Origin of the sequence: Nocardioides jejuensis, from assembly GCF_004337475.1 — a bacterium.
In the GTDB taxonomy this organism is placed as follows: Bacteria; Actinomycetota; Actinomycetes; order Propionibacteriales; family Nocardioidaceae; genus Nocardioides; species Nocardioides jejuensis.
In genome coordinates, this window is the sequence record NZ_SJZJ01000006.1 from 54,970 (window position 1) to 155,967 (window position 100,998).

General features: G+C 70.4%; 96 protein-coding genes and 5 tRNA genes (1 of these 101 only partly in view). 75 read left to right on the forward strand and 26 right to left on the reverse strand.

The window, feature by feature from the left end:
* Together EPD65_RS05385 and EPD65_RS05390 are read left to right on the forward strand one after the other, a co-directional pair.
* On the forward strand, nucleotides 1-459 hold the 3' portion of the coding sequence (locus EPD65_RS05385; protein ID WP_207891419.1) for a glycosyltransferase. It extends 699 nt beyond the left edge of the window; the window shows 459 of its 1,158 coding nt (coding positions 700-1,158); the start codon falls outside the window, past its left edge; it ends in the stop codon at nucleotides 457-459.
* Between the two features lie 22 nt (nucleotides 460-481).
* Nucleotides 482-721, forward strand: a complete 240-nt coding sequence (locus EPD65_RS05390) for a DUF3618 domain-containing protein (protein ID WP_131582233.1) — start codon at nucleotides 482-484, stop codon at nucleotides 719-721.
* Nucleotides 722-777: 56 nt separating this feature from the next.
* Here the strand turns inward: EPD65_RS05390 and EPD65_RS05395 are convergent, their stop codons facing one another.
* Nucleotides 778-1,611 (reverse strand): SDR family oxidoreductase, encoded by an 834-nt coding sequence (locus EPD65_RS05395; protein ID WP_131582145.1) that lies wholly within the window; start codon nucleotides 1,609-1,611, stop codon nucleotides 778-780.
* 137 nt (nucleotides 1,612-1,748) lie between these two features.
* Between EPD65_RS05395 and EPD65_RS05400 the strand changes: the two genes are divergently transcribed.
* From EPD65_RS05400 to EPD65_RS05410, 3 genes are all read left to right on the forward strand, one after another.
* Nucleotides 1,749-1,821: transfer RNA gene (locus tag EPD65_RS05400), tRNA-Lys, on the forward strand.
* A 156-nt stretch (nucleotides 1,822-1,977) separates the two neighbouring features.
* Nucleotides 1,978-2,619 (forward strand): TetR/AcrR family transcriptional regulator, encoded by a 642-nt coding sequence (locus EPD65_RS05405; protein WP_131582146.1) that lies wholly within the window; start codon nucleotides 1,978-1,980, stop codon nucleotides 2,617-2,619.
* 63 nt (nucleotides 2,620-2,682) lie between these two features.
* Nucleotides 2,683-3,891, forward strand: coding sequence for an oxygenase MpaB family protein (locus EPD65_RS05410; RefSeq protein ID WP_207891420.1), 1,209 nt, complete (start codon nucleotides 2,683-2,685; stop codon nucleotides 3,889-3,891).
* Nucleotides 3,892-3,954: 63 nt separating this feature from the next.
* On the opposite strand, the gene EPD65_RS05415 is transcribed toward EPD65_RS05410, so the two are convergent.
* A complete protein-coding gene (locus tag EPD65_RS05415; RefSeq protein ID WP_243640455.1) occupies nucleotides 3,955-5,667 on the reverse strand; it encodes a CocE/NonD family hydrolase in 1,713 nt (570 codons plus the stop codon).
* Nucleotides 5,668-5,908: 241 nt separating this feature from the next.
* A complete protein-coding gene (locus tag EPD65_RS05420) occupies nucleotides 5,909-8,938 on the reverse strand; it encodes an MMPL family transporter (RefSeq protein ID WP_131582149.1) in 3,030 nt (1,009 codons plus the stop codon).
* A 286-nt stretch (nucleotides 8,939-9,224) separates the two neighbouring features.
* On the opposite strand from EPD65_RS05420, the gene EPD65_RS16205 reads away from it, so the two are divergent.
* From EPD65_RS16205 to EPD65_RS05430, 3 genes are read left to right on the forward strand one after another with little or no spacing between them, the layout of a single operon-like run.
* Entirely contained in the window at nucleotides 9,225-9,392 is a 168-nt protein-coding gene (locus EPD65_RS16205) for a hypothetical protein (RefSeq protein ID WP_165872897.1), read from the forward strand.
* The gene (locus EPD65_RS05425; RefSeq protein WP_131582150.1) at nucleotides 9,379-10,413 is read left to right on the forward strand and encodes a hypothetical protein; all 1,035 of its coding nucleotides are present in this window, start codon (nucleotides 9,379-9,381) and stop codon (nucleotides 10,411-10,413) included. The genes EPD65_RS16205 and EPD65_RS05425 overlap by 14 nt, the downstream gene beginning before the upstream one ends.
* 59 nt (nucleotides 10,414-10,472) lie before the next feature.
* Entirely contained in the window at nucleotides 10,473-11,423 is a 951-nt protein-coding gene (locus EPD65_RS05430) for a pirin family protein (RefSeq protein ID WP_131582151.1), read from the forward strand.
* A 66-nt stretch (nucleotides 11,424-11,489) separates the two neighbouring features.
* Here the strand turns inward: EPD65_RS05430 and EPD65_RS05435 are convergent, their stop codons facing one another.
* Together EPD65_RS05435 and EPD65_RS05440 are read right to left on the reverse strand one after the other, a co-directional pair.
* Entirely contained in the window at nucleotides 11,490-12,221 is a 732-nt protein-coding gene (locus EPD65_RS05435) for a DsbA family protein (RefSeq protein WP_165872898.1), read from the reverse strand.
* Nucleotides 12,218-12,706: a MauE/DoxX family redox-associated membrane protein gene (locus EPD65_RS05440; protein WP_131582153.1), complete on the reverse strand. Its 489-nt coding sequence runs from the start codon at nucleotides 12,704-12,706 to the stop codon at nucleotides 12,218-12,220. Before EPD65_RS05440 ends, EPD65_RS05435 begins: the two co-directional genes overlap by 4 nt.
* 85 nt (nucleotides 12,707-12,791) lie before the next feature.
* Here EPD65_RS05440 and orn point away from each other — a divergent pair, with 85 nt between their 5' ends.
* From orn to EPD65_RS05455, 3 genes are all read left to right on the forward strand, one after another.
* Nucleotides 12,792-13,448 (forward strand): oligoribonuclease, encoded by a 657-nt coding sequence (orn, locus tag EPD65_RS05445; protein WP_131582154.1) that lies wholly within the window; start codon nucleotides 12,792-12,794, stop codon nucleotides 13,446-13,448.
* Between the two features lie 36 nt (nucleotides 13,449-13,484).
* A tRNA-His gene (locus EPD65_RS05450) sits at nucleotides 13,485-13,560 on the forward strand.
* Between the two features lie 81 nt (nucleotides 13,561-13,641).
* Entirely contained in the window at nucleotides 13,642-14,238 is a 597-nt protein-coding gene (locus EPD65_RS05455) for a hypothetical protein (protein ID WP_131582155.1), read from the forward strand.
* Nucleotides 14,239-14,286: 48 nt separating this feature from the next.
* Here EPD65_RS05455 and EPD65_RS05460 read toward each other — a convergent pair.
* The 3 genes from EPD65_RS05460 to EPD65_RS05470 form a co-directional block, all read right to left on the reverse strand.
* A tRNA-Arg gene (locus EPD65_RS05460) sits at nucleotides 14,287-14,363 on the reverse strand.
* 17 nt (nucleotides 14,364-14,380) lie between these two features.
* Nucleotides 14,381-14,923, reverse strand: a complete 543-nt coding sequence (locus EPD65_RS05465) for a GNAT family N-acetyltransferase (RefSeq protein ID WP_131582156.1) — start codon at nucleotides 14,921-14,923, stop codon at nucleotides 14,381-14,383.
* Nucleotides 14,924-15,079: 156 nt separating this feature from the next.
* A complete protein-coding gene (locus EPD65_RS05470) occupies nucleotides 15,080-16,477 on the reverse strand; it encodes an aminopeptidase P family protein (protein ID WP_243640456.1) in 1,398 nt (465 codons plus the stop codon).
* 49 nt (nucleotides 16,478-16,526) lie between these two features.
* Between EPD65_RS05470 and EPD65_RS05475 the strand changes: the two genes are divergently transcribed.
* From EPD65_RS05475 to EPD65_RS05535, 13 genes are all read left to right on the forward strand, one after another.
* Nucleotides 16,527-17,711, forward strand: a complete 1,185-nt coding sequence (locus EPD65_RS05475; RefSeq protein ID WP_131582158.1) for a PrsW family intramembrane metalloprotease — start codon at nucleotides 16,527-16,529, stop codon at nucleotides 17,709-17,711.
* On the forward strand, nucleotides 17,708-19,438 hold the full coding sequence (locus tag EPD65_RS05480; protein ID WP_243640457.1) for a GTPase domain-containing protein: 1,731 nt from the start codon (nucleotides 17,708-17,710) through the stop codon (nucleotides 19,436-19,438). The genes EPD65_RS05475 and EPD65_RS05480 overlap by 4 nt, the downstream gene beginning before the upstream one ends.
* Nucleotides 19,435-21,090, forward strand: a complete 1,656-nt coding sequence (locus EPD65_RS05485; protein WP_131582159.1) for a YfjP family GTPase — start codon at nucleotides 19,435-19,437, stop codon at nucleotides 21,088-21,090. Before EPD65_RS05480 ends, EPD65_RS05485 begins: the two co-directional genes overlap by 4 nt.
* Nucleotides 21,091-21,147: 57 nt before the next feature.
* Nucleotides 21,148-21,687 carry a cysteine dioxygenase gene (locus EPD65_RS05490; protein WP_207891422.1) on the forward strand — a complete coding sequence of 180 codons (540 nt, stop codon included), beginning with the start codon at nucleotides 21,148-21,150 and terminating at the stop codon, nucleotides 21,685-21,687.
* Nucleotides 21,684-22,115 (forward strand): rhodanese-like domain-containing protein, encoded by a 432-nt coding sequence (locus EPD65_RS05495; protein WP_131582161.1) that lies wholly within the window; start codon nucleotides 21,684-21,686, stop codon nucleotides 22,113-22,115. The genes EPD65_RS05490 and EPD65_RS05495 overlap by 4 nt, the downstream gene beginning before the upstream one ends.
* A 49-nt stretch (nucleotides 22,116-22,164) precedes the next feature.
* On the forward strand, nucleotides 22,165-22,980 hold the full coding sequence (locus EPD65_RS05500; protein WP_131582162.1) for an ABC transporter ATP-binding protein: 816 nt from the start codon (nucleotides 22,165-22,167) through the stop codon (nucleotides 22,978-22,980).
* Entirely contained in the window at nucleotides 22,977-23,624 is a 648-nt protein-coding gene (locus EPD65_RS05505) for an ABC transporter permease (RefSeq protein ID WP_131582163.1), read from the forward strand. The genes EPD65_RS05500 and EPD65_RS05505 overlap by 4 nt, the downstream gene beginning before the upstream one ends.
* Complete coding sequence (locus EPD65_RS05510; protein ID WP_131582164.1) at nucleotides 23,621-24,274, forward strand: ABC transporter permease; 654 nt, start codon at nucleotides 23,621-23,623, stop codon at nucleotides 24,272-24,274. The genes EPD65_RS05505 and EPD65_RS05510 overlap by 4 nt, the downstream gene beginning before the upstream one ends.
* 36 nt (nucleotides 24,275-24,310) lie before the next feature.
* Entirely contained in the window at nucleotides 24,311-25,216 is a 906-nt protein-coding gene (locus tag EPD65_RS05515) for a glycine betaine ABC transporter substrate-binding protein (RefSeq protein WP_131582165.1), read from the forward strand.
* A gap of 141 nt (nucleotides 25,217-25,357) precedes the next feature.
* Nucleotides 25,358-25,903, forward strand: coding sequence for a single-stranded DNA-binding protein (locus EPD65_RS05520; protein WP_165872899.1), 546 nt, complete (start codon nucleotides 25,358-25,360; stop codon nucleotides 25,901-25,903).
* Nucleotides 25,904-25,988: 85 nt separating this feature from the next.
* Entirely contained in the window at nucleotides 25,989-27,671 is a 1,683-nt protein-coding gene (gene ettA, locus EPD65_RS05525) for an energy-dependent translational throttle protein EttA (RefSeq protein ID WP_131582167.1), read from the forward strand.
* A gap of 73 nt (nucleotides 27,672-27,744) precedes the next feature.
* Nucleotides 27,745-28,152 carry a hypothetical protein gene (locus EPD65_RS05530; RefSeq protein WP_131582168.1) on the forward strand — a complete coding sequence of 136 codons (408 nt, stop codon included), beginning with the start codon at nucleotides 27,745-27,747 and terminating at the stop codon, nucleotides 28,150-28,152.
* A gap of 146 nt (nucleotides 28,153-28,298) precedes the next feature.
* Nucleotides 28,299-29,222, forward strand: coding sequence for a DUF559 domain-containing protein (locus EPD65_RS05535; protein WP_131582169.1), 924 nt, complete (start codon nucleotides 28,299-28,301; stop codon nucleotides 29,220-29,222).
* A 79-nt stretch (nucleotides 29,223-29,301) separates the two neighbouring features.
* Here the strand turns inward: EPD65_RS05535 and EPD65_RS05540 are convergent, their stop codons facing one another.
* Together EPD65_RS05540 and EPD65_RS05545 are read right to left on the reverse strand one after the other, a co-directional pair.
* On the reverse strand, nucleotides 29,302-29,781 hold the full coding sequence (locus tag EPD65_RS05540; RefSeq protein ID WP_131582170.1) for a MarR family winged helix-turn-helix transcriptional regulator: 480 nt from the start codon (nucleotides 29,779-29,781) through the stop codon (nucleotides 29,302-29,304).
* A 15-nt stretch (nucleotides 29,782-29,796) separates the two neighbouring features.
* A complete protein-coding gene (locus EPD65_RS05545) occupies nucleotides 29,797-31,008 on the reverse strand; it encodes an acetyl-CoA C-acetyltransferase (protein ID WP_131582171.1) in 1,212 nt (403 codons plus the stop codon).
* A gap of 88 nt (nucleotides 31,009-31,096) precedes the next feature.
* Here EPD65_RS05545 and EPD65_RS05550 point away from each other — a divergent pair, with 88 nt between their 5' ends.
* Nucleotides 31,097-31,960, forward strand: a complete 864-nt coding sequence (locus EPD65_RS05550) for an acyl-CoA thioesterase (protein WP_131582172.1) — start codon at nucleotides 31,097-31,099, stop codon at nucleotides 31,958-31,960.
* A 145-nt stretch (nucleotides 31,961-32,105) separates the two neighbouring features.
* Here the strand turns inward: EPD65_RS05550 and EPD65_RS05555 are convergent, their stop codons facing one another.
* Entirely contained in the window at nucleotides 32,106-32,489 is a 384-nt protein-coding gene (locus EPD65_RS05555) for a globin (RefSeq protein WP_131582173.1), read from the reverse strand.
* An 82-nt stretch (nucleotides 32,490-32,571) separates the two neighbouring features.
* On the opposite strand from EPD65_RS05555, the gene EPD65_RS05560 reads away from it, so the two are divergent.
* Nucleotides 32,572-33,003 carry an OsmC family peroxiredoxin gene (locus EPD65_RS05560; RefSeq protein WP_131582174.1) on the forward strand — a complete coding sequence of 144 codons (432 nt, stop codon included), beginning with the start codon at nucleotides 32,572-32,574 and terminating at the stop codon, nucleotides 33,001-33,003.
* 151 nt (nucleotides 33,004-33,154) lie between these two features.
* On the opposite strand, the gene EPD65_RS05565 is transcribed toward EPD65_RS05560, so the two are convergent.
* Nucleotides 33,155-35,047 (reverse strand): APC family permease, encoded by a 1,893-nt coding sequence (locus EPD65_RS05565; RefSeq protein WP_341539056.1) that lies wholly within the window; start codon nucleotides 35,045-35,047, stop codon nucleotides 33,155-33,157.
* A 79-nt stretch (nucleotides 35,048-35,126) separates the two neighbouring features.
* On the opposite strand from EPD65_RS05565, the gene EPD65_RS05570 reads away from it, so the two are divergent.
* Complete coding sequence (locus EPD65_RS05570; RefSeq protein WP_131582175.1) at nucleotides 35,127-36,218, forward strand: sensor histidine kinase; 1,092 nt, start codon at nucleotides 35,127-35,129, stop codon at nucleotides 36,216-36,218.
* On the forward strand, nucleotides 36,215-36,889 hold the full coding sequence (locus EPD65_RS05575; protein WP_131582176.1) for a response regulator: 675 nt from the start codon (nucleotides 36,215-36,217) through the stop codon (nucleotides 36,887-36,889). The genes EPD65_RS05570 and EPD65_RS05575 overlap by 4 nt, the downstream gene beginning before the upstream one ends.
* A 3-nt stretch (nucleotides 36,890-36,892) precedes the next feature.
* Here EPD65_RS05575 and EPD65_RS05580 read toward each other — a convergent pair whose 3' ends face one another.
* Complete coding sequence (locus tag EPD65_RS05580; protein WP_131582177.1) at nucleotides 36,893-37,840, reverse strand: mechanosensitive ion channel family protein; 948 nt, start codon at nucleotides 37,838-37,840, stop codon at nucleotides 36,893-36,895.
* Between the two features lie 60 nt (nucleotides 37,841-37,900).
* Here EPD65_RS05580 and EPD65_RS05585 point away from each other — a divergent pair, with 60 nt between their 5' ends.
* Both EPD65_RS05585 and EPD65_RS05590 read left to right on the forward strand, forming a co-directional pair.
* Entirely contained in the window at nucleotides 37,901-38,173 is a 273-nt protein-coding gene (locus tag EPD65_RS05585) for a hypothetical protein (protein ID WP_131582178.1), read from the forward strand.
* On the forward strand, nucleotides 38,160-38,522 hold the full coding sequence (locus EPD65_RS05590) for a DUF5130 family protein (RefSeq protein ID WP_165872900.1): 363 nt from the start codon (nucleotides 38,160-38,162) through the stop codon (nucleotides 38,520-38,522). Before EPD65_RS05585 ends, EPD65_RS05590 begins: the two co-directional genes overlap by 14 nt.
* A 167-nt stretch (nucleotides 38,523-38,689) precedes the next feature.
* Here the strand turns inward: EPD65_RS05590 and pepN are convergent, their stop codons facing one another.
* Nucleotides 38,690-41,248 (reverse strand): aminopeptidase N, encoded by a 2,559-nt coding sequence (pepN, locus tag EPD65_RS05595; protein ID WP_131582180.1) that lies wholly within the window; start codon nucleotides 41,246-41,248, stop codon nucleotides 38,690-38,692.
* Between the two features lie 63 nt (nucleotides 41,249-41,311).
* Here pepN and chrA point away from each other — a divergent pair, with 63 nt between their 5' ends.
* From chrA to EPD65_RS05620, 5 genes are all read left to right on the forward strand, one after another.
* Nucleotides 41,312-42,682 carry a chromate efflux transporter gene (chrA, locus tag EPD65_RS05600; RefSeq protein WP_131582181.1) on the forward strand — a complete coding sequence of 457 codons (1,371 nt, stop codon included), beginning with the start codon at nucleotides 41,312-41,314 and terminating at the stop codon, nucleotides 42,680-42,682.
* 87 nt (nucleotides 42,683-42,769) lie between these two features.
* On the forward strand, nucleotides 42,770-43,969 hold the full coding sequence (locus EPD65_RS05605; protein WP_165872901.1) for an N-acetylmuramoyl-L-alanine amidase: 1,200 nt from the start codon (nucleotides 42,770-42,772) through the stop codon (nucleotides 43,967-43,969).
* A 63-nt stretch (nucleotides 43,970-44,032) separates the two neighbouring features.
* Entirely contained in the window at nucleotides 44,033-45,841 is a 1,809-nt protein-coding gene (metG, locus tag EPD65_RS05610; protein ID WP_131582183.1) for a methionine--tRNA ligase, read from the forward strand.
* On the forward strand, nucleotides 45,834-46,070 hold the full coding sequence (locus tag EPD65_RS05615) for a hypothetical protein (RefSeq protein ID WP_131582184.1): 237 nt from the start codon (nucleotides 45,834-45,836) through the stop codon (nucleotides 46,068-46,070). Before metG ends, EPD65_RS05615 begins: the two co-directional genes overlap by 8 nt.
* Before the next feature lie 95 nt (nucleotides 46,071-46,165).
* Nucleotides 46,166-47,014, forward strand: a complete 849-nt coding sequence (locus EPD65_RS05620; protein ID WP_131582185.1) for a hypothetical protein — start codon at nucleotides 46,166-46,168, stop codon at nucleotides 47,012-47,014.
* Here EPD65_RS05620 and EPD65_RS05625 read toward each other — a convergent pair.
* Genes EPD65_RS05625 through EPD65_RS05635 form a run of 3 tightly spaced genes read right to left on the reverse strand, consistent with a single transcriptional unit; the run spans nucleotide 46,987 to nucleotide 49,722 of the window.
* The gene (locus EPD65_RS05625; RefSeq protein ID WP_131582186.1) at nucleotides 46,987-47,367 is read right to left on the reverse strand and encodes a YrdB family protein; all 381 of its coding nucleotides are present in this window, start codon (nucleotides 47,365-47,367) and stop codon (nucleotides 46,987-46,989) included. The genes EPD65_RS05620 and EPD65_RS05625 overlap by 28 nt on opposite strands.
* A gap of 1 nt (nucleotide 47,368) precedes the next feature.
* On the reverse strand, nucleotides 47,369-49,033 hold the full coding sequence (locus EPD65_RS05630) for a DUF885 domain-containing protein (protein WP_131582187.1): 1,665 nt from the start codon (nucleotides 49,031-49,033) through the stop codon (nucleotides 47,369-47,371).
* A 17-nt stretch (nucleotides 49,034-49,050) separates the two neighbouring features.
* Nucleotides 49,051-49,722, reverse strand: coding sequence for a nitroreductase (locus EPD65_RS05635; protein ID WP_131582188.1), 672 nt, complete (start codon nucleotides 49,720-49,722; stop codon nucleotides 49,051-49,053).
* A gap of 36 nt (nucleotides 49,723-49,758) precedes the next feature.
* Between EPD65_RS05635 and EPD65_RS05640 the strand changes: the two genes are divergently transcribed.
* The 15 genes from EPD65_RS05640 (at nucleotide 49,759) to EPD65_RS05710 (ending at nucleotide 61,306) form a co-directional block, all read left to right on the forward strand.
* Nucleotides 49,759-50,328, forward strand: coding sequence for an LURP-one-related family protein (locus EPD65_RS05640; protein ID WP_131582189.1), 570 nt, complete (start codon nucleotides 49,759-49,761; stop codon nucleotides 50,326-50,328).
* Entirely contained in the window at nucleotides 50,328-50,696 is a 369-nt protein-coding gene (locus EPD65_RS05645) for a hypothetical protein (protein WP_131582190.1), read from the forward strand. The genes EPD65_RS05640 and EPD65_RS05645 overlap by 1 nt, the downstream gene beginning before the upstream one ends.
* 12 nt (nucleotides 50,697-50,708) lie before the next feature.
* Nucleotides 50,709-51,221: a ribose-5-phosphate isomerase gene (locus tag EPD65_RS05650; protein ID WP_131582191.1), complete on the forward strand. Its 513-nt coding sequence runs from the start codon at nucleotides 50,709-50,711 to the stop codon at nucleotides 51,219-51,221.
* Nucleotide 51,222: 1 nt separating this feature from the next.
* Nucleotides 51,223-52,059 (forward strand): Fpg/Nei family DNA glycosylase, encoded by an 837-nt coding sequence (locus EPD65_RS05655; protein WP_131582192.1) that lies wholly within the window; start codon nucleotides 51,223-51,225, stop codon nucleotides 52,057-52,059.
* Nucleotides 52,060-52,110: 51 nt separating this feature from the next.
* Nucleotides 52,111-53,178, forward strand: a complete 1,068-nt coding sequence (locus tag EPD65_RS05660) for a PP2C family protein-serine/threonine phosphatase (protein ID WP_243640458.1) — start codon at nucleotides 52,111-52,113, stop codon at nucleotides 53,176-53,178.
* 79 nt (nucleotides 53,179-53,257) lie between these two features.
* A tRNA-Gly gene (locus EPD65_RS05665) sits at nucleotides 53,258-53,331 on the forward strand.
* A 23-nt stretch (nucleotides 53,332-53,354) separates the two neighbouring features.
* Nucleotides 53,355-53,427 (forward strand) — tRNA-Pro (locus EPD65_RS05670).
* 60 nt (nucleotides 53,428-53,487) lie between these two features.
* Nucleotides 53,488-54,858 (forward strand): trigger factor, encoded by a 1,371-nt coding sequence (gene tig, locus EPD65_RS05675; protein ID WP_131582193.1) that lies wholly within the window; start codon nucleotides 53,488-53,490, stop codon nucleotides 54,856-54,858.
* A gap of 175 nt (nucleotides 54,859-55,033) precedes the next feature.
* Entirely contained in the window at nucleotides 55,034-56,089 is a 1,056-nt protein-coding gene (locus EPD65_RS05680) for a lipase family protein (RefSeq protein WP_131582194.1), read from the forward strand.
* Between the two features lie 56 nt (nucleotides 56,090-56,145).
* On the forward strand, nucleotides 56,146-57,357 hold the full coding sequence (locus EPD65_RS05685) for a lipase family alpha/beta hydrolase (RefSeq protein ID WP_131582195.1): 1,212 nt from the start codon (nucleotides 56,146-56,148) through the stop codon (nucleotides 57,355-57,357).
* The gene (locus tag EPD65_RS05690; protein ID WP_131582196.1) at nucleotides 57,354-57,827 is read left to right on the forward strand and encodes an SRPBCC family protein; all 474 of its coding nucleotides are present in this window, start codon (nucleotides 57,354-57,356) and stop codon (nucleotides 57,825-57,827) included. Before EPD65_RS05685 ends, EPD65_RS05690 begins: the two co-directional genes overlap by 4 nt.
* A 115-nt stretch (nucleotides 57,828-57,942) precedes the next feature.
* On the forward strand, nucleotides 57,943-58,542 hold the full coding sequence (locus EPD65_RS05695) for an ATP-dependent Clp protease proteolytic subunit (protein WP_207891428.1): 600 nt from the start codon (nucleotides 57,943-57,945) through the stop codon (nucleotides 58,540-58,542).
* Between the two features lie 31 nt (nucleotides 58,543-58,573).
* A complete protein-coding gene (locus tag EPD65_RS05700) occupies nucleotides 58,574-59,179 on the forward strand; it encodes an ATP-dependent Clp protease proteolytic subunit (RefSeq protein WP_131582198.1) in 606 nt (201 codons plus the stop codon).
* A gap of 89 nt (nucleotides 59,180-59,268) precedes the next feature.
* Nucleotides 59,269-60,546 (forward strand): ATP-dependent Clp protease ATP-binding subunit ClpX, encoded by a 1,278-nt coding sequence (gene clpX / locus EPD65_RS05705; RefSeq protein WP_131582199.1) that lies wholly within the window; start codon nucleotides 59,269-59,271, stop codon nucleotides 60,544-60,546.
* Between the two features lie 139 nt (nucleotides 60,547-60,685).
* Nucleotides 60,686-61,306 carry a hypothetical protein gene (locus tag EPD65_RS05710; protein ID WP_131582200.1) on the forward strand — a complete coding sequence of 207 codons (621 nt, stop codon included), beginning with the start codon at nucleotides 60,686-60,688 and terminating at the stop codon, nucleotides 61,304-61,306.
* A gap of 71 nt (nucleotides 61,307-61,377) precedes the next feature.
* Here the strand turns inward: EPD65_RS05710 and valS are convergent, their stop codons facing one another.
* A complete protein-coding gene (gene valS, locus EPD65_RS05715; RefSeq protein WP_131582201.1) occupies nucleotides 61,378-63,990 on the reverse strand; it encodes a valine--tRNA ligase in 2,613 nt (870 codons plus the stop codon).
* Between the two features lie 142 nt (nucleotides 63,991-64,132).
* Here valS and EPD65_RS16525 point away from each other — a divergent pair, with 142 nt between their 5' ends.
* On the forward strand, nucleotides 64,133-64,849 hold the full coding sequence (locus EPD65_RS16525) for an ANTAR domain-containing protein (protein WP_131582202.1): 717 nt from the start codon (nucleotides 64,133-64,135) through the stop codon (nucleotides 64,847-64,849).
* Here the strand turns inward: EPD65_RS16525 and EPD65_RS05725 are convergent.
* Nucleotides 64,846-65,124 carry a hypothetical protein gene (locus EPD65_RS05725; RefSeq protein WP_131582203.1) on the reverse strand — a complete coding sequence of 93 codons (279 nt, stop codon included), beginning with the start codon at nucleotides 65,122-65,124 and terminating at the stop codon, nucleotides 64,846-64,848. The two genes, EPD65_RS16525 and EPD65_RS05725, sit on opposite strands and share 4 nt — an antisense overlap.
* A gap of 155 nt (nucleotides 65,125-65,279) precedes the next feature.
* On the opposite strand from EPD65_RS05725, the gene EPD65_RS05730 reads away from it, so the two are divergent.
* The 5 genes from EPD65_RS05730 (at nucleotide 65,280) to EPD65_RS05750 (ending at nucleotide 69,359) form a co-directional block, all read left to right on the forward strand.
* Nucleotides 65,280-66,737, forward strand: a complete 1,458-nt coding sequence (locus EPD65_RS05730; protein WP_131582204.1) for a bifunctional folylpolyglutamate synthase/dihydrofolate synthase — start codon at nucleotides 65,280-65,282, stop codon at nucleotides 66,735-66,737.
* Nucleotides 66,734-67,165: a DUF4233 domain-containing protein gene (locus EPD65_RS05735; RefSeq protein ID WP_243640459.1), complete on the forward strand. Its 432-nt coding sequence runs from the start codon at nucleotides 66,734-66,736 to the stop codon at nucleotides 67,163-67,165. Before EPD65_RS05730 ends, EPD65_RS05735 begins: the two co-directional genes overlap by 4 nt.
* On the forward strand, nucleotides 67,162-67,632 hold the full coding sequence (locus tag EPD65_RS05740; protein ID WP_131582205.1) for a hypothetical protein: 471 nt from the start codon (nucleotides 67,162-67,164) through the stop codon (nucleotides 67,630-67,632). Before EPD65_RS05735 ends, EPD65_RS05740 begins: the two co-directional genes overlap by 4 nt.
* A 169-nt stretch (nucleotides 67,633-67,801) precedes the next feature.
* Nucleotides 67,802-68,230: a nucleoside-diphosphate kinase gene (ndk, locus tag EPD65_RS05745; protein WP_131582206.1), complete on the forward strand. Its 429-nt coding sequence runs from the start codon at nucleotides 67,802-67,804 to the stop codon at nucleotides 68,228-68,230.
* A 154-nt stretch (nucleotides 68,231-68,384) separates the two neighbouring features.
* Nucleotides 68,385-69,359 (forward strand): hypothetical protein, encoded by a 975-nt coding sequence (locus EPD65_RS05750; RefSeq protein ID WP_131582207.1) that lies wholly within the window; start codon nucleotides 68,385-68,387, stop codon nucleotides 69,357-69,359.
* Between the two features lie 16 nt (nucleotides 69,360-69,375).
* Here the strand turns inward: EPD65_RS05750 and EPD65_RS05755 are convergent, their stop codons facing one another.
* Entirely contained in the window at nucleotides 69,376-69,903 is a 528-nt protein-coding gene (locus EPD65_RS05755; protein WP_131582208.1) for a DUF937 domain-containing protein, read from the reverse strand.
* 236 nt (nucleotides 69,904-70,139) lie between these two features.
* On the opposite strand from EPD65_RS05755, the gene EPD65_RS05760 reads away from it, so the two are divergent.
* From EPD65_RS05760 to rodA, 5 genes are read left to right on the forward strand one after another with little or no spacing between them, the layout of a single operon-like run.
* On the forward strand, nucleotides 70,140-71,168 hold the full coding sequence (locus tag EPD65_RS05760; protein ID WP_165872902.1) for a rod shape-determining protein: 1,029 nt from the start codon (nucleotides 70,140-70,142) through the stop codon (nucleotides 71,166-71,168).
* Entirely contained in the window at nucleotides 71,168-72,085 is a 918-nt protein-coding gene (mreC, locus tag EPD65_RS05765; protein WP_131582209.1) for a rod shape-determining protein MreC, read from the forward strand. Before EPD65_RS05760 ends, mreC begins: the two co-directional genes overlap by 1 nt.
* Entirely contained in the window at nucleotides 72,082-72,606 is a 525-nt protein-coding gene (mreD, locus tag EPD65_RS05770; protein ID WP_131582210.1) for a rod shape-determining protein MreD, read from the forward strand. The genes mreC and mreD overlap by 4 nt, the downstream gene beginning before the upstream one ends.
* The gene (gene mrdA / locus EPD65_RS05775) at nucleotides 72,603-74,726 is read left to right on the forward strand and encodes a penicillin-binding protein 2 (protein ID WP_131582211.1); all 2,124 of its coding nucleotides are present in this window, start codon (nucleotides 72,603-72,605) and stop codon (nucleotides 74,724-74,726) included. Before mreD ends, mrdA begins: the two co-directional genes overlap by 4 nt.
* The gene (gene rodA / locus EPD65_RS05780) at nucleotides 74,723-75,898 is read left to right on the forward strand and encodes a rod shape-determining protein RodA (protein WP_243640460.1); all 1,176 of its coding nucleotides are present in this window, start codon (nucleotides 74,723-74,725) and stop codon (nucleotides 75,896-75,898) included. Before mrdA ends, rodA begins: the two co-directional genes overlap by 4 nt.
* A 130-nt stretch (nucleotides 75,899-76,028) precedes the next feature.
* Here rodA and EPD65_RS05785 read toward each other — a convergent pair whose 3' ends face one another.
* Nucleotides 76,029-78,068, reverse strand: a complete 2,040-nt coding sequence (locus EPD65_RS05785; RefSeq protein WP_131582212.1) for an acyltransferase family protein — start codon at nucleotides 78,066-78,068, stop codon at nucleotides 76,029-76,031.
* 83 nt (nucleotides 78,069-78,151) lie between these two features.
* Here EPD65_RS05785 and EPD65_RS05790 point away from each other — a divergent pair, with 83 nt between their 5' ends.
* Both EPD65_RS05790 and EPD65_RS05795 read left to right on the forward strand, forming a co-directional pair.
* Entirely contained in the window at nucleotides 78,152-80,146 is a 1,995-nt protein-coding gene (locus tag EPD65_RS05790; RefSeq protein ID WP_131582213.1) for a TIGR03960 family B12-binding radical SAM protein, read from the forward strand.
* 88 nt (nucleotides 80,147-80,234) lie between these two features.
* Nucleotides 80,235-80,804: a TIGR03086 family metal-binding protein gene (locus EPD65_RS05795; RefSeq protein WP_131582214.1), complete on the forward strand. Its 570-nt coding sequence runs from the start codon at nucleotides 80,235-80,237 to the stop codon at nucleotides 80,802-80,804.
* 34 nt (nucleotides 80,805-80,838) lie between these two features.
* Here the strand turns inward: EPD65_RS05795 and EPD65_RS05800 are convergent, their stop codons facing one another.
* From EPD65_RS05800 to EPD65_RS05810, 3 genes are read right to left on the reverse strand one after another with little or no spacing between them, the layout of a single operon-like run.
* Complete coding sequence (locus EPD65_RS05800; protein WP_131582215.1) at nucleotides 80,839-81,498, reverse strand: hypothetical protein; 660 nt, start codon at nucleotides 81,496-81,498, stop codon at nucleotides 80,839-80,841.
* A gap of 6 nt (nucleotides 81,499-81,504) precedes the next feature.
* A complete protein-coding gene (locus tag EPD65_RS05805; RefSeq protein ID WP_165872903.1) occupies nucleotides 81,505-82,359 on the reverse strand; it encodes a DUF4190 domain-containing protein in 855 nt (284 codons plus the stop codon).
* Nucleotides 82,356-82,889 carry a hypothetical protein gene (locus tag EPD65_RS05810; RefSeq protein WP_131582216.1) on the reverse strand — a complete coding sequence of 178 codons (534 nt, stop codon included), beginning with the start codon at nucleotides 82,887-82,889 and terminating at the stop codon, nucleotides 82,356-82,358. The genes EPD65_RS05805 and EPD65_RS05810 overlap by 4 nt, the downstream gene beginning before the upstream one ends.
* 101 nt (nucleotides 82,890-82,990) lie before the next feature.
* Here EPD65_RS05810 and EPD65_RS05815 point away from each other — a divergent pair, with 101 nt between their 5' ends.
* The 11 genes from EPD65_RS05815 to EPD65_RS05865 all read left to right on the forward strand — a co-directional run bounded on the left by EPD65_RS05815 (nucleotide 82,991) and on the right by EPD65_RS05865 (nucleotide 96,404).
* Nucleotides 82,991-83,683, forward strand: a complete 693-nt coding sequence (locus EPD65_RS05815; protein WP_131582217.1) for a TIGR03936 family radical SAM-associated protein — start codon at nucleotides 82,991-82,993, stop codon at nucleotides 83,681-83,683.
* A 377-nt stretch (nucleotides 83,684-84,060) separates the two neighbouring features.
* Complete coding sequence (locus EPD65_RS05820) at nucleotides 84,061-87,348, forward strand: Rne/Rng family ribonuclease (RefSeq protein ID WP_207891423.1); 3,288 nt, start codon at nucleotides 84,061-84,063, stop codon at nucleotides 87,346-87,348.
* Between the two features lie 183 nt (nucleotides 87,349-87,531).
* Nucleotides 87,532-87,834 carry a 50S ribosomal protein L21 gene (rplU, locus tag EPD65_RS05825; protein ID WP_131582218.1) on the forward strand — a complete coding sequence of 101 codons (303 nt, stop codon included), beginning with the start codon at nucleotides 87,532-87,534 and terminating at the stop codon, nucleotides 87,832-87,834.
* Between the two features lie 45 nt (nucleotides 87,835-87,879).
* Nucleotides 87,880-88,134 (forward strand): 50S ribosomal protein L27, encoded by a 255-nt coding sequence (gene rpmA, locus EPD65_RS05830; protein ID WP_107700322.1) that lies wholly within the window; start codon nucleotides 87,880-87,882, stop codon nucleotides 88,132-88,134.
* A 118-nt stretch (nucleotides 88,135-88,252) separates the two neighbouring features.
* A complete protein-coding gene (gene obgE / locus EPD65_RS05835; protein ID WP_131582219.1) occupies nucleotides 88,253-89,803 on the forward strand; it encodes a GTPase ObgE in 1,551 nt (516 codons plus the stop codon).
* A complete protein-coding gene (proB, locus tag EPD65_RS05840) occupies nucleotides 89,800-90,918 on the forward strand; it encodes a glutamate 5-kinase (RefSeq protein ID WP_131582220.1) in 1,119 nt (372 codons plus the stop codon). Before obgE ends, proB begins: the two co-directional genes overlap by 4 nt.
* Nucleotides 90,919-90,932: 14 nt before the next feature.
* Entirely contained in the window at nucleotides 90,933-91,880 is a 948-nt protein-coding gene (locus EPD65_RS05845) for an endonuclease/exonuclease/phosphatase family protein (RefSeq protein WP_131582221.1), read from the forward strand.
* Nucleotides 91,881-91,905: 25 nt separating this feature from the next.
* A complete protein-coding gene (locus EPD65_RS05850; protein ID WP_131582222.1) occupies nucleotides 91,906-93,048 on the forward strand; it encodes a cysteine desulfurase family protein in 1,143 nt (380 codons plus the stop codon).
* A gap of 10 nt (nucleotides 93,049-93,058) precedes the next feature.
* Entirely contained in the window at nucleotides 93,059-94,171 is a 1,113-nt protein-coding gene (gene mnmA / locus EPD65_RS05855) for a tRNA 2-thiouridine(34) synthase MnmA (RefSeq protein ID WP_131582223.1), read from the forward strand.
* Nucleotides 94,168-95,175: a uroporphyrinogen decarboxylase/cobalamine-independent methonine synthase family protein gene (locus EPD65_RS05860; protein WP_243640461.1), complete on the forward strand. Its 1,008-nt coding sequence runs from the start codon at nucleotides 94,168-94,170 to the stop codon at nucleotides 95,173-95,175. Before mnmA ends, EPD65_RS05860 begins: the two co-directional genes overlap by 4 nt.
* Nucleotides 95,176-95,246: 71 nt before the next feature.
* A complete protein-coding gene (locus EPD65_RS05865) occupies nucleotides 95,247-96,404 on the forward strand; it encodes a hypothetical protein (RefSeq protein WP_131582224.1) in 1,158 nt (385 codons plus the stop codon).
* 77 nt (nucleotides 96,405-96,481) lie between these two features.
* Here the strand turns inward: EPD65_RS05865 and EPD65_RS05870 are convergent, their stop codons facing one another.
* Together EPD65_RS05870 and EPD65_RS05875 are read right to left on the reverse strand one after the other, a co-directional pair.
* Nucleotides 96,482-98,092, reverse strand: a complete 1,611-nt coding sequence (locus tag EPD65_RS05870; RefSeq protein ID WP_131582225.1) for an MFS transporter — start codon at nucleotides 98,090-98,092, stop codon at nucleotides 96,482-96,484.
* Nucleotides 98,093-98,112: 20 nt separating this feature from the next.
* The gene (locus tag EPD65_RS05875; RefSeq protein ID WP_243640462.1) at nucleotides 98,113-98,721 is read right to left on the reverse strand and encodes a TetR/AcrR family transcriptional regulator; all 609 of its coding nucleotides are present in this window, start codon (nucleotides 98,719-98,721) and stop codon (nucleotides 98,113-98,115) included.
* A gap of 131 nt (nucleotides 98,722-98,852) precedes the next feature.
* On the opposite strand from EPD65_RS05875, the gene ligA reads away from it, so the two are divergent.
* A complete protein-coding gene (gene ligA, locus EPD65_RS05880; RefSeq protein ID WP_131582227.1) occupies nucleotides 98,853-100,964 on the forward strand; it encodes an NAD-dependent DNA ligase LigA in 2,112 nt (703 codons plus the stop codon).
* Nucleotides 100,965-100,998: the final 34 nt, after the last annotated feature.

A 100,998-nucleotide genomic window follows, 5' to 3' on the forward strand; every position in this document is an offset into this window, starting at 1 on the left:
GAGCCGGCCCGGCGCCTCATCGTGGTCGGCCGGGGTCCGGAGGAGGACGCGCTGCGCGAGCTCGCGGGCGACAACGTCCTCTTCCTGCAGAACATCTCCGACGGCCAGCTCGCCTGGCTCTACCGCGGCTGCACGGCACTGATCGCGATCAGCTACGAGGACTTCGGGCTGACCCCGCTGGAGGCGGCGTCGTTCGGCCGCCCGAGCGTCGTGCTGCGCTGGGGCGGTTTCCTGGAGACGCAGGTCGAGGGTGTCACGGCAGTCTTCGTCGACCAGCCGACGCCCGAGGCGGTCCGGGCAGGCCTCGCCGAGATGGATGCCGCGGACTGGGATGCCGACGCGATCCGGGCCCACGCCGACCGTTACGGCGAGGAGGTCTTCATCGGGGCGCTCCGCGAAGCGGTGGCGGCCGTCGGGGCCGAGGGTGTGACGCAACCCTCCGCGGACGGCGCTGCGTAGTAACCTCCACCTCGTGACCAACATGCGCGAGATCGAGCAGGAGATCGAGGCGACCCGTGAGCGCCTCGCCGGCACCATCGACCAGCTCGTCTACCGGGCCCACCCGAAGACGATCGCGAACCGTCAGGCGACGGCCGTGAAGGCGACGTTCGTCGACCTCGAGACGGGCGCGCCGCGCACGGACAACATCCTGAAGGTCGTCGGCGGAGTCGCCGGTGTGGTCGCCGCGTTCGTGGTGATCCGCAAGATCTCGCGACGCTGAACGCACGAACGCCGCGCCCGGTCGGGACGCGGCGTTCTGCTGTCTGCTGACGAGGGTCAGTCCTGACGGCCCTTGAAGTCGTCCATCGTCTTGTGGATGCCGAAGACCTTGCCGACCAGCAGGTCGCGCAGGCCCGTCGGCAGGATGCCCTTGATCGTCTCGTTGAGGACGACCGACTTGGGCATGATGACGAAGGCGGTGCCCTTGCCCATCGCCTTCCAGACCTCGTTGACGACGTCCTCCGGCTCGAGGAGCGGCGTCATCAGGCCCGACTTCGCGCCCTCGAACATGCCCGTCTTCACGTAGTACGGGCACACGGTCGTGACCTTGAGCTGCTTGTGGCCGGCCTGCTCGAGCTCGAGTCGGACCGAGTCGGAGAAGCCGATCGCGCCCCACTTCGACGCGGCGTACGCGGCCATCCGCGGGTTGCCGACGAAGCCGGCGGAGCTGGCCACGTTGACCAGGCGGCCTTCCTTGCCGCCTTCGATCATCGCCGGCAGGAACGCGCGGGTGATGTACATCGGGGCGAGGGTGTTGATCTTCAGCGTGAACTCGGTGTCGGCGACGCTGTCGGTCTCCCAGAAGTACTTGTTGCCGCGGACGACGCCGGCGTTGTTGATCAGGACGTCAGGCGTGCCGACCTGGTCGAGGACGAGCGCCGCGTTGGCCTCGATCGCGTGACGGTCCGAGACGTCGACGAGGTAGCTGTGGATCTCGGTCGCGCCGGCGGACTGCTTGAGCTGGTCCACGGTCTCGGCGAGCGCGGGACGGTTGATGTCCCACAGGACCACCGCGAGGGCGCCCTCGGCGACCGCGCGCTCGGCGTACATCTTGCCCATGCCCATCGCGGCACCGGTGATGAGGACGATCTTGCCTTCGACGTTCTTCATGCCGGTGATCGTAGGGCTCCGGGCGGGGGTCTGGCGAAGGGGTCTGAGCCGTGGCGATGGCCGCAGTGACGCAGGCAACGCGACCCCGATTTCACCCTTCGCTCGTCCGCTGCTAATGTTTATCTCGCTTCAAGCGCGCGCCATTAGCTCAATTGGCAGAGCAGCTGACTCTTAATCAGCGGGTTCGGGGTTCGAGTCCCTGATGGCGTACAAGATGAGGGCCTGACCAGCAGAAATGCCGGTCAGGCCCTTTGTCATTTTCTGCTGGTGTCGTGACGTTCGTGCTCATCCTGCGGTCGTTCCGATCCCCGAACTCGGCCCCTCGTGCTGACGCAACGGCTCAGCGCGGCGGCTACCTTTGGGCGCATGCCGAGCGAGAAACCTAGCGGTGCAGCTGTCCGTGGAGCGCGGCGACGGGAGCAGACGAAGGCCGCCATCCTTGATGCTGCAGAGAGGTTGATGGCGGACCTTCCGGCCGAGTCGGTGCGCGTCGAGGATGTCGCAGAGATCTCGAGCATCTCAGTCGCGTCGATCTACGTTCATTTCGGCAACAAGGACGGCCTGATTGCGGCAGTCCTGGAGCGACTCCTGCTGGCAGCGTCCGACACGTTGGCTGCAGCCTGTTCTGTTGCGGGTGAGCCTATCGATCAGGTGGCTGCCGTCGGCCAGACCTATCTGGCGCTTCTCCTCGAGCGTCCAGCACTCGCCGTCCACATCATCCTGAGTGGAATGCAGCCGCCCGTCACGGAGATCGATCGGCTTGTCAGCCAGCGCTTGGAGGACCTTCGGAAGCAGTTCGAAGACCGCATCCAGGCAAGCGTTGACGCCGGGCAGCTTCAGGCACTCGATGCTCGATCACTGTCTCTGTTCCTCTTCGGCGCCTGGCACGGCATGGCAACGCTGGCGCATCGACGCGATGACGTAGCACCCACGGTCGAGGAGGTCACCGCGGCAGTTCGGCTTGCCAGCCGTGCCATGGGGATCGGGTTTCGGCCGGACGCGGTATGACAATCAGAGTGATCTGGAAGTATCTTCTAGATCACTCTGATCGAACTCATGCCAAGGACTCCCATGACAACCAGCGAGATCACCACGGACCTGAGCACTCGAGTCGAGGCACTCGTTGAACTGGCGAGGCAACCTGCGGCTGAGGTCTATGTCCCCGTCGATGACGTCGATGTCGAGGCGTGGACGCTGGTCGGCGACCCCCTTTGTGAGGCGCTCCTGCTGCTGATGCGCGAGCGCAAACTGATGGGCGGCGACATCTATTCGAATGCGCGCGCCCTCGAGGCGGCCGGCGTCGCTGAAGCTGTGGCGTTCTTCCAGGACGTCGAGGCCGTGCCGTCGTGGCTCGACTTCGATTCTCTCCGCGCGGGTGCCTCGATGGCACGCCGTAATCCGGTCGGGCTCATGTTCGCCATCCATGGCTGTCTCCCGATGACCTACCTCGACCCGGCGACTGCCCACGTCATGGGAAGTACTGGACGGCTCGCGAAGGGTGGCGACTTCAAGCGACGGTACTGGGAGACCGCGACCGGATTCGTCGGCGCCCTCGACGTCGTCGGGATGATGCCGGGCGGAGAGCGTTGGATCGAATGGGTGAGGATCCGGTTCCTGCACACCATGATCCGACTCGGCATCCAGCGCAGCGGGCAGTGGCCGTTGCCCGAGGCGATGCCGATCGGCCAGGTGGCGACCGCGGCCTCCACCCACGTCTTCGGGCCCTTCCGCGTCAACATCATCAAGTACTTCGGCGGCATCGTCAGCCAGGAGGAGCTAGAGAGCTTCTGCCTCATGTGGCGGTGGATCTCCCGGATCGAAGGAGCCAACAACCAACTCCTGGGCCGGACGCACGAGGAGCAGCAGCGGCTCCAGGAGCGACTGGTCAACTTCAACTACGGGAGCAGCGACGCAGCGGAGCGCATGACTCGGGACGTCGTCACCGGTGCGGCCACCATGCGGTTCCCCTTCCTGATGCCGAAGCGCATGCACCGCGCTGTCATCCGCAACCTCCTCGCGCCTGATCTGGTCGAGATCTTCGAGAGTGACGACCTGCCCGGTGACCTCGGGATTCCTCGGGACCTGCCCGCAGAGGTCGCGGTGCGCACAGTTGGGCTCGTACTCGCGGTCCTCAATCAGGGCACACGGCTCACGCTCGTGAGAAGCGCCGCGGACCGCTGGGGCCTGCAGTTCCTCGAAATGGTGGTCCGCCGGCAGCTGGGCGGGGTCGCGGCGCAGTACCGAGGTGCGCCGGTCGGCGGACGCCCCACCGATCAGTGAGAGATCGCGGGGGCGGGGCCCGTCCTGAGATACCCCAGGACGGGCCCGCCCCGCATGTGTACGTCAGGCCACGGGCACGGTCAGTGTCTGGGTCGAGCCGGCGGCGATCGTGACCACGACCGGCGTCAGTCCGCCGCGGTAGTTGACCGAGCCGCCGGCCACGATCAGCTTCAGCCGGTGGCCGGCCTCGAAGCGATGTGCGATCGCGGGGAGGGTCACCTTGATTGGCGCATCGGTGTCGGGGATGCGGATCGGTGCCTCCAGACCCTTGATGAGGCGGGTCGTGCCGTCCGGGCCGACATCGGCGATCTTGACGAAGAGCACCAGCTGGCCGCCGGGACCGAGGTCCTCGGTCAGCGAGGCGGTCGGGGCCTGGACCCTCAGCTTCACGACGGGCGTTCCGACGACGTCGAGCTTGCTCGAGAGCGCCGGCGTCTGCCACGCGGCGTACGTCCCGGGGAGGTCGAGGAAGACGTCGGAGGGCAGGGGCAGGGAGTTCCCGAGTACGTCGAGCGGGTTGACGCTCGTCGGGAGGCCGGCTGCGGGCGTCAGGAAGGTCTGGTCGCCCGCGACCGGGATGCCGGTGGTCAGCTGGCCCTGGTGGGAGAGCTTCCAGGTCCGCGAGCCGGTGAGGGGGAACGCCCCGGAGGTCCCGTAGGCCGGCGTGGCGATGCCGGTGTAGTCCACCCAGTCACGGAAGTAGGAGAACTCCGGTCCTGTGCTGACGATCTTGCCCTTGAGATAGCGGTCGAACCACGCGGCGATCCGTGCGGTGACGTACTGGCTGGCCGGGTCGGGGTTCGCGAGGTCGAATTCCCCGGGAGCAGCGGGGTAGCCGTGGCTCCATGCCTCCCAGATCATCTTGACCTCGGTCCCCTGGGCCTGGAGCGCCTTGTAGGTGGCGATGGCCTCGTTGAGGTTGAAGAGGTGGTCGTACTCGCCCTGGACCAGGAGCGTGGGGATCTTGATCTTCGGCAGGTACGACGCGACCGAGGCATGGTGGCCGGCTGTGATCGCGCTCGGGGGGAAGTAGCCGGTGATGCCGGCGGAGACCACAGCCGGGCACACCCAGTCGGTGAAGCTGGGGCACGGCAGGTCGGGCAGCTGGCCGTCCTGCACGTCGCTCGCCATTCCGGTGGCGGAGAACAGGGTCCCCCAGATCAGCTTGAGCGCGCCGGGTGTCGACGACGTGACGCCCGTGGTCTGTGCCGCGTTGTTGGGGTCGATGCTGTACGGCAGGTCGTTCCAGGTGATCATCGGGACGATGGCGTCCACGCGCGGGTCGACCGAGGCCGTCGCGAACTGGGCGCCGCCGCCGTACGAGCCGCCCGCCATGCCGACCCGAGGGTCGAGCGGGCCGTCGAGCTTGATCGCGTCGAGCGTGGGGGCTGCCTCGCGATGGGCCGCGTCGAGATAGCCGATGCCGGCAGCGCCGCCGAGGTAGCTCACCAGCTGCTTGCCGGCCTTGCCGTCCCAGTCGGGGTCGTCCAGCGTGATCGTGCACGACGATCCGCCGAAGCCCAGGCCCGAGTAGGCGAGGACGGCGTATCCGCGGGACGCGAAGGTCCGGCCGAGGCCGGCCTGGTCTGCCTTGGACCCGCCGAACCCGTTCGTGGTCAGGATGGCCGGCACCGGGTGGGCCTTGCTCGCGCTGGTCGGCAGATAGAGGTCGCCGGTGATGTCGCATGGATGGTCGTTGTCCGGGCCGACCGTCACCGCGAAGTGCAGCGGGGTGACGGTGTACGCGGCATCGGCGGCTTCGGCCGTCGGAGACACGGAGACCAAGCCGGCCCCCACGAGAGTGGCAGTGGCGAGGGCGATCAATCGTGCGCGGCCGGGGTGGCGGGTGTGAAGCGGCAAATCGGCTCCCAACGTGGTGTGCCGGACTCTCCGGCTGTTGTTACTCATCAGTAACAACAGCCGGAGTGTGACACCGGTTACGGCCGTTCCGCAACGGGACTAGACCATCCTGCGCTGGCGGTATCGGTTGGCAGACCTGCGAGCCGTCGGCCGGGCCTCACGCCGGGCGCCGCGGCCACCAGATGCGTGGGCCGAGGAGCGTGGCGACCGACGGGATCACGAGGGTGCGGACCACGAAGGTGTCGAGCAGCAGACCCATGCCGATCGTGAAGCCGATCTGGGCCAGCGTCAGGACGCTGCCCGACATCATCGCGAACATGCTCGCGGCGAAGAGCAGGCCAGCGGACGTGATGACGCCTCCAGTCGCTGCGACGGCGCGGGCGATGCCGGCAGGCGAGCCGTCGGGGGAGTCCTCGAGCATGCGCTTCATCAGGAGCAGGTTGTAGTCCGCCCCCACGGCGACGAGCAGGATGAACGCAATGGCCGGGACGCTCCAGTCGAGCGGGTGACCCAGCAGGAGCTGCCAGACGAGGACGCCGAGACCCATCGCCGCCGCATAGGACAGGCAGACGGCCGCGAGCAGGAACAGCGGCGCCAGCAGGCTGCGCAGCAGCACGATCAGGATCAGCAGCACAGCCAGCAGGGCCAGCCCGGCCACGAGATAGAACTCGTGCGTCGAGATGGTGTCGAGGTCGCTGTTGATCGTCGCCAGTCCGGTGACCTCGACGTCCGCGCCGTCGAGGGCGGTGCCGCGCAGGGCGTTGTTCGCCGTTCCTGCGATCGTGCCGGCCCTCTCGCTGGCTGCGTGCTTGAAGGTGTCGGTCGCGCCGAGGACCACGAGCCGGGCGGTGTGTCCGTCTGCGGAGAGGAAGAGTCCATTCGCCGTCGCGAGCCGTGGGTCGGCGAGGTTGGCCGATGGCAGGTAGAAGCCGCCGATCGCGGGGTCCTTCGACGCGGCTCCGGCCTCCTTGAGGGCGGTTGAGGCGCGGGTCAGGCCGGACTGCAGCTCCTGCAGCGAGGTGGCCATCTGGTCGGTGCCGCCTGCCACCCGGCCGGTCCCCGCGGCCACCTTGTCCGCGCCGTCGGCGACCTGGTCGGCTCCTGCAGCGAGGTCACCGAGGCGGGAGTGCAGGAGGCGTCCTCCGTCGGCGAGGTCGGTCGCTCCGCCGCGGGCTCGCTGCAGGCCGGCATCGATCTGTGCGAGTCCGTCCGCGAGGTCGATGCTGCCGTCGGCGATGCGGCGCGCGCCGGCCGCGGCGTCGCGCATGCCGGGGATCAGCTCGTCGCGCTCGCCCTCCCAGACCCGTCGTACGCCGGTGCGGGCGCGGGCGCAGATCGGATCCAGGCTGCATCCGACGCTCGACTTCAGTGCCGTGTACGCCTTGCCGAGACCGTCGACGGCGTACTGGGCCCGGGCCTGGCCGGCCTCGAGCTCGTCCGCGAGCCGGGTGGCGCCGGCGCGGAGCTGCTGGCTGCCGGTGGCCGCGTCGCCCGAGCCGGCTGCCAGCCGCTCGAGACCGGCCCGGAGCTGCTCGGCGCCGTCGAGGAGGCGACCGGAACCGGTGACTGCCTGGCCGCTGCCATCGGCCACGCGGTTCGCGCCGTCCGAGAGGCGGGTCGCGCCGGCCTCGAGACGTGCTGAGCCGTTGCGGAGGTCGGCGACACCGCCCGACTTGTCGGCCAGCTTGTCCTCGGCGGACCCGAGACGGTCACCGACGACACCGGCGACGTAACCGACGGAGGCTTCCTTGATCGGCGTACCCAGGGGGCGGGTGATGCCACGGACCGAGGTCACGCCCGGCGTCTGCTCGATCGCGCGGGCCACGTGCTCGAGGGCGGCGAGGCTGCGCGCGTCCCGGAGGTCGTGTGAGCTGTGCACGAGCACGTAGTCGGGGAGGACCTCGTTGAGCGGGAAGTGCTGCGCGAGGAGCGCGTAGCCGTCGTTGCTGTCGGTGTCGTCGGGCTGGACGCCCCGCTCGTCGAAGCTGAGCTGGAGGAACGGGTAGAGGGCTGCGAGCGCGAGCAGGGGGATCAGGCCCAGGGCGAGGACCCGCGCAGGCCGGGTCGAGACGTACGCCGCGATGGCGGGCCACCTGCCGGCGCGCGTCGCGGAGACGGGCTTCGGCTCGATCAGGCCGCGGCGGGCCGCGAGGGTGACCAGCGCCGGGGTGAACGTGAGTGCCATGGCGAGCGTGGTGACGATGCTGACCGCGATCGCCGGACCGGTGGTCTTGTAGATGCCGACGTGGCACACCAGCATGGCGGCGTTCGCGACCACGACGGTGAGGGCCGAGCCGATGATCACGCCGGACACACGGCCCGCCGCTTCGCGTACGGCGGTGTCGGTGTCGACGCCGTTGCGGCGCAGCTCGTGATACCTGCTGACGAGGAAGACGGCGTAGTCGGTGGAGGCGCCGAGCACGACCGCGGTCAGGAACGACCCCGTGAACGTCGAGACGGCGAAGACGTGGAGGCCCATCCAGGCACTCATGGCGCGGGCGACGCCGAGGGCCAGGCCGATCGAGCCGAGGATCAGCCCTGTGACGACGATCGAGCGGTAGATCACCATCAGCAGCAGCGCGATCAGGGCCACGGTCGCCACCGTGATGAGCAGGATGCTCTTCTCGACGGCGACCTCCATGTCCGCGATGGTCGCCGCGGGCCCGGACACCGCTGCGTTCAGGCCCGCGGGACGGTCGGCGTCAACGATGTCCCGCACGGACTCGATCTGCTGGATGGCGGTCGGCGCACCCGTGGCACCCGGTAGCCCCACCTGGAGATAGGCGGCCTTGCCGTCGGTGCTCGTGAGCGCCTTGAGCAGGTCCGGCCGCGTCGCCACGTCCTGGACGAAGGTGACGTTGTCCGCATCCTTCTGGAGGCGGGGCACGAGTCCACGCATCCATGCACGGTCAGCGGCCGTGAGTCCCGACGGGCGCTCCGCGACCACGAAGATGAAGCTCGTGCTGCGTCCGTTGCCGAAGTCGCTGTCCATGCGGTGCAGCGCCACGGCCGAGGGGGAGTCCGCCGGAAGGATCGGCGTCGAGTCCTTGGCGACCACCGACTCGAGCTGGGGGATCGCGAGATTGAGCGCGATCGCGAGCCCGAGCCAGGCGAGGACGACGAAGACGGCGCGCCTGACGGCGAACGAGGCAAGGCGGGCGATGAGAGGCCCGGGGGCGTGGTCCATGAGAAGACCTTTCTGAAGGAGGGACGCCGACCGCGCAGGATCGAGCTGTCTCCCTGGCTGACCGGGGCGCCCCGAGACGCATGACGGACAGCGGTAGACTGACTGGTCTACCGTAAGTTGTGCGGTACGGGGTGTTCCACATATCCGGGCGTGAGGCTGGTCACCGGCCTGCCGCTGGTCGTCCGCGGTGGTCCGTGCGACTCCTCGGCCGAACGCCGTGTGACGCTTCACGTGGCGGAGTAGCCTGCCGGGCAGTGGCCTGAGGGGCAGGCGCGGAAGGAGCACGATGTCGGACCTCGTAGCCGGACCTGCGCCCGTCGAGCCTCCCGGCAAGCGCTTCAACTGGCTCGTGCTCGTCTACGTGCTCATGACGCTGGCCGTCATCGGCGGAGCGATCTTCTTCGTGGTCGGAGGAGCGGGCGCCGACCCGACCGGTGGTTGTGGCGGAGGCTGACCCCGCCATTGCCGCCGGGGGTTCGATCACCCGGTGGTGGCTGGTCGCCACGGTGGCGCTGACCCTGTCGGCGATCTGTGCGGGGGTGCTCCTCGCGCCGCCGGAGTCCTCCCGTGTAGGCCCCGCGCTGACCAGCCTGCTCTTCCTCGGTGCCTCCGTGCACGTGGGATCGACGGCCTGGTTCTACGGCGTACCCGCCGTCCGCTGCCACATGTGGCGCAACCCGAAGCGCTATCTCGTCGTGCCCGCAGTTCTTGTCGTGGCGACCGTGGCGGCGGTCCTCCTGGTGCCGCGCAGTTGGGTCCCGGTGGGCCTGCTCGCGTTCTTCGCGTGGCAGTTCTTCCACTTCCAGAAGCAGAACCTCGGGGTGGCGGCGATCGCGGCCCGTGCGACGGGCTCGCCGTCCTTGGTGCCGTCCGAGCGTCGGGCCATCGTGCTCGCCGGCTGCGGTGGAACTGCCGCGCTGGTCGGACGTCCGGAGCTCCTGCGGATTGCCGAGGCCCCGGAGGTGCCCGGTCTCTTCGCGGTCGGAGTGGCGGTCTTCGCGGCCGCGGCGGGGTACGGCGTCGTCGCCGTGCTCTCGCGTACGCCGACGGGTCGGTCCCCGGCGTTCCTCGTCGTGTACCTGACGTCGTTGCTCTTCTTCGCGCCGGTCTTCCTCTTCGACTCGCCGTACGCCGCGGTCGCGGGCATCACGATCGCCCACGGCCTGCAGTACCTGCTCCTGATGGGCCTGCTGGCCGCGGCGCCGAACGAGACAGGCGCGCGGTCCGTCGTCGGCGTTCTCGTCCTGGTCAACGTCGCCGTGGTGGTCGGGCTCGGTCTCAGTCAGGCCTCGCACTTCCACGAGGCGCACGGCTGGACGCGTGCGTTCTACGGCATCTACCTGGGCCTCGTGATGAGCCACTTCGTGATCGACGCCGGGCTGTGGCGCCTGCGCGACGAGTTTCCGCGGGCGTTCCTCACGCAGCGCCTTCCGGGTCTGCTCGCCCGGCGATCAACCCCTGCCCTTGCGGAATAGATGATGTATCACCTACTGTTGAGGCAGGTGATCGCACCACACCCCTCAAGGAGGATCCGATGCCTGCTGTGACTGTTGACGACCTGACCGTCCTGGACCGCGTGAAGGCGCCGGGGCTGGGCGACCAGCCGCGCGGCGTACTCCAGATCTCCACGGCCCCGACGGGCTACGAGGGGGAGGGCTTCCCGGTGCGCCGCGCGTTTGCGGGCATCGACCACAAGCACCTCGACCCGTTCCTGATGATGGACCAGATGGGTGAGGTCGACTACGCGCCGGGGGAGCCGAAGGGCACCCCGTGGCACCCGCACCGCGGCTTCGAGACGGTCACGTACATGATCGATGGCGTCTTCGAGCACACCGACAACCACGGTGGCGGCGGCACCATCACCAACGGCGACACCCAGTGGATGACGGCCGGCGCTGGCATCCTCCACATCGAGACCCCGCCGGAGTGGCTGGTCCAGGCGGGCGGCCTCTTCCACGGCGTCCAGCTGTGGGTGAACCTGCCGAAGTCCGACAAGCTCATGCAGCCGAAGTACCAGGACATCCACTCGGGTGAGGTCAAGCTGCTCACCTCGCCGGACGCGGGCGCACTGGTCCGCGTCATCGCGGGTGAGGTCGGCGGCAACAAGGGGCCGGGTTCGACCCACTCGCCGATGACGATGGTCCACGCGAGCGTCGAGCCGGGCGCGCGCCTCGAGCTGCCGTGGACGGTCGAGTACAACGCGCTCGTCTACGTCCTGTCCGGCTCCGGCACGGTCGGCGTCGACGGTCGCCCCATCCGCGCGGGCCAGACCGCGGTCTTCGGGCCGGGTGACTTCCTGACGGTCGCTGCCGATGCGCAGCAGGAGTCGCGTCACCCGAAGCTCGAGGTGATCGTCCTCGGCGGCGAGCCGATCCGCGAGCAGATCGCGTGGGCCGGGCCGTTCGTCATGAACACCAAGGCCGAGGTCATGCAGGCGTACGAGGACTTCCAGAAGGGCCGTTTCGGCCACATCCCCGCCGGCTGACTGACGTCCGTACGACGCAGCGAGGGCTCCGGATCCTGATGGATCCGGAGCCCTCGGTCATGTCTGTCAGCCGATCAGCTTGAGCAGCGCCTCGATGGTGTCGGCAGGGTTCTTGCCCGCGACCTTGCCGTCGATGAACGCCGTCGGCGTGCCCGATACGCCGTGCTGCGACATGGCGTCGGTCGCGTTCGTGACCCAGTCGTCGTACGCGCCCTCGTTGATCAGCTTGCTGACCTTGCCGCGGTCCGCCCCGGCCTTGACCGCGTCGTCGATCAGCGTGGAGTTCTCGGGCCCGGCGGTGCCCTCCTCGGGCTGGTTCTCGAAGAGCGTCGTGTGGAACTTCTGGAACGCCGACGGGCCGGCCACGTGGAGCACGGCGAGGGCGGCGTTCGCGGCCCGCGAGGAGTAGGCGTTCTTCGAGACGCGGTCCAGGAAGGAGACCATCCGGTACTCCACGGTGATGTCCCCGGCCTTGATGGCCGCCTGCACCTTCGCCGAGGTGACCTTCTCGAACTCGTTGCAGATCGGGCACTGGAAGTCCTCGTAGATGACCACCGTGTGCGCGGCGTCCTTCTTCCCGACGACCACGCCGTAGTCGGCGGTCACGCCCGTCGGGGTCATCGACGCCGGGGCGCCGGTGTTGTCGCGCTTGCCCTGGACGACGAGGCCGACAGCGACGAGGACGGCGATCACAGCGACGACGGCCGCAACCACGAGGAGGTTGCGGCGGCGGGCGGCGTTGCGCTCGTCGAGGCGGAGCTGGGCGACGCGTTCGGCAGGGGTGCGCTTGTCGGTCATCGGGCGGGCCTTTCCGGCTGGGGCAGGGGAGCGAGGAGCAGGGAGTCGAGGGCGAGCCGCGTCCGCGGGCGGACGACGAGCCATGCGGAGGCGGCAGCCAGCGCGAGGTCGCGCGCGATGTCCCACGGGTACGCCGCCGTCGGGTCGGCGTCCAGTGCAGCCGCGCCGCCGCCCCCGAAGCAGCCGCACTCGATCTGGAGACCGCGCGCCCACGCAGCGGCGATGCCGACGACGAAGGCGAGCAGGAGCAGTGTCGACACCGTCCCTGCGACCCGGGTCAGCAGGCCGGCGAGCAGGCACAGGCCGAGGGCGACCTCCACGAGGGGCAGCAGGTGACCGACCGTCGGGACGATCGCCTCGGGCAGCAGCTGGTAGGCGCGCACGGCCCGGACGGTCGCCGCGGGGTCGGGCAGCTTGAGGGCACCGGCGACGACCCAGACGGTGCCGACGACGAGGCGGGCGACGAGCCCGATCCAGCTGGACATGGATCCGAGGCTAGGGCCGGCTGCTGAGGACTGCCTGAAATCGGCCCGCCGCCCGCTCCGGCGTGCGACGGGTAGGGTCGGGCGCGTGAACGACAAGCTGGTGTGGATCGACTGCGAGATGACCGGGCTCGACCTGGGCGCCGATGCGCTCATCGAGATTGCTGCCCTGGTGACGGACTTCGACCTGAACGTCCTGGGTGACGGCGTCGACATCATCGTGAAGCCCGAGCCCGCGGCCCTCGACCAGATGAACGACTTCGTGCGCGACATGCACGTCAAGTCGGGCCTTCTCGAGGAGCTCGACGGCGGCGTGACGCTGGCCGAGGCCGAGGAGCGGGTCCTCGCCTACATCCGCGAGCACTGCCCGGACGGCAGCCGCCCGCCGCTCGCCGGCAACACCGTCGGCACCGACCGCGCGTTCATCTCGCGCGACATGCCGACGCTCGAGGCGTTCCTCCACTACCGGATCGTCGACGTCTCCTCGATCAAGGAGCTGTCGCGCCACTGGTTCCCGAAGGCGTGGTACCAGTCGCCGGAGAAGCGCGGCAACCACCGCGCGCTCGCCGACATCCAGGAGTCGATCGAGGAGCTGCGGTACTACCGCGACGCCGTCTTCGTCGCCGCTCCCGGTCCCGACACGGAGACCGCCAAGGGCATCGCGGAGCGCCACGGCGGCGCGATCACCGGCCTCGGTCGTCCCGAGAGCGGGGCCGATTCGGACGAGACGGCGCCTACCCAGTAGAGTTCCATTTCGCGCTTCGACGAAGTCGGAGCCATGGTGGCTGTAGCTCAGTTGGTAGAGCACCGGCTTGTGGTGCCGGTGGTCGCGGGTTCAAGCCCCGTCAGCCACCCCAGTCAGCCAGAAGGCCCCCGGTTCGCCGGGGGCCTTCTGCATTTCCGCGCGCACGCGCCCGCGAGGCGCCATGCTGACCGGCATGGACCGCAGGGCGCTGGCCGCAACCGCTGCGGCGTACGTCGTGCTGCACCACCTCGGACTGGTGCCGGAGGGCTTCGGTCCCGGCCCGGACGGCACGCGGTGGGCGGACTGGGTGGACCTGGCGTTGCCGTGGATCGTGGTCGGGCTCGCTGGCTGGGCGCTCTGGAGCTCCCGGCCGACTCCGAGCGTCCTGGCCCTCTTCCTCGCCGGGACGCTCGCCTACACATCGGGACACGGGATCCACCTCGCCGGGAACTCGATCGGCAACGCGGCACCGTCTCCGACCGCTCACCTCTGGGACGAGCCGGTCGGGCACAACCTCTGGTTCCTGGGCGTCGCGCTGATCACGGCGTCTCTTGTCGCCGGGATGGCGGCGCTCCCGCGCGGAGGCGTCGGGACGCATCTGCTCGCTGCCGGGGTCGGAACCACCTGGGCGTCGAATGCGATCGGGGGAGAGGCGGTCGCGCTGGGAGTCGCCGGAGCCGCGCTGGCGGCGTACGCCGGCTGGCGGCACCGCCGTGACCTCGCCGGCGTACTGCTGACGAGCGGAGCGGTCGCGCTGGTCTGGCTCGGACTCGCTGTCTTTGCGGGATGAGGTGGATTCGCAGTCACTCGGTGACTGCGAATCCACCGCATCGCTGGCTGGCGCCCCCGGCAGGATTCGAACCCGCAACCCGCGAGGTAGAAACTCGCCGCGCTATCCAGTTGCGCCACGGAGGCCGAGCGGCCCCATTGTGTCAGCGGTCGTACACGAACCGGTCAGAAGCCCGGTCCGTACGCCGCGCCACGCGCCGTCCGTACCTCTCCGCCAGGTGCGTGGATCCCGCGGAGCCGCGCCACACCGACGAGCAGCCGATCAGGTCGCGCTCGGCCAGCCAGGCCAGGCGGGCGCTGACGAGCGCCTCGGCGGCGCCGTTGCGGGTCCAGCCAGGGCGCACGGCGAGGCCGCCGAGCTCCACGAGGCGTCCGGTGACGAGCGCGATCCGCGTCGACCGGTCGCGCACCGTTGACCAGTCGGCGTCGTCGGGCGCGAGCGCGGTGAGCAGGGCGTGACCGACCACGACGGAGCCTTCGGGGGTCGTCTCTGTGGCCAGCCACACGCCCAGCGCTGCCTGCTGGCGTCGCGCCGTGTGGGCGCGCACCTGCCCGGGATCGACGTGCGCGGGGAATCCCGTCGCGGCCTGGGCGAGCGCGACCACGTCGGCGCCCTCGGCCCAGAGCTCCGCCGGGACCTGAGCGACCGACAACAGCCGGTCGTGCAGGGTCGACAAGACGGTCATGCCAGTGCCCTCCCAGACGCTCAGCCAGACAACCGGCACATGCCGGACTGGCAGCAAGGGTGAGGCCGTCCGCGCGACGCGTCCAGAGCGCCGCGACGGCGTTCAAGGAACGTTCACGCACCTGTCGCCGGACGTCAGCAGCACGTCGCGAAGACGTCAGGGAAGCAGCGAGCCCATCCAGTCCTCGACGTCGTCCGCCGAGCGCGGAAGGCTGTCGGAGAGGTTCAGTGAACCGTCCGCGGTGACGACGATGTCGTCCTCGATGCGGATGCCGATGCCGCGCAGCTCCTCGGGGACGAGCAGGTCGTCGGACTGGAAGTAGAGGCCGGGCTCGACCGTGAGGACCATGCCCTCCTCGAGCTCGCCCCGCGGGTAGACGTCGGCCGAGGCACGGCCGCAGTCGTGCACGTCCATGCCGAGCATGTGGCTGGTCCCGTGCAGCGTCCAGCGGGCGTAGACCTTGGAGTCCGGGTCGAGCGCCTCCTCGGCGGAGACGGGGAGCAGGCCGAGATCGGAGAGCCCGTGGGCGAGCACAGACATCGCGGCCTCGTGCGCGGCAAGGAACCGGGCGCCCGGCTTCACGGCATCGATGCCGGCCTGCTGGGCGGTGAAGACCAGCGTGTAGAGATCACGCTGCAGGGGAGTGAAGCGCCCCGACACGGGCAGTGTGCGCGTGACGTCGGCGGTGTAGAGGTTGCGGCCCTCGACGCCCATGTCGAGGAGGACGAGCTCGCCGGGGACGATCGGTCCGGAGTTCTCGATCCAGTGCAGGGTCGTGGCGTGGGCGCCGCCGCCGACGATCGAGTCGTAGCCCAGGTCGTTGCCCATCGCACGGGCACGCCGGAAGAACGTGCCCTCGAGCCAGCGCTCGCCGAACTCCAGCACGCGGTCCCACTCGCGGACCGAGTCGGTGAAGCCGAGGGCGGTGATGTCGCACGCCTCCTGCAGCTCGCCGATCTCCCACGCGTCCTTGACCAGGCGCATCTCCGAGAGCACCTCGGTCAGCTCCGCGTCCACGCCGTTGACGCGGGCACCGGAGGTGTCGAGCTCGGAGAGATGCCGCACCTCGACGCCGAGCGAGGAGGTCATCTCGTGCAGCGACGGTCGCCGCCCGGCCCACAGCTCGCCGTACTGCCGGTCGCGGAAGAACTCGTCGGTCTCGCGCGAGGAGCGGGGCCGCGCGTAGAGCACCGACTCGCCGGACGGCTCGACGACGAGCACGGCGTCGGAGGTCTGGTTGCCGGAGAGCCAGGTGTGCGCAGTGTCGGGGCGGAAGCGGTAGTCGGTGTCGTTGGAGCGCACCTTGTAGCTGCCCGCCGGGATCACCAGCCGCTCGCCGGGGAACGCCGCGGCGAGGCCCTTGCGGCGCCCGGCAGCCAGCGAAGCCACCGGGTGCGGAGGCAGGTCGAGCTCACGGTCGCCCCACCCTGTACGCATGAACGCTGCGTACGCCGCCGGCACCGCAGGGTCGTGCGACTCGATGCGCGGGGTCTCCGCTGCGTCGGTCGTCTGGGGAGTCGCGGTTTCCGGGGCGTCTGTCTGGGGCTCGGTCACGCTCCCCACGATACGGGCGTGAAACATGTGAACGGATAGGCTTCGCCGCATGTCAGTGACCGTGCCGCAGCCTCGTGCCACGCGCGACACGGTTCTCTTCACCGTCATCGTCGCGGTCGTTGCCGCGCTCGCGGCTGTCCCCACCGGTCTGGTGATCCTGCTGTCCGGCGGCGGGCCGATCGTCTTCGTGGCCGCGCTCTTCGCGCTGGTGCCCGTCGGTCCGGTCGTCGCGGCGTACCTCTGGCTGGATCGCTACGAGCCCGAGCCGAAGGTGCTGCTCGCGCTCGGCCTGGCCTGGGGTGCCTGTGTGGCGACGTTCCTCGCCCTCCTCGCGCAGGAGGTCGGCACCGTGATCCTGTCGCTCTCCGACCAGGCCAGCGCGACCATCGTGGCGCCGCTGACCGAGGAGTTCGCCAAGGGCCTCTTCCTCGTGCTGCTCCTGCTCTGGCGCCGCCACGAGTACGACGGAGTGCTCGACGGCATCGTCTACGCCGGCATGGTCGGTGTGGGTTTCGCCTTCACCGAGAACGTCCTCTACCTCGCGATGGCCTGGAACGGCACGGACGGTGCGCCGGGTGGCCTCGCCGGCCTCACCTCGACGTTCGTGATCCGCTGCCTGTTCAGCCCGTTCGCGCACCCCTTCTTCACGGCGATGACCGGCATCGGCATCGGACTCGCGATCCAGAGCCGCAGCGCGCTCGGCCGTCTCGGCTGGCCGCTCGTCGGCTACCTGCTCGCGGTGCTCTGCCATGCCGCCTGGAACACCTCCGCGACCTTCTCGGGCGGCACCGGCTTCATCGCGGCGTACGCGATCGTGATGCTGCCGGCGTTCCTGCTCGCGGTGGGCTTCGCGATCTGGGTGCGTGGTCGCGAAGAGGCCGTGCTGACCAGCGCGCTGCACGACGCGGCGGGTCGGGGCTTCCTGCACCCTGCGCATGTCCCGTACGTCGTCGACCTGCGGCGTCGGCGCGCAGCACGGCGGCATGCACATCTCGCGGGCGGTCCCCGCGCAGGTCGGGCGATGCGGGACTACCAGCAGGCCGCGATCGAACTCGGGTACCTTCACCACCGGTTCCTCCGGGGGACTGCACCGCGCGACGCCGTCGCCCGCGGTCAGGCCTTCGTGGAGCTCCTGCAGCGGCTCGGGCCCGCTGTCGTCTTCCCGCCTGACGGATCGACGCCCACTGCTTCGCCCCTTTCCCACCACGCTGCCCCAGGAGACCGACCCGCATGAGTGAGTCCACGAAGATGCTCACCGCGCTGGTGCGTCTCCGCGGCGCGCTCCAGGGTGCCGTGCTGCCGCTCGACGTCCCGGGCGTTGAGGCCGAGCGCGACGCGCGCGTGGCGATGATCGACCAGCTCGAGGACTACGTCATCCCGCGGCTGACCGCGATCGACGGTCCGCTGCTCACCGTCGTCGGTGGTTCGACCGGAGCCGGCAAGTCGACGCTGGTCAACTCGCTGATCGGCAACCGGGTGACCGAGCCCGGCCTGCTGCGCCCGACGACCCGCTCGCCCGTCCTGGTGCACAACCCGGCCGATGCCGAGTGGTTCGGCCAGGACCGGATCCTCCCGGACCTCGTGCGCTCCGACCGCTCGACCGGCGACACCACCACGCTCCAGCTCGTGGCCAGCGAGAAGGTGCCCGCGGGCCTGGCGATCCTCGACGCCCCCGACGTCGACTCGGTCGAGGAGGCGAACCGCGTCCTCGCGGCGCAGCTCCTCGCCGCCGCCGACCTCTGGCTCTTCGTCACCAGTGCCGCCCGCTACGCCGACCAGGTGCCGTGGGACTACCTCAAGAAGGCTGCCGAGCGGTCCACGTCCGTCGCGATCGTGCTCGACCGCACCGCCGACGACGCCGTCGAGACCGTCGCCACCCACCTGGCACGCATGCTCGCCGCCCGAGGCCTCAAGGACTCCCCGCTCTTCATCGTGCGTGAGGGCCACCCCGACGAGGACGGCCTGCTTCCTGCGTCGTACGTCGCCGACATCCGCGGCTGGCTCGAGGCGCTCGCCGACGACGCCGACGCCCGCGACGCCGTCGTGAAGCAGACGCTCGAGGGCGCGATCCGCGTGATCAGCGCGCGCACCTACGAGATCGCCTCGGTCGTCGAGGACCACGGCAAGGCGCTGCTCTCGCTGCGTGCCGACGCCGACCGCGCCTACGACCGCGCGCTCGACGGGATCAGCAAGGCCACGGCCGACGGCACCCTCCTGCGCGGTGAGGTGCTCGCCCGCTGGCAGGAGTTCGTCGGCACGGGCGAACTGCTCAAGACACTCGAGAACAAGGTCGGCGGCCTCCGCGACCGGCTCGTCAACGCGGTCAAGGGCAAGCCCGCCCAGGTCGAGCGGGTCACCCACGCGGTCGAGTCCGGCCTCGAGAAGCTGCTCATCGAGCACGCCGAGAACGCCGCCGAGCAGGCCGCGGGCTACTGGGGCTCCACCGGCCCGGGCCGCGGCCTCCTCCAGGCGCAGGATCACGACCTGGATCGCGCGTCGCGCCAGTTCCGCCGGGACGCCGAGACCCTGGTCCGCGACTGGCAGCACGGCGTCCTCGAGATGGTCCGCGCCGAGGGTGCCGACAAGCGCACCACCGCGCGCTACCTGGCGTACGGCGTCAACGGCCTGGCCGTCGCGCTGATGGTCGTGACCTTCTCCGCCACGGCGGGCCTGTCCGGTGCCGAGGTCGGTATCGCCGGTGGCAGCGCCGTCCTCGGACAGAAGCTGCTCGAGGCGGTCTTCGGCGACCAGGCGGTGCGCACGCTCGCCGAGCGCGCCCGCAAGGACCTCGACCGCCGGGTGCAGGAGCTCTTCGCGAGCGAGCGGGCACGCTTCACTCACGTCCTCGACGACCTGGGCGTCGACTCGCGCAGCCCCGAGCTGCTCCGTGCGGCTGCGCGTCGCGTCGACGACCTGCGCTTCGCTGCGCAGTCCGACTCCATCTCCACCGAAAGCGTGTGATCACCGTGCTCGATGGTGTCAAGAAGCTGGTTTCCTCGAGCTCGGGGGTCGGCCGCCGTGCCGAGGCCCTTGAAGCCGTTGTCGAGGCAGGCCGTGGCCGTCTCGACGATGCGCTCCTCGACGAGGCGCACCAGGTCGCTGACCGGGTCTCCGAGCGGCTCCGCCTGTCGGCGCACCACACCGTGGTGGGCCTCGCCGGCGCGACGGGCTCCGGCAAGTCCTCGACGTTCAACGCGCTGACCGGGCTGGAGCTCTCCGCCGTCGGCGTACGCCGGCCCACGACGTCGTGGGCCACCGCGTGCGTCTGGGGTGGCGAAGGTGCCGGCGACCTGCTCACGTGGCTCGGCATCCCGCCGCGCCACCACGTCACGCGCGACTCGATGCTCGACAGCTCGAAGCAGGACGACGCCTTCGACGGCGTGGTCCTCCTCGACCTGCCCGACCACGACTCGACCGACGTCTCGCACCACCTCGAGGCCGACCGCCTGGTCCAGCTCGCCGACGTTCTCGTCTGGGTCCTCGACCCGCAGAAGTACGCCGACGCGGCGATCCACAACCGCTACCTCAAGCCGATGGCCTCGCACGCCGGCGTGATGATCGTGGTGCTCAACCACATCGACACCGTCCCCGAGGACCGACGCGAGCAGATGCTCTCCGACGTACGCCGCCTGCTTGCGGCCGACGGTCTGGCCGACGTCCCGGTGTTCGCCGTCAGCGCTCGCCACGGCGACAACATGGAGAAGCTCCGCAAGGAGATCGCCAAGCGCGTCGCGTCGAAGAAGTCGACGCGCAAGCGGCTGGAGGCCGACGTCAAGGCGGTCGGGGAGAAGCTCTCCGCCGTCTCCGGCACCGCGGTCCCCAAGGCGCTGGGCGGCGATGTCTCCGCTGAGCTCGATGAAGCGCTGGCCGACGCCGCCGGCGTGCCCGTCGTGGTGGAGGCCGTCGAGGCCTCGGCCCGCTTGCGCGCTGCGCGTGCCACCGGCTGGCCGGTCGTCGCCTGGGTCACGAAGCTCAAGCCGGACCCGCTCAAGCGCCTCCACCTCGACCTCGGTCAGGAGGGCCGCGCGCTGGTGAAGTCCGCGCGCACCTCCATCCCCGAGCCGACGCCCGTGCAGAGCGCCCGCGTAGACGCCGCCGTGCGTGCGGCGTGCGACGAGGTCGGCGCGGGGCTGGCCAAGCCGTGGCAGCAGGCCATCCGTGGCGCTGCGACCGCGCGGCTCAGCGATCTCAACAACCGTCTCGACCACACGCTGGCCTCGACCGACCTCGGTGTCGCCCGCGTCCCGTGGTGGGCCGCGCTGGTGCGCGTCGTCCAGTGGCTGCTGATCCTCGCTGCTCTCGTCGGTGGTGTCTGGCTCGCGGGTGTCGGTCTGGCCGGCTACCTGCAGTTCGACGTGCCCTCGCCGAAGGTCGGGCCGGTCGCGGTGCCGACGCTCCTGCTGCTCGGGGGAGTGGTCGGCGGCATCCTGCTGGCGCTGCTCTGCCGGGTACTGGTGGGGGTCTCCGCCCGATCGCGGGCCCGCTCCGCGGATCGTCGTCTGCGTGACGGCATCCACGCCGTGGCCCAGGACCTGGTGCTGTCGCCGATCAACACCGAGCTGGCGACGTACACGACCGTGCGCGAGCAGTTGGCCAACGTCCTGAAGAAGTAAGCGGAGTCACGGACTAGTCGTTTTAGTCCACTAATTTTGTAGTGTTTAATGGGTGCCATGCACCCGACCCCTGCTCACTCGCTGACCCTCGAGGAGCTCGCCGACTGGACCCGCCGCGTCGCGGACGAGGTCCACCGCGGCGAGCACGAGATCAGTGCCGACGCCGACGAGCGCTGGCACGTCCGGGTGCACTGCGACGACCAGGTCGACGTCTGGCTGATCAGCTGGACCGCGGACCAGGGCACCGAGCTGCACGACCACGGAGGCTCCGCCGGTGCCTTCACCGTGGTGCAGGGCCGGCTGACCGAGACCGCGTGGGCCGGCGGCGTCGCGCCGTCCCGGGAAGGTGCGCGCAGCCGCCGCGAGGGTCACCTCGTCGACCTGACCCGTGAGGCGGGGGAGACCTCGGTGTTCGGCGGGCACTACGTCCACGACGTCCGCAACGTTGATGGTGAGGTGGCCGTCAGCGTGCACGCGTACTCACCGCCGCTCTCGCGGATGCATTACTACACTGTGGAGACGGGCCGACTGGTCCGTCGAGCCTCCCTCTGGACCGACGACCCCGAAGCGTCCGCTCCTGCTCAGGAGGCGTCATGAAGACTTTCGACTCGGTCGACGCGATGCTGGCCGACGCCCGCGACGGGCTGCGCCGCTTCTCGCCGCAGGAGGCCCGCGACGCCGTCGCCGCCGGCGCGCGGATGGTCGACATCCGTCCGGAGTGGCAGCGTCGAGCGGACGGGGAGATCCCCGGGGCGCTCGTCGTCGAGCGCAACCACCTCGAGTGGCGGCTCCACCCCGACTCGGATGCGCGCCTCCCGCAGGCGCGGCCGGGGCAGCGCTGGATCGTCGTGTGCACCGAGGGCTACACGTCGTCGCTCGCCGCCGCGTCGCTCAACTCGCTCGGCGTTCCGGCAGCGGATCTCGAGGGTGGTCTCCATGCGTGGCGTGCCGCTGGCCTGCCGGTCGTGCCGGGTGGTACACCGGTGGAACAGCTGGTCCACGTCGCCACCCGAGGAGCCGCGTGACTCACTCCACCATCCGCCCCGCTTCGCTCCCCGGAAGCCGGGGCCCCCGATGATCGAGTTCCGCTCCGTCAGCAAGACGTTTGCTGACGGCACCACTGCCGTCCGCGATTTCAACCTCGTGCTGCCCTCGCGCACGACGACCGTCCTGGTCGGGTCGTCGGGCTGTGGCAAGACGACACTGCTCCGCATGGTCAACCGGCTCATCGAGCCCAGCTCCGGCCAGGTGCTGATCGACGACGTCGACGTCGCGACGCGCAACCCCGTCGAGCTGCGGCGTTCGATCGGCTACGTGATGCAGCACGCCGGGCTGCTCCCGCACCGGCGCGTGGTCGACAACGTGGCGGTGCCGCTGCGTCTGTCGGGCGTCCCGCGCACTGAGGCCACCGCCCGCGCCCTGGCCGCGCTGGAGACGGTCGGGCTCGACCCTGCGCTGGCGCGGCGCTATCCGCGACAGCTCTCGGGCGGTCAGCAGCAGCGCGTCGGGGTGGCCCGCGGCCTGGTCGCGGACCCCAACATCCTGTTGATGGACGAGCCCTTCGGCGCCGTCGACCCGATCGTCCGGGTCGACCTGCAGCGTGAGCTGCTGCGGCTCCAGCGGGAGCTCGGCAAGACCATCGTCTTCGTCACGCATGACATCGACGAGGCGTTCCTCCTCGGCGACCAGGTGGTGATCCTGCGGCGCGGCGGCGAGGTGGCGCAGGTCGGCACGCCGGCCGAGATCCTCGCGGCTCCGGCAGACGACTTCGTACGCAGCTTCGTCGGGCTCGATCGCGCCCACCGGGCCCTGCACATCGAGGAGCGGGGTGGCCAGCGCGTCGTCGTCGACGGTGACGGGCGGCCCGCGGGTGTCCTGGATCCCGCATGACGTGGTTCCTCGACAACGCCGACCGGATCGGTGACCTCACCCTGCGTCACCTGTGGCTGAGCGTCCTCCCGGTGCTGCTCGGCTTCCTCCTGGCCGTGCCGATCGGGTGGTGGGCACAGCGGCACCCGCGGATCGGAGCGGTCGTGCTCGGCTCGGGGAGCATCCTCTACACGGTGCCCTCGCTGCCGCTGCTGGTGATCCTCCCGGGCGTGCTGGGCACGAGCTTCCTCGACCCGATCAACGTGGTCGTCGTGCTGACCCTCTACGCCGTGGCGTTGCTGGTCCGGACGGCGGCCGACGCCTTCGCCCAGGTGCCCCGCGACGTCGTGGATGCCGCTGATGCCACCGGGCACTCGTCGGCGCAGCGTGCGCTGCGCGTCGAGCTGCCACTCGCCGGGCCGGTGCTGCTGGCCGGCGTACGGGTGGCGTCGGTGAGCACCGTCAGCCTGGTCACCGTCGGCGCGCTGATCGGGGTCTCCAACCTCGGCTCGCTCTTCACCGAGGGCTTCCAGCGCTCGAACACGCCGGAGATCGTGATCGGGCTCGCTGTGGTGGTGGCGCTCGCGCTCGCCCTCGACACGATCTGGGTGCTGCTCGGGCGGGTGCTGATGCCTTGGGTGCGCGGAGCGAGGACGACCGCATGAGCAACGTCTTCGTCCAGGCGGCCGACTGGCTCACGGACTCCGCCCACTGGCAGGGGCCGGACGGCGTACCTGCGCGGCTGAGTGAGCACGTCGGCTACTCCGCCCTCACCGTGGCGATCGCCGCGGCGATCGCGCTGCCGCTCGGGCTCTGGATCGGTCACACCGGCCGGCTGCGTGGCGTGGCCATCGCCCTGACCGGAGCCCTGCGCGCGCTGCCCACGCTCGGCCTGCTCACGCTGGTCGTGCTGTGGATGGGCATCGGGCTGACGCCGCCGATCCTGGCCCTCGTGGTGCTCGCGGTGCCACCGCTGCTCGCCGGTGCCTACGCCGGAGTGGAGTCCGTCGACCAGCGCACGGTGGACTCCGCCCGCGGCCTCGGCTTCACGGAATGGCAGGTGCTGATGCGCGTCGAGGTGCCGCTCGCGCTGCCGCTGATCCTCGGGGGCGTGCGTTCGGCGGTCCTGCAGGTCGTGTCGACCGCGACCGTCGCGGCGTACATCGGGCTGGGTGGACTCGGCCGCTACCTGATCGACGGCATCGCCGTCCGCGACTATCCCCAGACCCTGGCCGGCTCGCTGGTGGTCGTCGTTCTCGCGCTGGCTCTGGACGGGGCGTTCGCAGTCGCGCAACGATCAGCAGCACGTTCATGAGTCTGTTGCTCCCCACCCGATGAGAAGAGGAACCCCATGAAGTTCACGCGACTGGCCGCTGGCGGCGCCGCCCTGGTGCTCGGACTGGGCCTGGCTGCCTGCGGTGGTGACCCGACCGCTCCGTCCTCCAGCGGGGGAGACGCGATCGTGGTGGGATCGGCCGGGTTCGGCGAGAGCGAGATCCTCGCCGAGATCTACGCCCAGGCACTCGAGGCGAAGGGCATCGATGCGACGACGAAGCTCGACATCGGCGCCCGGGAGGCGTACATCGGGGCGATCAAGGACGGCACGATCGACCTGTTCCCGGAGTACACCGGCAACCTGCTGACCTTCCTCGACAAGAACGCGACGGCGACGACCTCGGAGGACGTCACCACGGCGCTGGCGGGCGCGTTGCCCTCGAGCCTCACGATCCTGACCCCTGCGGCGGCCGAGGACAAGGACTCGCTCAACGTGACAGCGGCCTTCGCGGCCACGAACGCCGTCTCCTCGATCGGTGACCTGGCCAAGCTCAAGGACCTCAGCCTGGCGGCCAACCCGGAGTTCAAGATCCGCGCCTACGGACTCTCCGGTCTGGCGAAGGTCTATGGCGTCAAGAACATCGATTTCACCTCGATCTCCGACTACGGCGGCCCGGCCACGCTCAAGGCGCTGACCTCGGGGCGCGTCGATGTCGCCGACATCTACTCGACCACGGCCTCGATCACCCAGAACAAGCTGGTCACGCTCGAGGACCCCAAGCACCTGATCCCTGCGCAGAACGTCGTCCCGCTGATCCGCAAGGACGCGAAGACCGACAAGGTCGCCGAGGTGCTGGACGCGGTCTCGGCAAAGCTCACGACCGAGGGCCTGCTCGCGCTCAACACGACCTTCGCCGGCAAGGACAAGCCCTCTGCGGCTGATGTCGCGAAGGGCTGGCTGAAGGCCAACGGCCTGGCCTGACCCGGTATTGGTCCACCGACGTGGCCCCGTCCGGCCCCTCCACAGGGGCTGGCCGGGGCCACTGTCGTCTCCGCTCCCCGGGCGAAGCTCGGGGGAGTTCCCGGGCAGTCGGTCCGGGGCGATGGTGAGGAGTGGATGGACATGAACGAGACCGAGGTGACGGTGCAGGGCTTCGTCGGCACGCAGCCGGAGCTGCGGCACGTGGCTGGCACGGTGGTGGCGGGCTTCCGGGTCGGGTCGACCCCGCGGTTCTTCAGCAACAGCAACAACGCGTGGGGTGACCGCGAGACCAACTGGTTCACTGTCAACGCGTGGCGCACGCTCGGGGAGCACTGCGTGGCGTCGCTGCACGTCGGCGAGCCGGTCATCGTGCGGGGCCGCCTCCGCACGCAGACCTGGACGCCGGAGGACGGCGTCGCCCGCACGACGTACTCGATCGACGCCGTCGCCGTGGGCCACGACCTGGGTCGGGGCACGTCGGCGTTCCTGCCCCGGAGTGCGCCGCGCCCCGTCGAGGAGACCTCCGAGCTCGCCGAGCACAACGACGCGTGGTCGGTCGGCCTCCCGCAGGTCTCCAGCCTCGGCCGTTTCGACGTGCCGCCGGTCGATGTCTCGGGTCTCGAGGAGGCGCCGCCGGCCGAGCCGTCCGCGGAGACGTCGGTGGAGTCCGAGATGGCACCGTTCTGAGCGAGGCAGGCTGCAGGCCCCGGTGCGGTCCGAGCCGCGGGGGCGTGGCAGGAGAGGGTGGCTCAGCCGCGTAGGCTTCCGTCCCATGGCCGAGTACATCCTCTCCTTGCGCAACGTCCGCAAGGCCCACGGCGACAAGGTCGTCCTCGACAACGTCACCCTGTCGTTCCTCCACGGCGCCAAGATCGGCGTCGTCGGCCCCAACGGCATGGGCAAGTCGTCGCTGCTGAAGCTGATGGCGGGGCTCGACCACCCCAACAACGGCGACATCGTGCGCGACCCCGACGCCACTGTCGGCATGCTCCAGCAGGAGCCGCCGCTGACCGAGGGCAAGACCGTCCTGGAGAACGTCGAGGAGGCCGTCGCCGAGATCAAGGGCAAGATGGCGCGCCTCGACGAGGCCTACGGCGAGATGGGCGACCCCGACGCCGACCTGGACGCGCTCATGGCCGAGACCGGTGAGCTGCAGACGTACCTCGACAACATCAACGCCTGGGACATCGACTCCAAGCTCGAGCAGGCGATGGACGCGCTCCGCTGCCCGCCGGCCGACCTCCTCGTCGACAACCTCTCCGGTGGTGAGCGCCGCCGCGTCGCGCTCTGCAAGCTGCTCCTCCAGGAGCCGGACCTGCTGCTCCTCGACGAGCCCACCAACCACCTCGACGCCGAGTCGGTCCAGTGGCTCGAGGGCCACCTCAAGTCCTACAAGGGCGCCGTCCTCGCGGTCACCCACGACCGGTACTTCCTCGACAACGTCGCCGAGTGGATCGCCGAAGTCGACCGCGGCCAGATCCACGGCTACGAGGGCAACTACTCCACCTACCTGGAGACCAAGAAGGAGCGTCTCAAGGTCGAGGGTCAGAAGGACGCCAAGCGCGCCAAGATGCTCGAGAAGGAGCTGGAGTGGGTCCGCTCCAACGCCAAGGCCCGCCAGACCAAGTCGAAGTCGCGTCTGGCCCGCTACGAGGAGCTCGCGGCCGAGGCTGACAAGGCCCGCAAGATCGACACCGCCGACATCAACATCCCGCCGGGCCCGCGCCTTGGTGACATCGTGCTCGAGGCCAACAACCTCGTGAAGGGCTTCGAGGGCCGCACGCTGTGGAACGACATCAACTTCACGCTGCCGCGCGCCGGCATCGTCGGCGTCGTCGGCCCCAACGGTGTCGGCAAGACGACGCTGTTCCGGATGATCACCGGCAACGAGACCCCGGACTCGGGCGCTCTCAAGGTCGGCACCACGGTGAAGATCTCGTACGTCGACCAGAGCCGTGGCGGCATCGACCCGCAGAAGAACGTGTGGGAGGTCGTCTCCGACGGTCTCGACCACATCAAGGTCGCCAACTTCGAGATGAACTCGCGCGCCTACGTCGCGTCGTTCGGCTTCAAGGGCCCGGACCAGCAGAAGAAGGCCGGCGTGCTCTCGGGTGGTGAGCGCAACCGTCTGAACCTGGCGCTGACGCTGAAGCAGGGCGGCAACGTGCTGCTCCTCGACGAGCCGACCAACGATCTCGACGTCGAGACCCTGTCCTCGCTCGAGGACGCGCTGCTCGACTTCCCGGGCTGCGCCGTGGTCACGTCCCACGACCGCTGGTTCCTCGACCGCATCGCCACCCACATCCTGGCGTGGGAGGGCGACGAGGAGAACGAGGGCCACTGGTTCTGGTTCGAGGGCAACTTCGCCTCGTACGAGGAGAACAAGATCGAGCGCCTCGGTGTCGAGGCTGCGCGCCCGCACCGCGTCACGCACCGCCGCCTGACGCGCGACTGATCCACACGTTGAAACCCGGGTTTTGGTCCGCCGAAACCCGGGTTTTTGCGTCCGTTCCGGGATACTTGCCTCCATGGCCAGCGATCTCGTTCTCAACCGCCTTGCCCCGCCGGGAGACCAGTTCACGCTGGTGACGCTCCGGACCCTCGACGAGGAGCCGGATCTCGCGGCACTCACGGGTTGGTACAGGAGCCACCTGCACCAGGTGGTCGTCGTCAACCTCCTGGAAGGCACGCCGGACTTCGCGTTCACGGCCGCGCCGCCTACCGGCGACGAGATGGACGCCCTCATCGCGCGCCTGGCCTCGACGGAGCACGGCATCGACCTCGTCGGGCACGCGCCGACGTCCGAGCACAGCAGCGAGGCCCCCTTCGGTGCCGGCTCGTGGATCACGGCGCGCGGCTACGACCTCGGTGACGGTCGCTGGCTCAGCGCGCTGTTCGGCACGCTCACTTGGCCCGCGGTCATCGGCGACTCCTGACTCACCCCGCGAAACCCGGGTTTTGGCGCGCCGAAACCCGGGTTTTGTCGTCTTGATTCCCGGGTTTTGCCGGGCTCCGGCTGACTTTCCACAGGCGAGCGGCAGGACCGGTGCGGATCGGGCCGCGAGAGCGCAGGGTCTGCTGCATGGTTCTCACGACGCCCCTCCCGGACTCGCCCTTCGCCGTCGCGCGCTGCGCCGACCATGGCCTCGCCCGCCGGGACGTGCGCCGACTGGTGGCCGACGGCGCTCTCCGCAGGCTAGTTACCGGTGTGTACGCCGCAGCCGACCTCGAGGTCACGCCCACCGCCAGGGTTGCTGCGCTGAGCCTCGTGGTGCCACGGGGTCACGTGCTGGTCGACCGGACCGCCGCGTGGCTCCATGGTGTCGACGCCTTCACGGTCGAGGAACTGGCTGCTCCGCCTCCGATCGAGATGTGTGCACTGCGCGGGCGGCATCCGACCGAGCGCCGGGATGCCGACGGCGGCACCCGCGACCTCCGGCCGGAGGACGTGATGCGCCTGGGCGGGCTCGAGGTGACGACGCCGCTCCGCACAGCTCTTGATCTGGGATGCCGCTTGCGTCGCCGGGAGGCGTTCGCCGCGCTCAACGGCCTCGCGGCCGCGCACGACCTGGACGCTTCCGCGTGTGCGGCGGCGACGCGTGTGCGGTTCGCGCGACGCCGCGGCGTACGTCAACTGCGCGAGCTCGTCGCCGTCATGGACCCACGCTGTGAGTCCCCGCGTGAGAGCTGGACGCTGCTGGCGATCCTCGACGCGGGGCTGCCAGCGCCTGAGCAGCAGCATTGGGTCGCGATCGATGGCATCCCGACGTACCGCCTCGATCATGCGTACCCGACGCGTCGCGTCGCGGTTGAGTACGACGGTGCATGGCACGACTGCACTGCCGAGCAGCGGGCAGCAGACGAACGCCGACGGGCGTGGCTGCGCGACCAGGGCTGGACGGTGATCGTCGTGAAGAAGGGTGACTTCACGGGCGCGCGCCTCGACGCGTGGCTCGCTGCCCTGCGCGACGCGCTGCAGCCCGGCTACTCCGCGCGCCGCTGGTGACGTTCGTCAAAAGACGCGATTCAAGACGTCAAAACCCGGGTTTCGGCGGACCAATACCCGGGTTTCGACGGTGAAGGGATCAGCGGATCCGGTTGGCCTCGGGCGACACCTCGTTGAGCTCGTCCGCGACGGTGCCCATGACCCGGCCGAAGGCGAGCATGTCGTCGGGGGAGATCAGGTCGAACAGGTGCCGGCGTACGGCGGCGACGTGGTCGGGTGCGGCGTCGACCAGACGCTGGGCACCGGCGTCGGTCAGGCGCGCGACCACGCCGCGACCGTCCTCGGCGCTGTCGGCGCGGGTGACGAGGCCCTTGGCCTCCATGCGCTTGATCGTGTGCGTCACCCGGCTCCGGCTGTGGAGCAGTCCGTCGGCGAGCTGCGCCATGCGCAGCTCACCGTCAGGTGCTTCCGACAGCCGGACCAGGATGGCGTACTCGCTGCCCGAGATGTCGTGACGCTTGGCTGCATCGTCGATCGCCGAGCTGAGCAGCGTGCTGGCGACCAGGAACGATCGCCAGGCACGCTGCTCGTCGTCGTCGAGCCACCGAGACTCAGCCATGTCGGGTGCCTCTGGTCAGAGACGCTCGAGGATCATGGCCATGCCCTGGCCGCCACCGACGCACATGGTGATGACGCCGGTGGACTTGTCGTGCCAGTCCAGCGAGTTGAGCAGGGTGTTCTGCAGGCGGGCACCGGTCATGCCGAACGGGTGGCCGACGGCGATGGCGCCACCGTTGACGTTCAGGCGGTCGATGTCGATGCCGAGGTCCTGGTACGACGGGACGACCTGCGCCGCGAACGCCTCGTTGATCTCCCACAGGTCGATGTCGTTGACGCTCATGCCGGCGATGCGGAGCGCGTTGCGCGACGCCTCGACCGGACCGAGGCCCATGATCTCGGGGGAGAGGCCGGAGACGCCCGTGGAGACCACGCGCGCGAGCGGCTTCAGGCCGAGCTCGGCGGCCTTGGTGTCGGACATGATCACGACGGCGGCGGCGCCGTCGTTGAGCGGGCACGAGTTGCCGGCGGTGTTGACGCCGTTCTCGCGGAAGACCGGCTTCAGGGAGGCCATACCCTCGTACGTCGCGCCGGCGCGCGGGCCGTCGTCGGTGGAGACGACGGTGCCGTCGGGGAGCGTGATCGGGGTGATCTCGCGGGCCCAGAAGCCGGCGGCGATCTGCTTCTCGGCGAGGTTCTGCGAGCGGGTCGCGAACTCGTCGAGCTCCTGGCGCTTCAGGCCGCGCAGCGTGGCGACGTTCTCGGCGGTCTGGCCCATCGAGATGTAGGCGTCCGGGATCAGGCCGTCCTCACGCGGGTCGTGCCACGGCGCGTTGGAGATCGACTGGGCGACGGTGCGCTCGATGGCGTCGTTGAAGAGCGGGTTGCGCGCGTCCTCGGTGTCGGTCATGCCCGATCCGAAGCGGGAGACGGCCTCGACGCCGGCGGAGACGATGATGTCGGCCTCGCCGGCCTTGATCGCGTGGAGCGCCATACGCGTGGTCTGCACGGACGATGCGCAGTAGCGGGTGATCGTGGTGCCCGGGACCGTGTCGAGGCCGAGGATCGTGTTGACGACCTTCGCCATGTTCCAGCCGGCCTCGCCGCCCGGGAGGCCACAGCCGAGGTGCAGGTCGTCGATCAGGGTCGGGTCGAACGACGGGATCTTGTCGAGCGCGGCCTTGATCGCGAACGCGGCCAGGTCGTCGGGCCGCATGTCCTTCAGGGAGCCCTTGAAGGCCCGACCGATCGGCGTACGGGCGGTGGAAACGATGACTGCCTCGGGCATGAGGGCTCCTTCGAAGACGTAGGGGAGGGACCCCGTCGAACGGGGCCGCCGTTCAGCCTATCCGCCCGCGTCTGGCAGCATCACCGGCGTGCGACACACCTATGAGTGCCAGCTGCGCTGGGCGGACATGGACCTGCTCGGCCACGTCAACAACGTGACCTACCTGGACTACCTCCAGGAAGCCCGCATCGAGATGCTCCTGGCGCACGCGCCGGGCGACCGCCTCCTCGCGCTCGCCGAGGGTGCGCAGGTGCTCCATCATTCGGTGCAGTACGCCGCCCCGCTCACGTTCCGGCTCAAGCCGGTCAAGATCGACTCCTGGGTCGTCGCGGCCGACGCCGACTCGTTCACCCTCGGCCACGAGGTGTACGACGACCACACCGGCGAGCGGGTCGTCTACCTGCGTGCGCGCAGCACCCTTGCGCCGTACGCCTTCGACGAGGACCGCCGTCGTGCCCTGACCGCGTCGGAGCTCGAGGTGCTCTCCCGCTTCGAGGGCGGCGACCCGATCGGCGAGCCCGCAGCCTTCACCGAGCCGCGCGTCGTCGAGGCCGGCGACTACCGACTGCGGGTGCGGTTCTCCGACCTCGATGCGTTCGGTGTCATCGACGAGGTGCAGCACTTCGAGTTCTTCCAGGAGGCGCGGATCGCCTACATCGGACGCATGCAGGGCTCGACGGCGGTCGACTTCCGCAAGACCCCGATGGTGATCGCGCAGATGGACGTCGCCTACGAGGAGCCGATGCGCTTCAGCACGACGCCGTACGACGTCCGGTCGTGGGTGTCGAAGGTTGGCGGGTCGAGCTTCGTGATCGAGAGCGAGCTGCGTGACGTCGCAGGCACGACGTTCTCGCGGGCTCGGGTGGTGCTGGTGACGTTCGACGCGGTGACACAGAAGGCCGCGCCGGCTCCCGAGGAGCTGCGGCAGCTGCTGATCGCGCAGCTGCCGTAAGTTGCGGCCGGCGCCGGACAGCCGCCCGTCTCCGGCTGGCCTGTGCGTGCTTCTGCGGCAGCGATGCCACAGAAGCACCGCCTTCGCGGCATGCGGGGTGCTTCGGTGGCAGGAATGCCACGGAAACACTCCGCTGATCGAGGCCTCAGACCTCGGTGTTGATCATGAACTGGGCCGCGTGCTGCACGTAGTCCCAGAACTGCGCGTCCTGCTCCGGCGTCAGTGCGACATCGTCCAGCGCTGCGCGGAAGTGACGGAGCCAGTGATCGGCTGCGTTCTGGTCCACGACGAACGGCGCGTGGCGCATCCGCAGGCGCGGGTGGCCGCGGAGCTCGCTGTAGGTGCCCGGACCGCCCCAGTACTGCGACAGGAAGAGCGTGAAGCGCTCGCGCGCCGGCCCGAGATCCTCCTCCGGGTACATCGGGCGCAGGATCGGGTCCTCGGCGACACCCTCGTAGAAGCGGTCGACGATGCGTCGCATCGTGTCGATCCCGCCGATCTCGTCGTAGAAGGTGCTCACGCGGACCATTCTGCCGTGCGCGCGGCGACGGGCTCACCCCGGCCGTGGAAGGATCGACGTACCGACCCCCGATCCACCTGAGGAGATCCCCATGGCCACCACCCGCACCGCCTCCACCCACTGGGAGGGCGGCCTGCTCGACGGGTCCGGCTCCACGACGTTCCAGTCCTCCGGCATCGGCACCTTCGGTGTCTCGTGGCCCGCGCGCTCTGAGGAGCCCAACGGCCTGACCAGCCCCGAGGAGCTCATCGCGGCGGCCCACACGGCGTGCTTCTCGATGGCGTTCTCCAACGGCCTGGCCAAGAACGGCACCCCGCCGACCGCGCTCGACACCTCCGCCGAGGTCGACTTCGTCCCCGGCACCGGCATCACCGAGATCCGCCTGACCACCGTAGGCACCGTCCCCGGCCTGGACGAGGCGACGTTCGTCGAGCTCGCTGAGGCCGCCAAGGCCGGTTGCCCGGTCTCGCAGGCACTCGCCTCGGTCCCCAGCATCACGCTGAAGGCCTCGCTCTCCGCCTGACCTGCGCCTGACCTGCGCTGAGACGGGGCTTGTGCCGTGCTGAGACGGGGCTTGTGCCGGGGTTGTCCACAGGACGCCCGGCACGGGCCCCGTCTGGCGGTGGCACAGGCCCCGTCTCGCGGCCGCACGGGCCCCGTCTCGGTGAGGGAGCTCAGCCGGCGTGGACGTGGGGGCGGCGGGTCGGGTCGGGCTCGGCCCGGCGTACGACCTCGCGTGTCACCGGGGCGACCTCGCCGACGCCGAAGAGCAGGAACCGCGCCAGGTTGATCAGGGGGTTGCCCTCGGTCCACTCCAGATACAGGTGCGGCCGTACGCCGGTCCGGTCGCGGATGTCGAGCAGCACCGCGGCGAGCGCGTTGGGCACCGTCGACGCCTCCACCGTCAGCACGCGGAACTCGTCGTGCAGCGCCTCGCCGTGCACCTCGATCCGGCTCTCGAAGTCGGAGTAGTCCTTGACCGTCACCTCGAGGAAGACGATGTCGCCCGGGTGCTGGATGTCGTTGTCGGAGACGATCTGCCGCATCTTCGCGACATAGGCCTCGCGCCCACGGTCCACCGGCTCGTGTGCGACCAGCCGAATCGAACGCCGCGCGGAGTCGCGCAGGAACATCTCGGCGCGTGCGTCATAGGTGATCTCCGTGGTGCGCAGCTCGAGGGCCCGGCGGACGCGAGAGGCCAGCGACACCAGGACGATCGCGGCGATGAAGCAGCCACCGATCTTCACGCCGTCGGGCCGCTCGCGGACGTTGTCGAACAGTGTGTACGCGAGCACGAGCGCGATGGCGCCGTACGCGATCGTCAGCTTCCGCTGCCCGGCCTTGCGCGCTGCGAGCGTCACCGCACACGCCGCGGAGACCATCAGCACGAGTACGCCGGTGGCGTACGCGCCGCCCTGGGCGTCGACGTCGGCGTTGAAGATCCAGGTGATCAGGAAGCCGACCGCGGTCAGGATGATGACGAGCGGCCGCGTGGCGCCTGCCCACTCCGGGGACATGCCGTAGCGGGGCAGGTAGCGGGGGATCAGGTTCAGCATGCCGGCCATCGCGGACGCTCCGGCGAACCACAGGATGGCGATGGTCGAGGCGTCGTACACCGTGCCGAAGGCATCACCCAGGTAGAGGTGGGCGAGGTACGCCAGCGCGCGCCCGGAGGCCTCGCCGCCGTCCTGGAACTTCTCGGCCGGGATCAGCATCGTCGTGACGAGCGAGCTGGTGATCAGGTAGCCGCTCATGATGAGGGCCGCCGTGGTGAGCAGCTTCTTGGTGTTGCGGATCCGGGCCGCCGGCATGTGGAAGTCGTCGTCCTCGGCTCCCTCGACGTGGCTCATCACCGCCACACCGGTCTCGAAGCCGGACAGGCCGAGCGCGAGCTTGGGATAGACCAGCAGCGAGACGCCGATCATCGTCCAGACGGAGCCGTGCTCGGCGGTCAGGCCGGAGGTCCAGTCGGTGACGAGGTGGCCGTGGGTGGAGATGCGCCAGATGCCGTACCCGATGACGACCGTGTTGAGCGCCAGATAGGTGACCACCAGGGCCACGGCGACACCAATCGCCTCCTTGAACCCCTTCAGGAAGACCGCGCCGAGCAGGGCGACGAGGAAGAGCGTGATCCACATCTGCCCCTCGTGGAGGAACGCCGGGACGTGCGGGTTCTCGACGACGTGGGCCGCCGCGTCGGCTGCTGACAGAGTGATCGTGATGATGAAGTCGGTGAGCGCGAAGCCGAGCAGCGCGAGTACGAAGAACTTGCCGCGCCAGAAGGGCAGCAGCCGCTCCAGCATCGCGATCGATCCCTGCCCGTGAGGGCTCTCCTCCGCGACGCGGCGGTAGATCGGCAGCGCACCGAGGAGGGTCAGCAGGACGAGCACGATCGTCGCCATCGGGCTGAGCAGGCCGGCAGCCAGGAAGGCGATGCCGGGCTGGTAGCCGAGCGTTGAGAAGTAGTCGACGCCGGTCAGGCACATCACCTTCCACCAGGGAGAGGTCGAGTGGGGTTCGGTCGCAGGTTGTGCCGGGACAGCGAGCTGTTGAGCGGTGAAGGTCACGTCTGAAGTCAAGGCGCGCCGGACGGCGTCGGCGGCGGTCCTAACGCACCCCTAACGCCGCTCGCGTCACACTGGGCGGGTGATCGGTCGAGGGAGTGTCAGCGCGGTACGGCGCCGTGGCGGCTGGCTCGTCGCCTGCGCGGCGCTGCCCGCCCTGACGGCGGGTCTGCTCCCGCTGCGCGGTCGGCTCGACCTGGCCGGCGACATGCTCGGCTTCCTGCTCGTGACGGTGGTCGTCGCGCTGGTCGGCGGGCTCTGGCCCGCGCTCGCCACGGCGGTCGTGGCCTCGCTGCTGCTCAACTACTTCTTCACCCCGCCGCTGCACACCTGGACGATCAGCGACCCGGGCAACCTGGGCAGCTTGGTCGCCTTCCTGCTGGTGGCGGCCCTGGTCAGCGGCGCGGTCGACGTGGCCGCTCGGCGTACGCAGCAGGCAGCGGAGGCGGCCGCGCAGGTGGAGCTCCACGCGGCTGCGGCCCGGCTCAGGACGGCGCTGCTCGTCGCGGTCGGTCACGACCTGCGCAGTCCGCTCGCCGTGGCCAAGGCTGGTGTCTCCGGCGCGCGGATCAGCGACGACCTCAGCGACGACGATCGCGCGGAGCTGCTGGCCTCGGCGGACGGCGCGCTCGACCGGCTCGCCGGGCTGATGGACAACCTGCTCGACCTGAGCCGTGTGCAGACCGGCGCGCTCGCCGTACGCCGGGTGCCGGTGGTGGTCGCGGACGTCATCGCCGCGGCGCTCGACGACCTCGGCGTCGCACCCCGCGGCGTACTGCTCGACGTGCCCGAGGACGTGCCGGCCGTGCTGGCAGACGCAGGTTTGCTCGAACGCGTGCTGGCCAACCTCGTCTCCAACGCCCAGCGCCACGCCGCCGGCGACATCCCGCCGACGATCGTGGTGCGGTCTGTGGGGGACAGGGTCCGGATCGCGGTGGCCGATCGCGGGCCGGGCATCGCGGTGGCCGACCGGGAGCGTGTCTTCCAGCCGTTCCAGCGGCTCGACGACTCCTCGGTCGACGGCCTCGGCCTCGGGCTGGCCCTCGCTCGAGGCCTCACCGAGGCGATGGGCGGCGAGGTGCACCTCGAGGAAACGACCCTCGGCGGTACGACGGTCGTCGTGATGCTCGACGCCGAGCCTCCGGTCTCGGGTGCTGGGGGAGAGCCCGCATGACGCGCGTGCTGGTCGTCGACGACGAGCCTGACTTCCGTCGCGCCCTGGCCGTGACGCTCCGCAGCCACGGGTACACCGTCGTGGCAGCCGCGGACGGCGACGAGGCGCTGCAGCTGGCCGCCGAGGTGCCGCCCGACCTCGTCGTCCTGGACCTCGGCCTGCCGGTGCTCGACGGCATCGGGGTGCTGACCCGCTTGCGTGCGTGGTCGACGGTGCCGGTGCTCGTCCTCTCCGGGCGGTCCGACAGCGCCGACAAGGTGGATGCACTCGATGCGGGCGCCGACGACTACGTCACCAAGCCGTTCGGCATCGACGAGCTGCTGGCGCGCCTGCGTGTGATGGAACGACGGGTGTCCTCCGATGCCGAGTCCGCGCCGGTCTCGCTCGGGAACGTCCGCATCGACGCGGGTGCGCGCCGCGTGACCGTCGGCGCCGAGGAGGTCCGGCTCACGCCCACGGAGTGGCACCTGCTGGATGTCTTCCTGCGCAGCCCGGGGCGCCTGCTCAGCCAGCGCGAGCTGCTCGCCGAGGTCTGGGGCCCCGGCTACGAGACCGCCCAGGGCAACCTGCGGCTCTACATGGCGCAGCTGCGCCGCAAGCTCGAGGCCGACCCGTCCCGGCCGGTGCACTTCGTCAACGAGCCGGGCCTCGGCTACCGCTTCCAGCCCTGACGGTCAGGAGGTCGGCGGAGGGCCGAACGGCCGAGCGCCGAGGTGCGGCATGGCGATGCCCTCGATGTCGAAGCGGGCCTTGATCCGCTCGCGCATGGCGCGCGCAACGCGGGCCTTCTCCCCGGGGGCGGTCTTGAGGGTGACGCGCATCGTCACGACGTCGCCAGCGAGCGCCTCGACGCCCCAGACCTCGGGCTCCTCGATGACGGCGCCGACGAACGACGGGTCCTCCCAGACCTCGTGCGCGACCGACCGCAGTACGTCGCGGACGTGGTCCAGGTCGGCGTCGTAGCCCACCCCGATGTCCAGCACGGTGCGGGCCCAGTTCTGGCTCATGTTGCCGACCCGGAGGATCTCGCCGTTGCGGACGTACCAGACCGTGCCGTGCACGTCGCGGAGCCGGGTGACGCGCAGGCCCACCGCCTCGATCGTGCCCACGGCGGTGCCGAGGTCGACGGAGTCGCCGACGCCGTACTGGTCCTCGAAGATCATGAACATGCCCGAGATGTAGTCCTTGACCAGGCTCTGGGCGCCGAAGCCGATGGCGAGGCCGACGACACCGGCGCTGGCGATGATCGGGCCGATCGGGAAGCCGAGTTCGCCGATCGCCATCAGCGTGACCACGAAGACGATCACGGTCGTCGCGATGCTCAGCATCATCGATCCCATGGTGCGGGCGCGGACCTGGCGGCGTTCGTTGAGCGGGCCGCTGGCGATCCGCGCGACCATGCGGTTGATCAGGCGACCGACGAGCCAGCGGATGAGCAGGCCGCCGACGATCAGGACCAGGATCGCGAGAGGCCGCCCGACGAACACGGTCGCGAGATCGGCTGTCGATGCGTCGTGCGTCCAGCGCCAGGCCAGACGGCACGCGATGCCGTCCTTGCTGCCGCACGGAGAGGCGGCGCTCGCGAGGTGGATCGGACTGGCCAGGGTGGTGCTGAGCGACATGGGGACGAGGCTACGGGCACTGCTCACGCCACCACGCCCGGGCCCGATATGCTGACGCGCGTGAACATCCTGACCCTTCCGCTCGTGGTCCCGCAGGGCTGGGCCGAGCACACCGACGTCGACGGCCTCCGTGCGCTCCTGGTCTTCATCGCCTACCCGGCGGGCCTCTTCGCGCTGATCGTCCTGCTGGTTCTCCTCCCGCGCCTGATCAAGGGCGGTGCCTCGGCTGGCACCGAGAGCGAGTGGTTCGGCGGCCCGCGCAAGTCGGGCGACGAGCTCGCTGGTCCCGATGGTGAGGACTCGAAGGCAGGCGGCGCCGGTGCCCGCTGGTGACTCCTTCAGCCGCCAGGAGCGGCTGAGCATCGCTGAGGCGATCCGCAAGGCGGAGCTTCGCTCGCGGATGGAGATCACGGCGTACGTCGGGGCTGCCGAGGGCGACCCGCGTGCCTTCGCCACGCAGCTGCACAACACCCTCGCGGCGCCGACGCGCTCGCTGGTGATCATGGTCGACCCGGCGCAGCGTGCGTTGGAGATCGTGACCGGCGGCTGGGTGCGCGAGCGCCTCTCCGACGAGCAGGTGCAGCTGACCGCGCTCGAGATGCAGCTGGCGTTCGCCGAGGGTGACCTCGCCGGCGGCCTGGTGCGCGGCATCGGTGCGCTCGCCGACCGCGCCACCGCCTGATCCACAGACACGCACGAAGGGCCCCGACCTGCTGGTCGGGGCCCTTTCGTCGTACGCCGAAACCCGGGTTTTGACGCCTTGAGTCCCGGATTTTGGCGCCGAGACCCGGGACTCAACTCGCCAAGACCCGGGTTTCGACGCGTCAAAACCCGGGTCTCGGCGAACTGTCAGCTGGCGTCGCGCACCTGCGCTGCGAGCGCCCGGGCGAGGTCAGCGCGACCCTCGCGGACGTAGCGCACCGCGGCGGGGTTGACCCCGTCGGAGGCGTCGAGCCAGGTGTCGACCTTCGCCAGCGTCTCCGCGGTCGGGTTGGCCCGCGGGAAGCAGAGCTCGAGCGCGAGGCGCGCCAGCCAGACCGTGCGGGTCTCCAGGATCGTGCCGGCGATCTCGAGATACCGGTCGACGTACGGCGCGAGGAGCTCGGCCTGACCCGCGACCTGGAACGCAGCGCACGTGCGGCGAGCGGTCTCGTTCGGGGTGTCGTTGTCGACGACGCCGATCTGCCAGGCGCGCTCCTTGGCCTCCGCCGTCGGGATCGCGGCGCGGGCGCCGGATGCGGCCTCCTGGCCGGTGATCGTGGCGTCCTGCGCGAGCTCGGCGTCGATCTCGGCATCGCCGATGCGACCGCCCGCGGCGAGCGAGGAGATCAGTGCCCAGCGCAGGTCCTGCGAGACGTCGAGTCCCTCGACCGTGTGCGAACCCGCCAGCAGCGAGGCCACCCAGTCGAGCGCGTAGTCGGTGTTCGGCGACGCGGCGAAGGCCCGGACGAGGGCGAGCTGGTGGTCGCTGCCCGGCTCGGCCTTGCTGACCAGACCCCGGAGCCCGTTGGACCAGATCTCCTTGAGCGTGTCCCGGTTGGTGCCCGGCGCGGAGAAGAGGTCGACGGACGACTTGGCGTAGCCGAGCAGCGCGCCGACCGCGGTCAGGTCGCTCTCGGTGCCGACACCCTGGAGGACGAGGGCGACGAAGTCGGTCGCCCGCATCTCCGCGTCGCGCGTCATATCCCACGCGGCACCCCAGCACAGGGCCCGGGCGAGCGAGTCGTCGAGCTTGTCGATGTGCGCGACCAGCGTCTCCAGTGAACGCGGGTCCAGGCGGATCTTGGCGTACGTCAGGTCGTCGTCGTTGAGCAGCACGAGGTCGGGCTGCTGCTGGCCGACCAGCTCGGCGACGTCCGTGGACGCGCCCGCGATGTCGGTCTCCACCTGCGAACGGCGCACGAGGCGGCCGTCGACCAGGTCGTAGAGGCCGACGCGGATCCGGTGGCGACGCAGGGTCGGGTAGTCCGCAGCCGCCGTCTGCTGCACCGCGAACGACGTGAACGCGCCGTCCTCGCCCACGGCAAACGCAGCCGAGAGCGTGTTGACGCCCGAGGTCTGCAGCCACTCCTCGGCCCAGCCGTCGAGCTGACGACCGGACGCCGATTCCAGGGCGCCGAGCAGGTCGGTGAACTCGGAGTTCGAGAAGGCGTGCTTCTGGAAGTACGCCCGCAGGCCCGCGAGGAACGGCTCCTCGCCGACCCAGTGCACGAGCTGCTTCAGCGTCGAGGCGCCCTTGGCGTAGGTGATGCCGTCGAAGTTCTGCTCGACGGCCTCGAGGTCGTGGTTGTCGGCCGCGATCGGGTGCGTCGAGGGGAGCTGATCCTGGCGGTAGGCCCAGTTCTTGCGCGCGTTGGTGAAGCCGGTCCAGGCGTCGGCGTACTTCGTGGTCGCCTTGGCAGCGGCGTGGTGCGAGGCCCACTCGGCGAACGACTCGTTGAGCCAGAGGTCGTCCCACCACTTCATCGTCACGAGGTCGCCGAACCACATGTGCGCCATCTCGTGCAGGATCGTGTTGGCCCGCTGCTCGTAGAACGCCTTGGTCTGGCGCGAGCGCGGCAGGTACTCGTCGCGGAACGTCACGCAACCGGCGTTCTCCATCGCGCCCATGTTGTATTCGGGCACGAAGAGCTGGTCGTACTTGCCGAACGGGTACGGGAAGGCGAACGCCTCCTCGAAGAAGCCGAAGCCCTGCTTGGTGATCTCGATGATCTCGTCGCTGTCGAGGTGCTCGATGAGCGACTGGCGGCAGAAGACGCCGAGCGGGATCTCGCCGTGCGCGCCCGCGTAGACGTCGCGGACCTCGTGGTACTCACCGGCGACGAGCGCGGTGATGTACGTCGACATCCGCACCGTCTCCGCGAACTCCCAGCGCGCGACGCCCTCGGACACGGCGACCGGCGCGGGCGTGGGGGAGTTGGAGGTGACGGACCACGAGGCCGGGGCGGTCACGTGGAAGGTGAAGACCGACTTCAGGTCCGGCTGCTCGAACGTGCAGTAGACGCGACGCGCGTCCGGCACCTCGAACTGCGTGTACAGGTAGACGCGACCATCGGCCGGGTCGACGAAGCGGTGCAGGCCCTCGCCGCTGCGCGAGTAGGCCAGGTCGGCCTTGACCACGAGCTCGTTGGACGCAGCGAGGCCGGACAGCGCGATACGGGAGTCGGCATACGCCGTCGAGGGGTCGATCGCCGTGCCGTTGAGCGTGATCTCGTGGATCGTGCTCGCGCCGACCAGGTCGGCGAAGGTCTCCGCGCCGGGCTGGGTGCAGCTGAAGCGGATGGTCGTCGTGCTGGCGAAGGTGGTCTCGGACTCGCCGCTCAGATCGAGCTCGACGAGGTAGGACGCGACGTCGAGGAGGGCAGCGCGGGTGGCCGCCTCCTCGCGGGTGAGGTTGGTTCCGGGCATGTCGGCCATCCAATCACCCGGCCCCAGCCGCGCGGCACCCCGGAGCGCCGTCGATACTGAAGCGTGACCAGCGCGCCCGCCGACCCACACGCCTCCCGGCACGTCATCCCTCTGCGGGAGGCGACGAAGGCATGGGGTCTCGTGGCCCTGCAGACGTTCGGTGGCCCCGCCGGCCAGATCGCTGTCATGCAGCGCACCCTCGTGGACGAACGGCGCTGGCTCGGCGAGAAGCGGTTCCTCCACGCGCTCTCCTACTGCATGCTCCTGCCCGGCCCGGAGGCGCAGCAGCTCGCGATCTACACCGGCTGGCTGCTCAACGGATGGGTCGGCGGACTCATCGCCGGCATCCTCTTCGTGCTGCCCGGGGTGGTCGCGCTGCTCGGCCTCTCCTGGTTGTACGCCGCTCACGGCGACGCCACCCTCGTCGCCGGGGTCTTCGCGGGTCTGGCGCCGGCCGTCCTCGCGATCGTGCTGCAGGCCGTGCTCCGGGTCGGCGGTCGCGCGCTGGCGACCCGTTTCCTCGTCGGGATGGCGGTGGCGGCATTCGTCGCCCTTGCGGCGTTCGGGGTGCCGTTCCCCCTGGTGGTGCTGGGCGCGGGTGTCGTCGGCTGGCTGGTGCACCGGCGTCGGCCCGACCTCGTCGTCGGTGGCGGGCACAAGGCGTCCGGCAACGACGGACCGGCGCCGCTGATCCCCGATGACGCGTTGCACCACGCAGCACCGTCCTGGCGCCGCAACCTCGCGATCGTCGTGGGCGGTGCGGTCATCTGGGCCGTGCCGGTCGCGCTGGCCGCAGCGATATTCGGGCGCCACTCCATCTATGTCGACGAGGGTTTGTTCTTCGGCGGCACGGCGCTGGTCACTTTCGGTGGCGCGTACGCCGTCCTGGCGTTCGTCGCGCAGAAGGCGGTGGAGTCCTACGGCTGGCTCTCCGGCACCGACATGGTCAAGGGGCTCGCGCTCGCGGAGACCACGCCGGGACCCCTGATCATGGTCGTCCAGTACGTCGCGTTCCTCGGCGCGTGGCATTCGCCGGGTGACCTGGCCCCGTGGCAGGCGGCGCTCATCGCCTCGCTGCTCACGACCTGGGTGACCTTCGTGCCGTGCTTCCTCTTCATCTTCCTCGGTGCGCCGTATGTCGAGCGGCTGCGCGGCAACGCAGCCCTGTCCGCGGCGTTGACCGGCATCACCGCAGCCGTCGTCGGCGTGATCGCGAACCTGGCGATCTACTTCGCGGTCCACACGCTCTTCGAGCGGACGCGGACGGTCGCGTCGGGGCCGCTGCACCTGCTTGTGCCGGTCTGGTCGTCCTTTGCCTGGCAGCCGGCCGCGATCGCCGTCGTCGCGCTCCTGCTCGCGTTCCGCCTGAAGTGGTCGGTCCTGCGGACGCTCGGTGTCTGCGCGGTGCTGGGTCTCGCCCTCCAGCTGACCTGACCCGCTGTGACCCGGCGCGGACGCCACGCCCCGCGACGGAAAAGTCGACTTTCGACGACCGGGGCGCGCACCATGGGGCAGGTGCGCATGACACGTCTCGGAACCCTTCTGTCCCCGGTCCTGGCCCTCGGTGTGGCCTCGACCGCCGTTCTCGCCCTGCATCTCGACGCTCAGGTGTCGCCTCTCGCGGCGCCCGCGCCCGGTGCCTCGGGGCAGCCGGCTGCCGCCTCGGTGCCCCACGGCGTACGCGGCGTGCAGACGGCACTCCCGACCGCGGCCCGCAGCAGCGGGGGCACGGGCGTCATCCGTCCCGGGGCCTTCTCCCAGGTCGCTGTCACCTGGCGGGGCGATGCGCCCACGGTGCGCGTCAGCACGCACACCCGTGGAGCCTGGACGCCCTGGAGCACCCTCGAGCCGTTCGAAGACGCCGACCTGGACGAGGGCAACGGCACGCACGGCACGGATCTCGTCGCCGTCGGCCCGTCGGACGCTGTCCGGGTCCGCATCTCGGGAGGCAGCGGGCGCGACCTGCACGTCGTCACCATCGACCCGGGGCAGACCGACGCGGTGGCGTACGCCGCGAGCACGGTCACCACGGCGACCACCTCGCCGAGCGCGACGCCGACCTCGATCACCGCGCCGCTGGCCAGCCCCGCGCCGTACACGCCGCCGAGTCACTACGCGCCGAAGCCGGCCATCCTGAACCGCGCGAAGTGGGGTGCCGACGAGAGCCTGCGCAACGGCGACCCGGAGTACAACCAGGTGATCAAGCAGGTGCACGTCCATCACACGGCGTCGCGCAACGACTACACGATGGCCGAGGTCCCGGGCCTGATCCGCGGCATGTACTGGTATCACACGCAGTCGCTCGGCTGGAACGACATCGGCTACAACTTCCTGATCGACAGGTTCGGGCGGCTCTGGGAGGGCCGCCGTGGTGGCTGGGTCACCCACCCCACGCGCGGCGCGCACACGCTCGGGTTCAACTGGGACTCGACCGGCGTCGCCCTGATCGGCAACTTCGAGAAGAAGGCACCCACCAAGGCCGCGATCACGACGCTGGTCCACTTCGCCGCGTGGAAGCTCGACTACCACCGGATGAAGCCGTCCGGCTGGGTCACCGTGATCAGCGAAGGCAGCGACCGCTACCCGAAGGGCACCCACGCGCGCCTCCCGGTCATCGACGGCCACCGGCACACCAACGAGACCGCCTGCCCGGGGAAGTACCTCTTCGCCAAGCTGCCCGACATCCGCACCCGCGCGCAGGCCCGGGCGGACCACTACTGAGGCGCGGGTTCATCACCCCGGGCGCGGCGTGCGGGCCGCCGGCGCCGCACTAGGATCTGGCCCATGAGCAACGCCCCCTCGCGCAAGGTCCTCAGCGCGGTCGCCTGGCCGTACGCCAACGGTCCCCGCCACATCGGCCACGTCGCCGGTTTCGGCGTACCGTCCGACGTCTTCAGCCGCTACATGCGGATGGCCGGCCACGACGTGCTCATGGTCTCGGGCTCCGACGAGCACGGCACGCCGATCCTGATCGCTGCCGACGAGGCGGGCCTGGCCCCGCAGCAGCTCGTCGACCAGAACCACCGGATGATCGTCGAGGACCTCACCTCGCTCGGCGTCTCCTACGACCTCTACACGCGCACCACCACGCGCAACCACGAGCAGGTCGTCCAGGAGCTCTTCCTCGGCGTCTACGAGAACGGCTACTTCGTCGAGGAGACGACGTTCGGTGCCATCTCGCCGTCGACCGGTCGCACCCTGCCGGACCGCTACATCGAGGGCATCTGCCCCAACTGCGGTGCCGACGGCGCGCGCGGCGACCAGTGCGACAACTGTGGCAAGCAGCTCGACCCGCAGGACCTGAAGAACCCGCGCTCGAAGATCAACGGCGAGACGCCGGAGTTCATCGAGACGCAGCACTTCTTCCTCGACCTGCCGGCGCTGGCAGATGCGCTGGGGGAGTGGCTCGATCAGCGCGAGGCCTCCGGCCTGTGGCGTCCGAACGTCATCAAGTTCTCCAAGAACATCCTCGACGAGATCCGCCCGCGCGCCATGACGCGCGACATCGACTGGGGCATCACTGTCCCGCTCGACGGGTGGCGCGAGAACCCGACGAAGAAGCTCTACGTCTGGTTCGACGCGGTCATCGGCTACCTGTCGGCCTCGATCGAGTGGGCGCGTCGTTCGGGCAACCCCGAGGCGTGGCGTGACTGGTGGAACGACCCCGAGGCCCTGTCGTACTACTTCATGGGCAAGGACAACATCACCTTCCACAGCCAGATCTGGCCTGCTGAGCTCCTCGCGTACGACGGCCGCGGCTCGCGTGGCGGCGCGCCCCGTGAGCTCGGCTCGCTGAACCTGCCGACCGAGGTCGTCTCGTCGGAGTTCCTGACGATGGAGGGCAAGAAGTTCTCCTCGTCGAAGAAGATCGTCATCTACGTGCGCGACCTGCTCGCGCGCTACCAGGTCGACGCGTTCCGCTACTTCGTCGCCTCCGCGGGCCCGGAGTCGCAGGACAGCGACTTCACCTGGGCGGAGTTCGTCCGGCGTACGAACGACGAGCTGGTCGCGGGCTGGGGCAACCTGGTCAACCGCACCGCCAACCTGATCGCGAAGAACTACGGCGAGCTGCCTGCCGCTGGCGAGCTGGAGCCGGTCGACGAGGCCGTCCTGGCCGCGGTGCTCGGCGCCTTCGACACGGTCGGCGACCTGATCAGCCACCACCGCCAGAAGGCCGCGATCGGCGAGGCGATGCGCGTCGTCGGCGAGGTCAACAAGTACGTCTCCGACCTCGAGCCCTGGAAGCTCATGGGTGAGGAGAACGCCGCGCGCCTGGCCACCGTCCTGCACGTCATGGCGCAGTGCGTGGTCGACCTCAACGTGATCCTGTCGCCGTTCATGCCGCACTCGGCCAACGCGATCGACGCGATCATGGGCGGCGCGGGTGACGTGCAGCCGATGCCGTCGATCGTCGACGTGGACGACCTCGATGGCGGTGCGGGCTACCCGATCATCACCGGCGACTACACGACCGCCCGTTCCTGGGGCCGCACGCCGATCGTCTCCGGCACCCCGGTCGAGAAGCCGGCGCCGGTGTTCGTGAAGCTCGACCCGGCTGTTGTCGAGGAAGAGCTCGAGCGCCTGAATGGCTGACCGCCTGCGCCGCGACGTCCTTCCGCGGTGGTTCGGCTTCCTCTGGGCATTCGTGGCCGTCACAGCAATCGAGGACCGGCACTGGCCCTTCGCGGCGATGGCCACGCTCCTGGCCGTGGACTACCTGCTGCGGCCGGGTGCGAAGGCACAGCGCTGGTTGGAACTCGCGGCCGTCGGGTGTGCGGTCGGGTCCTTGAGCCAGCTCATCTGGCGGCACTTCGCGTCGTGAGTGGGCCTCCCGCCCTCAACGGGTGGGTTTTCTCGCAGCCCGTGACGAAAAGGCCACCCGCTGATTTCGACGGGGCAGGCCCCTAGGCTCCCCACGTGGACCTCAGCCTGCTCGACCTCTCGACGCGCAAGTTCTGGCGCGCGGTCGGGCGCCGCATCGACGTCGACGGTGAGCACGCGTGGCTTCGCGCGCCGATGAGCGACGGACCGCAGGTGGGCGACGCGTGGCTGGCGGCCGAGGCGGCGGCGTACGGCGGGGTGGTGCGCGAGGGCCTGCCCGGCGCGGGGCTGATGCGCGACATGGCGGAGCTCGACGGCCCCGGGTTCGAGGCAGCGCGGCTCCGGCCGGAGATCCGTGACTTCTACGAGCACACCTCGGACTGGCGCATGGAGGTGTGGGTGGCGTGGTCGCCGCTCTTCTGGCCCGGGGGCGAGCTGGTGTCACGGATCTTCGGGCAGCGGCTCGAACAGCTGGCGCTGCCGATGCGACCGCTCGACACGGCACGCGGCATGGACAGCCGGATCGCGGTCATCGAGGACGCCGACGGCGTGCAGCGCGCGGCGGGCTGGCTCCGCACGGTCCGCGCGACAGGGGCCTTCGCGTTCAGCGGCTGCTACTCGTCGCGGTCACTACCCGGCGCCGACCGACCCGGCGTACACGTCGCGTTTCCGCTCGAGTCCGGCAACGTACAGGTCTTCCTGCGCCCGGACCACGGCGAGGACGGATCGCTCTGGCTGCGGTCGCCGGGTGAGCGCTGGGGCGGCAACGGGGCCTACGTGATCGCGCGCGACGGCGGCCATACCCACGCCTCGCGGGCGCCGGTGCACGAGTCGTTCCACGTGTACGTCGACGACGAGGGCGTCGTCCGCGCCGACCACGACCTGCGGGTCTGGAAGGCGAGCGCGGTCAAGCTGCACTACAAGCTCGAACGCCGCTCCTCCTGAGCCTCGAGCTCACGCAGCACGCGCAGCACAGGAGGCGTCTGCGCCAGCGCGTTGACCACGAGGCTGCCGAGGAGCAGGGCCAGCGCCCAGCCGTGCGCGCCGATCGACCACAGTGCGGCCGACCCGAGGCCGAAGACGATCACCTTGACGACCGGCCGCGCCAGCCGACCGCCGTACCGCGCCTTGGGTGAGGCGAAGAAAAACCACACGAGCATGGCGGCGACTGGCGCCAGCACGACCAGCAGCCACCGGAGCCCGCCGTCGGTGTGCCAGCCCCACGCCCCGAACGCTGCCATCACCGCCAGCTCGTCGAGGAAGACGAGCAGCAGCACGGTCAGGGCGAAGCCGCGCATGTCAGAGGCGCGCGAGCGCGGCCTTGAGCGGATCCAGGCCGAGCGACCCCAGGTCCAGCGCAGCGGTGTGGAACGCCTTCAGGTCGAACGCCGACCCGGCGCGCGCCTCCGCCTCGGCCCGCGCCTCGAGCCAGATGCGCTCGCCGACCTTGTAGGACGGCGCCTGGCCGGGCCAGCCGAGGTAGCGGTTGACCTCGAACTTCAACGAGCCGTCGTCCATCCGCGAGTGGGCCCGCATGAACTCGAAGACCAGGTCGGCGTTCCACGTCTCGCCCTCGCGCCAGCCCCACGCGTTCTTCGGGATGGTCAGGCCCAGGTGCACGCCGATGTCGACGACGACGCGGGCCGCGCGGAAGCCCTGCATGTCCAGGAAGCCGAGCCGGTCGCCCGGGTCCGCGAAGAAGCCGAGCTCGTCCATCAGCCGCTCGGAGTAGAGCGCCCAGCCCTCGCCGTGGCCGCTGACCCAGCACATCAGGCGCTGCCAGCGGTTGAGCAGGTCGGCCCGCAGCACCGCCTGCGCGCACTGCAGGTGGTGGCCGGGCACGCCCTCGTGAAAGACGGTCGTCGTCTCGCGCCACGTGGAGAAGGTCTTGTGGTCGTCGGTGAACGAGAACCACATCGTGCCGGGACGCGACAGGTCCTCCGAGGGCGGCGTGTACCAGGCGCCGCCGTCGTTGACGGGGGCCACGCGGCACTCGAGCCGCTGGATCGCGGGGTCGATGTCGAAGTGCACCCCGTTGAACTCGCGGACGATGCCGTCGGACTTCTCCTGCATCCAGGCCTGGAACGCCTCGCGCGAGCCGAGGTCGCGCGTCGGGTCGGCGTCGAGGGCTGCGACCGCGTCGGCGATCGACCCACCGGAGACGATGCGACCCGAGGTCGCGTTCATGTCCGCCTCGATCCGGGCCAGCTCCTCCCAGCCCCACGCGTACGTCGCCTCGAGGTCGACCGTCGCGCCGAGGAACTGTCGCGACGCCAGCGCGTAGTGCTCACGCCCGACGCCGTCGCTCTCGCGGCCCCGCGGGGCGAGATCCGAGGTCAGGAACGAGCCGAACTTGGCGTACGCCGCGGACGCTGCAGCCGCCGCCGCGTCCAGCGAGCCGCGCTGCCCGGCCGGGGCTGCCGCGACCAGGTCGGTGAAGAAGTTCGCGGACGTGCGCTGACCGGTCCAGCCCGCGATCTGCGCCGCGTGCTCGACGTACTGCCGGCGGGCGACGACGCGCCCGGCCGCCGCTTCCTCGAGGAGCGTGGCGCGGTACTGCTCGAGAGCAGTCGGGATGGCCGACAGACGCGAGCCGATGGCCTCCCAGTCCTCCGCAGTCTCGGTCGGCAGCAGGTCGAAGGACTCCCGGACCGCGTTGGACCAGCCGCTGATCACCGACAGCTCGTGCCGGGCCAGGCCTGCGTCGATCGTCTCGAGCTCGAGACCGGTGCGCTCGAGATAGGCGTCCTTGGCGACCTGCTCGCGCGCGTCCGAAGGAGCGGCCGCGGTCACTGCAGCGAAGCCCGAGCGCGCCAGCGACTCCCGTGCCGCGAAGCCGTCGGGGGAGAGGTCCGGCAGCTCGTGATCGTGCCCGGGCACACCCATCGCGGTCGCGCTGATCGGGTCGAGCGCGGCGACATCGGTGACGTACTGGTCGGTGAGCTGGTCCACGAGACGGGTCATGCTCGCCAAACTAGTGGTCAGTGCAAGCGCACCGCATCGGAGATTTCCGCGCGCGTCGTCCGGAAGGCGTTGACCGGCGCACCCTCCGCCGGGACGCCGAACGAGACACCGAAGACGACCAACCGGTCCTCGCCCAGGCCGAACCACTCGCGGAAGAACCCGCCGTACGACGCGAGCGCCGCCTGCGGGGCAGCGCCGAGGCCGAGTGCCTCGGCGCCGAGCAGGAACGACTGCAGCCACAGCCCCGCGTCCACCGCGCCATAGGGCCCGAGCTCGGCAGGCGTGTGGACGATCGCCACGTGCGGGGCGCCGAAGAACTCGAAGTTCTTCAGCATCTGCGCGAAGCGCGCGTCCTTGTCCTCGCGCGCGATGCCGAGGGCGTCGTACAGCTGGAAGCCGCACTCGCGGCGGCGGTCGCCATAGACCCCCGGGAACGCCGTCGGCCACTCCAGGTCCGGCGACGTGGGGGAGGACAGGACGTGCTCGACCAGCGCCGTCCGCAACGACGCCAGTGCGTCGCCGGAGACGACCTCGACCTGCCACGGCTGGGTGTTGCACCACGACGCGGTCCGCTGCGCCATCCGCAGCAGCGCGTCCAGCGTCCCGTCCGGGACCGGCTCGGGCGCGTAGGCGCGGCAGGTGGAGCGGCTGTCCTGCAGCGCGGAGAGCGTGGAGAAGGCGTCTGTCACCCGCGCATCGTGGCACGCCCCGCTAGCGTCAGCGCCATGACTGCCGCGATGTACCTCCCCGAGTTCTTCCTCAAGCAGAAGCTCACCCTCATGGTGAACCGCTACGAGATCTACGCGCTCGGGCCCGACGGCAAGCCGGGTCAGCTCATGGCGTTCGCGGAGCAGAAGCGCATGGCGTTCAAGGAGCAGGTCACCTTCTACACCGACGCCTCGAAGGTGCGTCCGGTCTTCGGGTTCAAGGCGCGCAAGGTGATGGACCTCGGCTCGGGCTACGACATCGTCGACGAGGCGGGGCAGCCGCTGGGCTTCTTCCGCAAGGACTTCGGCGCCAGCATGCTGCGCTCGACGTTCCATCTCGAGGGCCCCGGCTACGCGGGCTCGGGCCAGGAGCGGTCGATGACCGTCGCGATCCTGCGCCGCTTCACGGACATCTCGTTCCTGCCGATCCACTTCGACTTCACGAACGCCGAGGGCGCGCCGATGCTCTCCAGCACCCGGAAGGCCAGCATCGGCGATCGCTATCACGTGACCGTCCCCGACCAGCGGGTCGACTTCCGTGTGGCCGCCGCAGTGGCCGTAGCGCTCGACGCCCTGATGGCCCGCTGATGGGGCTCTGGGACCGGCTCTTCGGCGGCGATGCGCAGGCAGGCGGCGAGCACGACCACGGCGCTCACCACCTCGTCGTCGTGCGTATCCCGGCGGATCCGGGCAACCCGTTCGCGGCGGTGGCCTACACGGGTCCCGTCACGGCCTGGCTCGAGGAGACCGGTGCCGGGGAGCTGCTGGCGGCAGGGTCTGGTGCCCAGCACCACAAGGGCCCTGGTGGCACGCCGTTCATCCAGCTCGACCTCGCGCTGCACGACGCCAGCGACAAGGCGCTCGCGCGACTGGTCGCCGAGCTCGAGGGCCTGGGTGCACCGATGGGATCGCGTTTGCGCACGGAACACGGTGATCCCGTGCCGTTCGGCGTCTGAAAGAATGCGCCCATGCGCGTTCACCTCGGCAGCGACCACGCCGGCCTCGAGCTCAAGGACCACCTGATGAACTGGCTGGTCGACAACGGCTACGAGCCGGTCGACCACGGTCCGTTCGTCTACGACGCCCTCGACGACTACCCGGTCTTCTGCCTGCGTGCGGCCGAGGCCGTCGCGGCGGAGCAGGCCGACGGCCTGGACTCGCTCGGCGTCGTCATCGGTGGCTCCGGCAACGGCGAGCAGATGGCGGCCAACAAGGTGATCGGCGTCCGTGCCGCCCTGGTCTGGAACGACGCCACCGCCCAGCTCGCGCGCGAGCACAACAACGCCAACGTCGTCTCTGTCGGCGGCCGCCAGCACACGCTGGAGGAGATGACCCGCTTCGTCGGCATCTTCCTCAAGGAGCCGTTCCCGGGCGACGAGCGCCACGTCCGCCGCATCGCGATGATGAGCGACTATGAGGTCAGCCGCGACCTTCCGCCGCTCCCCGAGTCCGCGATGTCCGGCCCCGCCGACCGGGACTGACGTGCCCGAGGGGCACACCCTCCGACGCCTCGCGATCGACCTCACCGCCGCCTTCGGTGGTGAGGTCGTCGCCGTCTCCAGCCCGCAGGGGCGCTTCGCCGCCGACGCGGCGCAGGTCGACCGCACCGAGCTGGTCGGCGCGGACTCCGCGGGCAAGCACCTCTTCCTCGAGTTCGCGGGCGAGCGGTTCGTCCACATCCACCTCGGCCTGATCGGCAAGCTCGACGTACGCCGCGGCACGGCACCGCCGCCGCAGGGCGCGGTTCGCCTGCGACTGGCCAGCCCCGACGCCTACGCCGACCTGCGCGGGGCGACCCGCTGCGACCTCGTCGACGGCGCCCGCGTGCGGGAGGTCGTCGCCCAGCTCGGCCCCGACCCGCTGCGCCCGGACGCCGATCCCGACCGGGCCTGGGCCCGGATCGCGAAGAGCGAGCGCTCCATCGGAGACCTGCTGATGGACCAGGCGGTCCTCGCCGGCGTCGGCAACGTCTACCGGGCGGAGGTGCTCTTCCGGCACCGTGTCGACCCCCAGCGCCCCGGTCGCACGCTGCAGAAGAAGCAGTGGCAGGCGATCTGGGACGACCTCGTCCTGCTGATGGCCGAGGGCGTCCGCCTGAACCGCATCGACACGGTGCGCCCCGAGCACACCCCGGAGGCGATGGGGCGACCGCCGCGTGTCGACGACCACGGCGGCGAGGTCTACGTCTACCGGCGCACGGGCATGGAGTGCCACGTCTGCGGGAGCGTCGTACGCACGCAGGACCTCAAGGGGCGCAATCTCTTCTGGTGCCCGCGTTGCCAGCCGACTTTCCGGTCCCGGTCCCGGTCGGCACCGTAGGGTGATCCCACTCCACCAGCCCACACCTGTGCCCGCGAACTCGAGGATCCCGTGGCCCGCGCCCACCGCATGACCAGCCTCACGACCCTCAACCGCCGAGGGCCGGCACTGGTGCTCTACCTGCACGTGACGCTGGTACTGGTGTGCGCTGCGGTCCTGACCGGCGTGCCGGACCTGGTGCCGATCACGGTCTTCATTCTCCCGTTGTTCTTCGCCAGCCACTACCTCGGGCCGCGCCATCTGCCCTGGTACCTGATCTTCCTGCTCGCCGTGATGCTGATCTGCGTCGCGCAGCGCCAGCGCGCGGACCTGCGCACCTCGGCGGGCGTCGTGGCGGTCTTCTTCATCGCCTTCATCGTGCTGCAGGCGTCGTTCCGGCGGTCTCGTCTCGGCGTCTCCGGACCGCGGGGCGAGTCGATGCTCGTCGACCTGCGCGACCGGATCATGTCCCAGGGGATGCTGCCGCCCCTCCCCGCCGAGTGGTACGCCGAGACGGCGCTCCGGTCGGCGGGTGGCACGCCGTTCGCCGGAGACTTCGTGGTCGCCTCGCGGCCCGGCAACGGCCGGCGCCTCGACCTGGTCGTCGTCGACGTCTCGGGCAAGGGCGAGGACGCCGGCACCCGCTCGCTTCTGCTCTCCGGAGCGTTCAGCGGCCTGCTCGGCGCACTCCCCCCGGAGGAGTTCCTGCCGGCGGCCAACGACTACCTGCTGCGACAGGAGTGGGAGGAAGGCTTCGCGACGGCGATCCACCTGACGCTCGACCTCGACGCGGGCGACTTCGTGCTCCGGTCGGCCGGGCACCCGCCTGCGGTGCAGCTCAGCGCTGGCGCGGGGCGCTGGGTCGTCCACCCGGCGGAGGGCGGGACCGTCCTCGGCGTCCTCGAGGACGCCGACTTCCCGGCCGTGCACGGCACCATGCGCCGCGGTGACGCGATGCTCCTCTACACCGACGGCCTGGTGGAGAACCGCAGCCGTGACATCGCCATGGGCATCGACCGTCTCCAGGGCCAGGGCGAGCGCCTGCTCCGCTCCGGCATGGACGACGGAGCCCGACGGCTCATCGACAAACTCGGCTCCCGCAACGACGACCGCGCGCTGCTGCTGGTCCACCGTCGCTGACCGGATTCGGAGCGCTCGGAGCGGTGTGGCACGATGTCACCCGCGCATTTGTGCCCGTCAGCGGGCATCGGATGAGCATGCGGATGTAGCTCAATGGTAGAGCTCCAGTCTTCCAAACTGATCACGCGGGTTCGATTCCCGTCATCCGCTCCAAGGGCCCGTGAAGGGCCACTTGGCGGGGCGTAGCGTAGTGGCTAGCGCGCCTGCTTTGGGAGCAGGAGATCGCAGGTTCGAGTCCTGTCGCCCCGACAGCCCCAAAGAAAAGCAACAGACTCCCTGCATCAATCACCAACACCGAGGAGAAACACGGTGAAGAGCGCCGTCGAGACCCTGAACCCCACCCGGGTCAAGCTGACCGTCGAGGTCCCCTTCGAGGAGCTCAAGCCGAGCCTCGACGCGGCCTACAAGAAGGTCGCCGCGCAGGTGAACATCCCCGGCTTCCGCAAGGGCAAGGTCCCGCAGGCCGTCCTCGACCGCCAGGGCTACCGCGGCTTCGCGCTGGACGAGGCCGTCAACGAGGTCCTCCCGAAGGCCTACGGCGAGGCCCTCCAGGACAACAACCTCGAGCCGCTCGGCCAGCCCGAGATCGAGGTCACCAAGTTCGAGGACAACGCTGCCCTCGAGTTCACCGCCGAGGTCGACGTCAAGCCGGAGATCACCCTCCCGGCGTACGACGGTCTCGCGGCCGAGGTCGAGGACATCGCCCTCACCGACGACGACGTCGAGGAGCAGATCGGCGCCCTGCGCGAGCGCTTCGCGACGCTCAACGACGTCGAGCGCGCGGCCGCTGACGGTGACTTCGTCACCATCGACCTGGTCGCCAAGCAGAACGACGAGGTCGTCGAGGGCGCCGAGGTTGCCGGCATGTCCTACAAGGTCGGCCGCGGCGGCATGCTCGACGGTCTCGACGAGGCGCTCGCCGGCATGGCCGCGGGCGACGAGAAGACCTTCGACTCCGAGCTGGTCGGCGGCGAGCTCGTCGGCGAGCCGGTCAAGGTCACCGTCAAGGTCACCGGCGTCCAGGAGCAGGAGCTCCCGGCGTTCGACGACGAGTTCGCCCAGCTGGCGTCGGAGTTCGACACCGCTGACGAGCTGCGCGAGGACGTCCGCACCCGCCTGGGCAACGGCAAGCGCCTCGAGCAGGCCGCTGCCGCCCGCGACGCCGTCCTCGAGAAGCTCCTCGAGCAGGTCGAGATCGCGCTCCCCGAGACGATCGTCACCGACGAGCTCAACGCCCGCCGCCAGCAGGTCGAGCAGCAGCTCATGTTCGCGGGCCTCTCGATGGAGAAGTACCTCGAGGAGGAGGGCCAGACGCAGGAGGAGTTCGAGGCTGAGCTCGAGCGCCGCGTCCGCGACGCCATCACCGCGCAGTTCATCCTCGACGAGGTCGTCAAGGCCGAGCAGTTCGGCGTCGAGCAGCAGGAGCTCACCAACCACGTGCTCATGCGTGCGCAGCAGCAGGGCCAGGACCCGCAGAAGGCGTTCGAGCACCTGCAGGAGCACCCGCACCACATCCAGGAGTACGTCCAGGAGATCCTCCGCGGCAAGGCGCTCGCCTCGATCGTCGAGGGTGCCACCGTCAAGGACGCCTCCGGCAACGTGGTCGAGCTGAAGAACCTTCGTCCCGACGGCACCATCGGCGAGGCCGAGGTTGCCGACGACGACACGTCGGACGCCTGATCCACAGCTCCGGACGGGGCCAAACTGTCAGTCTGACAGTTTGGCCCCGTCTGACATTTCCGAGGTGTCACACCAAGCGAAACTGTCAGTCTGACAGTTTGGCGAGTGGTGGTTCTGGGCGTGACACGGGCCGCAACGAGTGCAGCGAAGGCCTCCGCGGTGGGAGACTTGTCCGGTGAACGCGTCGCCCCTCGTCCCCCTCGGTGACGACGAGTACGCCGTTTCGCTCCCGCCCGGCCAGCACCGCGGCCATCCGGACGCTCCGGACCCCTTCCGGGCCGCCCAGCAGATCGGCGAGGGCATCGCCGGCCGTGTGCAGTTCGGCCTTGGCCTGATCCGCGCCACCGCCGGGCTCGGCCTGCGCCTGGTGGCGCTCGGTCGCCGTCCGCTCGCGCTCGCCGCGGGTCCGCTCGGCCGCCAGCAGGTGCTCGAACGCCAGAAGCTGGTCCGCCCGCCCGTCGCCGTGCGTTTCCTCGACGAGGACCTCGAGCTCGAGACCGACGACCTCGCCGTGGCGTACGGCGCGGAGGTCGATCCGGTCGAGGCTGGCGACCACCTGGTCGTCTTCGTGCCCCAGCCGGGCGAGGACGAGCGCTCCTGGCGTCGTTCGGTGGAGGAGCTCGGCGGCACGTACGCCTCGCGCCTCTCCGGCCTGCTCGGCTGGACGCCGGTCCAGCTGCGCGTCGACGACACCGTCGGCATCGGCAACGCCGCGGTCGAGCTCAGCGGCGTCCTCCAGGAGCTCATCGAGGCCTGGCCGACCGCCGTACGCCGGATCGCGATCGTCGCGCACGGCACGGGTGGCCTGGTCGCCCGTGGTGCGCTCGGTGTCGTCGCGCCGGGGGAGCGGCCGTGGGCCGATCTGGTCACCGAGCTCGTCGCGCTCGGCACTCCGCACCTCCAGGCCTCGCCCCAGCGCTTCGCCCGCGAGGCGGGTCGGCGTCTTGAGGAGCGGCTGGCCGGCATCCTCGCCGCCGACGAGGAAGTCGTCGACGTCCCGCCGCGCCACGGTGTCCGCTACCTGCTGGTCACCGACCGTGCGATGGGGATGGCCAACCCGGCCGGCGCCGTCCTTGGCGGCATGCTCTGGTGGCGCCAGCGGGCGATGCGCCAGGTCCGCCGCGCGCGCGATCTCTTCCCGACCGCCGAGCGTCACGAGGTCACGATCGGCGCGCAGTCACTGGTCAACCACCCGGACGTCCACCGCTCGCTGATGGACTGGCTGCGCTGACGCGTGTGACGCACGTCGAGTGGACAACTGTTCACTGAAAACGGACACTGGTGGGCATGTCCGCTCTTGAGCCCGCTCCCGTCAGCGCCCGCGTCGTCGCCGCGCCGGCTGCCGGTGGCGCGACCCTCCACGGTACCGGTGCCCTCGCCGCGACGTACGCCGAGGACCTGCTGCTCGGCACCGTCCGTGACACGCACCTGGCCATCTCGGGCCGCGTCTGGGGGATCGTCAACCCGCTCACCCTCGGCGCCGGCAAGCCGTCCCAGCTGGTCCATGACGCGATCGCGAACGGCATCTACCGCTCGCTCGGTCAGGGGCTCCGTGGCGGGGCGCGCGTGCTCGAGGTCCAGGACCGCAAGGGTCGCGGTCGACGTACCGAGGAGCTGCGTTTCGGCCGTCACGTGACCTCGGTGGTCAACGGCCTGATCGGCGACCGGCTGACCGAGGACGGCAGCTCCAGCGCGATCCGGATGGCGGTGCGCGACGGCGGGCACGACGTGCCCCTGACGCCGGAGGGTCTCCGTGCTGCGTTCCCGCAGGCCACGGGCCAGGTCGTCGTCTTCGTGCACGGCCTGATGGAGCACGACGAGCACTGGGACCGGCGCGCCGACGAGCTCCCGTCGTACGGCGCCGCCCTGGCCGCCACGGGGGACTGGTCGCCCGTGCGGCTCCGGGTCAACAGCGGCCTCTCCATCGCGGAGAACGGCGTCGCCCTGGCCGCGCTGCTCGACGAGCTGGTGGCCGGATGGCCGGTGCCCGTGACCCGGATCGCCCTCGTCGGCCACTCGATGGGCGGCCTGATCATCCGGCGCGCCTGCGTGGTCGACACCGGTGCGCGCGACCCGTGGCGCGAGCTCGTGACCGACGTCGTCACCCTCGGCACGCCGCACCTCGGCGCCCCGCTCGAGCGGCTCGTGCACCACGGTGCCTGGGCGCTCGGCAAGCTGCCGGAGGTGCGCTCGATCGCCCGCATCCTCGACACCCGTTCCGTCGGCATCTCCGACCTCCGCCGTGGGGTGCGTGACGAGGTCGCGCGGCTGCCGCGTGCCCGCTACCACCTCGTCTCGGCGACCCTGGGCCCGACGGTCTTCCATCCGCTCAGCGTGGCGTTCGGCGACCTGCTGGTGCGCCACCCCTCGGCCATGGGACGCTCTGGCCGCGTCGACCTCTTCCCGGGGGCCAGCACGCTGCACCTGCCCAACACCGACCACTTCGGGCTGCTCAACCACCCCGAGGTGCACCGCAAGCTGAAGGAGTGGCTCGCATGACCGAGTCCCGCACCGCCGACCGTGAGCTTCGCGCCGAGATCAGCATCGACGCGACGCCGGCTCAGGTCTGGGACGCGCTCACCGATCTCTCCCGGATGCCGGCACGCAGCGCGGAGCTGATCTCGATGGTCCCGCTCAAGCGCGGCGGTCTGCGGGTCGGTCAGTGGTACCTCGGCCTCAACCGCCGCAAGGCGATCGTGTGGCCGACGCGCAACGTCGTGAAGCAGGTCGACCCCGAGCGCGCCCTCGCGTGGCACACCGCGACCAGCGGCGCGACGTGGATCTACGAGCTCGAGGCGAACGACGGCGGCACGCGTCTGGTCCAGCGCCGCCCCGTTCCGCGGCTCACCTACATCAGCAAGGCCTTCGCGCCGCTCTTCCTCGGTGGCGGCGCCCCGCACTGCGACGAGCTCGAGCAGCACATGAACGAGGGCCTCGTCGCGCTCAAGGCAGAGGTCGAGCAGGGCTGATTCAGCCCACGGTGAACGCCGAAATCTGCTGTCGGCGAACAGGGCGGTGTGTGCCGTGGAAATGTCGGTGTCCGCGGCTACTGTCGGCCTCGTGAACCAGATCTCCAGCCCCCAGATGGACGGCGGCGCCTCGCCGTCGTACGGCCTCGACGCGGATGTCTACCAGCGGCTGCTCCGTGAGCGCATCGTCTTCCTCGGCTCCGAGGTGCGCGACCAGAACGCCAACGCGATCTGCGCGCAGCTCCTCCTGCTCTCCGCGGAGGACCCGGAGGCCGACATCTTCCTGCACATCAACAGCCCCGGTGGCTCGGTGACGGCGGGCATGGCGATCTACGACACCATGAACTACATCCCCAACGACGTCGCCACGGTCGGCATGGGCCTCGCGGCATCGATGGGTCAGTTCCTGCTCTGCGCCGGCACCCCGGGCAAGCGCTACGCGCTGCCCAACGCGCGCATCATGATGCACCAGCCCTCCTCGGGCATGGGCGGCTCGGCGTCGGACATCAAGATCCAGGCGCAGCAGTCGATCCACGTGAAGAAGGTCCTGACCGAGCTCATCGCCGAGCACACCGGCCAGAGCGTCGAGCAGATCACCGAGGACGCCGACCGCGACCGCTGGTTCACCGCCGAGGAGGCCCTCGAGTACGGCCTCGTCGACCAGGTGATCAAGTCCGCCAAGGAAGCCGTCGACCAGGGCCGTCCGGCTCGCTGAGCCCGGCTCGCAGACAAGGAACTGAGACGTCATGAACTACTACATCCCGCAGTGGGAAGAGCGCACGTCGTACGGCATTCGTCGGATCGACCCCTACGCCAAGCTCTTCGAGGACCGCATCATCTTCCTCGGCACCCCGATCAGCGACGACGTGGCCAACGCGGTCATGGCGCAGCTGCTCTGCCTCGAGTCGATGGACCCCGACCGTGACATCCAGATCTACATCAACTCGCCCGGTGGCTCGTTCACCGCGCTGACGGCGATCTACGACACGATGAAGTTCATCAAGCCCGACGTGCAGACGGTCTGCCTGGGCCAGGCGGCCTCGGCGGCGGCGATCCTGCTCGCGGCCGGTGCGCCCGGCAAGCGCCTCGCGCTGCCCAACAGCCGGATCCTGATCCACCAGCCCTACACCGAGGGCACGTTCGGCCAGACCTCCGACATCGAGATCCAGGCCAACGAGATCCTGCGCATGCGTGAGCTGCTCGAGAAGATGATCTCGGAGCACTCCGGCAAGGACCTCGAGCAGGTCAGCCGCGACATCGAGCGCGACAAGATCCTGACCGCCGAGGCGGCGCTGGAGTATGGCCTGATCGACGGCGTGCTCGAGTCGCGCAAGGCCGCGGCGTTCGTCTGATTCAAGTCGGCCTCCGTGTCGGGCCCCGAAAGGGTCCGACCGGAGGTACCGTCGACACGCTGAACAAGGTTTGAGAGAAGAGGAACCCCGTGGCACGCATTGGTGACGGTGGCGACCTGCTGAAGTGCTCCTTCTGCGGGAAGAGCCAGAAGCAGGTCAAGAAGCTCATCGCGGGCCCCGGCGTCTACATCTGCGACGAGTGCATCGATCTCTGCAACGAGATCATCGAAGAGGAGCTCAGCGAGGGCACCGAGGTCGGCCTCGAGGAGCTGCCCAAGCCGCGCGAGATCTTCGAGTTCCTCAACTCGTACGTGATCGGTCAGGAGCAGGCGAAGAAGTCGCTCGCGGTCGCGGTCTACAACCACTACAAGCGGGTCCAGTCGGGCGCCACGCTCGCCGGCAAGCACGCCAAGGACGAGGTCGAGGTCGCCAAGTCCAACATCCTCGTCATCGGCCCGACCGGCTGTGGCAAGACCTACCTGGCCCAGACGCTCGCGCGGATGCTCAACGTGCCGTTCGCGATCGCCGACGCCACGGCCCTGACCGAGGCCGGCTACGTCGGTGAGGATGTCGAGAACATCCTGCTCAAGCTGATCCAGGCTGCCGACTACGACGTCAAGAAGGCCGAGACCGGCATCATCTACATCGACGAGATCGACAAGGTCGCCCGCAAGGCGGAGAACCCTTCGATCACGCGCGACGTCTCCGGCGAGGGCGTCCAGCAGGCCCTGCTCAAGATCCTCGAGGGCACGTCTGCCTCGGTCCCGCCGCAGGGCGGCCGCAAGCACCCGCACCAGGAGTTCATCCAGATCGACACGACCAACGTGTTGTTCATCGTGGGTGGCGCCTTCGCGGGGCTGGAGCACATCATCGAGCAGCGCGTCGGCAAGAAGTCGCTCGGCTTCACCGCTGAGGTGCGCGGTCAGGAAGAGCGCGACGCGCAGGACCTGCTCTCGCTCGTGCGCCCGGAGGACCTGACCAAGTTCGGCCTGATCCCCGAGTTCATCGGCCGTCTGCCGCTGATCGCCGCCGTCTCCAAGCTCGACCAGGACGCCCTCGTGCAGATCCTGACCGAGCCGAAGAACGCGCTCGTGAAGCAGTACCAGAAGCTCTTCGAGCTCGACGGCGTCGAGCTCGAGTTCACCGATGAGGCCGTCCAGGCCATCGCCGACAAGGCGCTCGAGCGGGGCACCGGTGCCCGTGGCCTGCGCGCGATCATCGAGGAGACGCTCCTCTACGTGATGTACGACGTCCCCTCGCGTGGCGACATCGCCAAGGTGATCGTGACCGGCGAGGTCGTCACCGACGGTGTGGAGCCGACGCTCATCCCGCGCGACGAAGAGCCGAAGAAGAAGAAGTCGGCCTGACGCCTCAGGCCCCCGACTACGACCGTCCCGACACCTCGGGGCGGTCGTAGTTATTTCGGGCCATTTCGCGGAAGTGGACCGCGGAGACCGCTCGTAGCGGGGAGACTTGTGCCGAGGGAGTCTGCACCAGGGAGGGGCCATGGACGCATCACACGCACGGCCGATGACGGCGTACGCCGCCCTGTGTGCTGCCGCGGTGGTGGTCCTCGTCCAGGGGATCGCACCCACGGGGTCCGTTGCTGACTCCATCGCCCACGCAGGCGGGCCCGCGCCGATGGTCGACGTGATCCGCAGCGTGTCGGACGCCGCCAGCGGCGTCTCCGACCTCGGATCGCGCGTGGGGCAGGCCGTCGCGAGCGCCGTCGTCCCGGTCGTGCGGAGCGTGGCGCCGGCGCCCGATGCGCACCCTGCAGCTGGCGCCCGGTCGACGTCCGGGACACAGCACGCCTCGGCGGCCGTCTCGACCACGTCCCACGCCCCGACGCACACCACCACGCACTCGGGAAGCGCTGGCGCCCCGTCGACGGTCACGCCGCGCACCGCGCCGACCCCGACGGACCGACACCACGCCCAGGCCCACCGCAAGGCCGGTCACGCGTCGGCACAGGTGCACCGGAAGTCCGAGCACGCGGCGGCACAGGCACAGCGCAAGGCTGACCACGACGCCGCAAAGGCCGACCGCAAGGCGGCAAAGGCTGACCGCGCCGCGGCGAAGGCCGACCGCAAGGCCGCTCGGGCCGCCCGCCACCACAAGCACTGATCCGCAGCGCCGAGAGGGCAGCACCGCTACGGCGAGAGGGCAGGTACGTCGACGTACCTGCCCTCTCGGCGTCAGGACTCCGGGGGAGCGACGACCTCGGCGGCGACGGTGAGGTCGCCCTCGCCCTCGGCGTAGACGACCTCGCCGGTGATCTTGCCGGCGTTGCGCAGGTCCTGCTCCGCGCTGCGGACGATCTCGAGGACGGCGGCGGGGCCGGTGAACTCGACGCGCGACAGCTCGGTGCGCATCGAGACCTTGGCCTGCGACTTCGCGCCACGGATGCCACCGAGAGCGGCGGCCACCGCGTCGACGGCGGCACCGTCAGCGGCGCCGGCCGAGCCCATCTCGAGCACGGTCGGCCAGGCAGCGTGGTGCACCGAACCGGCCTGCCACCAGGACCAGACCTCCTCGGTGACGTACGGCAGGAACGGCGCCAGCAGGCGCAGCTGGACGTGCAGCGCCAGGGCCAGCGTCGCCTTGGCGGACTCCGAGCCGGCGTACGCGCGCTCCTTGACGAGCTCGAGGTAGTCGTCGCAGAACTCCCAGAAGAACTTCTCCGCCGTCTCCAGCGCGGTCGTGTAGTCGTACGACTCGAACGCCTCGGTGGCGCGGCGTACGACGCCCGCCAGACGACCGGTCAGGGCGACGTCGATCGCCTCGGTGATCGCGACCGGGTTGACGACGGTCGCACCGACGCCGAACTCCGAGTCGAGCACGAAGCGCGAGGCGTTGAGGACCTTCATCGCGAGGCGGCGGCCGACCTTCATCTGCGACTCGTCGAACGGCGAGTCGAGGCCCGGACGGGCCATCGCGGCACGCCAGCGGACGGCGTCCGCGCCGTACTTGTCGAGGATCTCGGTCGGAACGACGACGTTGCCCTTGGACTTCGACATCTTCTTGCGGTCGGGGTCGACGACGAAGCCGGAGAGCATCGCGTGCTTCCACGGGACCGTCTTGTCCTCGTGGTGCGCGCGCACGACGCGGGAGAAGAGCCAGGTGCGGATGATGTCGTGGCCCTGGGTGCAGAGGTCCATCGGGTAGACCGCGGCCCACAGCGCCGGGTCCGTCTCCCAGCCGCCGGCGATCTGCGGGGTCAGCGACGAGGTCGCCCAGGTGTCCATGACGTCCGGGTCGCCGATGAAGCCGCCGGCGACACCGCGCTGCGCCGCCTCGTAGCCCGCGGGCACGTCGGTCGACGGGTCGACCGGCAGCTGCGCCTCGGTTGGGACGATGGGGTTCGCGTAGTCCGGCTCGCCGTCGGCGTCGAGGGAGTACCAGACCGGGAACGGGATGCCGAAGAAGCGCTGGCGCGAGATCAGCCAGTCGCCGTTGAGGCCGGAGATCCAGTTGTCGTAGCGGTGCTGCATGTGCGACGGGTGCCAGTCGATCTGCTTGCCGTCGGCGATCAGCGCCTCGCGCAGGTCGGCGTCGCGGCCGCCGTTCTTCACGTACCACTGGCGGGTGGCGACGATCTCGAGCGGCTTGTCGCCCTTCTCGTAGAAGTTCGTCATGCGCTGGGTGGGCTTCGGCTCGCCGTCGAGGTCACCCGACTCGCGCAGCCAGGTGACCATCTGCTCGCGCGCGGAGAACGCCGTCTTGCCGGCCAGGTCGGCGTCGTACTTCGTGGCGGCATCGCCGGTCAGCCACTCCGGGGTCTCGCGCAGCAGGCGGCCGTCGCGACCGATGACGGTGCGGACCGGGAGCTGCAGCTCGCGCCACCAGGTGACGTCGGTGAGGTCACCGAAGGTGCAGCACATGACCAGGCCGGAGCCCTTGTCCGGCTCGGCGGCCTCGTGCGCCAGGACCGGGACCTCGACGCCGAAGACCGGCGAGGTGGCGGTGGTGCCGAACAGGTGCTGGTAGCGCTCGTCGGTCGGGTGCGCAATCAGCGCCACGCAGGAGACGATCAGCTCGGGACGCGTGGTCTCGATGAAGAGCGGGGTGCCGTCGGGGGCGTGGAACGCGACGCGGTGGTACGCGCCGGCGTACTCGCGCGACTCGAGCTCGGCCTGGGCGACGGCGGTCTGGAAGGTGACGTCCCACAGGGTCGGCGCCTCCTGCAGGTAGGCCTCGCCGCGTGCGAAGTTGCGCAGGAACGCCTTCTGGGAGACGGCCTGTGCCTTCTGGCCGATGGTCGTGTAGGTCTCGTTCCAGTCGACCGAGAGGCCGAGCGTGCGCCACAGCGACTCGAAGACCTTCTCGTCCTCTTCGACCAGCTGCTCGCAGAGCTCGATGAAGTTCGGACGCGAGATCGGGATCTGCTTCTTCGGGTCGGGCTTGGCCGGCGGCTGGAAGTCGGCGTCGTAGGGGAGCGACGGGTCGCAGCGGACGCCGAAGTAGTTCTGCACGCGGCGTTCGGTCGGCAGACCGTTGTCGTCCCAGCCCATCGGGTAGAAGACCGACTTGCCGGTCATCCGCTGGAAGCGCGCGATGACGTCGGTGTGCGTGTAGGAGAAGACGTGGCCGACGTGCAGCGAGCCCGAGACGGTCGGCGGGGGCGTGTCGATCGAGTAGACGTTCTCGCGCGGCTGCGTCCGGTCGAACTTGTAGGTGTCGTCGGCCTTCCACTGCCCGGCCCACTTCGCCTCGAGGCCCTCCAGCGCCGGCTTCTCCGGTACGACGACGGCGCCGGTGGGAGTGGCGTCGGGCGTCTCGGGGGCGGCGTTCTGGGGAGTCTCAGTCATGGGCGGGAGTTTACGGGCGCGCGCGGGACCGGAGAAAACCGGTTCTCGCAGGTGAGAGCGGGGAGCGCCCGTGCGTCGGTCGTGGACATCGCGTGCCTCGTCCGACGCTGACATCTCCGCGATTGCTTCCTAGGCTGGGGTCGTGGCCCCCGACCTCGCGTTGCGGGACGTCGCACGCTCGGCGGCGTTCCTCCAGGACCCGGTGCCCCGGCTTCTCCTCGATGCCGGGTGGGTGGTCCGCGCGGTCAACCCGGCCTACCTCCGTGCCACCGATCGTGACGCCGAGGACCTGATCAGCTCGTTCCTCTTCGATGCCTTCCCGGACAACCCCGACGATGCGGCAGCCGACGGCGTACGCAATCTCACCGCGTCCCTGGAGAGTGCGCTGCGCTCGGGGGAGGCGCACGACATGTTCGTCCAGAAGTACGACGTCCCCGCGCGCGACGGTGGATTCACCATGAAGTACTGGTCGCCGTGCAACATCCCGGTGATCCCTGAGCAGGGTCGGCGGGCGGTCGGCGTCGTGCACAGCGTCGAGGACGTGACGACGTTCTGGACGGCACTGCTCGGGCAGGAGATGCCGACAGAGGGGATCGTCGTTCCTCCGGTGCTGGCGCGGGCGCTGACTCGCAACGCGCTGGCGTACGAACGGGCCGGGCAGGAGGTCGCCGAACTGCGCGTCGCGCTCGAGAGCCGGGTGGTGATCGAGCAGGCCAAGGGTGTGCTGATCGGGCGCCACGGCTGCTCGCCGGAGGAAGCCTTCGCCGAGCTCCGCACGATCGCGCGCAGCAGCCGGCGGCCGCTGCGCGAGGTGGCGTTCGAGGTGGTCCAGGACGCACTCGGCCGCCACACGCCCTAGTCGCTGCGCAACCGGTGGTGCTCCTGAGCGGTGCCGATCGCCACGGTGAGCGTCGTGTAGGCGCGCTTGAGCTCGGCCATGCTGCGGTCAGCGGCCTCGAGGGCCAGCGTTGCCCGGGCCCGGCTGAGGCGGTCGATGTCGTTGGCCGCGAAGGCGGCGGTGCTGCGCCCCGAGCGGATCGGCGACCAGGTCGTCGATCGGGCCTCGGTCCACGCGAGCTTGACGATGCGGTCGACGGTGACGTCGGAGCTGACGAACCCTGAAGTGCCGGTCACGATGCTGATCCATGCTGGGGTGGCGCGAACCAGTCACCGGGGTCCGGGGTGACCGGCGCTCGCCAACGGCGAGTCGAGGACACGAGTCTAGACCGGTTCCGGCGCGTTGGCGGAGAAAAGTGCCGGCTCCTGCGCCCGCCTAGACTGGCTCCGCGATGACTGACTTTCCCGTGGCTGAAGGCCGCCCTGCCCAGACCTTCAACGAGGCCGAGGACGCGCTGCTGTCCCGGTGGCCCGAGACCCGGCTCGAGCCGTCGCTCGACCGCATCCTGGCGTTCACCGAGCTGCTCGGCCGGCCGCAGGACTCCTACCCGGTGATCCACCTGACCGGCACCAACGGCAAGACCTCGACCTCGCGCATGATCGACACGCTGCTGCGCACGCTCAACCTGCGCACGGGTCGTTTCACCAGCCCGCATGTCGAGAAGATGAGCGAGCGGATCTGCATCGACGGCGAGCCGCTCAGCGACGAGGCGTTCGTGGCGACGTTCAACGAGGTCGCGCCGTACCTGCACGTCGTCGACGCGACCGAGGCCCACCCGATGAGCTTCTTCGAGTCGATGGTCGCGATGGCGTACGCCGCGTTCGCCGACGCTCCGGTCGACGCGGCCGTGGTCGAGGTCGGCATGGGTGGCTCCTGGGACGCCACCAACGTCGTCGACGCGCAGGTTGCCGTCGTCCTTCCGGTTGCGATGGACCACGCCCAGTACCTCGGAGACACCCTCGTCGACATCGCCCGCGAGAAGGCCGGCATCATCAAGCCCGGCGCGACCGTCGTGCTCGCCGAGCAGAACGCCGACGTGGCCACCGTCCTCCTCGAGCGCGCCGCCGAGGTCGGAGCCACGGTCGCCCGCGAGGGCATGGAGTTCGGCGTCGTCTCGCGGGTCCCCGCGGTCGGCGGTCAGCACCTCTCGATCCAGGGCCTCCGCGCACGCTACGACGACCTCTTCCTGCCGCTCTACGGCGCGCACCAGGCCCAGAACGCCGCCGTCGCGCTGGCTGCGGTCGAGGCGTTCCTGGGCGACGGCGTGCTCGCCGACGACGTGGTCCGCGAGGCGTTCGCGCTGGCCAGCAGCCCGGGCCGGCTCGAGGTCGTGCGTCGTTCGCCGACCGTCGTCCTCGACGCGGCCCACAACCCGCACGGCGCGGCTGCCAGTGCCGCTGCGCTCGTGGACTCGTTCGCCTTCGAGCCGCTCATCGGCGTGATGGGCGTGATGGAGGACAAGGACGTCGAGGGTGTCCTCGCTGCGTTCGAGCCGCACTTCAACCACCTGGTCTGCACCCAGAACTCCCTGCCGCGCTCCATGTCGGCGGCCGACCTGGGCCGGCTCGCGGCCGGTGTCTTCGGCGAGGACCGCGTCACGGTCGAGCCCGACCTGAGTGACGCGATCGACCGCGCGGCCGGGCTGGCCGAAGCGGGAGCGGCCTTCGGTGAGTCGATCGGCTCCGGCGGCGTCCTCGTGACCGGCTCCGTCGTGACCGTGGGTGAGGCCCGCGCCCTGCTGGTGCACAAGGACGACGCGATCGACCGGGCCGCGGCACGGACCGCCGAGCGCATCGCGATGCGCGAGTCGAAGCCGATCGAGACCGCCGACTGGGAGGACGAGGCATGAGCGAGAACCTGCCGCTCGACGACAACATCGCCGAGGACATCGCCAACCGCAAGATCACGGGTGCCCGTCGCGCCATGTGCGCCGCGATCCTGACGCTCGAGGCCATCGCCTTCGGCCTGGTCACGCCGGTGCTGCTGACGCTCACCTCGATCTCCACCGGCCTTGCGCTGTTGATCGGCCTCGGTTTCGTGGTCGCCTGCATCGTGCTCGCCGGCATGCTCAAGCGTCCGTGGGGCTACGGCGCAGGTCACCTTGTCCAGGCGCTCGCCGTCGGCCTCGGTCCCGTCGTCGGGATGATGTACGTCGTCGGTGGCCTCTTCGCGCTGCTGTGGTTCACCGCGTACTGGCTCGGCGGCAAGATCGAGCGCGAGAAGGCCGAGGCCTGGGCGGCCTGGGACGCCCAGCAGGCGGAGTCCGCGCCGCAGTGAGCGAGCTGCCCGTCGAGCGACGTACCTATGAGTACGTCTGCGACGACCGGACGCCGCGCCGCATGGCGAAGGCCCTCAATGGGCGCGTCCGGCTCCTCGCTGCATTCGAGATTGCCGTTGGGGCGTTCATCGCCGCGCTGAACCTGATTGACCCCGACCCGAGCTGGTTCCCGGTGGTCCTCTTCGGTGCCATGGGCTGCGCCTTCCTCTGGATGGCTGGTCCGCGGCGCTTCGTCCCTACAGCGGGGAAGGGGATCGTGATCCGCTCCTCGTTCGGCGCGAGCGATGTCGAGTTCCAGGGAGCGGTTGCCTCGGTGCGGATTCCGTACGTGTCGTTCAGGTTGGTGGAGGCCAAAGGTGACGTCGTCCGCTACCGCCTCCAGCGGAGCCGGATGCGTTGCGGCCTTCCGATCGAGGTGTTTCCCCCGCACGAGGTTGAGCTGGTCAAGGCTGCCGCCGGCATCTGACGTCGAGATCTTCGCCGTGGTGATCATCTCGACGCTCCGGGCGCCCATTGATCGTCAAGGTCTTCGCCCCTGTGAAGACCTTGACGGCGGGGCTCGACTGCCGTGGCAATCCGGGTGGCAATCCGGGCGGCGTACGGCGTGGGCCGAGGGTTTCGCTAGGGTCTGAGGCATGACCCAGCGCACCCTCGTCCTCGTCAAGCCCGACGGCGTCCGTCGCAACCTCACGGGCGAGGTCATCCGCCGCATCGAGGCGAAGGGCTACACGCTCGTCGCCCTCGAGCGGAAGCAGGCCACCCGCGAGATGCTCGCGCAGCACTACGCCGAGCACGAGGGCAAGCCCTTCTACGAGCCGCTCGTCGAGTTCATGCTCTCCGGCCCGGTCACCGCGGCCGTCTTCGAGGGCGAGCGCGTCATCGAGGGCTTCCGTTCCCTCGCCGGTGCCACCGACCCGACCGTCGCTGCCCCGGGCACCATCCGTGGTGACCTCGGCCGCGACTGGGGCCTCAAGGTCCAGCAGAACATCGTGCACGGCTCGGACTCCGAGGAGTCCTCGGCCCGCGAGATCGCGATCTGGTTCCCGGGCCTGGGGCGTGTCTGACAAACCCTCGCCTGCTGCGCGCCGCCCGGTACGCGCGCTGCCCGCGTTGTCGTCAGTCGCCGTGGCTCCGCCACGGCTCCCTCCTCCGCCTTGCCAGCCCACGCCCCGGACACCGCTCGCGACGGCGACGGCTTGTCAGACACGCCCTGGCCTGATGCCCGTACGCCGGCGCGCGATCGCGGTTGCGGTCCTCGTCGGCCTGGTGCTCTCGGGGTGCTCGGCGCTCGGCCTCGGGGCAGATGATCCCGTCGCTGCACCACGTCCCGACGGCACGCCCCCGCGTTGCCACGGCGTGGCGTACGACGACGTGCGCGGGCGCGCCGCTGACCTGATGCGACCGCCGCTCCAGGAGCATCCTGTGCAGGCCGCCGTCTGCGCGGCGTACTGGATCCCGCAGGTGGATCGTGACTTCGTCCCGCAGGCGCTCGCCGTCGACGGGTCGCGGATCTTCGTCGGTGGCTACCGCTGGGAGCGGTCCTTCGGCAACCGCAACTGCCAGATCGCCGTGCTCGACCGGCGCACGGGGCGGGTCACGGCGTTCGAGGACCGGCTGTCGCTGCCGGACGGCGACTTCTGCCGCCACGGTGGGGGACTGGAGCTCGACGACGCGGGGCTGTGGGTCCTCGAGACCGGCCGGCTGTGGCTGCTCGACCCCGACCGGATCGGTCGCGGCGGCTCGCTCCGGCACGTGTGGCGGCTCCCGCGCGGTGTTCGTGGCTCGACCCTCGTGGTCCACGGCGACCGGATCGGTGTGGGCGGCTACCGACCGCACAAGGGCAGTCGGCTGTGGTGGTTCGACCGGAGCCGCACGCTCGCCAGCGACGTCATGCCCACGCCCAAGGCCGGGGGAGCGCTGCCGTCGAGGCTGCAGGGCATCGGCGCCGGGCCCGGTGGAGTGTGGCTCAACCGCAGCGGCACCCACTGCGCCGAGCTGCGTACGCCGGAGGGACGGCGGCTCGCCTTCGTGCCCGGTTCGGAGGACGTCGACTTCCGCGGTCGCGACATCTGGACCGTGAGCGAGTCCGCGACCCAGGGGTACCTCGACCCGCACGAGCTCGTGGTCCCGCAGGTCCTCCAGCTCGACCGCAGCCAGGTCGAGCGCGCGCCCCGGGCCGACTGCGACTTCTGACGGATCCCGGCCGGGGCTACTTGCGTCCGCCGCCGAGCAGACCGCCGAGGACGTTGCTCAGGATCGAGCCCGCGAGGCCGCCACCGGAGCCACCCGTCGCGCCACCGAGCACCTGGCCAAGGACCTGGCCGAGCACGTCGCCGCTGCCACCGGACGACGGGGCGGCGCCCTTGCCGGCCATCTGCTTGGCGATCCACGCCATCACGATCGGGGCGAGCAGCGGAATCAGCTTCTGCAGCAGGCCCGACGGGACGCCGGTCGAGCCGAGCTGGTTGATCACCTGCTCCTGGTTGGCACCGAAGATGTGGGAGGCGATCTGCGCACCCTCCGCGGCGTCGACCTGCGTGCCGTCGCCGCCCTCGTGCTGGGAGAGCGCCTCGAGGAGGGAGCCGAGGCCGCCGCCCTCGGCGTTCGCGTGGAGGCCGCCGAGCAGCGCGGGCAGGGCGACACCCGCGGCCTGGCGAACGGCGTCGGGGGACTCGCCGGTCTGGGCGGCGAGCGAGTCGATGGGCAGGCTGGCCAGCAGTGCGTCGAGATCGGACATGTCCGGAACCTAACCCGCCGTGCAGCGTCCTGACCATGCCCGCGTCGAAACCCGCGACTCAAGGCGGAAAAACCCGGGATTCAACGGGGCAAAAGCCGGGTTTCGACGGCGCGCGGCGAGCCTCCCGGTTTCACCCGGTCTGGCTCCTTAACCTCGTGGGCGAGTGCGGAGGGTCGCGTAGCCGGTTCGTCGTACCCGTTTCCTTCCCCCGAATTTCGACCAGAGGCTCCAGAACCATGGCGAACAGCTTCATCGGACGCGACATGGCCGTCGATCTCGGCACGGCCAACACGCTCGTCTACGTCCGTGGCAAGGGCATCATGCTCGACGAGCCCTCCGTGGTCGCCCTCAACGAGTCGACCGGCGAGGTCATCGCCGTCGGCCACGAGGCCAAGCGCATGGTCGGCCGTACGCCGGACAACATCAGCGCCATCCGCCCGCTCAAGGACGGCGTGATCGCCGACTTCGACGCCACTGAGCAGATGCTGCGCTTCTTCATCCAGCAGGTGCACCGCCGCCGCTACTTCGCCAAGCCGCGCCTCGTCGTCTGCGTGCCGAGCGGCATCACCGCCGTCGAGCAGCGCGCGGTCAAGGAGGCCGGCTACCAGGCCGGCGCCCGCCGGGTCTACATCGTCGAGGAGCCGATGGCTGCCGCGATCGGTGCCGGGCTCCCGGTCCACGAGGCCACGGGCAACATGGTCGTCGACGTCGGCGGCGGCACGACGGAGGTCGCGGTGATCTCCCTCGGCGGCATCGTCACGTCGCTCAGCGTCCGCACCGCCGGTGACGACCTCGACCAGGCGATCATCGCGTGGATGAAGAAGGAGCACTCCCTGATGCTGGGGGAGCGCACCGCTGAAGAGATGAAGATGACCCTCGGGTCGGCGTTCCCGCTGAGCAAGGAGCCCGAGGCCGAGATCCGCGGCCGCGACATGGTCTCCGGCCTGCCGCGCACGGTCGTCATCTCCAGCGCCGAGCTCCGTCAGGCGCTCGAGGAGCCGCTCCACAGCATCGTCGACGCCGTCCGCACGACGCTCGACCAGACGCCGCCCGAGCTGGCCGGCGACATCATGGACCGCGGCATCGTCCTGACCGGTGGCGGCGCGCTGCTCCGCGGCCTCGACGAGCGGATCCGCCACGAGACCGGCATGCCGGTCCACGTCGCGGAGGAGCCGCTGACGTCGGTCGCCCTGGGCGCCGGCAAGTGCGTCGAGGAGTTCGAGGCCCTCCAGCAGGTGCTCGTCTCCGGCCCGCGGCGGTACTGATGGCCGGACGCGAGAAGCGCTGGCGCGGGCTCGACCGCCTGGAGCCGGCGGACCGGTCGTCGCGCTCGACCCTCGTGGCGCTGGTGCTGACCTGCGCCACCCTGATCACGCTCGACCACGTCGGCGGCGCGCTCGACCCGGCCCGCCGGCTTGTCGGCGAGGTCGTCGGCCCCGCGGAGGACGCCGCCAACGGCGTCGTCGCCCCGTTCGAGGCGATCCCGCGCTGGTTCCACACCAAGAGCGGCCTCGAGGACCGGGTCGAGGAGCTCGAGGCGCAGAACGCCCAGCTCAAGCAGCAGGTCGCCACGACCGCGCTCGACCGCAACCGCCTCGCCGAGTACGACGGCCTGGCCGGCACGGCGACGACGCTCCACCACGTCCTCGTGCCCGCCCACGTCATCGCCTACGGTCCGGCGCAGTCGTTCTCGCAGACCGTCACGATCGACGCCGGCACGTCGTCCGGCATCCACGCCGACCTGACGGTGCTCAACAACGACGGCCTCGTCGGCCGCGTCCTGTCTGCCACCCGCACGACGGCGACCGTCGTCCTCCTCCTCGACCGCCACTCGGTGGTCGGTGGGCGGCTGGGCGGCAGCATGGAGGTCGGCTTCCTGCAGGGCCGTGGCGAGCTCTCCGGCGGTGCGACCCTTGACCTCAAGCTCAACGACGGTGCGTTCGTCGCCAACGAGGGCGACACGGCCGTCACGTGGGGCAGCGAGGACGGCGCGCCGTACATCGCGGGTGTCCCGATCGGCAAGGTCACCGCCGTCTACTCCAGCCCCCGTGAGACCTCGCGTCGCGTGGAGATCAAGCCGTTCGTCGACTTCACCTCGCTCGACCTGGTCGGCGTCGCGGTGCCGTCCGGCACCCGTTCGGACCGCGGCCTGGTCAAGCCCGGCAAGGAGGCCACCCGATGAGCCTGATCCGGGGCTTCGTGGCCTTCCTGATCCTCCTGGTGGCCGTCGTGCTCCAGGTGACCTTCTTCCCGCACCTGGCCTGGCACGGTGTCGTGCCGGACCTCGCGCTCCTCGTCGTGGTCGCGGCGGGCCTGACCCGGGGCCCGCAGTTCGCGGCGATCCTCGGCTTCGTCGGCGGCCTGCTCCTCGACCTCGCTCCACCGGCTGACCACTACGCCGGTCGCTGGGCGCTCGCGCTGGTCGTCGTCGGCTACGTCGTCGGCCGCCTGCGCGTGCCCGGCCAGGGCGGCCGCCCGGAGCCGGTGATGGTCGTGGCGGCCGCGGCTGCCGCGTCGTTCCTCGGCACGTCGCTCTTCGCGCTGACCGGCCTGGTCCTCAAGGACCCCGTCGTCTCCGTGCCGGACATGCTCCAGGTGATCCTGGTGGCGCTCGTGTGGGACGTCCTGCTGACGCCGCTGCTCGTCCCGGCGCTGATGGTGCTCTTCCGCCGCACCGAGCCTGCCCGGGTCTCGCTGGCATGAGCTTCCGTCCCACCTCCGCCGCAGCCGAGCGCAGCCGCATGCGGCTGATCGTGCTCCAGGCGCTCGTCCTGTCGCTCTTCGCGACCCTCCTGGTCCGGCTCTGGTACCTCCAGGTCGCCTCCGGCGACGACTACCGCGCCAAGGCTGCGTCGCAGTCGGTGCGTGAGGTCGTCGTCCAGCCCGACCGCGGCCTGATCGTGGACGCCGAGGGCCGGCCGCTGGTGGCCAACCGCAGCTCGTGGGTGGTCTCCATCGACCGTACGACGCTGGGCCAGATGTCCTCCGACGAGCAGGACGTGCTCCTCGAGCGCGTCGCCAAGGCGCTCCACCACAAGCTCAAGGACGTCCAGGGCCGGCTCCTCAACTGCGGCACCGAGGGATCGGTGGCCGGCACCTGCTGGAACGGCTCGCCGTTCCAGCCCGTCCCGGTCGACGACGATGTCGACCAGCAGACCGCGCAGCTGATCCGTGAGCAGGCCGAGGACTACCCGGCGGTCGTCGTCCAGGAGCAGTCGGTCCGCGCCTACCCGCGCCCGTTCGGTGTCGAGGCCGCCCACGTCCTCGGCTACCTCAGCCCGGTCACGGAGGACGAGCTCACCGCCGCGGAGAAGAAGCACGACCTCTCGGTCAACGGAGCCTCCCAGGTCGGCCGCGCCGGCGTGGAGAAGGAGTACGACGAGTACCTCCGCGGCATGCCCGGCTACCAGCACGTCGCAGTCGACTCGAAGGGACGCGTGCTGGGGGAGTCCGGCCGCGACGACGCCGTCCCCGGCGACACGCTCGTCACCTCGATCGACGCGAAGGTGCAGGGCGTCGCGGAGTCCGAGCTGCACAAGGCGATCCTCGCCGCGCGTCTGCGCACCGACCGCAACGGCCAGCACTACCGCGCCGACTCCGGCGCTGTCGTCGTCCTCGACGCGCACACCGGACGGATCGTCGCGATGGCCAGCGAGCCGACGTACAACCCGGGCATCTGGGTCGGCGGCATCACCCAGAAGCAGCTGACCCACCTCTACTCCGAGAAGGCCGGCACCCCGCTGCTCGCGCGTGCCATGCAGGGCCAGTTCGCGCCCGGCTCGACCTGGAAGCCGATCATGACCGTCGGCGCGCTGACCAACGGCATGAGCACCGACACCCGCCTGAACTGCTCGCCGTCCGTGCAGATCGGCAACCGTGCCTTCGGCAACTACGAGTCCGAGTCGTTCGGCATGATCGACTTCAAGACCGCGATCACGGTCTCCTGCAACACGTTCTTCTACCGCGTGGGCCTCTACTTCTGGCAGAAGTACGGCTCGGACCCGGCCAACGAGAACGCCAAGGACCCGCTCGTCGACGAGGCGAAGAAGTTCGGCTTCGGCAAGGCCACGGGCATCGACATCCCGGGCGAGGCCTCAGGCCGGATCGCCGACCGGCACTGGAAGCGCGCCTACTACGACTCGATGAAGAACTACTACTGCAAGCTGGAGAAGCACCCGGGTGACGCCTCGGCGTTCGTCCGGCTCTTCGCTCGCGAGTTCTGCGCGGAGGGCTACCTCTACCGCGCCGGCGACGCCGCCAACTTCGCCATCGGCCAGGGCGACACGATCGTCACCCCGCTCCAGCTCGCCCGCGCGTACGCCGCCCTGGCGAACGGCGGCACGCTCTACCGGCCGACCGTCGGCAAGGCGATCGTCGATGCCGACGGCAAGCTGGTGAAGCGGATCGCCCCGGTCGCCCAGGCGAAGGTGCGGATGCCGAAGCGGATCCTCGACTACGTCCGCGACGCGATGAACAACGTGACCCTCGCCGGCACGCTGGCCGGCACCTTCGCGGGCTGGCCGCAGGACAAGGTGACGATGCACGGCAAGACCGGAACGGCGGAGGTCTACGGCAAGCAGACCACCGGCTGGGTCGGCTCCTACACCAAGGACTACGTCGTCGTGTCGATGATCAGCCAGGCCGGCACCGGTGCCGGCGCCAACAGCGTGGTCGTCCGCAAGATCTGGGACACCCTCTACGGCTTCGGTGAGGACGCGGCGTCCTCGAAGCCCGCCATCCCGGGTGTCACCGAGAGCGACTCCCTCCCGGTCTTCTCTCCCGACGGTGCGATCCTGCCGCCGGTCCGCAAGGAGGGCGAGTGAGTACGCAGCGTCCCGGCCTGGGCCGGCACGGCCTCGACTGGATCCTGATGGGCTCCGTGCTCGTCCTGACCTTCGTCGGTGCGCTGCTGGTCTGGTCGGCCACGAGCGAGCGCGACACGCTCACCGGCGGTGACCCGACGGCGTTCCTCCGCAAGACGCTGGTCAACGTCGCCATCGGCCTGGTGCTCATGGTGATGGTGCTCGCGACCGACCACCGCTGGGTGCGGATCCTGGCTCCCTTCGTGTACGTCGGGTCGCTCGTCGGCCTGCTGCTCGTGCTCGTGATGGGCTCGACGATCAACGGCTCGAAGTCGTGGGTGCAGCTCGGCGGCATGTCGATCCAGCCGTCGGAGTTCGCCAAGCTCGCGGTGATCATCGGCATGTCGCTCTTCGTCGCCGAGCGCTTCGAGGGCCGCTCCCGGCGCCAGGTCGGCACCGGTGAGGTGATCGGCATGCTGCTCATCGCGGGACTGCCCGCAGGCCTGATCCTGCTGCAGCCCGACATGGGCACCACGCTGGTGCTGGCGGCGACCGTCTTCGGCGTGCTCTCGGTGGCCGGGGCACCGGCGAAGTGGCTGCTCGGGCTCCTCGCAGGCGGCGTGTTCGTGGCCACCGTGGCGATCAAGCTGCACGTGCTGAAGCAGTACCAGATCGACCGCTTCCTGGCCTTCCTCAACCCCGACCTCGACCCGCGCGGTGCCGGCTACAACGTCGAGCAGGCGCGCACCGCGGTCGGCAACGGTGGCTGGTTCGGGCAGGGGCTCTTCCACGGCTCGCAGACCCGCTCGGGCTTCGTGCCCGAGCAGCAGACCGACTTCATCTTCACCGTGGCGGGCGAGGAGCTGGGCCTGATCGGCGCCGGCCTCCTGATCGGCCTGATCTGCCTCATCGTCTGGCGCGCGCTGGTGATCTCGCGCGAGTCGCGTGACATCTTCGGCCGGGCCGCCGCTGCCGGCATCGCCTGCTGGTTCGCGTTCCAGGCGTTCCAGAACATCGGCATGTGCATGGGCATCATGCCGGTCACCGGCGTACCGCTGCCGTTCGTGTCGTACGGCGGCTCGTCGATGTTCGCGGGGATGCTCGCCATCGGACTGCTGCAGAACATCCACCTGCGGGGCGCTCCGGCCCTGCCCACGCGCTTCTCGGCAGCCCGGGTCTTCACCACCCGCTGACCCGCTGGCCGTCGGTCGCTGTGGTGGGTGGCCTGCGCCGGGGTGCTCTCCGGCTTCGTTGGCGCTGCGCTCGCCAGGGCTCGCTCCGGCCAAAGGCGCCGGAGAACACCCCGGCTCCGGCCTTCCACCGTCAGCCGAAGAGGCCGGTGGCGACGAGGCGGTCGCGGATCTCGTCGTAGTGGTCGAGGAGGACCTCGGTCGAGTAGTGCTTGTCGTCGCGCCAGACGGGGATGCCGTTGAGGACGGCCTGGCAGACGGGGTACGTCGGGCAGACGATGTCGTTGATGTTCGTCGTCGACACCGCGGACGAGCGGACGTCGAGGGTGTGGACGAAGTCGTCGGTCAGCGGCGGCGGGGGAGCGGTGACGGCGCAGTCGCCGACGGTCTTGGCGCCCGAGAGGCACTCGAGCGGGTTCACGCCGTCGTAGCGGACGATCCAGGAGTCGATGGCGAGCGCCTTCGCGCCGTCGCGCTTGATGGTCTGCAGCGACGATGTGATGGTGTCGAGGTTGAGCTGGTCGACGCTCGCGGTGCTGCCGGTCGTGGAGATCAGGCCGTGCTCCCACGAGTCCGCCGAGCGCGGCATCTCCGTGAGGACGACCAGGTCGATGTCCATCTTCTGCAGCAGGCCGCCGTAGAGCGCCGAGCGCGCGGCGCTGCACCCGGACTGCTCGTCGGGGGCGGCGAACTTCGAGATCACGCCGTTCTGCCAGGGGCAGGCCGCGACCATGCTGTAGGCCAGCGTGAAGTTCTTCTGCTGCGCGAGCTTGAGCATCAGCGGCGCCATGACGCGGGCATGGCTGTCGCCGACGAGCATCACCTTGAGACCGCTCGTGCCGGTGTGGGCGACGCAGCTCGTGGTGTCGGTCAGCGTGCAGTACGACGTGTCGAACCCGCGGCTCCTGCTGATCGCCTCCCAGTCGATGTGGGGGACCGGGTCGCTCGGCTTGGCGATCTCGCCGGCGCGGGCGTTCGTGGTCGTGCCGACGGCCGTGCCGGTCAGGGTGGGCGCGCTCGCCGCGGAGGACGCCAGCGCGGGACGCGTGTCCGACTTCAGGACGCCCGGGAGGACGGCGTACGCCGCGAGGACGGAGCAGGTCAGGCCGATCAGGACGGTCTGACCGCTGAACTTCGACAGGAACGCCGAACGCCGCACCGGGTGCTCGAGCAGCTCGTAGGAGAGCGCCGCGAGTCCGGTGGCGATGGCGGCGGTGAGAAGTGCGACCACCCACGGGTCGGCGTGGATGCCGGCGAGGACCAGCAGCAGAACCGGCCAGTGCCACAGGTAGGTGCCGTACGAGATCCGGCCGAGGTAGGAGATCGGCGCGAGCGACAGGAACCGGTCGAGCGACGGGCTCGTGCGGGTCATGACGGCGAGCACGAGACCGACGCCGAACGCCGTCGCGAGCAGGCCGCGGACGCTCACCGGGACGTCGATCAGGCTGGTCGAGACGAGCAGCAGGCCGACCAGCATCGGCCAGCCCGCGTGGCGCAGGGCGCGGCGGCGGCTCGCGAGATGACGCCACGCGATGGCCGCGAGGACGCCGGCGAGCGGCTGGTAGATGCGGGCGTCGGTGCCGTAGTAGGCGTGGTTCGCGTCGGCGTGCATCCACCACAGCTGGGCACCGACCGAGGCGAGGAACAGGACGCCGATGCCGGTGACCAGCGCCGGGCGCCACCACTTCTTCAGCGCGACGAGCCCGAGCAGCACGAACGGGAAGGCGACGTAGAACTGCTCCTCGACCGAGAGAGACCAGAAGTGCAGGTACGGCGAGGTGTTGACGTCGGCACCGAAGTAGTCGCCGGCGTTGTGCAGGAACCGCCAGTTCGCGACGTACAGGAGCGAGGCCTGCGCGTCGCCGACCCAGGGCAGGCGGCGTACGACGGGGGCGACGAGCAAGAAGACCGCGGCGGTGGCCACGACGACGACCAGCGCAGCGGGCAGGAGGCGGCGGATCCGGCGCCCGAAGAACGACGCGAGCTTGATCGTGCCCGTCGTGTAGCGCTCCTCGAGCAGGATCGAGGCGACCAGGAAGCCCGACAGGACGAAGAAGAGGTCGACCCCGATGAAGCCGCCGTCGGCCCACGCGAGCTTCGCGTGGAAGCAGAGGACCAGGTACACGGCAACGGTCCGGAGCCCGTCGAGTGCGGGACGGTGCTGCCAGGCCATGGGGGCGAGATTAGTCGAGGGTGGGGCCGGAGAACGATTCGTCTGTTTCGCCGAGCGTATGTATCGGCCGTAGGCTGGTGCGCGTGTCTGCGTCTGTCTTCCCCCAGCTCGAGCCGCTCCTGTCCGGCGTCCAGAAGCCCATCCAGTACGTGGGCGGCGAGCTGAACTCCACCGTCAAGGAGTGGGACTGCGCTCCCGAGGGGGCGACGGTCCACTGGGCGCTGATGTACCCCGACGCCTACGAGGTCGGCCTGCCCAACCAGGGCGTCGCGATCCTCTACGAAGTCCTCAACGAGCGCGACTGGATCGTGGCCGAGCGCACCTACTCGGTCTGGCCGGACCTCGAGAAGATCATGCGATCGGAGGGCATCCCGCAGTTCACCGTCGACGCGCACCGCCCGATCCGCGACTTCGACATCATGGGCCTGAGCTTCTCGACCGAGCTCGGCTACACGAACATGCTCAACGCGCTGGACCTCGGCGGTATCCCGATCCACGCCGTCGACCGCACCGACGCCGACCCGATCATCCTCGCGGGCGGCCACGCGGCGTTCAACCCGGAGCCGATCGCCGACTTCATCGACGCCGCCGTGCTCGGTGACGGCGAGGAGGTCGTCCTCAAGATCTCCGAGATCATCAAGGAGTGGAAGGACGCCGGCTCGCCCGGCGGCCGCGACGAGCTCCTCGCGCGCTTCGCCGCCACGGGTGGCATCTACGTGCCGAAGTTCTACGACGTCTCGTACGACGACGCCGGCGCGATCGCCGCCGTGGCGCCCAACCGCCCCGGCGTACCGGAGAAGGTCGTCAAGCACACGCTGATGGACCTTGACCAGTGGCCGTACCCGGCCAAGCCGCTCGTGCCGCTCGCCGAGACCGTCCACGAGCGCTTCTCCGTCGAGATCTTCCGCGGCTGCACGCGTGGCTGCCGCTTCTGCCAGGCCGGCATGATCACCCGCCCCGTCCGCGAGCGCTCGATCACCACGATCGCCGCCATGGTCGAGAACGGCGTCCGCAAGTCCGGTTTCGACGAGGTCGGCCTGCTCTCGCTGTCGTCCGCCGACCACACCGAGATCGGCGACATCGCCAAGGGCCTGGCCGACCGCTACGAGGACTCCAACGTCTCACTGTCGCTGCCGTCGACCCGTGTCGACGCCTTCAACATCTCGCTCGCCAACGAGTTCTCGCGCAACGGGCGCCGTTCGGGCCTCACGTTCGCGCCCGAGGGCGGCTCGGAGCGGATGCGCAAGGTGATCAACAAGATGGTCACCGAGGAGGACCTGATCCGCACCGTTGCGGCGGCGTACTCCCACGGCTGGCGGCAGGTGAAGCTCTACTTCATGTGCGGCCTCCCGGAGGAGACCGACGAGGACGTCATGCAGATCGCCGAGCTGGCCAAGAAGGTGATCCAGAAGGGTCGCGAGGTCACCGGCCACAACGACATCCGCTGCACCGTGTCGATCGGTGGTTTCGTGCCGAAGCCGCACACGCCGTTCCAGTGGGCGCCGCAGCTCGACGTCGAGACCACCGACGAGCGCCTGCGCAAGCTGCGTGACGAGGTCCGGGCCGACCGCCGCTACGGCCGCGCCATCGGCTTCCGCTACCACGACGGCAAGCCCGGCCAGGTCGAAGGCCTGCTCTCGCGCGGTGACCGCCGCGTCGGCGCGATCATCGAGCAGGTGTGGCGCGACGGCGGCCGTTTCGACGGCTGGTCCGAGCACTTCTCCTACGACCGCTGGGTCGCCTCGGCGGCAACCGCGCTCGAGGGCACCGGCGTCGACCTCGACTGGTACACCACCCGCACCCGCGAGTACGACGAGATCCTGCCGTGGGACCACCTCGACTCCGGTCTCGACAAGGACTGGATGTGGGCCGACTGGGAGGACGCGCTCGCGGCCGCCAACGGCGAGGACATCGAGGTCGAGGACTGCCGCTGGACGCCGTGCTACGACTGCGGTGTGTGCCCGGAGATGGGCACCGAGATCCAGATCGGCCCCACCGGCCAGACCCTGCTGCCGCTCGCGGTGGTCGGTGGTGGGCAGCCGGGGCAGCCCGGCACGGTGACCCAGGTCGTCCACTGACCGTCTGACCCCTGCACTGGCCTGATCCCGGCAAACCCCCGCAGGTCTGGGGTGCCGCCGGGGTGCCCAGCAGGCGCACGATGGTCGGATGGATGTCAGGACATTGCACCGGGCGACGGTCGACCGCTGGCAGCAGCTGCTCGACGGCGTACCGGAAAATGCGTGGGAGGCGCCCACGCCCTGCACCGAGTGGGACGTGCGCGCGCTCGTGAACCACGTCGTGGGCGAGGAGCTGTGGCTGCCGCCGCTGCTCTCCGGCATGACGATCGCGGAGGTGGGCGACCGCTTCGACGGTGACCTGCTCGGCACGGACCCGAAGGACGCCGGCCGACGCGCCGCGGACGCAGCGGTCACTTCGGGCGACGGCGTCGCCGACGGTGATCGCGTCCAGCTCTCCTACGGAGAGGAGGCGGCCACGGAGTACCTGATGCAGCTCGCCGCGGACCATCTCATCCACGGCTGGGACCTCGCTGCCGCGTCCGGCCAGGACCGTGGGCTCGACCCGGAGCTGGTGGAGGCGGTGGCCGTCTGGTTCCGCGATCGCGAGGAGCTCTATCGGGCAGCCAGCATCATCGGGCCACGAGGAACGCTGACCAGCGATCCCGCGGCCGACCTGCTGGCGGCGTTCGGTCGGGCCACGGAGTGGTCACCGGGCTGAGCGGTGCGGCCGGCCTGTCCCGGGGCGGCTCCGCTCAGGTGTCGATCGGCTTCTGCGGCGAGGTCCATGACCCGTCCAGCGGGCCGTACAGGCGCGTGCCGTCGGTCCGCTCGGCGTAGCAGAACCAGCTGTCGCCGGCCTCCGGCGATGTCGGGTCCCACGCGTCCGTGACCATGCCCAGCGTGAACTCGCCGCCCTTCAGGAGCGTGAGTACGTCGTCGGGCACGGCGGCCTTGCACCAGTCGGCCTCGCTCAACGCGGCTGCCTTGGCTGCTCCCTCGCGCCCGAGCGTGCCCGCGGCCACGATCTCGCCGTCGTGCGGTCCGTAACAGCTCGCGCCCCAGTAGTCGGTGCCGTCGAAGGCGTGCGTCACGTCGAGGCAGTCGCCGGGCACGGCGCTCGGGGTGTCGAACGAGTTCGCCCCGAGCACGATCAGGCCGATCGTCAGCGCCGCGCCGACCACGGTCGCGACGAGGCCGATCACCAGACCGGAGACCGCCATCCACCGTCCGCGCCGCCGCGCGCCGGCGGTCCGCACGATGCCCGCGATACCGAGCCCGATCGCCACCGGCGCCGCGCAGCACGTCAGAGCGCAGACGAACGCGGCGATCGACACTCCGTCGTACGGCGTCGGTGGCGTCGGCGGCCGGTAGGCGCTCCCGTAACCCGGGGGAGGCGGCTGGAACGCGCTCATCGTGGGTCAGTCGTGAGCGACAGGGTCGGTGTCGAGGGTGCCGTCCACCGCTTCGATCCAGCACGCGACCGGCTGGCCCGCCTTGATCCCGCGCTGGGCGCTGGCGGCCGAGATCTCGACCTCCTCGCCTGCGATCGTGAGGCGCGGCTGACCCTTGACGACGCGGCCCTGGATGCCGGGGAACGCGCCGGCGACACGGGTCATGCAGAGCTCCAGGGACGTGCGACCGGCGGCTACGTCGGCGGCAGTCGGCGTCAGTACGGCGAAGATCTGGCCGTTGTGGTCGAGCGAGCAACCGGTGTCGATCATCGTCACGTTGTCGTTCTTGGTGGTGGCCGCGATGCACTGGCCGGCCGTGGCGTTGTCGGGCGTCACGACGCGCTGGCTGGCTGCGATGACGCCGATCGTGGCGAGGGTCACGAGAGCGGCCACGATCGTGCCGATGACGCCGAGCACCAGACCCGTGACCGCCATCCAGCGGCCGCGCGCCTTGCCCGGTCCGGTCTTGACGATGCCGACGATGCCGAGCGGCACGGCGAGGATGCCCAGGCAGCAGGTCAGGGAGAGCACGAACGACGCGATCGCGACGCCGCTGTACGACGCGCTGCCGTCGTTCGCCCCGCCGTACGCCTGGTACGCCGGAGGCGGGTAACCGCCACCCGGAGGGGCCGGCGGGAACGCCGGAGGGACCGGGGGAGCCGGTGGCACCGCGCCCGCGCCCGGGTAGACCGGGGGAACAGGTGGTGCCGGAGGGGCAGGAGGGGCAGGGGGCGCCGGCGGTACCGGCGGTGCCGGAGGAGCCGGCGTCGGCTGCTGCGGCTGCTCGGGCTGCGGCTGGCCCGGGTACGACGGAAGGTTCATCGGTCACTCCCTGAGAAGACGGCACCGCTCTGGGGGGTGCCGTGTTGCTGGCGGACGAAGCAGGCGACGGGCGTCCCGGCCGTGGGCTCCCTGTCGGTGAGGGCGAGCGGGCGGACCTCGAGATCGCGCGCGGCGAGGGCGGCGGAGTCCATGCCGAGCCGGGTGGCGACCTCGAGGCACCGCACACCCACGTCGTCGAGGTCTTCGCCGGGGGCGATCGTGCGCAGGGCGAACACCTCGGCGTCGTGGAGGCGGTCGCAGTCGACGGTGGCGAGGTGCCGCAGGCTGGTGTCACCGCGGGCGAGGTCGGTGCTGGACAGGCAGCTGTGGTCGGTGATGGCCGGGAGCGTCGCAGGGTCGTGACGCACGAGGTGGCTGGTGAGGGCAGCACAGCCGGCAACGATCGCGGCGGCCGCCCCGATGCCGAGCAGCCACACCCATCGCGGCCGTCCGGTGGGCCGGGCCGGGCCGGGCGGGTCCCCGTCCTCGACGGGCGCGCGGTGCCCGCGCCACGTCGGTTGCTGGGCCACGGAGCACCTTCCACGGGTTCGCGTCGGATCGGAGACCGCAGCGTATCGCCGCGCACGTGGGCGAGGACGGCGTATGGCTGGATCCTCGATATCCTCTGCCCGTGCGCGAACAGCCCGAGCAGCAGGCCCCTCCGGTCCAGCGACTGCGGATCCGGTACGCCAAGCGCGGCCGCCTCCGGTTCACCAGTCACCGCGACTTCAGTCGCGCCTTCGAGCGCGCGGTCTTCCGCGCGCGCATCCCGATGGCCTACTCGTCGGGCTTCAACCCGCACCCGCGCATCTCGTACGCCGGCGCGGCACCGACCGGTTCGGCCAGCGAGGCGGAGTACGTCGAGATCGCCCTGCGCGAGGTCGTCGACCCGGCCGGTGTCCACGAGCTGCTGAGCGAGGCGCTGCCCGACGGGCTCGACGTCCTCTCGATCGTGGTGTCGCCCGGTGGATCGCTCGCCGACAAGCTCGAGGCCAGCCGCTGGCTGATCGACCTCGCGGCTCCGGTGGCCGAGGCGGAGGCCGCGGTCGCGGCGTTCCTGGCCGCCGAGGAGGTGCTCGTGGAGCGCATGACCAAGAAGGGCCTGCGCTCGTTCGACTGCCGTGCCGCCGTGCTCGCGCTGACCGTCGAGCCGGGGGAGCGGGGCAGCCGGCTCAACGTGGTCGTCCGCCACGGTGTGCCGAGCGTCCGGCCCGACGACGTCGTCACGGGCATCGGCCTCAACGGCGCGGGTGCGCCGCTCTACACGCGCCTGGAGCAGGGGCCCCTCGAGGGCGACGCCGTGATCGGCGACCCGCTGGCCTGAGGCGACGACTGGCCGGGTCCGAAGAATGGGGCTCGGCGAGGCGGTGTGCGATACTCCCCAGTGATCGACGTCTCGTCCGCACCCTGTGGAGGAGATCGAGATCCGACGACGTTCTCGCCGGCCCTGCCGGCACAGTGGTGAAGGTCGTCACCACGCCGCGACGCGGCTCCCTTGATTGATGCAGGGCTGGTGACAGCAGCTCTCGATCGGCGGGGCACAGCGACCGCGGCAGGTGGCAGACGCGCACGACTGACGCGCCCCGAGCGGGGGACTCGCCGCCACAAGAAGGCTTTCGCACCACGCCCGGGTGACCGGTCGGAGGTGCCGAACATGACGAACGTCGGATGGATCCAGGGGTCCGCCGACGAGGAGCTCCGATGAGCGAGACCACCCCCGAGCAGAACAACGCAGCAGAGAGCGCCGAGGCCGCCCAGGCCCCCGCGCCGGCCAAAAAGGCTGCTGCGAAGAAGGCTCCGGCCAAGAAGGCCCCGGCCAAGAAGGCTGCTGCGAAGAAGGCGCCCGCGAAGAAGGCGGCGCCCGCGGCCGAGGCGACCGCCGAGAGCGACGCCCCCGCCGAGAAGCCGGCGAAGAAGGCAGCTGCCAAGAAGACCGCCGCCAAGAAGGCGCCGGCGAAGAAGGCCGCTGCTGCCAAGAAGGCCCCCGCCAAGAAGGCCGCGGCGAAGCCGGAGGCCGACGAGGCGCTGCCGATCGAGACGACCCCCGAGGTCGCCGAGACGGCTGACGCCTCCGCGACGGCCGTCCTCTTCCAGGCTCCCGAGACCCCCAAGCGCACCCGCAAGCCGGCCGCGAAGAAGGCGGCCGCGCCGGTTGCCGAGAAGCCTGCCGATGAGCCGGACGAGGACGAGGCCGCGGCTGAGGACGTCGACGCCGTCGAGGCCGACGCCGCGGTCGCCGAGACCGACGCGGACACGGCCGACGCGACCGCCGACGAGGCGGACGCCGAGGACGACGAGTCCGAGGACGGCGAGACCGACGAGGACGCCGACGGCCAGCCGCGCAACCCCAACCGCCGTCGCCGCCGCCGTGGTGGCCGTCGTCGCCGCAAGCCGGGCGAGGGCGCGGGCAACGCCGACGCCAACGGTGCGTCGAACGGTGCCGACGAGTCCGCCGAGGACGGCGACGCAGACGCCCCCGCCGACGCCGAGGCGACCAACGACTCCGACAACGACGGCGACTCCGAGGGCGGTGAGGGCGGCAGCACCCGTCGTCGCCGCCGCCGCGTCCGCGCCGGCGAGTCCTCCTCCGGTGAGGGCGACGACCCGGAGAACACCGTCACCCGCGTGCGCCAGAGTCGCACCGGCGAGGACCAGATCACCAGCGTCCAGGGTTCCACGCGCCTGGAGGCCAAGAAGCAGCGTCGCCGTGAGGGTCGCGAGGCCGGCCGCCGCCGCGCCCCGATCGTCTCCGAGGCCGAGTTCCTGGCCCGCCGCGAGTCGGTCGACCGGGTCATGGTGATCCGCCAGCGCGAGGACCTCACCCAGATTGCCGTCCTCGAGGACAAGGTCCTCGTCGAGCACTACGTGGCGCGTGAGTCGCAGACGTCGCTCATCGGCAACGTCTACCTCGGCCGCGTCCAGAACGTCCTGCCCTCCATGGAGGCCGCGTTCATCGACATCGGCAAGGGCCGCAACGCCGTCCTGTACGCCGGTGAGGTCAACTGGTCCGCGCTCGGCCACAAGGAGGGCCAGCCGCGGAAGATCGAGAACGTCCTGAGCTCCGGCCAGACCGTCCTCGTGCAGGTCACCAAGGACCCGATCGGCCACAAGGGCGCCCGCCTGACCTCGCAGGTCTCGCTCGCCGGCCGCTTCCTCGTCTACGTGCCCGACGGCACCACGAGCGGCATCTCCCGCAAGCTCCCCGACACCGAGCGCGCCCGCCTCAAGACGCTCCTCAAGGAGATCGTCCCGGACACCGCCGGCGTCATCGTCCGCACGGCCGCCGAGGGCGCTGCCGAGGACGAGCTGACCCGCGACGTGGAGCGCCTCAAGGCCCGCTGGGAAGAGATCGAGAAGCACACGCAGGGCGACGCCAAGGGCAACGCCCCGCGCCTGCTCTACGGCGAGCCGGACCTCACGCTCAAGGTCGTCCGCGACCTCTTCACCGAGGACTTCGGCAAGCTGGTCATCCAGGGCAACGACGCCTGGAACACCGTCCAGCAGTACGTCGCGCACGTCGCCCCCGACCTCGAGGACCGCCTCGAGCAGTACGCCGGCGACGACGTCTTCGCGACGTACCGGGTCCAGGAGCAGATCGCCAAGGGCCTCGACCGCAAGGTCTGGCTGCCGTCCGGCGGCTCGCTGATCATCGACCGCACCGAGGCGATGACGGTCGTCGACGTCAACACGGGCAAGTTCACCGGCTCCGGTGGCAACCTCGAGGAGACGGTCACCAAGAACAACCTCGAGGCAGCCGAGGAGGTCGTGCGCCAGCTCCGCCTGCGCGACATCGGCGGCATCATCGTCGTCGACTTCATCGACATGGTCCTCGAGTCCAACCGGGACCTGGTCCTGCGTCGCCTCGTCGAGTGCCTCGGTCGCGACCGTACGCGCCACCAGGTCGCCGAGGTGACCTCGCTCGGCCTCGTGCAGATGACCCGCAAGCGGATCGGCACCGGCCTCCTCGAGGCGTTCTCCGAGACCTGCGAGCACTGCCACGGCGACGGACACATCACGCACGCGATGCCGATCGAGCCGAAGAAGACCGACGAGGGCGGCAGCCCGCGCGGTGGCAACCGTCGCAACCGCGGTCGCGGTGGCAACGGTGGCCAGCAGCAGGAGCAGGGCGCCAAGGCGCCGTCGCCCGCTGACGTCGCCGCCATCGCCCACGCACCGGAGGAGGCGGACGCGGACGCGGTCGTCGAGGCCGATGCCGTTGCCGATGCGGCAGTCGCCGTCGTCGAGACGCCTGCCGAGGAGACGGCCACCGCGGCTGCTCCGCGTGAGGCGGCCGTCGTACCCGAGTTCCTGCCGGGGGAGCCCGACCTGCGCGAGCTCCGTGCCCAGCAGCGCGCCGAGGAGGAGGCCGCTGCGGCGGCCGAGGCCGAGCGCAAGGCTGCCGAGGCCGCCGAGCGCAAGGCCGCCCGCGACGCGGAGCGCCAGGCCCAGCGTGAGGCACGTGCTGCCGAGCGCAAGGCTGCTGCCGAGGCCGCTGCGGCGGCGGAGGCTGCCGCTGAGGAGTCCGGCGCTGTGGAGCCTGGCGACGCCGACGAGGCCGACGAGGCCGAGGCAGCTCCGGTCGCCGCCGAGCACGCGGCCGAGCCCGAGCCCGCGGCCGAGCCCGAGCCCGAGGTCGAGGTCGTGGAGTCCGAGACGCCCGTGGTCGAGGAGACCAAAGGCGACGAGGTCGAGGTTCCGGCTGCTGCGGTCGCGACGACGACGGTCGTGACCCGCCAGCGCCGCGCCGTACGCCGGGCTGCGGGATCGACGGCCGGTGCCGCGCCCGAGCCGGTGCAGATCGTGGTGGCCCCCGTCGTCGCGACCGAGCCGGCCACGGCTCCCGAGCCGCCGCGCGTGGTCACGCGCACCCGTCGGGCCGTCACGCGTGCCGCTGGTGCGGGCGTGTCCGTGGAGGCCTCGGCCCCCGCGGAGGAGCAGGCCTCGGCCGAGCTCCACGTGCCCGTGAAGAAGAACTCCCGCAAGCGATAAGCGGAACCGTCGCGGCAGGGGCGACAAGGCGAGCACAGCCTCGTTTTGCGCCTCTGCCGCGGCTCCCGTACTGTTGACCCTCGGTGCGTTGAAGAAGCGCGCCCCTCGTTCCCTGTGCGGCCCCGGTGCCGGAGAGCCCCAGGGAAGCCCTTAGTTTTCAAGCACTGATCGAAGGAGACCGCGGTGTACGCGATCGTCAAGGCTGGCGCCAAGCAGCAGAAGGTTGCCGTGGGCGACGTCATCGAGATCGACCTCGTTTCGGCGAAGGCCGGCGAGTCCGTCGAGCTCCCCGTGGTGCTCCTCGTCGACGGTGAGGCCGTGACCTCCACCGGTCTCGACAAGGCCTCCGTCTCCGCTGAGGTCCTCGGTGGTTTCAAGGGCCCGAAGATCATCATCCAGAAGTACAAGAACAAGACCGGCTACAAGAAGCGCCAGGGTCACCGTCAGAAGTACACCCAGGTCAAGGTCACCGCGATCAACGCCTGAGCGTTGCGCGACTCGAACTTCGAACAGATCCCAGAGGACTGAACAATGGCTCACAAGAAGGGTGCCGCGAGCACCAAGAACGGTCGTGACTCGAACGCCCAGCGCCTCGGCGTGAAGCGCTTCGGTGGCCAGCTGGTCAACGCCGGCGAGATCATCGTCCGCCAGCGTGGCACGCACTTCCACCCCGGCTCCAACGTCGGCCGTGGTGGCGACGACACCCTCTTCGCCCTCGCCGCCGGTGCGGTCGAGTTCGGCACGAAGCGCGGCCGTCGCGTCGTCAACATCGTCCCGGGCGAGTGACCTGACGTCACTCATCTGAGTCTTCATCGAAGGGCGTCCCACTCGTGGGGGCGCCCTTCGGTATTTTCTACTCGTACGCCGTCCCGGCGTGCGGCCCTCGCGGATCGGAAGTAACCCCATGGCTGTCCCCACCTTCGTCGACAAGGTGACGCTGCACGTCGCGGCAGGACGTGGTGGCCACGGCGTGGCGTCCGTCCACCGTGAGAAGTTCAAGCCGCTCGGTGGCCCTGACGGCGGCAACGGCGGCCCCGGTGGCTCCGTGATCCTGCGCGTCGATCCCGACGTGACGACGCTGATCGATTACCACCACAGCCCCAAGCGCAAGGCCTCCAGCGGTGGCGGCGGCGCGGGCGACCACCGCAACGGCGCACACGGCCAGGACCTGATCCTGCCGGTGCCCGACGGCACCATCGTCAGCCTCCGCGACGGCACGGTCCTCGGTGACATGCTCGGCGCCGGCACGGAGATGGTCGTGGCCCAGGGCGGCAAGGGCGGCCTCGGCAACGCCGCGCTCGCGAGCGCCAAGCGCAAGGCGCCCGGTTTCGCGCTCCTCGGTGAGCCCGGTGACGAGCTCGAGATCGTCCTCGAGCTGAAGGTCGTGGCCGACATCGGCCTCGTCGGCTTCCCCTCGGCCGGCAAGTCCTCGCTCATCGCGAGCATCAGCCGCGCCCGGCCGAAGATCGCCGACTACCCGTTCACCACGCTGGTCCCGAACCTCGGCGTCGTCCGCGCGGGCGACACGACGTTCACCGTCGCCGACGTGCCCGGCCTGATCGAGGGTGCTGCCGAGGGCCGCGGCCTGGGCCACGACTTCCTGCGCCACATCGAACGCTGCGCGGCGCTGCTGCACGTCATCGACACCGCCAACATCGAGCCGGGCCGCAACCCCGTCGACGACCTCGACATCATGGAGAGCGAGCTCCAGCGCTACGGCGGTCTCGAGGACCGTCCGCGTCTGGTCGCGCTCAACAAGATCGACGTCCCCGACGGGCGCGACATCGCGTCGTTCGTCGTGGAGGAGCTGCGCGAGCGTGGCCTGGAGGTCTTCGAGGTCTCGGCCGCGTCGGGTGAGGGCATGAAGGAGCTGATCTTCGCGATGGCGAAGATCGTCCAGGCCTCCCGCACCGCCCAGCCCGAGGTGGAGGCCACCCGCATCGTGCTGCGCCCGCGCAGCATCGACGGTGCCGACGACTTCAGCGTCACCCGGACGGACGAGGGCTGGCGGGTGCGCGGCGAGAAGCCCGAGCGCTGGATCCGCCAGACCGACTTCTCCAACGAGGAGGCCGTGGGCTTCCTGGCCGACCGCCTCAACCGCCTGGGCGTCGAGAAGCGCCTCGTCGAGGCCGGCGCTGTCGAGGGCGACGCCGTCGTCATCGGTGCGGAGGACAACTCGGTGGTCTTCGACTTCAAGCCGGAGCTCGATGCGGGCGCGGGCGAGATGCTCGGCCGTCGCGGTGAGGACCAGCGCCTGCGCGAGGACCGTCCCGCCAACCAGCGTCGTCGCGACATCGCCGAGGCGATGGAGGAGAAGAGCGAGACCGAGACCCGTGCGGACGTCGCCCGCCGCCTCGATGCCGCCCGTGGTGGCACGTCGGGTCCGATGTCCTACGAGATCGGCTCCGCCGAGGACCCGGACTGGGCCGACTACGACCCGGACGCCAAGGCATGAGCGGACTCCGCCCGGAGGTGACCGCTGCCTCGCGCATCGTCGTCAAGGTCGGTTCCTCCTCCCTGACGACCGCGGCCGGAGGCATCGACCCCGAGCGCGTACGCCGCCTGGTCGACGTCCTCGCCTCGGTGCGGGCCCGCGGGGCGGAGGTCGTGCTGGTCTCCAGTGGCGCGATTGCCGCCGGTCTGGCGCCCCTCGGCCTCGCCAGGCGCCCGCGCGGCCTGGCTGCGCAGCAGGCCGCTGCGTCGGTCGGCCAGGGCCTTCTCGTCCACCGCTACACCGAGGAGCTGGCGCGCCACGGACTCATCGCCGGGCAGGTCCTGCTCACGGTCGATGACGTCACCCGTCGCGCGCACTACCGCAACGCCCACCAGACGCTCGCGGAGCTGCTCCATCTCGGCGTGCTCCCCGTCGTCAACGAGAACGACACGGTGGCCACGCACGAGATCCGGTTCGGCGACAACGACCGGCTTGCGGCACTGGTCGCCCAGATGGTCCATGCCGATCTGCTGGTGCTGCTCTCCGACGTCGACGGTCTCTACGACGGCCACCCGTCGCAGCCCGGCACGCAGATGCTGACCGACGTCCGCAGCGAGGCCGACCTGGCCGGCGTGCAGATCGGTTCGGTCGGCGCTGCCGGCGTCGGCACCGGCGGCATGGTCACCAAGGTCGAGGCGGCGCGCATCGCGACCGGCGCCGGCATCCCCGTCGTCCTCACGTCCTCGGACAACGCCGCAGCCGCACTCGGCGGCGACGCCGTCGGCACGCTGTTCCACGCCACCGGCAAGCGCCGCCCCACCCGGCTGCTCTGGCTCGCGCACGCCACCGAGCCCAAGGGGCGCCTGCTGCTCGACGCCGGTGCTGCACGTGCCGTCGTCTCGCGCGGGGCGTCGCTCCTCGCTGCCGGCCTGACCGGTGCGGAGGGCGCCTTCGAGGCGGGTGACCCGGTCGACCTGGTCGACCCGGCAGGCACCTCCGTCGCGCGCGGCCTGGTCAACTTCGACGCCTCCGAGGTGCCCGGCTTGCTCGGCAAGTCGTCCGCCGCGCTGCTGGCCGAGTTCGGCGAGGGCTACGACCGCGTCGTCATCCACCGCGACGACCTCGTCCTGCTCTGAGCATGGCGGTCCCGGTGCGTGACGTCGTGCGGTCGGTGCGGCTGGTCTGCGCGGCGCTCGCCGGGCTGGCGGCGTACCTCCTCCTGGGTAGCCACCTGGTCACCGTCAAGGACCCGCGTCTGGTCGGTGTCCAGGCGTTCTCGCAGGTCGCCCTGCCACTGATGGTGATGGCGCTGCTGCTGGCGGTGCTCCCGCTCGGTGGTCTGGGGCGCCGGGTCGTCGCACTTCCGCTGACGCTCACCCTGCTGGTCGGGGTCTCCCTGGCTGGTGCCCATGCGGCGCCGCGCTGGGTCGGTGCCCCGGCCTCGGGCAAGGTCCTGCGCGTCATGACGGCCAACCTCAAGCTCGGCGATGCCGACGCGGCTGAGGTGCTGCGCACGGCGCGCACTGCGGACGTCGACCTGCTGGTGCTGGAGGAGCTCACGCCGCAGCTCCTCGAAGGCCTCGCGTCGCTGGGCCTGCGCACCCGCTTCCCGTACGCCGTCGGCGTACCTGCTCCGGGGGCGAGCGGCACGATGGCGTTCGCCACGCGCCCGCTGACCGATGCGCAGGATCTGGGCACGCGCCACGGATCGTGGTCGTTCCACATGGACGGGCTGACCATCTGGGCGGTCCACCCGGCCTATCCGTACGACGCGCGCTGGATCGACGACCAGGGCCGGCTCGCCGACCTCGCAGCCGCCTCGCCGCCCGACATCGCGCTCGGTGACTTCAACGCGACACTCGACAACCCGCCGTTCCGCGAGATCCTCACGCGCGGCGGCCTGCGGGATGCGGCCGAGCAGGCGGGATCGGGCTGGCAGCCGACCTGGCCGACCGACGGATCCAAGGGCCTGCCGTTCCCTCTGGCGGCGATCGACCACGTGCTGGTGCGTGTCGACGTCCGCGCGGAGTCGACCGCAGCGCACGTCATCCACGGCACCGACCACGCGGCATTGGTTGCCGACCTCCGGCTCGGCTGACCCGGCCCGTAATCTTGGCCCTGCCATGACCTATCTCGACCACGCTGCGACGACCCCGATGCGCCCGGAGGCGATCGAGGGCATGGCTGCGCAGTTCGGCAAGGCGGGCAACGCGTCGTCGCTCCACGCGTCGGGCCGCGCCGCGCGCCGCGTGGTGGAGGAGTCACGGGAGCGGATCGCGCAGGCGCTGGGTGCCCGACCGACCGAGGTGGTCTTCACCTCCGGCGGCACCGAAGCGGACAACCTGGCCCTCAAGGGGCTCTGGTGGTCGCGGGGTCGACGCCGCGTGGTCTCGACCGCGATCGAGCACCACGCCGTCCTCGACCCGCTTGCCTGGCTCGAGCAGCACGAGGGCGCCGACGTGACGCTGCTGCCGGTCGACGCCGGGTGCCGGCTCGACCTCGCCGCCCTCGACGCGTCGCTCGGTGACGACGTCGCGTTCGTCTCGGTGATGTGGGCCAACAACGAGACCGGTGTCCTCCAGCCGCTCGACGAGGTGGTCGCGCGCGCATCGGCGTACGGCGTCCCGGTGCACAGCGACGCGGTCCAGGCGGTCGGGGCCGTGCTCGTCGACTTCGCCGCGAGCGGCCTCGACGCACTCACCCTCACCGGCCACAAGCTCGGCGGCCCGTACGGCGTCGGCGCGCTGCTGGTGCGCCGCGAGCTGGAGCTCACGCCCGTGCTCCACGGCGGTGGTCAGGAGCGCGACCTGCGCAGCGGCACGATCGACGTCCCGGCCATCGCGGGCTTCGCCGCCGCCGTCGAGCTGGCCGTGAAGGAGCAGGCCGACACGCACACCCGGCTGTCGGCCCTGCGCGACGAGCTGGTGGCCGGCGTTCTCGCCGCCGTGCCCGATGCCGTCGTCCACGGAGACCCCGCCCGGCAGCTGCCCGGTCACGCCAACCTCGGCTTCCCCGGTTGCGAGGGCGACTCCCTGTTGATGCTTCTCGACGCCCAGGGCATCGAGTGCTCGACGGGCTCGGCGTGCAATGCCGGCGTCCCGCAGCCCTCGCACGTCCTGCTCGCGATGGGGTGCGGTCCGGAGGAGGCCCGCGGCTCGCTGCGCTTCAGCCTCGGTCACACCTCGAGCGCAGCGGACGTCCAGGCGGTCGTCGCCGCGATCGGCCCGGCCGTCCAGCGCGCCCGCGCCGCCGGCGTACGACGATGAGGGTGTCGCGATGAGGGTGCTGGCTGCCATGTCCGGGGGAGTGGACTCCGCCGTCGCTGCCGCGCGGGCCGTCGAGGCGGGCCACGACGTGACCGGCATCCACCTGGCGCTCTCGCGCAACCCGAAGTCGTACCGCTCGGGCGCCCGTGGCTGCTGCACGATCGAGGATTCCAACGACGCCCGTCGTGCCGCCGACGTCATCGGCATCCCGTTCTACGTGTGGGACATGAGCGAGGAGTTCCACGAGGGCGTCGTCGAGGACTTCCTCAGTGAGTACGCCGCCGGCCGCACGCCCAACCCGTGCCTGCGCTGCAACGAGAAGATCAAGTTCGCCGCGGTGCTGGAGCGCGGGCTGGCGCTCGGCTTCGACGCGGTCGTGACCGGCCACTACGCAACGCTGCGCACCGGGGCCGATGGGCTCGTCGAGCTGCACCGCGCCGTCGATGCCGCCAAGGACCAGTCCTACGTCCTCGGCGTCCTGACCCAGGAGCAGCTCGCGCACTCGCTCTTCCCGCTCGGCGACACCCCCAAGCCGGAGATCCGCGCGGAGGCGGCCCGTCGCGGGCTGCTCGTCGCCGACAAGCCGGACTCGCACGACATCTGCTTCATCGCCGACGGTGACACCGGTGGCTGGCTGACCGAGAAGCTGGGTGCCTCGGCGCCGGCCGCGGGTGCGATCGTCGACGCCGATGGCGAGGTCCTCGGCTCGCACGAGGGCACCCACCACTTCACGATCGGCCAGCGCAAGGGCCTCCGGCTGGGTGTGCCCGCCGCCGACGGCAAGCCACGCTTCGTGCTCGACATCTCGCCGGTCACCGGCACCGTCACGGTCGGCTCCCGCGAGGACCTGCGGATCGACGGGCTCAGCTGCATCAAGCCCCGCTGGTGCGGTGCGGTGCCGACGACGCTCGACGGTCCCGAGGTCACCGTGCAGCTCCGGGCACATGGTGCCGAGCACCGCGCGAGCGTCCGGGTTGCGGGGGAGTCGGTCGAGATCGACCTGCTCGACGCAGCCTCCGGCATCGCGCCCGGACAGGCCGCGGTCATCTACGACGGCTCCCGTGTCGTCGGCTCCGCGACGATCGCGTCCACGCGTCGTACGGCTGTGGGGGAGGGCGCGTGATCGCCACCGGCATCGGCTCCCTGCCAGGCGGCGAGGTGCTGGGCTCCGAGGACGACAACGCCCGCGAGTACGCCGAGGCGGTGCGGCTGGTGCTCGGCGAGGTGCCCGACCTGCCGTACCTCCCGGAGCTGCCGGGCCGTGGCGCCGGGGCGTCGATGACCGGCCGCGCGCTCGCGCTCGTCTCCGAGCTGGGCGTCGACCTCCAGCCGGCGGGCTGGCGGCTCACCGGGTCGGGGTCCGGCGTCGACCACCGGCGTGCGCGCTCGCTCCTGGGCCGCGACCTCGACGTCTTCGAGGAGCACGCGCAGGGTCTGGCAGGTCCGGTCAAGGTGCAGGTCTGCGGACCGTGGACGCTCGCGGCCACCGTCGAGAAGCCGCGCGGGGACAAGGTCCTCGCGGACCACGGGGCGCGGCGCGAGCTCGCCGAAGCGCTCGCCCTCGGCATCGCGGACCACGTCGCCGACGTGCGCCGCCGGGTGCCGGGTGCCGCCGAGATCCTCGTCCAGATCGACGAACCGGCGCTGCCCGCTGTCCTGGCTGCGCAGATCCCCACCGCGTCGGGCTTCGGCAAGCACCGCGCCGTCCATCCGCCCGAGGCGTCAGGCTTGCTGGAGACGGTGCTCGGCGCCGTGACGGATGCGGGCGCAACGCCGCTCGTCCATTGCTGTGCTGCTGCCGTGCCGATCGACCTGATCCGTGGGGCGGGCGCCCGCGGTCTCGCGGTCGACCTGTCAGTGCTCCCTGCCGCCGCGTACGACGGGGTGGCGGCTGCTCTGGAAGCGGGGGAGCGGGTCCTGCTCGGCGTGGTCCCGACCCTCGACCCGGCGACCCTGCCGACGGAAAAGGCGGTTGCCGAGAAGGCACTGCGGTTCCTCGACATGCTCGGGCTCGAGCCGACCCCCGGCCTCGTGCTCACGCCGGGCTGCGGTCTGGCGGGTGCTTCGCCGGCCTGGGCACGCCGGGCACACGAGCTCGTCCAGGCAGCGTCGAAGCACCTGCGCTGACGTCTGCTGTGCATATGAGGTCATCTGGTGACCTCATATACAGAGCACAGTGAGCGTCGTACGGTCTGCCCATGCTGATCTCTCCCCGCCGCGTGGTCGCCGCTGCTGCGGCGACAGTCGTGGCTGCTGGCCTGCTCACCGGTTGTGGCGGCGACGACCTGCACGCGGGCAAGCCCGCGAGGGCGACGTCGCAGGCGCTCGTTGCCGTGGCTCTGAGCCACCTCACTCCGCAACCCGATGAGATCGAGTACAGCGAGGCGGGGGCACCGATCGACGACATGGGCACCAAGGACCCCTCGCTGGGTGGCCTGCTGCGCTGGAAGCCGGACCCGGACTGGACCCTGGACGTGCAGGTCCAGCCGGTCCCGAAGGACTTCCCCTCCTGCGAGAAGCGATCCTGCGTCCCGCTCGGTGACGCAGACCTGACCTGGCAGGAGGGCAGCGAGGACGCGCCGCCGGCGCTCGTGGTGTCCGTCGTCCGCGGCGGAGAGCTGCGCTCGGTCGGCTACGAGGGCGGCATGGAGGGTGACCCGCGCACGAGCCTGCTGCCGTTCGACCTGCGGCAGCTTGCGGAGATCGTCACCGACCCGGCGTTCTCGCTCACGACGACGACCGCGGCCGTCTCTGCGGGGGAACGCCTTGCCAAGGACGGCGTCACCGCGTCCCGTGTGAAGCCCCAACGTCTCGAGGAGCCCCCGCCCGCTCCGCGTACCACGCCCCGCGCACTTGCCGCGGCTGTGCAGGCGCACCTCTCCCGCATGGGGTACGAGGACCTCATCCTCAGCGGCCGTCCCGACACCTTCGAGGAGCCTGGTGGCCCGGTCGAGGACGCAGTCGGGGTGTCGCTCCGGCTCAGGTACGGGCTGACCCTGCACGTCACGGTCATCGACTCCGAGGACACGGACCTGGTGAAGTGCCAGCCGACCCTCACCTGCTGGCCGTGGGACGGTGCCGTCTTCGCCGGACGGAAGGGGCTGGGCGCCGCGTTCGCGAACTTCGAGGGCCACACGGTGCACGTCTGGCTCCAAGGGCGTGGCGTGCACGCGACGACCGAGCAGTGGTTCCTGCAGTCCTCGCCCGGCGAGCGCGCCCGCACGGTGCAGATGGACGTCGACGCACTCGCGGCGCTCGACGGGGAGCAGGGAGCTGAGGGCTTCGAGGGAGTAGCGCCCGAGACGACTCCTGGGCTGGTCGCCGCGGGGGAGAAGCTGACCTGGTTCCACGACTGAAATGCACCGCGCGGCCACTCCCGGTCGGGGAGTGGCCGCGCGTTCGTGCGTCGTACGACGGTCAACCGGTGTGACGGTCAGCCGATGTGCACGCCGCCGTGGCCCTCGGCGTCCTGCAGCTCCTCGTGCTTGACGTTGAGGAAGATCCAGACGATCAGCGAGGCGCCGAGCATCAGGAACGTGCCGACGAGGAAGCCGTGCGTGGCGCCCGTCGGGAACGAACCGAGGTAGGCGAGGCCGTCGAGCGCCTGGCCCTTCAGGCCGGCTGCCTCGAGGCCCGGCGTGATCTCGGCCTTGTGGGCGTTGAGGAAGTGCGCACCGACGGTCGACAGGACTGCGAGACCGAGCGCTCCGCCGACCTGCTGCATCGTGTTGAGCACGCCGGAACCGATGCCGGAGTCCTCGTGGCGCAGGTGGTGCACCGCGGTGAGCGTGAGCGGCACGAAGACGGCACCCATGCCGACCGCCATCACGAAGATGAACGGCATGATCTGGGTCCAGTAGTTGATGCTGTCGCCCAGGTGGTGGCCCGGCTGCGTCGCCGCCAGGACCGCCTGCGCGTCGTCGGCGACCGACAGGCGCGAGAAGCCGAAGAGCGCGGTGCCCGCGATCAGCGTTCCGGTGCCGGCGATGAACTTCGGGTCGATCTTCGTGACCAGGTTGGAGACAAGTCCGGCGGAGAAGATCATGCCGACGCAGAACGGCAGGAAGGCGAAGCCGGTGTGGAGGGCGTCGTACCCGATGACCTGCTGCATGTAGAGGCTCAGGAAGAAGAACATCGAGAACATGGCGGCCGGCATCAGCATCATCGCGGCGAACGACGCCGCGCGGGTGCGGTTGGCAAGGATGCGGAACGGCAGCAGCGGGTGCTCCACGCGGGACTCGATCGCGACGAAGGCCGCGAGGAGGACGGCAGCGGCGACGAGGGCTCCGATGGTGGAAGCTGCCGTCCAGCCGTAGGCGTCCTCGCCGGCCCGGGTGAGGCCGAAGACGAGGGCGACCAGGCCCGCCGTACCGGCGAGGGCGCCGGGCACGTCGAGGTGACCGTTGTGGCGATCCGACTCGGGGAGGATGCGCGGCGCCAGGAAGGCAGCGCCGAGACCGATCGGGACGTTGATCAGGAAGGTCAGGCGCCAGCCGTGGACGTCCAGGCCGAAGACGGACTGCATGTCCGTGAGCCAGCCGCCGAGGATGAGGCCGATCGCCGCACCGACGCCGGACATGGTCGCGTACATCGCCATGGCGCGGTTGCGCGACGGACCCGGCGGGAACGTCGTGGTGATCAGCGACAGGGCGGCGGGGGAGGCGAGCGCCGCACCCAGGCCCTGGAGGGCACGCGAGGAGAGCAACATGCCCTCGTTCTGCGCGAAGCCACCGAGCAGTGATGCGAGAGCGAAGACCGACAGGCCGATCATGAAGGCGCGACGGCGGCCGTAGAGGTCACCGAGGCGGCCGCCGAGCAGCAGGAAGCCACCGAAGGCCAGGGCGTAGGCGGTGACGATCCAGGTGAGGTTGGGGCCGGAGATGGAGAGGTCGCGGCCGATCGGCGGCATGGCGATGTTGGCGATGGTGGCGTCGAGGACGACCATCAGCTGCGCAACGCAGATGAGGACGAGCGCCCAGCCGAGGTGCGTCGAACCCTTGACGGGCTCCTGCTCCTCGAGGGTGTCCAGGGTGGTGTCGGACATGGGGTTCCTTGTCAGTCGGGTCAGGCGACGGTGTGGATGGCGGCGGGGACGATCAGCTCGTCGACGATCCGGGTGACCAGGTCCTGGTCGGGGATCTCGCCGAGCATGAAGGCGCGGTGCAGGCAGATGCCGGCGAGCGCGGGGGCGAAGAGATCGATCGGCAGGTCGGCCCGGATCTCGCCACGTGCCTTGGCACGCTCGTAGATCTCGAACGACACGGCGACCTTGGGGCCGATGACCTTGGTGCGGAACTCCGAGGCGAACTCGGGGTCGCGCTGGATGGCGGTGAGGACGCTCGAGAAGATCGCCAGCGCCTGCGGCTGGATCATCCCCTCGGGCCCGCAGTACGCCGCGATCAGGTCGTCGCGGAAGCTGCCGGTGTCGGGCGTGGCCGGCGCCGGCTTGGTCAGCAGGAGGGCGTCGATGACGAGGGAGACCTTCGCCTCCCAGCGGCGGTAGAGCGTTGCCTTGGATGCCTTGGCCCGCTTGGCCACGGCGTCCATGGTGAGCCGGTCGTAGCCGACCTCCGAGAGCACCGCGAGGGTGGCCTCGAGGATCTCGCGCTCGCGGTCGCCCTCGACGCGCGGCCGGCTGCCGTGTCCCCCGAGGGGGAGAGAGGACATCATCATGGGCTTCTCCGTGCAGATGGAACGAAACTGTTTCGTTTCGTCAGACGGTACGGCATCGTTTCATCGAAGCGCAACCCCGGAGGTGGGAGACGCGGCGTCCGGGTGTCAGTGGTGTCGGGCAGGATTGCCCCATGACCGATGAGGCGGGCCGGCGGCACCGGGAGCTGAGCGAGCAGATCGAGGGCGCATCCGACGCCTACTACCGCGACGGCACGTCGCCGCTCGCCGACGCGGAGTACGACGGCCTGCTGGCGCAGCTGCGGGAGCTCGAGGAGCAGTTCCCGGAGCTGGTCACGCCGGACAGTCCCACCCAGCGCGTGATGGGACGCGCGAGCGGCGACCTCGCGTCGTACGACCATCTGCAGCGGATGGAGTCGCTCGACAACGCGATGGACCACGAGGAGCTCGCGGCCTGGGCCGACCGCATCGTGCGGGACACCGGCGCGCTGCCTGCCTTGCTGTGCGAGCTCAAGGTCGACGGGCTCGCGATCAACCTGCTCTACCGCGACGGCGTGCTGGAGCGGGCGCTCACGCGCGGTGACGGCACGACCGGCGAGGACGTCACGCCCAACGTCCGGCACATCGCGTCGATCCCGGCGGAGCTCACGGGCACCGACGAGTTCCCGGTGCCGGCGCTCGTCGAGATCCGCGGCGAGGTCTACATGCCGACGGCCGAGTTCGAGTCGCTGCTGGAGGAGCAGCGTGCGCAGGGCGACAAGGAGTTCGCCAACGCCCGCAACACCGCGGCAGGTTCGCTCCGACTCAAGCTCGACGGCGTCTCCGTGACGGCCGACAAGCGTGCCGCTGCCGTGCGCCGCCTCGGGCGGTTGACGATGGTCTGCCACGGCATCGGTGCCCGCGACGGCTTCGAGCCCGCCGCGCAGTCGCATGCCTACGCCGCGCTCGCTGCCTGGGGCCTGCCCGTCGCGCCGACCGTGAAGGTGGTCGAGGGATTGCCGGCCGTGCAGGAGTTCATCGACTACTTCGGCGAGCACCGCCACGACGCGGGCGTGCTCGACCACGAGATCGACGGCGTCGTCGTCAAGGTCGACGACGTCGCGCTGCAGCGCCGGCTCGGTTCCACCAGCCGCGCGCCGCGGTGGGCGATCGCCTTCAAGTACCCGCCGGAGGAGGTCCACACGCTCCTCAAGGCGATCGCGGTCAATACCGGTCGCACGGGCCGCGTCACGCCGTTCGGTGTCATGGAGCCGACCAAGGTCGCGGGCTCGACCGTGGAGATGGCGACCCTGCACAACTTCCACGAGGTGGCCCGCAAGGACGTCCGCCCGGGCGACACCGTCATCCTGCGCAAGGCGGGCGACGTGATCCCGGAGATCCTCGGTCCCGTCCTCGCGCTGCGGCCCGAGGGCCTGCCGGAGTGGGTCCCGCCGACGACGTGTCCGGCCTGCGACACCGCGCTCGTCGAGCAGAAGGCCGGCGACAAGGACCGGCGCTGCCCCAACCACCGCGACTGCCGCGCCCAGGTCGTCGAGCGGATCAACCACGTCGCCGGACGCGGCGCCTTCGACATCGAGGGCCTCGGCTACGAGGCGGCGATCGCGCTCCACCAGGCCGGCGTCGTCGCCAATGAGGGCGACGTCTTCGACCTGACCGAGGAGTCCCTCGGGCGCGTGCCGCTCTTCACCCGCGCGCCCAAGAAGGGGGAGGAGGGTCCGCAGCTGGGCGCCAACGCCCTCAAGCTGCTCGCCAACCTCGAGGCCAGCAAACAGGCCGCGCTCTGGCGGGTGCTGGTCGGGCTTTCCATCCGCCACTGCGGTCCTTCTGCTTCCCGGGCTCTCGCGACCCGCTTCGGCTCGATGGAGGCGATCCGGGCTGCGACGCTCGAGGAGCTCGCCGACACCGAAGGCGTGGGCGCCGTCATCGGCGAGGCGGTCATCGAGTGGTTCGACGTCGACTGGCACGTCGAGATCGTCGAGAAGTGGGCGGCCGCCGGCGTACGCATGGAGGACGAGCGCGACGAATCGGTCGAGCGGACGCTCGAGGGCCTGACCGTCGTCGTCACGGGCGGCCTCCAGGGCTTCACACGCGACTCAGTCAAGGAAGCGATCATCACCCGTGGCGGCAAGGCCGCCGGGTCGGTGTCGAAGAAGACCGACTACGTCGTCGTCGGGGAGAACGCCGGATCCAAGGCCGCGAAGGCCGAGGAGCTCGGCCTCACCATCCTCGACGAGGAGGCGTTCGTGCGCCTGCTCGCGGGAGGACCCGCGTCGCTCGACGGCTGACGGCAGCAAGGGGTGGACTTTTCGTCACCAGGTG

What these genes read in the sequence shown, in the direction of transcription:
- EPD65_RS05650 (WP_131582191.1), top strand. Translation starts at nt 50,709, where the DNA reads ATGCGCGTTCACCTCGGCAGCGACCACGCCGGCCTCGAGCTCAAGGAC.
- EPD65_RS05575 (WP_131582176.1), top strand. Translation starts at nt 36,215, where the DNA reads ATGACGCGCGTGCTGGTCGTCGACGACGAGCCTGACTTCCGTCGCGCC.
- EPD65_RS05760 (WP_165872902.1), top strand. Translation starts at nt 70,140, where the DNA reads ATGGCGAACAGCTTCATCGGACGCGACATGGCCGTCGATCTCGGCACG.
- mrdA (WP_131582211.1), top strand. Translation starts at nt 72,603, where the DNA reads ATGAGCTTCCGTCCCACCTCCGCCGCAGCCGAGCGCAGCCGCATGCGG.
- EPD65_RS05800 (WP_131582215.1), bottom strand. Translation starts at nt 81,498, where the DNA reads ATGAGCGCGTTCCAGCCGCCTCCCCCGGGTTACGGGAGCGCCTACCGG.
- EPD65_RS05510 (WP_131582164.1), top strand. Translation starts at nt 23,621, where the DNA reads ATGAGCAACGTCTTCGTCCAGGCGGCCGACTGGCTCACGGACTCCGCC.
- EPD65_RS05560 (WP_131582174.1), top strand. Translation starts at nt 32,572, where the DNA reads ATGGCCACCACCCGCACCGCCTCCACCCACTGGGAGGGCGGCCTGCTC.
- EPD65_RS05395 (WP_131582145.1), bottom strand. Translation starts at nt 1,611, where the DNA reads ATGAAGAACGTCGAAGGCAAGATCGTCCTCATCACCGGTGCCGCGATG.
- EPD65_RS05730 (WP_131582204.1), top strand. Translation starts at nt 65,280, where the DNA reads ATGACTGACTTTCCCGTGGCTGAAGGCCGCCCTGCCCAGACCTTCAAC.
- EPD65_RS05690 (WP_131582196.1), top strand. Translation starts at nt 57,354, where the DNA reads ATGACCGAGTCCCGCACCGCCGACCGTGAGCTTCGCGCCGAGATCAGC.
- EPD65_RS05420 (WP_131582149.1), bottom strand. Translation starts at nt 8,938, where the DNA reads ATGGACCACGCCCCCGGGCCTCTCATCGCCCGCCTTGCCTCGTTCGCC.
- rpmA (WP_107700322.1), top strand. Translation starts at nt 87,880, where the DNA reads ATGGCTCACAAGAAGGGTGCCGCGAGCACCAAGAACGGTCGTGACTCG.
- EPD65_RS05475 (WP_131582158.1), top strand. Translation starts at nt 16,527, where the DNA reads ATGTCAGTGACCGTGCCGCAGCCTCGTGCCACGCGCGACACGGTTCTC.
- EPD65_RS05870 (WP_131582225.1), bottom strand. Translation starts at nt 98,092, where the DNA reads ATGTCCGACACCACCCTGGACACCCTCGAGGAGCAGGAGCCCGTCAAG.
- metG (WP_131582183.1), top strand. Translation starts at nt 44,033, where the DNA reads ATGAGCAACGCCCCCTCGCGCAAGGTCCTCAGCGCGGTCGCCTGGCCG.
- EPD65_RS05435 (WP_165872898.1), bottom strand. Translation starts at nt 12,221, where the DNA reads ATGACCGACAAGCGCACCCCTGCCGAACGCGTCGCCCAGCTCCGCCTC.
- EPD65_RS05500 (WP_131582162.1), top strand. Translation starts at nt 22,165, where the DNA reads ATGATCGAGTTCCGCTCCGTCAGCAAGACGTTTGCTGACGGCACCACT.
- EPD65_RS05535 (WP_131582169.1), top strand. Translation starts at nt 28,299, where the DNA reads ATGGTTCTCACGACGCCCCTCCCGGACTCGCCCTTCGCCGTCGCGCGC.
- EPD65_RS05685 (WP_131582195.1), top strand. Translation starts at nt 56,146, where the DNA reads ATGTCCGCTCTTGAGCCCGCTCCCGTCAGCGCCCGCGTCGTCGCCGCG.
- ligA (WP_131582227.1), top strand. Translation starts at nt 98,853, where the DNA reads ATGACCGATGAGGCGGGCCGGCGGCACCGGGAGCTGAGCGAGCAGATC.
- EPD65_RS05580 (WP_131582177.1), bottom strand. Translation starts at nt 37,840, where the DNA reads ATGTCGCTCAGCACCACCCTGGCCAGTCCGATCCACCTCGCGAGCGCC.
- EPD65_RS05540 (WP_131582170.1), bottom strand. Translation starts at nt 29,781, where the DNA reads ATGGCTGAGTCTCGGTGGCTCGACGACGACGAGCAGCGTGCCTGGCGA.
- EPD65_RS05695 (WP_207891428.1), top strand. Translation starts at nt 57,943, where the DNA reads ATGGACGGCGGCGCCTCGCCGTCGTACGGCCTCGACGCGGATGTCTAC.
- EPD65_RS05440 (WP_131582153.1), bottom strand. Translation starts at nt 12,706, where the DNA reads ATGTCCAGCTGGATCGGGCTCGTCGCCCGCCTCGTCGTCGGCACCGTC.
- mreC (WP_131582209.1), top strand. Translation starts at nt 71,168, where the DNA reads ATGGCCGGACGCGAGAAGCGCTGGCGCGGGCTCGACCGCCTGGAGCCG.
- mnmA (WP_131582223.1), top strand. Translation starts at nt 93,059, where the DNA reads ATGAGGGTGCTGGCTGCCATGTCCGGGGGAGTGGACTCCGCCGTCGCT.
- ettA (WP_131582167.1), top strand. Translation starts at nt 25,989, where the DNA reads ATGGCCGAGTACATCCTCTCCTTGCGCAACGTCCGCAAGGCCCACGGC.
- ndk (WP_131582206.1), top strand. Translation starts at nt 67,802, where the DNA reads ATGACCCAGCGCACCCTCGTCCTCGTCAAGCCCGACGGCGTCCGTCGC.
- valS (WP_131582201.1), bottom strand. Translation starts at nt 63,990, where the DNA reads ATGACTGAGACTCCCCAGAACGCCGCCCCCGAGACGCCCGACGCCACT.
- EPD65_RS05490 (WP_207891422.1), top strand. Translation starts at nt 21,148, where the DNA reads ATGCACCCGACCCCTGCTCACTCGCTGACCCTCGAGGAGCTCGCCGAC.
- EPD65_RS16205 (WP_165872897.1), top strand. Translation starts at nt 9,225, where the DNA reads ATGTCGGACCTCGTAGCCGGACCTGCGCCCGTCGAGCCTCCCGGCAAG.
- EPD65_RS05390 (WP_131582233.1), top strand. Translation starts at nt 482, where the DNA reads ATGCGCGAGATCGAGCAGGAGATCGAGGCGACCCGTGAGCGCCTCGCC.
- EPD65_RS05710 (WP_131582200.1), top strand. Translation starts at nt 60,686, where the DNA reads ATGGACGCATCACACGCACGGCCGATGACGGCGTACGCCGCCCTGTGT.
- EPD65_RS05865 (WP_131582224.1), top strand. Translation starts at nt 95,247, where the DNA reads ATGCTGATCTCTCCCCGCCGCGTGGTCGCCGCTGCTGCGGCGACAGTC.
- EPD65_RS05520 (WP_165872899.1), top strand. Translation starts at nt 25,358, where the DNA reads ATGAACGAGACCGAGGTGACGGTGCAGGGCTTCGTCGGCACGCAGCCG.
- EPD65_RS05625 (WP_131582186.1), bottom strand. Translation starts at nt 47,367, where the DNA reads ATGCGCGGCTTCGCCCTGACCGTGCTGCTGCTCGTCTTCCTCGACGAG.
- pepN (WP_131582180.1), bottom strand. Translation starts at nt 41,248, where the DNA reads ATGCCCGGAACCAACCTCACCCGCGAGGAGGCGGCCACCCGCGCTGCC.
- EPD65_RS05615 (WP_131582184.1), top strand. Translation starts at nt 45,834, where the DNA reads ATGGCTGACCGCCTGCGCCGCGACGTCCTTCCGCGGTGGTTCGGCTTC.
- EPD65_RS05875 (WP_243640462.1), bottom strand. Translation starts at nt 98,721, where the DNA reads ATGATGATGTCCTCTCTCCCCCTCGGGGGACACGGCAGCCGGCCGCGC.
- mreD (WP_131582210.1), top strand. Translation starts at nt 72,082, where the DNA reads ATGAGCCTGATCCGGGGCTTCGTGGCCTTCCTGATCCTCCTGGTGGCC.
- EPD65_RS05605 (WP_165872901.1), top strand. Translation starts at nt 42,770, where the DNA reads ATGACACGTCTCGGAACCCTTCTGTCCCCGGTCCTGGCCCTCGGTGTG.
- EPD65_RS05795 (WP_131582214.1), top strand. Translation starts at nt 80,235, where the DNA reads ATGGATGTCAGGACATTGCACCGGGCGACGGTCGACCGCTGGCAGCAG.
- obgE (WP_131582219.1), top strand. Translation starts at nt 88,253, where the DNA reads ATGGCTGTCCCCACCTTCGTCGACAAGGTGACGCTGCACGTCGCGGCA.
- EPD65_RS05455 (WP_131582155.1), top strand. Translation starts at nt 13,642, where the DNA reads ATGGACCGCAGGGCGCTGGCCGCAACCGCTGCGGCGTACGTCGTGCTG.
- EPD65_RS05735 (WP_243640459.1), top strand. Translation starts at nt 66,734, where the DNA reads ATGAGCGAGAACCTGCCGCTCGACGACAACATCGCCGAGGACATCGCC.
- EPD65_RS05805 (WP_165872903.1), bottom strand. Translation starts at nt 82,359, where the DNA reads ATGAACCTTCCGTCGTACCCGGGCCAGCCGCAGCCCGAGCAGCCGCAG.
- proB (WP_131582220.1), top strand. Translation starts at nt 89,800, where the DNA reads ATGAGCGGACTCCGCCCGGAGGTGACCGCTGCCTCGCGCATCGTCGTC.
- EPD65_RS05820 (WP_207891423.1), top strand. Translation starts at nt 84,061, where the DNA reads ATGAGCGAGACCACCCCCGAGCAGAACAACGCAGCAGAGAGCGCCGAG.
- EPD65_RS05465 (WP_131582156.1), bottom strand. Translation starts at nt 14,923, where the DNA reads ATGACCGTCTTGTCGACCCTGCACGACCGGCTGTTGTCGGTCGCTCAG.
- EPD65_RS05505 (WP_131582163.1), top strand. Translation starts at nt 22,977, where the DNA reads ATGACGTGGTTCCTCGACAACGCCGACCGGATCGGTGACCTCACCCTG.
- EPD65_RS05700 (WP_131582198.1), top strand. Translation starts at nt 58,574, where the DNA reads ATGAACTACTACATCCCGCAGTGGGAAGAGCGCACGTCGTACGGCATT.
- EPD65_RS05480 (WP_243640457.1), top strand. Translation starts at nt 17,708, where the DNA reads ATGAGTGAGTCCACGAAGATGCTCACCGCGCTGGTGCGTCTCCGCGGC.
- EPD65_RS05850 (WP_131582222.1), top strand. Translation starts at nt 91,906, where the DNA reads ATGACCTATCTCGACCACGCTGCGACGACCCCGATGCGCCCGGAGGCG.
- EPD65_RS05530 (WP_131582168.1), top strand. Translation starts at nt 27,745, where the DNA reads ATGGCCAGCGATCTCGTTCTCAACCGCCTTGCCCCGCCGGGAGACCAG.
- EPD65_RS05515 (WP_131582165.1), top strand. Translation starts at nt 24,311, where the DNA reads ATGAAGTTCACGCGACTGGCCGCTGGCGGCGCCGCCCTGGTGCTCGGA.
- EPD65_RS05410 (WP_207891420.1), top strand. Translation starts at nt 2,683, where the DNA reads ATGACAACCAGCGAGATCACCACGGACCTGAGCACTCGAGTCGAGGCA.
- EPD65_RS05630 (WP_131582187.1), bottom strand. Translation starts at nt 49,033, where the DNA reads ATGACCCGTCTCGTGGACCAGCTCACCGACCAGTACGTCACCGATGTC.
- EPD65_RS05645 (WP_131582190.1), top strand. Translation starts at nt 50,328, where the DNA reads ATGGGGCTCTGGGACCGGCTCTTCGGCGGCGATGCGCAGGCAGGCGGC.
- EPD65_RS05755 (WP_131582208.1), bottom strand. Translation starts at nt 69,903, where the DNA reads ATGTCCGATCTCGACGCACTGCTGGCCAGCCTGCCCATCGACTCGCTC.
- EPD65_RS05495 (WP_131582161.1), top strand. Translation starts at nt 21,684, where the DNA reads ATGAAGACTTTCGACTCGGTCGACGCGATGCTGGCCGACGCCCGCGAC.
- EPD65_RS05750 (WP_131582207.1), top strand. Translation starts at nt 68,385, where the DNA reads ATGCCCGTACGCCGGCGCGCGATCGCGGTTGCGGTCCTCGTCGGCCTG.
- EPD65_RS05555 (WP_131582173.1), bottom strand. Translation starts at nt 32,489, where the DNA reads ATGGTCCGCGTGAGCACCTTCTACGACGAGATCGGCGGGATCGACACG.
- EPD65_RS05785 (WP_131582212.1), bottom strand. Translation starts at nt 78,068, where the DNA reads ATGGCCTGGCAGCACCGTCCCGCACTCGACGGGCTCCGGACCGTTGCC.
- EPD65_RS05545 (WP_131582171.1), bottom strand. Translation starts at nt 31,008, where the DNA reads ATGCCCGAGGCAGTCATCGTTTCCACCGCCCGTACGCCGATCGGTCGG.
- EPD65_RS05430 (WP_131582151.1), top strand. Translation starts at nt 10,473, where the DNA reads ATGCCTGCTGTGACTGTTGACGACCTGACCGTCCTGGACCGCGTGAAG.
- EPD65_RS05405 (WP_131582146.1), top strand. Translation starts at nt 1,978, where the DNA reads ATGCCGAGCGAGAAACCTAGCGGTGCAGCTGTCCGTGGAGCGCGGCGA.
- EPD65_RS05640 (WP_131582189.1), top strand. Translation starts at nt 49,759, where the DNA reads ATGACTGCCGCGATGTACCTCCCCGAGTTCTTCCTCAAGCAGAAGCTC.